The organism is Arthrobacter sp. B0490 (assembly GCF_002929355.1).
Taxonomy (GTDB): domain Bacteria; phylum Actinomycetota; class Actinomycetes; order Actinomycetales; family Micrococcaceae; genus Arthrobacter_D.
The window spans coordinates 1-81,203 of record NZ_PJIR01000012.1 but is presented as its reverse complement, the minus strand read 5'-3'; the positions used below and the strand labels follow the sequence as shown (position 1 = coordinate 81,203).

Sequence of the window (81,203 nt, the reverse complement as noted above, 5' to 3'; positions counted from 1 at the left end):
TGGATGCTCGTCACCACGTTGTTGGTGCGGTAGAGGCGCCCGATGAGCGGGATCATGGCCTCGGCGAGTGCCTCGCGCCCGCGCCACGCGGCGTGGTCCTCGGCGTGGTCCTCGGTGTGGTTCTCTGTCCGGTCGTACTGCAAGAGGGCATCCCTTCGGGCACCGGTGCGGCCGGTGCGAGCTCTTCCAGCCGGATCGCGACGCAGGGGTAGCGCCAGGCGACGTCGGCTGGTCGTGTCCTCCCATTAGACCGCTCCCTGCAGCTCCCCACCAACTTCGCACCGACTCCGCGCCCACCCCGGACGGTTCCGGCCCGGTTCCTCGCGCATCCGGCGTGGAATAGGGTCCGACCGGGACGGGTTGCACCGGGAAAGGCCTCCGGCCTGTCCCCGACCCGAAGGAGCACTGCATGAGCGAGTCCACCACCGTCGAGAAGGCCGATTTCTGGTTCGATCCCCTCTGCCCGTTCGCCTGGATCACGTCCCGCTGGATGGGGGAGGTGGAGCAGGTCCGCAGCATCTCCGTGGACTGGCATGTCATGAGCCTGTCCGTCCTCAATGAGGGCCGCGACCTGCCGGAGGAGTACCGGGCCCTGATGGAGCAGGGTTGGGGCCCCGTGCGCGTGATCATCGCAGCGGCCGAGCTGCACGGTGACGAGTACGTCAAGAAGCTGTACGACGCGATGGGTACCCGTATCCACATCGGACAGAACAAGGACTTCGACGTCGTCATCCGCGAATCGCTCGACGAGGTGGGCCTCCCGGCCGAGCTGGCCGGGTACGCGCATTCGGAGGAGTACGACGCCCAGCTGCGCGCCTCCCACAAGGACGGCATCGACCGCGTAGGTGACGAGGTCGGCACGCCCGTCGTCGCCTTCAACGGCACGGCCTTCTTCGGCCCCGTCCTCACGAGGATCCCGCGGGGCGAGGACGCCGGGCGGATCTTCGACGGCGCCGTGCTGATGTCCGGGTTCCCGGAGTTCTTCGAGCTCAAGCGGTCCCGGACCGCACGCCCCACCTTCGACTAGGGCGGCAGGAGACGCGGAAGGGGACCCACCCGCGGGTGGGTCCCCTTCCGCGTCCTGACTACTCCGCGGGCTGCGGAACGAGTTCGACGTCGGAGACGGCCAGCGCGTCACCCTCCGCGAACCGGAGGTCCCTCGCGTTGCCGGCGGCGAGCAGGTCCGCCAGGCCGGCGCGCACCCGCTCCACCTGGGCGGCGGGGGCGGTCACGACGGCGGTCTCCACCTCGGTGCGCTGCTTGACCTTGGCCTCGGACTTCGCCTTGCGGATGCCCCCGAGCGCCAGGGCGACGGACGTCAGCACCTCGGCGTCCGCGCTCCCGGGCAACGCGGCGAGGGCTTCCGCACTCGGCCAGGCCGCCTGGTGCACCGAGCCCTGGCGCCACCAGCTCCAAACCTCCTCCGTCGCGAACGGCAGGAACGGCGCGAAGAGCCGCAGCAGCGCGTCCAGCGTGGTCGCCAGCGCCGTCTGCACCGACTGCGTCCCCGCGTCCGCCGGATCGCCGTAGGCGCGGTCCTTGACCAGCTCCACGTAGTCGTCGGTGAAGGTCCAGAAGAAGGACTCCGTGAGCTGCAGGGCCCGGGCGTAGTCGTACTTCTCGAACGCGGTCGTGGCCTGCTCGGTCACGGTGCGCAGCTGCACCAGCAGCGACTGGTCCAGCGCCTCCGTCACCCGGCCGAGCGATCCCTCGCCGACGGACGCATCCGTGACGCCGAGGTTCAGGACGAACTTCGACGCGTTGAGGAGCTTGATGGCGAGGCGTCGCCCGATCTTCATCTGGTTGACCTCGTACGCGGTGTCCGCACCGAGCTTCGCGGAGGCCGCCCAGTAGCGGACGGCGTCCGCGCCGAACTGCTCGAGGACGTCGGTCGGCACGACGACGTTGCCCTTGGACTTCGACATCTTCTTGCGGTCGGGGTCGAGGATCCAGCCGGAGAGCGCCGCGTGCTTCCACGGCACGGAGTCCTGCAGGGCGTCCGCGCGGACCGCAGTGGAGAACAGCCAAGTCCTGATGATGTCGTGTCCCTGGGGGCGCAGGTCGAACGGGAAGACCTTCCCGAACAGGTCCTCGTCACGGGTCCAGCCGCCGACGATCTGAGGGGTCAGGGACGACGTCGCCCAGGTGTCCAGCACGTCGCTGTCGCCGATGAAGCCGCCGGGCTGGTTCCGGGCGGACTCGTCGAAGCCGGGCGCCGGATCGGCGGCGGGATCGACGGGCAGGGTCTCGAGGGCGGGGAGGACGGGGTCCTCGTACTCCGGTTCGCCGTCGGCGTCGAGCCGGTACCAGACCGGCACGGGCACGCCGAAGAAGCGCTGGCGGGAGACGAGCCAGTCGCCGTTCAGGCCTTCGATCCAGTTCTCGTAGCGGGAGCGCATGAAGGCCGGATGGAAGTCGATCTGGCGGCCGCGTTCGATCAGCGCCTCGCGCTTGCCGGCGTCGCGCCCTCCGTTCCTGATGTACCACTGGCGGCTCGTGACGACCTCGAGGGGCTTGTCGCCCTTCTCGTAGAAGTTGACCGGGTGCATGATCTTCGTGGGCTCGCCGTCGAGGTCCCCGCTCTCGCGGAGCATGCCGACGACGGCCTCCTTGGCGCTGAAGATCGTCTTGCCGGCGAGCTGCGCGTAGTTCCCGCGTGCACGTTCCGTGGCGATCCACTCGGGCGTCTCGGAGCGGAGGCGGCCGTCCCGGCCGACGACGGCACGCGTGGGCAGCTGCAGCTCACGCCACCACGTGACGTCAGTCAGGTCACCGAACGTGCAGATCATCGCGATGCCGCTGCCCTTGTCCGGCTTGGCGAGGGGATGGGCCTTGATCTCGACCTCGACGTCGAACAGGGGAGACGTCACCGTGGTGCCGAACAGCGGCTTGTAGCGCTCGTCGTCGGGGTGGGCCACGAGCGCGACGCATGCCGGGAGGAGCTCGGGCCGCGTCGTCTCGATGTGGATCGGCCCGCCGTCCGACGTGTGGAAGGCGATGCGGTGGTACGCGCCAGCCTGCTCGCGGTCCTCGAGCTCCGCCTGGGCGACGGCGGTGCGGAAGGTGACGTCCCACAGGGTGGGTGCCTCGGCGAGGTACGCGTCCCCTGCCTTCAGGTTCTCGAGGAAGGCACGCTGCGAGACGGAACGGGACGTGTCGTCGATGGTCCGGTAGGTCAGGTCCCAGTCGACGGAGAGGCCCAGGGTGCTGAAGAGGTTCTCGAAGACCTTCTCGTCCTCGACGGCCAGTTCCTCGCAGAGCTCGATGAAGTTCCGGCGCGAGACGGCGTCGAAGTCACGCTGGTTCTTCGTCGGCTCGGCGGGCGGCCGGTAGTCGGCGTCGTAGGCCACCGAGGGATCGCAGCGCACGCCGTAGTAGTTCTGGACGCGCCGCTCGGTGGGCAGACCGTTGTCGTCCCAGCCCATGGGGTAGAAGACGTTGGCACCGTTCATCCGCTTGAAGCGGGCCATCACATCGGTCTGCGTGTAGGAGAACATGTGCCCGACGTGCAGGGAGCCCGATGCCGTCGGCGGAGGGGTGTCGATCGAGTACACCTGCTCGCGCGTGGTGTCGCGCCGGAAGGTGTAGGTGCCGTCCTCGCGCCACTGGCGGGACAGCCTTTCTTCGAGGCCCTCGAGGGCGGGCTTGTCGGGAACGGAAACGGACTGGGGGGAGGGCGTGTCTGTGCCCTGGGTCGTGTCGGCCATCCCTCCATTGTTCCCTACCCCGGAGGCCGCGCCTTGCGGGCGGTGAGCGGACGCCGGAGGGCCTGACTTCTTCCGGCCGGGATCATCGGGCGGCGGAGGAACGGCTCTCGGTACGGTGGAGACCGGAGAGGAGGTCCCCATGGAGGAATGGAACCGTGCCATCGACCTCATCGAGGCCGACCTGCCGGCACGGGTCGACGTCGGACGCCTGGCACGGGTCGCGCTCACGTCCGAGTACCACTTCCGGCGGATGTTCGCCTCCCTGGCCGGCATCCCGCTCGGCGAGTACATCAGGCGGCGCCGCCTCACGGCGGCGACCGGCGAGATCGTCGCCGGGCACGCGGTGCTCGAGGTCGCCCTCCGGTACGGGTACGGCTCGGCCGAGGCGTTCACCCGCGCGTTCAAGGCCCTGCACGGCATGACGCCGTCCGAGGCGAGGCGGCCGGGGGCCGTCCTCCGCTCGCAACCGCAGGTGAGGTTCCAGCTCCGCGTCGAAGGGAACATCGAGATGAAGCACCGCATCATGAGCAAGGACGCGTTCCGCCTGGTAGGACGCAGGGCACGGGTACGGATCGTGTACGAGGGCCCCAACCCGGACATCGAGCAGTTCGAGCGGACCCTCGACCCGGCGCTGAGAACCCTGCTCGAGGAGGTGTCGGACACCGAGCCCCTCGGGCTGCTAGCGGTCACCGAGACGAGCGAGCAGCCGGAGGAGGACGGGAGCGAGGCGGACTACTGGCGGGCCGCGGCGACGTCCCGATCGGCGCCGGACGGCCTCGACTGCCGAGAAGTGCCCGCCGGCCTGTGGGTGGTCTTCGAGACGGAGGGTGCGTTCCCCGACGTCCTGCAACGCCTCTGGGCCGACGCGGCCGCGGCATGGTTCCCGGCCAACCCGTACCGCTGGGCGCCCGGGCCGCAAATGCTGAGCGTCCAGCCGGATCCCGGCGGCCAGACCGGCTGCGGCCGGCTGTGGATCCCGATCGAAGCGGCCGAGAGGACCTGAGCGCGGGCTCCCGCGCAACGGATCCCGCCGCCTGGGCGTGATCGCTACAGTGGCCCCATGACCCGCACATCACCCACGCCGCTCGGCGCCCCCGCAGACCCCGCCCCTCCCGCCCTCCGTGCGATCGTCACGGGGGCCAGCTCCGGCATCGGCGCAGCGACCGTCCGCGCGCTGCGCCGCGCCGGATGGGACGTCGTCGCGGCGGCCCGGCGCCTCGACCGCCTCACCGCGCTCGCCGAGGAGACAGGGGCGACCCCGATGGTGCTCGACGTCACCGACCAGGCGTCGGTCGACGCCTTCGCCGCCCGGGTCACCACCGCCGGGCCCGTCCATGCCCTCGTCAACAACGCGGGGGGCGCCTTCGGCGCGGACCGGGTGATGGATGCCGTCACCGCCGACTGGGAGCGGATGTACGACGTGAACGTCCTCGGCTCGATGCGCATGACGCGTGCCCTGCTGCCGGCACTGCGCGACGGCGGGCAGGGCAGCGTCCTGTTCCTGACCTCCACCGCGGCGCTCGCCGCCTACGAGGGCGGGGCGGGGTACTGCGGGGTGAAGGCGGCCCAGGAGTCCATGGCGCGCTCGCTCCGGCTGGAGGAGGCCGAGCACAACATCCGCGTGATCGAGGTGTCCCCGGGCATGGTCCACACCGAGGAGTTCTCCCTCAACAGACTCGGCGGCGACCAGGGAGCCGCTAACAAGGTCTACGAGGGCGTCGAATTCCCGCTGACCGCCGACGACGTCGCCGAAGCCGTGGCCTTCACGCTCAACGCGCCGCACCACATGAACATCGACCAGCTCGTCCTGCGCCCGCTCGCGCAGCCCGCCAACCACAGGGTGCTGCGCGGCTGACGGCACGTCGCCCTCCGGTGCCGTCCGGGCCGGTCAGGCCCGCGGCGAGACGCCGAGCCGCACCGAGTAGTTGTCCATCGTCCCGGGCAGCGGGCGGTCGGGGTCGAGGATCTGGCCCTCTTCCACGCGGAAGTCGTGCCCGCCGACGAGCGAGGCCAGGGCGGCGCTGGTCAGGAGCAGCACCAGCTGCTTCCCGGGGCAGACCACGGGTCCGTCACTGAACGGCACGAGCGGCCAGCCGTCGTCCTCGTCGGTCAGCCAGCGCTCGGGTGAGAAGTTGTGGGCGCTGCGCAGCGAGCGCTCGTCGCGGTGGAAGTACGGCGCGTAGACGAGCACTCCGCACTCGGCCGGCATCAGCCCCTCCGGCCATTCCACGGCCCGCGTGGTCTGGCGGAGGATCATCGGGGTGGTCGGCCACAGGCGCAGCGCCTCGAGGACACTGGCCCGGAGGTAGGGGAGCACGCGGCGCCCGGACGTGTCGCCGTCGACCTCCGCCCGTGCGGTGGCCACCGCGTCGGGGTGGGTCGCGAACACGGTCAGGGCGCGGAAGACGGCCATGCCCGCCGGGTCGAAGGCGAACAGCCACTGGGGCACCTGGTCGGCGGGCTCCGCGCCGTCGCCCTTCGGGGCGGCGGCCATCACGGCGGCGAGGCTGCCGGGTTCGGCGTGCGCCAGTTCGTCGGCGATCCGCTGCAGGAACCGGCGGCGCGTGTCCTTCCGCACCGGCTTGAGGAACGCCCAGTTGCCGTCCTTGCGGAGCCGGATGATCATCGCGGTGAGGTCCTTGTCCTCCCGCGCGTGGTCGCCGAAGACCACCCGCCGGACCACGCGGTACCAGGCGTCGAGGAAGTCCGCCCAGGGCAGGGACCCGGTCCGCACGGCCTCGGCGAGCAGCGCCTGCATCTCCTCCTCGACCACGGGGACGAAGGTGTCCGCGAGATGGTGTACGGGGTGCTCGGTGTCGAGGACCTGCTCCTGCAGGGCGCGCCGCACGGTGCGCACGGGTCCGCGCGAGATCAGCGAGTTGGCGGGCTGGAAGTGCGAGAGTGCCGCTTTCTTCTCGCTGCTCGCGGCGGAGAAGGGCTCCGGCGACTGCGCCAGGACGGTGTTCACGTCGCCAGGGTCCAGGACGATCGCCTGCTTCCGGACCGGCAGTTTGAGCATCAGCGGACCCTCGGGGTACCTGGCATGGACCTTCCGGACGATCCCCACGGCCCGGGTGTCCAGATCGAGGCGCGCCGTGAGCCCGACCGCCCACGGCCGACGGATGATGGGGCCCCTTGCGACGGTGGGCAGGAAGACCCCCAGCAGCAGTCGCGCGGTGTCCAGTGCGGTCGCGGTCGGAAGCGCAACAACGGAGGGGGTGCTGGTCACGGAGGGGGTGGTGGTCGGCATGCGGTATCCATCCTGTTGCGGCGGGGGTGCCCTCCCAGCGTCCCAAGGCAGCTCCGCGACCACAACGTCTTTCCGGCGACCCACGGCCCCACCTGTTGTGCGGGCCCCCTTTCGACAAGGAATTCGCCCCGGCGCTAGACTTGCAGGACAAGCATCGACCCGGCGATCACCGGCGAGCTTCCGGAGGAAAGGCCACCCGAGCGGCGGCCCGTAGAACCGGACGGGACGGCCCGTCACAGCCTGGAAACGAGCGGCGGCCCCGCCCGGTGTGTCCGCGACGAGCGGCACGGCGGACGACGGCGGCAAGTGAGGTGGTACCGCGGGTCCGGTTTCCCTGCGGCCGGTCAGGCAACCGGCGGCAGGCGGCACAGGCTCCCGTCCTCACGGCAGGACTCCCCACCCCATGCCGCCGTACACAGGATGAGAACCATGCCGCAGATCTACCCCAAAGCAGTGTCGCCCGACGACGCCGGGACGACCACGTCCGGGACCAGCGCCTCCCCGCGCTTCCCGGAACTCGAGCAACGCGTGCTCCGGTACTGGGAGAAGGACGGCACGTTCCAGGCGTCCATCGACAACCGCGACGCCGGGCCGGACGGCTCCAACGAGTTCGTGTTCTACGACGGCCCGCCGTTCGCCAACGGCCTGCCGCACTACGGCCATCTCCTCACCGGGTACGCCAAGGACCTCGTGGGCCGCTACCAGACGCAGCGCGGACACCGCGTCGAGCGGCGCTTCGGCTGGGACACCCACGGCCTGCCGGCGGAACTCGAGGCGATGAAGCAGCTGGGCATGACCGACAAGCAGCAGATCGTCGCCATGGGCATCGACAAGTTCAACGAGGCCTCCCGCGCCTCCGTCATGAAGTACGCGGGGGAGTGGCGCGACTACGTGACCCGTCAGGCGCGATGGGTCGACTTCGACAACGACTACAAGACCCTCAACCCCGAGTACATGGAGTCCGTCCTCTGGGCGTTCAAGACCCTGCACGAGAAGGGCCTCACCTACAGCGGGTACCGCGTGCTCCCGTACTGCTGGAACGACGAGACGCCGCTGTCCAACCACGAGCTCCGCATGGACGAGGACGTCTACCAGGACCGCCAGGACCAGACCGTCACGGTGACCTTCCCGATCCTCGCCGGGGCGACCGAGCTGTCGAGGGACCTCGCCGGCGTCCAGGCCCTCGCCTGGACCACGACTCCCTGGACGCTGCCCACCAACGCCGCGCTCGCCGTCGGGCCGGACATCACCTACGTCGTCGTCGACGGCGAGCGCGACGGCCGGGCGGGCCGCTACCTCCTCGCCGAGGACCTGCTCGGCAACTACGCCAAGGACCTCGGATTCGCCGACGCCGCCGCCGCGCGCGACGCCGCCACCTCCCGCCATCTCGGCACCGAGCTGGAAGGGCTCACCTACGAGCCCCTCTGGGACTACCTCGCGGACCCCGAGGAGGGCGGGTACCGCAACGCCTTCCGCATCCTCGCCGCGGACTACGTCACGACGACGGACGGCACCGGGCTCGTCCACCAGGCACCCGCGTACGGCGAGGAGGACCAGAAGGTCTGCGAGGAGGCAGGCATCCAGGTGATCCTCTCCGTCGACGAGGGAGCGAAGTTCCTCCCCCTGTTCGGCAGGGGGCCGCTCGCGGAGATCGTGGGGCTGCAGGTCTTCGAGGCGAACCGTCACATCACGCGCGTCCTGAAGTCCGGAGGTCGCCTCGTCCGCCAGTCCAGCTACGTCCACAGCTACCCGCACTGCTGGCGCTGCCGCAACCCGCTCATCTACCGCGCCGTGTCCTCCTGGTACGTGGAGGTCACCAAGATCCGCGACCGCATGGTGGAGCTGAACCAGGACATCACCTGGATCCCCGGCAACGTCAAGGACGGCCAGTTCGGCAAGTGGCTCTCCAACGCACGCGACTGGTCCATCAGCCGCAACCGCTTCTGGGGCAGCCCCATCCCGGTGTGGCAGTCGGACGACCCCGAGTACCCGCGCACCGACGTGTACGGTTCGCTCGCCGAACTGCAGGCCGACTTCGGCAGGCTCCCGCTCAACAAGCAGGGCGAGGTGGACCTCCACCGCCCCTTCATCGACGAGCTCACACGCCCCAACCCGGACGACCCGACCGGCCGGTCGACGATGCGGCGCGTCGAGGACGTCCTCGACGTCTGGTTCGACTCCGGCTCCATGCCCTACGGCCAGGTGCACTACCCGTTCGAGAACGAGCAGTGGTTCGACACGCACAACCCTGCCGACTTCATCGTCGAGTACATCGGGCAGACCCGCGGCTGGTTCTACATGCTGCACATCCTGTCCACGGCGCTGTTCGACCGGCACGCGTTCCGGAACGTCATCAGCCACGGGATCGTGCTCGGCTCCGACGGGCAGAAGATGTCCAAGAGCCTGCGGAACTACCCGGACGTCTCCGAGGTGTTCGACCGCGACGGCTCGGACGCGATGCGCTGGTTCCTCATGGCCTCCCCGATCCTCCGGGGCGGGAACCTCGTGGTCACCGAGCAGGGTATCCGCGAGGGTGTCCGTCAGGTGATCCTGCCCCTGTGGAACGTCTGGCACTTCTTCAGCCTGTACACCAATGCTGCGAACGGCGGCGCGGGCTACGAGGCCAGGACCGTCACCCCCGAGGCCGCCGCGCAGCTGGCCGAGCCGATCGACCGCTACATCCTCGCCAACACGGGGAACCTCGTGCGGGAGCTCACCGAGGCGCTCGACGCGTTCACCATCAGCGACGCATGCGAGTCCCTGCGCCGCTACCTCGACACGCTCACCAACTGGTACGTCCGTCGGAGCCGCCAGCGGTTCTTCGAGGAGGACACCGACGCCTTCGACGTGCTCTACACGTGTCTCGAAGCCGTGTGCCGTGTGGCCGCCCCGCTGCTGCCCCTCGTCACCGAGGAGATCTGGCGTGGCCTCACCGGCGGCCGTTCCGTGCACCTCACAGACTGGCCCGAGGCGGCGTCGTTCCCCGCCGCCCCCGATCTCGTGGAGCAGATGGACCGCACCCGTCAGGTCTGCTCCGTGGGTTCGAGCCTGCGCAAGGCCGCCAACCTCCGGGTGCGGCTGCCACTGCGGGAGCTGACCGTCGTCGCGCCCGGCGCCGACGGCCTCTCCGGGCAGTACTCGTCGATCATCGCCGACGAGCTGAACCTCAAGGGCGTCCGCCTGGTCGACTCCGCAGATGCCGAACCGGCCGAGTTCGGCATCACCCAGCGCCTCGTCGTCAACGCCCGGGCCGCTGGCCCCCGTCTCGGCAAGAACGTGCAGGCCGCGATCAAGGCGTCGAAGTCGGGGGACTGGCACGTGGACGACGACGGCGGCGTCACCGCCGGCGGCCTCGCCCTCGAGCCGCACGAGTACACGCTCGACACCGTGGTGGAGGGCAACGACGCCGCCTCGAAGGCCGTCACGGTCCTGCCCGGCGGCGGGTTCCTCGTCCTCGACACCGAGGTCACCCCCGAGCTCGCCGCAGAGGGGACGGCACGGGATGCCATCCGTGCCATCCAGCAGGCACGCCGCGACGCCGACCTCGACATCAGCGACCGCATCAGCACCACCATCGGCGTCACCGCGGAGCAGGTCGCGGCACTCGAGGCGAACGCCGCCCTGATCAGGGCCGAGACCCTCACGGTCGACCTCCGCGTCGAGGCGGCCGAGGATGCGGGGAACGACTTCACCATCACCGTCGCGAAGCAGGAGCAGCAGCATGGATGAGACCAACAGAACCGGCACGGAGCTCGACCGCTTCTCCGTCGAGAGCGTGTACGCCGAACTGCTCAGCCGGGCGCCCGAGAACAGGATGGAGCCGCGCATGGCCCCGCTGTACCGGGCGATGGAGATCCTCGGGGAACCCAACAGGGCGTTCCCGATCATCCACATCACCGGCACCAACGGCAAGACCTCGACGGCGCGCATGATCGAGAGCATCCTGCTGGCCCACGATCTGCGGACCGGCCGCTTCACGAGCCCGCACCTCTCGCGCGTGACCGAGCGCATCAGCATCGACGGCGAGCCGGTCGCTGACGAGACCTTCGTCCGGGTCTGGGACGAGGTCAAGCCCTACCTCGACATCGTCGACGGCGAACTCCTTGTCGCAGGGGAGCCCCGGCTCACGTACTTCGAGTGCGTCACCATCCTGGCGTACGCCATCTTCGCGGACGAGCCGATCGACGTCGGCGTGATCGAGGTGGGGCTCGGCGGGATCACCGACGCCACGAACGTCGGCGACGGACAGGTGGCGGTCGTCACGCCCATCTCCCTCGACCACACCGAGCTCCTCGGCGACACGGAGGAGGACATCGCGCTGGAGAAGGCCGGCATCATCAAGCCGGGCTCGTTCCTCGTCAGCGCCATCCAGCCCCGCGGTGCCGCGCAGGTGCTCCTCGACCGCGCCCGCGAGGTGGGCGCCGAGTTCCGTTTCGAGGGCGTCGAGTTCGGCGTCGAGTCCCGGACCGTCGCGGTCGGCGGGCAGGTGATCTCCCTGACCGGCCTCGCCGGCCGGTACGGCGAACTGCTGGTCCCGCTGCACGGCGAGCACCAGGCGGAGAACGCCGCCGTCGCCGTCGCCGCCGTCGAGGCGTTCCTCGGCGCGGGAGAGCGGGAGCTCCGGACGGAGCTGGTGCGGAACGGCCTGCGCGCCGTGACCTCCCCCGGCCGTCTCGAAGTGGTGCGCACCGCCCCGAGCATCATCGTGGACGCGGCGCACAACCCCGCCGGCGCCCGCGCAGCCGCCAAGGGCGTCAACGAGGCCTTTGACTTCTCCCGGCTCGTGCTGGTCATCGGGGTCCTCGAGGACAAGGACGCAGCCGGCATCCTCGCCGAACTCCACGAGGAGCTCGGCGGCATCCTGGAGGACGTCTGCCTGACGCAGTCCACGTCGCCCCGCTCGATCCCCGCCGCGGACCTCCTGCAGGCCGCCCTCTCGGCGGGCTTCGCCGAGGAGAACATCAACATCGCGCCCGGTCTCGACGACGCCCTCGAGTGGGCCGTGATGAAGGCCGAGGAGGACAACGACCTCGCGGGCGGCGTGCTCGTGACCGGTTCGATCACGGTGGTCGGGGAAGCCCGCACACTCCTAGGGAAGTAGGCAGAGCATGGCACGCATGGATCGACGCATGACCAGGGCGCAGCGCGAGTGGCGGCCGGGCATGCCGAAGAAGCGCCGGTCCACGAAGATCATGTTCGCCTCGACCGTCCTCCTGCTCGAGGCGTTCGTGGTGTTCTTCGCAACGCTCGCGGTCTTCGGGCTGCGCCGCGACGAGCTCTCGCCCGCACTCATCCTGACCTCGGGGCTGATCCTCAGCGTCGTGCTGGTCCTCACCTGTGCGGTGCTGACGAGACCGTGGGGGATCGCGCTGGGCTGGATCCTGCAGCTCGTGATCATCGCCGGCGGGTTCCTCGAGCCGACCATGTTCGTCGTCGGGATCGCGTTCGCGCTGACCTGGCTCTACGGCCTCCGCCAGGGCAGGCGCGTGGACCGGGAGAACGTGGAGCGGGACCGCCTGCAGGCGGAGTGGGAGAAGGCGAACCCCGAGTAGCGGCGCCTTTAGTAGAGTCGGACCTGATACCAGTTCACCGCGCCGTCCGGAACGGCGCCCATCCCAGGAGTACATCATGAGCGTCGAGCGCACCCTTGTCCTCGTCAAGCCCGACGGCGTGTCCCGCGGCCTGACCGGCACCATCCTGTCCCGCATCGAGGCGAAGGGCTACACCATCGCCGACCTGAAGCAGGTCCACGCCAGCCGTGAGCTGCTCGAGGAGCACTACGCGGAGCACGTCGGCAAGCCGTTCTTCGAGCCGCTCGTCGAGTTCATGCTGAGCGGACCGATCGTCGCGGCCATCTTCGAGGGCCAGCGCGTCGTCGAGGGATTCCGCTCGCTCGCCGGTGCCACCGAGCCGACGACGGCGGCGCCCGGTACCATCCGCGGGGATCTCGGCCGTGATTGGGGCGTCAAGGTCCAGCAGAACCTCGTGCACGGATCCGACTCGGTGGAATCGGCCGAGCGCGAGATCGGTATCTGGTTCGCCGGATAGCGCCGGCGGACGATCGGTTGCCCCGGGTCGTGTGCCCGGGGCAACCGTCTTGGTAGGTTAGGACAATGATGACCTACCGCAGACTGGGTTCCTCCGGACTCAGCGTTTCCACCGTCGGCCTCGGCTGCAACAACCTGGGCCGGGCCGGCACCACTTCCGAGTCCCAGGAGGGGACCGACGCCGTCGTGCACGCGGCGATCGACGCCGGCATCACGCTCTTCGACGTCGCCGACATGTACGGCAGGGCTCCCGGGGTCAGCGAGGTGCAGCTCGGGAAGGCGCTCGGCAGCAGGCGCGACGACGTCGTCCTCGCCACCAAGTTCGGCCTCGACATGGGCGGGGTGAACGGTCCGGACTGGGGCGCCCGGGGCTCCCGGCGCTATATCGTCCGGGCGGCCGAGGCGTCGTTGCGGCGGCTCGGGACCGACTGGATCGACCTGTACCAGTACCACGCCCCGGATGCCCTCACGCCCGTCGAGGAGACCCTCGCGGCCCTCGACGACCTCGTGACCAGCGGGAAGGTGCGCTACCTCGGACACTCCAATCTCGCAGGCTGGCAGATCGCGGAGGCCGAATTCACCGCACGCGGCAGCGGGTACACGCCGTTCATCTCGGCGCAGAACCCGTACAGCCTCCTGGACCGCCGCCTGGAACGAGAGGTCGTGCCGGCCGCGGAGGCCTACGGTCTCGGCGTCCTCCCGTACTTCCCGCTCGCCAACGGCCTGCTGACGGGCAAGTACCGTCGCAACGAGGTGCCGGCCGGCAGCAGGCTCACGCACTCGCGCAAGAACCTGCTGGAGACCGCGGACTGGGACCAGCTCGAGGCCTTCTCCGCGTTCGCGGCGGCGCGGGAGCTCACCGAGGTGCAGGTGGCGTTCTCCTGGCTGGCGGCCCAGCCGTCGGTCGGGTCCGTGATCGCCGGCGCCACGTCGCCCGAGCAGGTGCGTCAGAATGCGGCAGCCGTCGCGTGGACGCCGTCGGACGACGATCTCGCGGAACTGGACCGGATCTTCCCCCGCCCCGCCGCCTGACACCGAAGCAGAGAGCCCCGTCCGGGGCGATGATGTGCCACGAACAGCGCTTCCCGGGTCGAGGCGCTGCTCGTCCCGGGTGAGGGGTGGCACTGCCGGGCAGTGCCGTTTCCTCCAGGCCCGGGACGATGGATGCCGTGCCCCGGACCGTGATGCGCCGATCCGCCATCACGACCACGTCGTCCCCTCGCACGACGACGGCGCCACCAGCCTGTCCGACGGCGCCGGACCCTACGAGGCGTGCGACCACACCAAGGGCCTCGACGGCGGGAAGGCCACGGGCAGGGTCCATTCCGCCGGCAACCGCGACACAGGTGCACCCTGCGGTGAGGAGACCCGGAGGCAGCGGAAGGGCCCCGACCGGCTGGTCGGGGCCCTTCCGTCGCTGCGCCGGGTGCTGCCTCAGGCCTGGTGGAACGTCCGACCGAGAACACGCTCGGACGCCCCGACCCGGTCCAGGTACGGGGTGATCCCGCCGAGATGCATCGGCCAGCCCGCGCCCATGATCATGCAGAGGTCGATGTCCTCCGGAGCGGCGACGACGCCCTCGTCGAGCATGCGCCCGATCTCGTCCGCGAGGGCGTCCTGCGTGCGGTGCAGGACCTCCTCGGCGGTCGACGGTGCACTTCCGCGCTCCATCAGCGCCAGGGTCTGCGCGGGGACGGTCTCGGTGCCGTCCTCCTGCTTCTCCCATAGTCCCTTCACGCCGGCGCCGATCAGCTTCTGCTGGTTCGCGGAGACGTGGAAGCGGTCGCCGAAGGCCACGTGTAGGGACTCCTGCACGTGCTGGCCGACGGGCAAGCCGACCAGGGCGAGGAGCCTGAACGGCGTCATGGGCAGTCCGAGAGGCCGCAGTGCGTTGTCGGCGGTCTCCGCATCGGTGCCTTCATCGAAGACGGCCGTGATCTCGCCGAACATGCGGCCGAGGATGCGGTTGACCACGAAGGCGGGGGCGTCCTGCACCAGGACGGCGTTCTTCTTCAGGCCCTTCGCGAGGACGAAGGCCGTGGCGAGCACGGTGTCGTCCGTCCTGGGTGCACGGACCACCTCGAGCAGGGGCATGGCGGCCACGGGATTGAAGAAGTGGAAGCCCACCACGCGCTCCGGGTGCACGAGGTCCGCGGCCATCTCCGCCACGGACAGCGAGGACGTGTTGGTCGCCAGGATGCACTCGGCGGAGACCACGGCCTCCACCTCGGCGAAGACCTGCTTCTTGACCGACAGCTCCTCGAACACGGCCTCGATCACGAAGTCCGCGTCGGCGAACACGTCCTTAGAGACCGAGCCGGTGACGAGCGCCCTCGTCCGGTTCGCCGCGTCCTGCGACAGGCGCTTCCTGTCGAGCATCCTGTCGATCTCGGCGTGCACGTAGCCCACGCCCTTGTCCACGCGCGCCTGGTCGATGTCCGTGAGGACCACGGGGACCTTGAGCTGCCGGGCGAAGAGGAGGGCGAGCTGGCTCGCCATGAGCCCGGCGCCCACGACGCCGACCTTCGTCACCGGGCGGGCCAGCTTCCGGTCGGGAGCCCCTGCGGGACGCTTGCCGCGCTTCTGCACGAGGTCGAGGAAGGCGTAGACCGTGGCGTGGAATGCGGGGGTCTGCATGAGCTCGGCCAGCGCCGTGCACTCGGCCGCCGCCGATTCCTTCTGCGACAGGGTCAGCCCGGCCTCGAGCAGGTCCAGGACCCGGGCGGGCGCCGGTGCGGCGTTGCTCGTCTTCGCCTCGACGAACGCCCGGCCGGCGGCGACAGCCCCGGCCCAGGCGTCGTCGTCGGACCGGGCGAGCTCGGCACGCCGCTGCCCGACGGCGTCGCCCTCGCCGCCCGTGAGCACGCGGGCGGCCCAGAGCAGGGACTGCTCGATGAAGTCCGCGGGCTCGAAGAGGGCGTCGGCGATGCCCAGGCCGTAGGCGGCCGTCCCGTCGAGGCTGCGGTTGTTGCTGAGCGGGTTCTCGATCATCACCTTGACGGCGTTCGCGGGCCCGATGAGGCGCGGCAGGCGGTACACGCCGCCCCAGCCCGGGACGAGTCCGATGAATGCCTCGGGCAGGCCGATGCCGCTGGCGCCGGAGGACACCGTGCGGTAGTTCGCGGCGAGGGCGATCTCGAGCCCGCCGCCGAGCGCGACGCCGTTGATGAAGGCGAAGCTCGGCACGCCGAGGTCGGCGAGGAGGTCGTACGCCTCGTGGCCGAGCTCGGCCATGAGCCGGCCGAGGTGTTCGGACCTCACGCTCTTGACGGTGCTGAGGTCGGCACCCGCCACGAGGAAGTAGGGCTTGCCGGTCAGGGCGACGGCGGAGATCTCACCGCGCGCGGCACGCTCCTTCAGTCCCTCGAGCGTGCGGCCGAACTCGATGAGCGTCCTCGGGCCGAGCGTCGTCGGCTTCGTGTGGTCGAGGTCGTTGTCGAGCGTGATGAGCGCCAGGACGCCCGCGCCGTCAGGGAGCGGGATGTCCTGGACGTAGGAGTGCGTGACGATCTCGGGGGGAACCAGGGCGGCCAGTTCGTCGTAGCGTTCGAAGCTCATGCTGCATCCTGTCCGTAGTGCTCGTGGTGGGGGTTCTCCCAGATGACGGTGGCACCCATGCCGAGGCCGATGCACATGGTGGTCATGCCGTAGCGCACCTCGGGGTCCTCCTCGAACTGGCGGGCGAGCTGGTTCATGAGACGCACGCCCGAGGACGCCAGGGGATGCCCGACGGCGATGGCGCCGCCGTAGCGGTTCACGCGCGGGTCCTCGTCGTCGATCCCGAAGTGGTCGAGGAAGCTCAGCACCTGGACGGCGAAGGCCTCGTTGATCTCGAAGAGCCCGATGTCGCCGATCTCCAGGCCGGCCTGGCGCAGGGCCTTCTCGGTGGCCGGGACCGGGCCGATGCCCATGACCTCGGGCTCGACGCCGGCGAAGGCGTAGGCGACCAGGCGCATGCGGACGGGCAGGCCCAGCTCCTCGGCGGCGTCGGCCGAGGCCAGCAGGGCAGCGGTGGCGCCGTCGTTCAGCCCGGCGGCGTTGCCGGCGGTGACGCGGCCGTGGGCGCGGAACGGGGTGCGCAGGCTCGCGAGGTCCTCCACGGTGGTGCCGGGGCGAGGGGGTTCGTCGACGGTGTTGAGCGTCCAGCCGGAGCCTGCCTTCCGGCCGGCGACGGGTACGAGGTCCGGCTGGATGCTGCCGGCCTCGTAGGCCGCCGCGAGCTTCTGCTGGCTGCGGACCGCGTACGTGTCCGCCCGCTCCTTGGTGATGGCCGGGAAGCGGTCGTGCAGGTTCTCCGCCGTGTTGCCCATGTTCAGGGCGGCGGGGTCCACGATCCGCTCCGACTGGAAGCGAGGGTTCGGGTCCGCGCCGGCTCCCATGGGGTGGTTGCCCATGTGCTCCACGCCGCCGGCGATGACGACGTCGTACGCGCCGAAGGCGATGCCCGACGCCGTGGTGGTCACGGCGGTCATCGCGCCGGCGCACATGCGGTCGATCGCGAAGCCGGGGACGGTCCGGGGTAGTCCCGCGAGGAGGGCTGCGGTGCGGCCGATGGTCAGGCCCTGGTCGCCGGTCTGCGTGGTGGCGGCGATCGCGACGTCGTCCACCCGCTCGGGCGGCAGCGACGGATTCCGGCGGAGCAGGTCGCGGATGCATTTCACGACGAGGTCGTCGGCGCGCATGCCCGCGTAGATGCCCTTGTCACCCGCCTTGCCGAAGGGGGTCCGCACTCCGTCGACGAAGACGACGTCGCGGACGGCACGCGCTGCACGTGACGTCCTGCCTGTGGACGGGGTCCCGGTTTGTAGGCTCACCTGTTGCTCCTCTTCGAGTTGTTGATCCGCGCCTATGTTACTGGCCGGTAACATAGCGTGCAAGCGGCTCGCCGGGTCCCTCCGGGTCAGTCGTCGGACGGCTCCTGGCCCGGCTGGCGGCCCTTCGCGGGAAGGGGGTCCGGGTCGAGGAAGGCCACGGTGATGATCGCGGCGACCTGCTCGACCTGCCAGGGGCGCGCGCCGAGCTCCGCCAGTGCTGCGGAGACCGACTCGAGCGAGAGCTCCGTCGGGGGACGCCACGCGATACGGCGCAGGTAGTCAGGGGTAAGCAGGTTCTCGACGGGCATGCCGAGCTTCTCCGCGTGCTTGGCCACCCGCGGCCGTGCGGTCTGCAGGCGTGCGGCCGCCTCGGGGTCCTTCTCCGCCCAGACCCGCGGCGGCGGCGGGGCGTTCGTGGAGACGTGGAGGGGCGGGAGTTCCGTCAGCTTCCGTGCCTCGCTGATGCACTTCAGCCAGCGTGGCGCTTCCTTCTGGGCCGCCCGGCCGTGGAAGCCCTTCGTGGCCAGCAACTGGGGGACGGTGGAGGGCATGGCCTTCGCCGCTGCCACGATCGCCGAGTCGGGGATGAGGCGGCCCGGTGCGACGTCGCGACGCTGAGCGAGATCCTCGCGTTCGAGCCACATCTGCCGGACGGCGGCGAGCTGCCGCCGGTCGCGCAGCTGGTGCAGCCCGGAGGTGCGGCGCCACGGGTCGACGCGCGGCTCCGCCGGGGGAGTGCTCCGGATGTGCTCGAACTCCTCCTCGGCGATGGCGAGCTTCCCGTCCTGCTGCAGCAGTCCGGCCAGCTTCTCCCGCAGCTCCGGCAGGACCTCGACGTCGAGTGCCGCGTAGCGGAGCCACGGCTCCGGCAGCGGGCGCTTCGACCAGTCCGCGGCGGAGTGCTCCTTCGCGAGGCTGAACCCGAGCTGCGATTCGATGACGGCGGCGAGACCGACCCGGGGGAGGCCCGCGAGGCGCGCGGCGAGCTCGGTGTCGAAGAGCCGGTCCGGCCACATGCCGAGCTCGGACAGGCAGGGCAGGTCCTGGCTCGCGGCATGCAGGATCCATTCGACGCCGTCGAGGGCGTCGTCGATGATCCGGAGGTCGTCGAACGGCTCGGGATCGATCAGCCAGGTGCCGGCGCCCTCGCGACGGATCTGCACGAGGAACGCGCGCTGTCCGTAGCGGAACCCCGAGGCCCGCTCGGCGTCCACGCCCGCAGGCCCCGTTCCCGCGGCGAGTGCCGCGGCGGCCCGCTCGAGGCCGCTCTGGGTGTCGATGACGAGGGGGACGCCGTCGCGCGGCTCGGTCAGGAGGGGTAGTTCCTGGGGTCCGGGATCGACGGCGGGGTCGGGCGCTTCGGTGCTGTCCATCTGTTCGGACGTAGAGGAGGTCATGATGATTTCAGTCTATCCCCGCGGGTAGCCCCGCCCCGAAGCGGAGGAACCCGTCGTCGTTGATGGTTCTCGGCCCGCCGACGGGTCCTGGCGGAACACGCCGACTGCAGCGACCGCCCGGGATACGCGGGGACGACGGGAACCAGGATGTGCTCGCGAATCTGCTCAGGACCTGCGGTGGGGCAGGTGGGCGACGCCCGCAGGCAGGGGTGGCAGGCCGGCGAACGTGCACACCATCTCGGACCAGGCCTCGAGGTGGCGGCGGACGTCGGAGGTCTCGGGTGTCCACGAGGCCCGGAGTTCGATGTCGATGGTGTCGGGCCGGTCCTCGAGGGTCCCGTAGCTCTCGGAGAGGATCCTCGTGGCGGTGCCCCCCGTGCTGTGGTGCCGTGCGCCGTGCGTCTCGAGGGCCTCCACGAGCCAGGTCCACGCGACGGACCCGAGCAGGGCGTCGTTGCCCATGTCGGCCTCGAGCTGCGCGCGGATGTAGGTGACGACGCGGAACCGGCCGTTCCAGACCTCGGAGCCTTCGGGGTCGTAGAGGAGGATGAAGCGGCCCGTGGCGAGTTCCTCCGGCTCGGGCGACGCGAGCAGGCCGCGCGCGGGCCCGTGCACCGGCAGCGACGTGGCCTCGAAGACCTCCGCGCCGAGGGCCACCGCGAACGGGGCGAGCCGCGAGGGCGCCGGGACCTCCTCGAGCCGGATCTCGCTGCGGCGGACGGCCGTCCGGAGGCCGGCCAGGGCGTCGAGGAACTCGGCAGGAAGTTGCGACACGCCTCCGATAGCACTCACCCCCGCAGGCTATGCCCTGCGGGGGTGCGCTCCACGGCGACGCGCCGGTGTCCGGTACCGATCGGACACCCCCGGTGGGGTGCCTCCGGGGGTGTCCGGACAGCGAGGATCAGGCGGATACTTCCCGGCGGATCGCGTCGAGGAACGCGTCGACGTCCTCTTCCGTGGTGTCGAACGAGCACATCCACCGGACCTCTCCGGTCGCCTGGTCCCAGTCGTAGAACCGGAAGCTCTCGCGCACGCGGTCCGCCGCCCCCGGGGGGAGGATGGCGAAGACGGCGTTGGCGGTGGTCTCCTGCGTGAGCGTCACACCCTGGATACCGCGCGCTCCCTCCGTGAGGCGTGCGGCCATGGCATTGGCGTGCGACGCCGAGCGGAGCCAGAGGTCGCCCTCGAGCAGCGCGATGAGCTGCGCCGAGACGAAGCGCATCTTGGACGCGAGCTGCATGTTCATCTTCCGCAGGTAGTCCAGGCCTGTGGATGCCTCCTGGTCCAGCACGACGATGCACTCGCCGAACATGAGGCCGTTTTTGGTGCCGCCGAAGGACAGGATGTCCACCCCGGCATCCCGTGTGAAGGCACGCAGCGGCTGGCCCAGGGCGGCCGCCGCGTTCGCGAGGCGCGCACCGTCCATGTGGACGCGCATGCCGCGCGCGTGGCAGTGGTCGGCGATCGCCCTGATCTCCGCCACGGAGTACAGCGTGCCGAGCTCGGTGGTCTGGGTGATCGAGACGGCCAGCGGCTGCGCCCGGTGCTGGTCGCCCCAGCCCCACGCCTCCCGGTCGATGAGCTCGGGGGTCAGCTTGCCGTCGGGTGTGGGGACGGACAGGAGCTTGATGCCGCCGACACGCTCGGGCGCGGCGTTCTCGTCCACGTTGATGTGCGCCGTCTGGGGGCAGATCACCGCTCCCCAGCGCGGCAGGATGGACTGCAGCGAGAGCACGTTGGCGCCCGTGCCGTTGAACACCGGGTAGATCGAGATGCCCTCGCCGAAGTGGTGCTCCATGACCTCCTGCAGCCGGGCGGTGTACTGGTCCTCGCCGTAGGCCACCTGGTGCCCCTCGTTGGCGGCCGCCAGGGCCGCGAGGACCTCGGGGTGCACACCCGAGTAGTTGTCGGACGCGAAGCTGCGCGAGGTGCGGTCGTGCAGGGGCGCGGGAACGGTGGCTGGGATCATCGTGTCGGTCACCGTCCCATTATCCCCGAGCGGGGCTCATGCCCGGACGGCGTCGATACGGGCACCGTTGACCTCGCCGGCCGGCGCGCCGGGCAGGGAGGCGAGGATGCGGGCGAGGTCGTCGACGTGCGTGAAGCCCGGGAACGACCGCTCGGGTTGCTGCTGCCGCATCGCGTCGTCCACGAGGGCCTTGACGACGACCGCCGTCGCGGCAGCCTCGGAGCCGTCCTTCGCGAAGCCCTGCGCGACGGCCTGCAGCCAGGCGTCGACCGACGCCTTCACCGCGGCGTAGGAGGCGTTCGCCGCGGTCGGTGCCGCCACCGCTGTCGCGGTCACGGCCGCGAGCCGCCCGGCGCCGTCGGCCAGCTGGTCGTAGAACGCCCGGCTGGTGTTGAACAGCGTGAGGAACACCGACCGGTGCAGCACGTCGTAGTCGGCCGTGGTCTGGGTGGTGATGCCCCGGCCACCCCGCCAGCCCCCCACGAGGTGGAACAGCGCGTCGGCGCCGCCGTGGTCGGCGAGCACGCGGTCGGCGAGGCCGCCCACGGCGACCTCGTCCGTGAGGTCGCACTCCTGGCGGACGACGCCGTCGAGCCCGGTGAACGCCGCCGCGAGGCGTGCGGAGTCGGAGCCGACGGCGACCACGGTCAGGCCGTCCCCGATCAGGCGACGGGTGAGCGCGATGCCGGCCGCGCTCGTGGCGCCGGCGACGACGGCCGTGCGGCCCGGGGCGGGACTCACGCCGTGTGCGCGGTGATGCCCGCGGTCGACTCGATGACGGGCTTCATCTTGCGGTCCAGCGCCTCGAAGAACATCGAGAGCGGGAATTCGTCGTCGAGTACGGCGTCCGTGAGACCGCGCGGCGGCCCCATGAGGTCGAGGGCGTCCGGACCCTTGGCCCATACCGAGGCGGGGTGCGGGGTGACCGTCGCGGAGACCAGTTCGTAGGCTGCGAGCCAGTGCGCGGTCTTGGGCCGGTCGATGGACCGCCAGTACAGCTGCTCGATCTGCTCGCCGAGGGCGACGACGACGTCGGCCACCTCGTCCCAGTCGATGGTCAGCTTCGTGTCGGTCCAGTGCAGCACGCGGTGCTGGTGCATCCACGCGAAGAGCAACTGGCCGCCGAGGCCGTCGTAGTTCCGCACGCGGCTGCCCGTGATGCTGAAGCGGAAGATGCGGTCGAAGATGACGGCGTACTGGACGAGCTTCGCGTGCCTGCGTGCCTCGGGGGACGCGTCGTCGTCGTGCTCGATCCGGACGGATTCGCGGAAGGCCGTGAGGTCGCAGCGCAGCTCCTCGAGCGAGTACAGGAAGAACGGCATGCGCTGCTTGATCATGAACGGATCGAAGGGCAGGTCGCCGCGCATGTGGGTGCGGTCGTGGATGAGGTCCCACATCACGAACGTCTCCTCGGTGAGCTCCTGGTCCTCGAGGAGCTCCAGCGCGTCGTCGGGCAGGTCGAGGCGCGTGATGTCCGCGGCGGCGCGGACGACGCGGCGGAACCGTGCCGCCTCGCGGTCGGCGAAGATGGCACCCCAGGTGAAGGTCGGCGTGGAGCTGACGGCGACCGTCTCGGGGAAGAGGACGGCCGAATTGGTGTTGTACCCGTCGGTGAAGTCGAGGAACCGGATGGGCACGAACAGGGCATTGGAGTAGTCGCCGGCCTCGAGCTCGGCGATGAACTCGGGCCAGAGGACCTCGATGAGCACGGCCTCGACGAGGCGGCTGGTACTGCCGTTCTGCGTGTACATCGGGAAGACGACGAGGTGCTGGAGGCCGTCGGTCCGGTCGAGCTGGGGCTGGAACGCCAGGAGGGGCTCGAGGAAGTCGGGGACGGCGAAGCCGCTCGAGCGCCACGCCTCGAAGGCCGTGACCGTGCGGCCCAGGTACTCGGCGTCGTGCGGGAACAGCGGAGCGAGCTCCTGCACGGCGGCGGTGATGGCGTCCGTGGCGGCGGCGGCCTCGGCGTGGTGCTCGGGGTCGGGGACGGAGCCGTCCTTGACCTGCAGGAGGCGCAGCTGGTGCGCTGCGGCCTTCAGGGCGTGCCATGCCGCATGCTCCTGCGGCTCGTTGTCGACGGGGGCGAGCGGGGTGACGGTCATGGCTCCTGCTTCCTGTAGGGGACGGATCGCTGTCGTGCCGTGACAGTAGCAAGGCAACCAGCGATACTTACACTTTACCGACGGTCAGTTAAGGAATGCTAATGCTCGCTTCCCGTCCCGGCGGGGCGAGGATCAGCCAGAACTCACCTCGCCCATGGGAAAGGCCAGTCCGAGGACTGGCCTTTCCCATGCCGTTCCGTACTGCTCCGCGGGGCGCTACTCCCCGGCGGGCACCAGCTTCATCGAGACGGAGTTGATGCAGAAGCGCTGGTCGGTGGGCGTGTCGAAACCCTCACCCTTGAACAGGTGTCCCAGGTGCGAATCGCAGCGGGCGCAGCGTACCTCGATGCGTTCCATGCCGAGCGACCTGTCGTGCAGGTAGCGGACCTTGTCCTCGGCGAGCGGCGCCCAGAAGGAGGGCCACCCGCAGTGGGAGTCGAACTTCTCGTTGCTCGTGAAGAGGTCGGCGCCGCAGGCTCGGCACGCATAGGTGCCGGCGGTCTTCGCGTCGTAGTACTCCCCGGTGTACGGGCGCTCGGTGCCGGCCTTCCGCAGCACCTGGAACTCCTGCGGTGTCAGTTCCTGCCGCCACTCGTCGTCGGTCTTCCGGATCTCGGGGCGGTAGGCGTCATGTTCGGTAGTCATAGTGCGTGCAACGCCTAGGAGTCGCCAATAAATCCCGAGCCCGAGTACAGGTGCAGCACGGCGATCCCGAGCTTGTCCTGCGCTTGATTGGCCCAGTCACGGTGGAAGGTGTCCGCCACCGCGTGGGGGCGGGTGATGACCACGGCCTGCCCGGCGCCGGTGTCGGCAGCCTCGTGCACGAGGGCGTCCACGGGGTTTCCCGTCGTCGTCCGGCCGCGCGCCGTGAACCCCTCGTGCGCGAGCAGTCGCAGCGATTCCTCGAGCGCGGAGCGGGCCGCGGCCTCGTCGTGCTGGCGGTCGTCCGCGGAGAACGAGCGGAAGGCCTCGCCCACCTCGAGCAGGCTCAGGTGCCGGAAGAACTCGCCGAGGACGGACTCGTTGCGGTCCTCGGGGATGAGCACGACGACGTCCGCGGGCTCGTCCCCCTGCAGGGACCGCAGATTGGAGAGATCGGGCAGGGTCAGGGCTTCCTCGGTCAGCACGAGGATCGTTTCCGTCATGGCGTCACTGTACTGCGGGAGCCCGGCCGCGGGCCGCGAGCACCGGCGCGAATCGATTCCGCTTGGCGGGTCGGGGTGCAAGCAGGGTAGAAATGGAGCTATGGCAACTGGAACGTCGACGCCCGCGGTGCAGCGGGCCCCTGCGCCCTGGCTCAAGTGGACGGCGCTGGGCGTGGGGGCGGGGGCGGCCCTCGCCTCCTCTGCGGCCGGCGCGGTCTCCGGACTCGCGGTGTACTTCGCGCGGCAGATCGTGACGCCCGCGCGCGGCCGCGAGGAGAACCTGGACATCCTCGCCGTCGTGGGCCCTGCGGGGAACCAGACGGTGATCCTTCCCGCGAACGACGACACGACCGTCGAGGGAACCTACAGCCTCCACTTCGACCGCGGCGAAGGCCATGCCCGGCTCGGGGCGATCCGCTCCTACGTGCCCCGCGAGGGGACGGTGGAGCGTGAGGTGGAGAGGGTGTACTCCGGCGACCTCGCGTCCGCGACCCGGGGCTGGTGGGGCGGCGCCACCTACCCGTCGCCGTCGGCCCTGGGGTTCGCCGACGAGGAGGTCCTCATCCCCGTCGAGGGGGGGTCGGCGCCGGCATGGCTCGTCCGCGCCGAGGCGCCGGCCCGGACATGGGCCATCATGGTGCACGGCCGCGGTGCCTCGCGCAACGAGGCGCTGCGCGCCCTCCCGCCGGCGCGGAGGCTCGGTCTGACGAGCCTCGTCCTGTCGTACCGGAACGACGGCGAGGCCCCCTCGGCACCGGACGGCCGATACGGCCTCGGGATGACCGAGTGGCACGACGTCGATGCGGCCATCGACTACGCCGTCGCCCACGGCGCCCGGGACGTCGTGCTGTTCGGCTGGTCGATGGGCGGTGCCATCGCGCTGCGGACGGCGGATCTCTCACGGCATCGCAGCCGGATCACGGCCCTCGTGCTCGACGGGCCCGTCATCAACTGGATCGAGGTGCTCGCGCACCACGCGGAACTGAACCGTATCCCCGCCCCCGTCGGGCGGCTGGGTCAATACCTGCTCGCGAGCCAGCGTGCCCGGCGGATCACAGGGCTGGCCGCGCCGCTGGACCTCAAGAGCATGGACTGGATCGCCCGCGCCGAGCAGCTGACCCTGCCGACCCTCGTCCTGCACAGCGAGGACGACGAGTTCGTGCCGATCGGCCCCTCTGCCGAGCTCGCCGCCAAGAATCCGGCGTTCGTGACGCTGGAGCGGTTCCACCGCGCCCGCCATACGAAGGAATGGAACGTCGACCCGCAGCGGTGGGAGTCCGTCGTCGAACGCTGGCTCGACGGTCTCCTGTTCGGACGAACGCTCCCCGGCGGGAAGGTGCCCGACGCCGGGACGCCCGACGCTACTGCGCGTCCCTGATCTGTGCTTCCCTGATCTTGCGCTTGATGCGGCCGAGCATCGCCGTCATGCCGCGCATGCGCAGGGGCGTGATCGCCCGGGTCAGACCGAGGCGGTCCGGCACGTCGTCCGGCACCGCGAGGACCTCCGCGGCGGGCAGGCCGTCGAGGCCCTCGAGGAGCACCCCCGCGAACCCGCGGGTCGTCGGAGCCTCGGGCGGTGCGGAGAAGAAGAGATGCACGGGCCTCTCGGGCGCGGCGCCGATCTCCATGGTGAGGAACAGCGGGCTCTGGCACTCGACGACCTGCTCCAGCAGTTCGGGATGCTCGCCGTAGCGCTCCGGCAGGGGCGGGAGTTCGCGGGAGAAGTCGAGGAGGAGCTGCAGCCGGTCCGGCTCGGTCAGGTCCTGGAAGTCCTCGATGATCTCGGCGAGCTTCGCGGGAACGGCCCCCGTGGTCATCGGGCGGCCTGTGCCATGGGTGCCGCTTGGGCGGGCGCCTCGCCGGGCTCCGTGCCCCGGACGATCGGGACGCGCACGGCGTTGCCCCACTCCGTCCAGGAGCCGTCGTAGTTCCGGACCTTCTCGAAGCCCAGCAGGTGCGTGAGGACGAACCAGGTGTGGCTGGACCGCTCGCCGATCCGGCAGTACGCGACGACGTCGTCGCCGTCCTGCAGGCCCGCTTCGCCCCGGTAGATGGCATCCAGCTCGGCACGCGTGCGGAACGTGCCGTCCTCCGCGGCGGCCCGGGCCCAGGGGACCGAACGGGCGGTGGGGATGTGGCCTCCGCGCAGGGCCCCCTCCTCCGGGTAGGCGGGCATCGTGGTGCGGGCCCCCGTGTACTCGTCGCCCGACCGGACGTCGATGAGGGGTTCGCCCAGGTGTCCGAGGACGTCGGCGAGGAAGGCGCGCACCGGAGCGTCGTCCCGGGCGACGACGGGATAGTCGGCGGCCGCGACGTCGGGCTTGTCCGTGGTGATGTCCCGGCCCTCGGCGACCCACTTGTCGCGGCCGCCGTCGAGCAGGCGGACGTCCTCGTGGCCGAACAGGGTGAACACCCAGAGAGCGTAGGCGGCCCACCAGTTGCTCTTGTCCCCGTAGATCACCACGGTCGAGTCGCGCGAGATGCCCTTGGCGGCCATCAGGCGGGCGAAGCCCTCGCCGTCGATGTAGTCCCGGGTCACCTCGTCGTTCAGCTCCGTGTGCCAGTCGATCTTGACGGCACCGGGCACGTGGCCGGTCTCGTAGAGCAGCACGTCCTCGTCGGACTCGACGACCACGAGACCCTCGGACCCGAGCTTGTCGGCAAGCCACGCGGTGGAGACGAGCCGCTCGGGGTGGGCGTACTCGGCGAACTTGTCGTGTGGATCTGCAGTCAGGGTCATTGCGGCCTCTCGAATGGCTGTGGGCACACGCGGCGTGCTCCTTCAGTGTCTTTCCACCTAGCCTAACCACGCGGGAGGGCGATTGCTTCCGGCGGATCGGGCAGCCGGGGCGGCCCGGCACGACCCGCCGCGGGGCTCCGGTCAACCCCCGGGCCGTGCGTGTTCCGGCACGGGCACGCGCGGGCGCTTGCCGTAGTCTTGCCTAGCGGGACGGCGGCATGCAGGGCCGTTCCCGCCAGCCCTCGCCGGAAAGAGAAAGCGGTCCAGATCCGTGCCAGTCATCGAACACCTGACAGAGCGTTCCCCGAAGGTCTCCGTGGATGAGTTGCTGGACGGGTTCTATCCCTCGCCCCGCTTCGGCGAGGTGTCCTTCGACACCTACCGCCCCGACCCGCAGCAGCCCTCGCAGTCGGCCGCCGTCACCAGGCTCCGCGAGTTCGCCGTCGCCGTCAACGAGCCCGAGCCGTCGGGGCTCCGGAAGCTGTTCGGCGGGAAGAAGGCCCCGACGCGTGCCGGTATCTACCTCGACGGAGGGTTCGGCGTCGGCAAGACCCACCTCCTGGCCTCCCTGTGGCATGCGTCCTCGGGCAGGAAGGCGTTCGGCACGTTCGTCGAGTACACGAACCTCGTCGGAGCGCTGAGCTTCCGCAAGACCGTCGACGCGCTCAGCGGCTACAGCCTCGTCTGCATCGACGAGTTCGAGCTCGACGACCCGGGGGACACGGTCCTGATGTCCCGCCTCATGCGGGAACTCGCGGACGCCGGCGTGAAGCTCGCCGCGACGTCCAACACCCTCCCCGGCTCGCTCGGTGACGGCCGGTTCGCGGCCCAGGACTTCCAGCGGGAGATCCAGGTCCTCGCGGACCAGTTCGAGGTGGCCAGGATCGACGGCGAGGACTACCGGCACCGCGGTCTCCCGCAGGCTCCCGAGGCGATCGACGACGCCGCCCTGCAGGAGCGGATCGCCGCGTACTCGGCCGGGGTCCTCGCCGAGGACGACTTCTCGGCGCTCGTCCGGCACCTGGCCGACGTGCACCCGAGCCGCTACCGGCAACTCCTCGACGGCGTCGACGCGGTCGCCTGGCACGACGTGCAGACGATCACGGAGCAGTCCGTGGCCCTGCGGTTCGTGGTCCTCGCCGACCGTCTCTACGACAGGGACGTACCGATCATGGCGAGCGGGACCACCTTCGACAACCTCTTCACCGAGGAGATGATGGGCGGCGGCTACATGAAGAAGTACTACCGTGCCGTGTCCCGCCTGACCGCGCTCGCACGGCAGGGGAGCGACGTCGCGAGCTAGCGGCTCCGGACGGGCGCCACGTGCCGGTCGGGCGGCCGGCTGACGCCGCGTGACGGCCGGTCCTCGCCTTCCCTCGGATCATGCAAGAAGCGCCGGTGCCGCCTCTCGGCGGGACCGGCGCTCCTTATTGCCAGGCTGGGATCACACGGCCGGCGGAGGGGTAGGGCCGACGTCGCCCTTGCCGTCCTTCTTGTCGATCGAGTCGACCATCTTGGATGCTTTCGTCTGCACTCCGTCGATGTGGCGGGAGTACTTGCCATGGGTCCTGCCGTCGACGAAATCGCCGGCCTTCCCGATGCCGTTCTTCACCTTGTCGGAATTATCGCCAATGAGTTCGGTCGCCTTACCCGCGAGGGTGCCGGCCTTGCCCTTGAGCCCGTCCAATAAACCCACGGACACCTCCTTTCGGTCGTGGAAACGCAGTACCGTTTCCGCTCCGTCGAGTATAGGCGAGGAAGATGGGTGTGTGCTGGGAGCGGGGCGCTCGGCCGGGTCGTCGACATCGGAGCACACAGAAAAGACCGGTCCTCGTCGGGACCGGTCTGCGAGCGGACGACGGGATTCGAACCCGCGACATCCACCTTGGCAAGGTGGTGCTCTAGCCAGCTGAGCTACGTCCGCAAAAAGGCGCCCCCGAGGGGGCGCCGTCGTGGGCGATACTGGGATCGAACCAGTGACCTCTTCCGTGTCAGGGAAGCGCGCTACCGCTGCGCCAATCGCCCATTTCCATGGTGCTCGTTCTGTACCGAGGTGGGGACGGGATTCGAACCCGCGTATACGGCTTTGCAGGCCGCTGCCTCGCCTCTCGGCCACCCCACCGTGATCGGATTGCTCCGGTCACCGGACTGATCCGGCCATACAGTGACTTGCGAGCGGACGACGGGATTCGAACCCGCGACATCCACCTTGGCAAGGTGGTGCTCTAGCCAGCTGAGCTACGTCCGCAGAAGAAAAACAGTACCGAGAACGCCGTTCCATGCAGTGCATTTCGCGGTGTTTCTTCGTTTTCCAACGAGAGAAAACTCTATAGGACGTTTGGAGGTTCGTCCAATCGGCTCGCTGCCGCCGTGGACCCGGGCGGACCCCGGCTGTCGGAGGTACCTGCGAGACTGGAACCATGACCGCCCCGCTCCTCGCACATGCCACACCCCACGGCAGGATGTACGCCCGATCTACCTCGGAGCAGCCCTCCGTCCCGTCGATCACCACCGTCATCTCGCAGCTCCCCACGTCGCTCGGCGGCTGGTTCGGCCATATGGCGGCCAGCGCGCTCTCGCGGGATCCACGGCTGCCCGGAGCCCTCGGCAACCCGGCCGAGCTGCGGTCCGCGGTCAAGGACGCCGCCTCCGCGGCCGAGCGGTACCGCGACGAGGCGGCCCTCCGCGGCACCCGTGTGCACCACTACTGCGAGCAGGTGGCGTTGCGGGCGCTCGGGCGCCCCGACGAGCTCGACGACGCCCGCCTCGCCCTGGAGCAGAACGGCGAGGCCGGCTTCGGTCAGCGGTTCGACGAGTGGTGGAGCCTCTACGACGTCCGGCCCGTGGAGCCCGAACTGACCGTATGGAACACCGCGCTCGGGTACGCGGGGACGCTCGACCTCGTCGCGACCATCGGCGGGCGCACCTGCCTCATCGACTACAAGACCAAGAACACCGACCGCGACGGCTTCGTCAAGGCCCTCGACGACAAGGTGGTCATGCAGCTCGTCGCGGGCATGAAGGCCGAGGAATGCCTGGTGGACCCGCAGAAGGGCGAGTGGCGTGCCTGGCCGCACGGCGACCAGCCCCTGCTCCTCGGAGTGGCCGTCGGGCAGACCGAGGTGCGGGCCATGCGAGCCAACCCCGCAGTCCTGAGGAACCACTGGCTGCGGTTCTGCGCCCTGCGGCGCGCCTGGGAGGCCGGACTCGACGCCGAGGAGGCCGGCCGGGCGCTGCTGCCCCTCGGTCCGCCGCCCGCCGCCGCCCTACCGACCGAGCCTGCACTGCCGGCCTGAGGCTGCACTGCCGGCCTGAGGCTGCCGAGGCGCGGAGCAGGGAAGGGGTGCGGCCGTCGAGCCCCGACCTCCGCCGCGCATCCAGCAGCGTCCGGTGCCGCTGGCCCGGACGCGGCACTAGGATTGACGGGTACCTCGCGGCCCAGGGCCGCGGGCGATGCCCCTGTCCGTCCTGCGCGTGCCCGCGCAGTCCTTGACCGAAGCGAGGAACCGAGCACCGATGGCCGTCCTGAGTATCCGCATGATCGGCGATCCGATCCTTCGCACACCGGCCGCCGCGGTGACCGACTTCGGACCCGAACTCGCCCGGCTGGTCGAGGACATGACGGAGACCATGATCGACGTGGAGGGCGCCGGGCTCGCCGCGCCGCAGGTCGGCATCGGGCTCCAGGTCTTCACCTATCGCGTCGACGGCGTCGAAGGCCACGTGGTGAACCCCGTGCTCGAGACGGACGGCGCTTCCCAGGGCGAGTCCGACGTCGAGGGGTGCCTGTCCGTCCCCGGCCTCGGCAGCTATGTCGACCGGACCCGGTGGGCGCGCGTCACGGGCAAGGACGCCGCCGGCCAGGACGTCGTGGTCGAGGGCACCGGCATGCTGGCGCGTGCCCTGCAGCACGAGACGGACCACCTGCGCGGCACCCTCTACATCGACCGGCTCGCCGGTGAGGATCGCAAGAACGCCCTCCGGGCCATCCGGAGCGCCGACTACAACCGCGTCACCTCGCGGACCGCGGCGCAGCGGTCGCTGACCCTCGGGTCGAGCTTCACCCCCGGTGCGGCGACGGCACGGGGAGCCGGCCCGACCGGGGCGTTCGGCCGGGCCACCCGATGAGGATCCTCTTCGCGGGGACGCCCGAGGTCGCCGTCCCGTCGCTGAGGGCACTCGTGGATGCAGGCTTCGACGTCGCCGCCGTCCTCACCCGCGTCGACGCGCCCGTGGGACGCCGGAAGGTGCTGACGCCGAGCCCGGTCGCGACGGCCGCCGGTGAACTCGGGCTGCCGGTCCTCAAGGCCAACCGCTTCACGCCTGACCTGATCGACCACCTCGGCACCCTCGGGCTCGACGCGGCGGCCATCGTCGCCTACGGCGGCATCGTCCCGCCGGCCGGGCTGGCCGTCCCCGCGCACGGCTGGGTCAACCTCCACTTCTCGGTGCTCCCCGCCTGGCGCGGCGCCGCCCCCGTGCAGCACGCGGTACTCGCCGGCGACGACGTCACCGGCGCGACCACGTTCCTCCTCGAGGAGGGGCTCGACACCGGCCCCGTCTTCGGGGTCATGACCGAGACCCTCGAGCCGTCCGCGACGAGCGGCGAGGTCCTCGGACGCCTCTCGCACAGCGGCGCTGTCCTCCTCGTGCAGACGCTGTCGGGCATCCAGGCGGGCCGGATCACGGCCACGCCGCAGACCGGGGACCCGAGCTCCGCCCCGAAACTCACCATCGACGACGCCCGGATCGACTGGACGCAGCCCGCCGTCGCCGTGCGTCGCCGTGTCAACGCCGTGACCCCTGAACCCGGCGCCTGGACCACCCTCGACGGGCAGCGCGTGAAGCTCGGCCCTGTCACTCCCGCGCCCGTCCCTCCTGCGCCCGGCGCGGACGCGCAGGAGGCGGACGCGCCGGGCGGCCGATCCGCGCAGGCGCCGCCCGCGCCCGGGGTGGTGCGGGTGGCGGGCCGTCAGGTCGTCGTCGGGACGGGCACCGAGGCCGTGGTTCTCGGCGCCCTGCAGCCCGCAGGCAAGAAGATGATGAACGCCCTGGACTGGGCACGAGGCGCCGCAGCGCGCGGGGAGCTGGTGTTCGAGTGAGTGCTGACGGCGGATCGGACAGGTCGTCCAACAGGGGATCCGGGGGCGCCGGGAGCGGCCGGGGACCCGGCTCATCGCGCAGTACCGGCGGAACGGGCAAGAGCGGCGGCGGCGGAGGCAACCGCCGCCGCGACGACCAGGGCCGTGAGCGGAACCGCGGTGGGGAGCGCCAGTACTCACAGGCTGCGCCGGCCCAGCGCACGCGCCGCGCAGACCCCGCCCGCCTCGTGGCCTTCGAGGTCCTGCGTGCGGTGGCCGCCGAGGACGCGTACGCGAACCTGGTCCTGCCGGCCGCCATCCGCAGGCACCGGCTGGACCGGCGCGATGCCGGCTTCGCCACCGAACTGACCTACGGTGCGCTGCGCGGCCAGGGGACCTACGACGCCGTCCTCGCCCGATGCGTCGACCGGCCCCTGGACCAGCTGGATCCGGCGGTGCTGGACGCGCTGCGGATCGGCGTCCACCAGCTACTCGCCATGCGCGTCCCTGCCCACGCGGCCCTCGACCAGACGGTGGGGCTCGTGCGTGCGGTGATCGGCGCCGGCCCGTCGTCGCTCGTGAACGCCGTGCTCCGCAAGGTGACGGCGCACGACCTCGACGGCTGGGTCGCCGGACTCGTCGACGGCATGACGGACGCGACCGCGATCGCGGCCCTGACCCACAGTCACCCGGAGTGGATCGTGCGCGCCCTGCGGCAGGCCCTCGTGGCGCACGGCCGCGACGCCGCCGAGATCGGCGCGCTGCTCGCCGCGGACAACGCCGCGCCCGTGGTGCACCTCGTGGCCCTGCCGGGACTCGCCACGCTCGACGACGCCCTCCGCGAAGGAGCCGAACCGGGGCGCCTCGCCCCCGGCTCGGCCTACTACTCCGGCGGCGACGTCAGCCGCCTCCCCGGTATCTCGACCGGCACCATCCGCGTCCAGGACTCGGGCTCCCAGCTCGTGGCCCGCGCTCTCGCCGCCGTCCCGCTCGAGGACCGGCAGAGCGGCGGACCCGAGCAGTGGCTCGACCTGTGCGCCGGCCCCGGCGGCAAGACCGCCCTGCTGGCGGCACTCGGCCAGGACACCGGCGTCCACCTGACGGCCAACGAGCCGGTGCCGCACCGGGCCCAGCTGGTCCGGCAGGCGCTGCGCCCCCTGCCGGAGGAGTCCTGGACCGTGCGGGTCGGGGACGGCCGCGACCTCGGACGGGAACAGCCCGAGCACTACGACCGCGTGCTCGTCGACGCCCCCTGCACCGGACTCGGTGCGCTGCGTCGCCGGCCGGAATCCCGGTGGCGCCGCAAGCCCGCCGACCTGGTGAGCCTCGCCCCGCTCCAGCGGGAGCTCCTGGCCTCCGCCCTCGACACCGTCGCACCCGGTGGTGTGGTCGCGTACGTGACGTGCTCGCCGCACCACGCCGAGACCGAAGCCGTCGTCGAGGACTGCCTGCGGAAGCGCGCCGGGTTCGAGCGCCTCGACGCAGGCGCGGCACTCGACGCCGTGAGCATCGGCGGACCACTCGGCGCCGGGCACGGCCCGAGCGCGCAGCTGTGGCCGCACGTGCACGGCACGGACGCCATGTACCTCGCGCTCATCCGCAGGACGCCCGCGGCATGAGCGGGCGCCCGACGTCGACCCGAAGGCGCCGACCGTGCGCGCAACGAAAGGAACAGCCGTGACCCACCTCCACATCCACCCGAGCATCCTCTCGGCGGACTTCGTCAACCTGCAGTCGGAGCTGCAGCGGATCGGCTCCGCGGACGCGGTGCACGTGGACGTGATGGACAACCACTTCGTGCCGAACCTGACCCTCGGCCTGCCCGTGGTCCGGCGCATCCAGGAGGTCAGCCCGCTGCCGCTCGACGTGCACCTCATGATCGAGGACGCCGACCGCTGGGCACCGCAGTACGCCGAGGCGGGGGCGGCGTCCGTCACCTTCCATGCCGAAGCGGCGGCGGCGCCCGTCAAGCTGGCGCGCGAACTCCGGGATGCGGGAGCGAGGGCCGGCATGGCGCTCCGGCCGGCCACGCCGGTCGAGCCGTACCTCGACCTGCTCGGAGAGCTGGACATGCTGCTCGTCATGACCGTCGAGCCGGGCTTCGGCGGACAGTCCTTCCTGGACGTCACGCTGCCGAAGATCCGCCGCGCCGCTGAAGCCATCCGTGGGGCGGGTCTTCCGCTCGTGATCCAGGTGGACGGTGGGATCACCGAGGACACCATCCTCCGCGCCGCCGATGCGGGGGCGACGGTCTTCGTGGCGGGCTCCTCCGTCTACGGCGCCGACGACGCCGACGCGGCCATCTCGGCCCTGCGGGCCGCCGCGTCCAGGCCTGCCTGAGCCGGCCCTGCCCGGCCACGCGGCGGACGCCCGAGGGAGAGCCGCGCGGCCCCGACCTCGGAGGACTCGCCGGTTCAGGGGGCGTCGGGCGGATCGGTCACCGTGATCCGAAGGGAGAGCGCCGATCCGGCAGCCTCCTTCAGGACGGCGAACCGCGGATCCGGCACGGTCAGGAAGGGTACCTGCGGGAGTCGTGCGACGGCCGCGAGGACCGGTTCGCCCAGCGCAGCGGCCGCCAGGGTACTGTCGCCCCCGAGCTGCAGGCACGACGGACGGTGCTCGGAGAAGATCGCGGCGGCCCGTGCAGCCGTCTCCTCCACGAGGGCGTCCGCCTGGTTCGCGCGTCGGCGGGCGAAGCGTTGCTGGGACCAGCCACCGGCGGCGGTCCGGCCCTGGACGTAGCGTGTGCCGGTCTTCGAGGACAGGACCACGCCGTCACGCGCCACACCCACGGAATACCCACCCCGCCGGATGAGCAGCAGACCCACCGGAGCGGTCGGGTCGATCCCGGACAGCAGGGAGGCGACCGGGTCGCTGCCGTCGGCGGCCGAGGCGGGCCGAACCTGGGGGAGGGGTGGCGTCAGGACCGCCCGGCAGCCGTTCTCGGCGACGACCTCGAGGGAGCCGTCCGGGCGTCCCGCCGGCTGCACGGCATACCCGCCGTTGCGTTCGCCGAAGCGCCTCAGCCAGCCGTCGAGGCGGCGGGCCTCGACGAGCACGGACCTGGTCGTGGACACGGCGCTCCTTCGGTTCGGTCAAGGGTTCGGCCGCGGTTCGGTCGGGAGGCGGGTCGGGCCTCTCGCGGAGCTGCGGTGCCTCCGGGGACGGCGGGCCCGCGCTGCGCCTGCCGCGTCAGTGGCCCACAGTAACGTTGACGCTGTGAATGATCTATTCAGCGCGGCCGCGGACGACGACGAGGCGGACGCCTCCGCCGGCGGCACGCGTGCCGCAGGCGTCGGTCGGCCGCGCAGCCCCCTCGCGGTCCGCATGCGGCCGCGCTCCCTGGACGAGGTGGTCGGCCAGCAGCACCTGCTGGGCCGGGGGTCGCCGCTCCGGACCCTTGCGGGCGAGCACGACCCCGGGGCGCATGCCGCGCCGTCGTCGGTGATCCTGTGGGGCCCGCCGGGAACCGGCAAGACCACGCTCGCCCACGTCATCGCGCGGGGGCAGGGGCGGACGTTCGTCGAACTGTCCGCCATCACCGCGGGCGTCAAGGACGTGCGGCGCGTCATGGACGAGGCCCTCACCTCGCGCGACCTGTACCGGCAGACCACGGTGCTGTTCCTCGACGAGATCCACCGCTTCAACAAGGCCCAGCAGGACGCCCTGCTGCCGGGCGTGGAGAACGGGTGGGTCGTGCTGATCGCGGCCACCACCGAGAACCCGTCGTTCTCCGTGGTGTCACCGCTGCTGTCACGCTCCCTGCTGCAGACCCTCCGGCCGCTCGACGAGGCGGACATCCGGGGCCTGCTCGAGCGCGCCGTCGACGACGAGCGGGGCCTCGCCGGGACGGTGGAGATGTCGCCGGAGGCGCTCGAGCACCTCGTGCGGCTCGCCGCCGGGGACGCGCGGCGCGGCCTGACCGCGCTGGAGGCGGCCGCCGGCGTCGCCCGATCCGAGCGCGACACGCACGACGGGCACGCAGCCGGCCCGGGGCAGGACCGGGCGGGCGGGCAGGGCAGCGGCGCGGGACGTGACGGGGACGACGGCGGGGACGACGGGGACGACGGGGACCAGGAGGAGGACGGCGAGGCCCGGGAGGCGCTGCCCGTGCTGGTGACCCTCGACCACGCCGAGAAGGCGGTGGACGTCGCCGCGCTGCGCTACGACCGCGCGGGGGACCAGCACTACGACGTGGCGAGCGCGTTCATCAAGTCGCTGCGCGGATCGGACGTGGACGCGGCGCTGCACTACGTCGCCCGGATGCTCGAGGCGGGCGAGGATCCGCGGTTCATCGCACGGCGGCTGATGATCTCCGCCGCGGAGGACGTGGGCATGGCCGATCCGACGGCGCTGCAGACCGCCGTCGCGGCCGCCCAGGCGGTGCAGCTCGTCGGCATGCCGGAAGCGCGCATCATCCTCGCCGAGGCGGTGGTGCACATCGCCACCGCGCCGAAGTCCAACGCCGCCTACCTCGGCATCAACGCAGCCATCGCGGACGTGCGCGCCGGCCGCGGCCAGGGGATCCCCCCGCACCTGCGGGACGCTCACTATCCCGGCGCATCGCAGCTCGGCCACGGGAAGGGGTACGTCTACTCGCACGACGAACCGCACGGGATCGCCCTGCAGCAGTACGCCCCCGACGACCTCGTGGGGCGCGACTACTACCAGCCCTCGGACCGGGGCACGGAACGGGACATCTCGGCCCGCCTCGCGCGGCTGCGCAGGATCATCCGTGGGAAGTAGCGGACCCCTGCGAGGCGGGCCGCGGGCCGAGCGTCCCGGCCGATTCGGCCGCGCGGCCGGGCGACTGCTAATATTGGTCGCTGACTGGCAAGTCGTCGTGTACCAGCCGTCGTCCCGTGTTCCGCAGCAGGTCTCCTGCGGCGTCGCGCGGACCGATGGCCAGGGTCGCGGCGGACTGTAGTACCGGGACGCGGCCAATCCCGGCTCTCCGCAAGAGGAGGCCAGCGACACAAGGAAGTGCGGACGCCCCCGTGGCGCGAGTCCGCTTCTTCGCCGCAGAAAACATCGAAAGGTAAACGTGGCTAACAACACACGTGCCCGCCGGAAGGTCCGCATCTCGCGAGCCCTCGGCATCGCCCTGACCCCGAAGGCCGAGAAGTACCTCGAGCGTCGGCCGTACGCGCCGGGCCAGCACGGCCGTGCGCGTCGCAAGCAGGACAGCGACTACGCCGTACGCCTGCGCGAAAAGCAGCGTCTGCGCGCCCAGTACAACATCCGCGAGGCACAGATGGCCCGTGTCTTCGAGGAAGCCCGCCGCACCGCAGGCCTGACCGGTGAGAACCTCATCGAACTGCTCGAGATGCGCCTCGACGCCCTCGTGCTCCGTGCCGGTTTCGCCCGCACGAGCGCCCAGGCCCGCCAGCTCATCGTGCACCGTCACATCATGGTCGACGGCGCCCGCGTGGATCGTCCGTCGTTCCGGGTGGCCGAGGGCCAGCTCATCCACGTCCACAGCCGCAGCGAGACCATGGTCCCCCTGCAGGTTGCTGCCGCAGGTGCGCACCGCGACGTTCTCCCCGCCGTCCCCGGTTACCTGGACGTGCAGCTCGACAAGCTCCAGGCGCGCCTCGTGCGCCGCCCGAAGCGTTCCGAGGTCCCGGTGACCTGCGAAGAGCAGCTCGTCGTCGAGTACTACGCACGCTAGTCCCCCCGGCCGGCGGAGCAGTCCGCCGGCGCAGTGAGACGCATGCGCGAAGAGCCCGTGGCACCCGCCACGGGCTCTTCGTTCTGTAAGGTACGAAGAGCAACAATTCTGATGCCGCCCCCCGGGGCGGCCCCTGCGTAAAGGAGACCGCCCATGTCAGGTGGAGATATTGCCGGCCTGATAGCTGCTGGCGTGTTCGCCGTCCTGGTCCTGCTGCTGGCCGTGCCGATCTGGAAGCTCGGCCGCGTGTTCGACGAGCTGCGCAAGGCCATCCGCACCGTCACCGACGAGACCACGCCGCTGATCGGGGAGGTCACGAGCACCGTGAGCACCACGCACCAGCAGCTGAAGACCGTCGACGGCATCACCTCGAACGTGTCGGACGCCTCGGCCAACATCTCCGCCCTGTCATCGCTGGTCGCCGCGACGATCGGCGCCCCGCTCATCAAGGTGTCCGCGTTCTCGTATGGCGTCCGCACGGCCCTCGCCGGCCGTACGTCCCCCGCGCGTCGCCGCCGCAGCCGCTAGCCCCAACGAACCGGAGAGAACGATGATCAGAAGAGTGTTCTGGCTTGCAGCCGGCGTCACGATCGGCGTCGTCGCCGTGCGCAAGGTGTCCAAGGCGAAGTCCAACCTCGGCCCGGAGGGCCTCAACCGTGCCGTCGGCCAGATCAGCGACAGCATCGCCGATTTCGCCGACGCGCTGCGGTCCGCCATGTCGGAGCGCGAGAACGACCTCCGCGCGGCGCTCGGTGTCGAGCCCCCCGCCGCTCCCGCCGCCGCGGAGGCGAGCGACGCCGTCCCCGCGCCCCGCCGCTCGCTCCGCTAGGCCTCCCCGACCGTTCCGGCGCTTCGAGGCGCCGGAACGGACGCCGTGCAGTCGCCGTCGTCCCGCGCGGCCTGCCCCGAGGACCGCCCCGGTCCTCCGCGCGCCCGGCCGTTCCCGCCGGCGCCGTCCGCGCCCGGCCCGCGCCGCCCGCGCCCCGCCCCCCACCGAAGGATCGCCCCATGAAGTCCCACGAGATCGCCAGCCGCTGGCTGAGCTACTTCGAGAAGAACGGGCACACGGTCGTGCCCTCGGCGTCGCTCATCTCCTCCGACCCGTCGCTGCTGTTCACCGTCGCCGGGATGGTGCCTTTCATCCCGTACCTGACCGCACGCGAGGTCGCCCCCTACGCCCGGGCGACGAGCGTCCAGAAGTGCATCCGCACGGGTGACATCGAGGAGGTCGGCAAGACCGCCCGGCACGGCACGTTCTTCCAGATGTGCGGCAACTTCTCCTTCGGCGACTACTTCAAGGCCGAGGCGATCCGCCTCGCCTGGACCCTGCTGACCAGCGAGGTGGCGGACGGCGGGTTCGGCCTGCCCGCGGAGCGGCTCTGGATCACCGTCTACCACGAGGACGAGGAGGCGCTGGAGATCTGGCGGGACACCATCGGTGTCCCTGCGGAGCGCATCCAGAAGATGGGCAAGAAGGACAACTACTGGTCCACCGGCCAGCCCGGTCCCGCCGGTCCCTGCTCCGAGATCTTCTACGACCGCGGTCCCGCGTACGGTGTCGACGGCGGCCCCGAGGCGGACGACACCCGGTACGTGGAGATCTGGAACCTCGTCTTCATGCAGTACCAGCGTGGGGAAGGTACCGGCAAGGACGCCTTCGACATCCTCGGCGAGCTCCCGAAGAAGAACATCGACACCGGCCTCGGCCTCGAGCGCCTCGCGATGATCCTGCAGGGCGTCGAGAACATGTACGAGACGGACCAGGTGCGTCCCGTGCTGGATCGGGCCGCGGAGCTCAGCGGGAGGACGTACACCAGCGCCGAGTCCCCGGACGACCCGCACCACACCGACGACGTCCGCATGCGGGTCGTCGCCGACCACATCCGCTCCTCGCTGATGCTCATCGCCGACGGCGTGACGCCGTCCAACGAGGGCCGCGGCTACGTGCTGCGACGGCTCATCCGCCGGGCCGTCCGCGCGATGCGGCTCCTCGGCGTGGAGAAGGCGTGCCTCCCGGACCTCCTCCCGGCGTCGCGCGACGCCATGAAGGGTGTCTACCCCGAGGTCGAGCAGGACTTCGAGCGGATCAGCCGCATCGCCTACGCCGAGGAGAAGGCGTTCCTGCGCACCATCGCCTCGGGCACCGCGCGGCTCGAGGAAGCGGTCCGCGAGTCCCTGGCCGAGGAGCGTCCCCTCTCCGGACAGGATGCCTTCGCCCTGCACGACACCTACGGTTTCCCGATCGACCTCACCCTCGAGATGGCGGAGGAGGCGGGCCTCGCCGTCGACGCCGAGGGGTTCCGCTCCCTCATGCTGGAGCAGCGTCAGCGCGCCCAGGCCGACGCCCGCGGCAAGAAGGCAGGCCACGCCGACCTCTCCGCGTTCACCGAATTGCTCGGTCGCGGGCAGACGGTCTTCACCGGCTACGACGAGCTCACCTCCGAGGCCATGATCATCGGCCTGCTGACCAAGGGGCAGTCGATCCCGAGCGCCCTCCAGGGCGACGAGATCGAACTCGTCCTCGACCGGACCCCGTTCTACGCCGAGGCGGGCGGCCAGGCGGCCGACGTCGGGCTGATCACGGGCGACGGCTTCGTCGTCGAGGTCCTCGACGTCCAGCGGCCGGTCAAGGGCCTCAGCGTCCACCGCGCCGTCGTCCGCGAGGGCGAGGTGGCGCAGGGCGCGCGCGTGACCGCCGCCGTCGACCGCCAGCGCCGGCACGCGGGGGAGCAGGCCCACTCCGGCACGCACATCGTGCACGCCGCCCTCCACGAGATCCTCGGCCCCGAAGCCCTGCAGCGCGGGTCGTTCAACAAGGCCGGCTACCTCCGCTTCGACTTCGCCTGGGGCGAGGGCATCAGCGCCGCGGCCCGCTCGGAGATCGAGGAGGTCTCCAACATCGCGATCCGCAACAACTACGAGGTCGAGACGAAGATCATGCCCCTGGCCGACGCGAAGGCGCTCGGGGCCACCGCCCTCTTCGGCGAGGCCTACGGGGACACGGTGCGCGTGGTCGAGATGAACGCCGAGTTCTCCCGCGAACTCTGCGGCGGTACGCACGTCGCCTCGACGTCGCTCATCGGGAGCCTCACGCTGCTCGGCGAGCAGTCCGTCGGGTCGGGCAACAGGCGCGTCGAGGCCCTCGTCGGCCTGGATGCCTTCCGGCACCTCGCAGCCGAGCGCGCCCTGGTCTCCGAACTCTCCGACATGCTGAAGGTGCCCTCCGCGCAGCTCCCCGAACGCCTCTCGGCGACGCTTGCCAAGCTGAAGACCGCAGAGCGTGAGCTCGAGCGGCTGCGCAAGGAACAGCTCGCCGCCGCCGCCGGGTCGCTCGTCGACACCGCGGTGGACGTCGACGGCGTGCGCCTCATCGCGCACGACGCCGGCGAGATCGGCGGCGCCGACGACCTGCGGACGCTCGTGCTCGATCTGCGCGGGCGGCTCGGATCGGAGGCGGCAGTCGTCGCCGCGACGGCCGTCTCGCAGGACCGTCCGCTCGTGCTCGTCGCGACCAACGAGGCCGCCCGCGGCGCCGGCGTCAAGGCCGGTGCGCTGGTGCGGACCGCTGCGAAGATCCTCGGAGGCGGCGGGGGAGGCAAGGACGACGTCGCGCAGGGCGGCGGATCCGATGCCACCCGCATCCCCGAGGCACTGTCCGCCATCCGTACCGCGGTGGCGGAACGCTGACGGCCGCGACAGCCGGCGACGGAGGGGGAGCGGGGTCCGTTCCGGGCGCCGCCCCCTACCCCCGCGGGCCCAAGCTGGGCGTCGACGTCGGGCAGGTCCGGGTGGGACTGGCAGGCTGCGACCGGGACGGGCTGCTCGCCACCCCGATCCGCACCCTGAAGCGCGATCCCCGGAGGAACAGCGACGTGAGGATCCTGGTGCGCGAGGCTTCCGAACGCGGCGCGGTGCAGATCATCGTGGGACTCCCCAAGAACCTCAGCGGGCAGGAGGGCGCGTCGGCGGAGATGGCGAGGGACTACGCCGGGCTGGTCGTCGAGGAGCTCCGGAGACAGTCCCTGACCGTGCCGGTACGCTTGGTGGACGAGCGGCTGAGCACGGTGTCGGCCCACCGCTCGCTGCATGCGGCTGGTCTGAGCAGCCGTGAGCATCGTAAGGTTATTGATCAGGTGGCAGCTGTCGAAATACTCCAGCACGCCATCGACACGCAACGTTCACGCGAACGGGACGTGGGGGATCCGGTTCCTGTGCGTCACGCAGAGGGTGCCCAGAGCCCACTGCTGACCCCGATAGAGGAGCCGGTTATCAAGGACAGTTCGCCCAGCAGGAGGGATCCGGAGTCGTGAACAACCACACCCGTAATTCCCCGGCGTCCCAGGGATCCGACGAGCAGCACACCGACGGCTACGAGCATCCGGAGCCCGTCGAGCAGTTCTTCGCGGACCAGGACACTGCCCGCCGCACCAAGCGCCGCCCACCGTCGAAGGCGAAGAGGCGCAGGCGCCTCCGGCGTACCGTCGTCATGCTCGTGGTCCTCATGCTCTTCGCGGGGACCGTCTTCGGCGTCGCCATGATGCTGCGCGACCTGCTCGGTCTGAACGACGTCACCGACTACGCCGGCCCGGGAGGCGAGGAGACCGTCTTCTCCGTGACCGAGGGCGCCGGCGCCCTCGCCATCGGGACCGGGCTCGAGAGCGCGGACATCGTGGCGGATTCCGCGACCTTCGTCGAGGCCCTCGGGGCGATCGCCGACGGCCGCGAGGTCCAGCCGGGCGAGTACGAGATGCGCCTGCAGATGCCCGCCGCGGACGCGGCGGAGGCACTGCTGGGCGACGATCCCTCGCTCGTCTCGTATGCCGCGGTGGCCCGCGACCTCCGCCAGGGCGAGGTCTTCGACATCCTCAGCACCTCCACCGGCATCCCGCGGGCCGAGTTCGACGCCCTCGCCGCCGACCCCACCCAGTTCGGCCTCCCGGCGCAGGCCCTGTCCCTCGAGGGTTACCTGCATCCCGGGGAGTACCGCTTCGACGTCGAGGCGACCGCCACGGACATCATCACCGAGATGGTCAGGTCGACGACCGACCGCCTCGCCGAGGACGGCGTCACGGATCCGGCCGAGCAGTACCGGATCCTGACGATCGCGAGCATCGTGCAGGCCGAGGCCCAGCAGGGCGACTACGCGACGGTCGCGGGGGCCATCAACAACCGCCTCACGCCCGGCAACACGGAGACGAGCGGTTTCATCCAGTCCGACGCCTCCGTCACCTACGGACTCGGCAAGCGCAGCTACCAGCTGACCGACGAGGAGAAGCAGGACACCTCCAACCCGTACAACACCTACGCGAACCCCGGCCTGCCGAAGGGGCCGATCGGCTCCCCCGGCGACGAGGCCATCGACGCGACGGTCAACCCGGCGGACGTCCCCTTCTACTTCTGGGTGACGGTGAACCTCGACACCGGCGAGACGAAGTTCTCCGAGACGTACGCGGAGCACCTGCGCTACGTCGACGAGTACCTCGGCTGGTGCACCGACAACCCCGGACGGTGCGAATAGGTGGTGCCCGCTTCCACGGCACCGCTCCGGGCCGCCGTGATCGGCTCGCCCATCGGGCACTCGAAGTCCCCGCTGCTGCACGCGGCCGCCTACCGGGAGCTCGGCATCGAATGCTCCTACACCGCGGTCGACGTCGTTGAGGCGGACCTGGGCGCCTTCGTCGACGGTGTGCGTGCCGCGCCCGGCTGGCGCGGCCTGTCCGTCACCATGCCCCTGAAGGCAGCGGTGGCGCGGCTCGTCGACGCCACGACGGAACCCGCCACGGTCCTCGGGGTCGTCAACACCGTCGTCGTCGACGGCGGGCCCGGCGACCGCGTGCTCACCGGTCACAACACCGACGTCGCCGGGGTGGCGAACGCTCTGGCCTCGGCCGGCGTGCACGAGCCCGGACACGCGGTGATCCTCGGTGGTGGAGGGACCGCGGCTGCGGCCGTGGCGGCCCTCGCCCGCCTCGGGGCCGCCACCGTCCGCGTGGTCGTCCGGCGGCCCGAGGCCTCGGCCGACCTCCTGCGGGTCGGGCAGGCCCTCGGCATCGACGTCGTCCTCGTCCCCTGGTCCACGGCCGCCGACGCCGTGGCGGCCGCGGACGTCGTCGTCTCCACGCTTCCGCCCCGCGCGGCGGACCCCGTGGCCGCGAGCCTCGCCGCCACCGCCGGCTTCTCCACGCAGGGCACGCTGCTCGACGTCGCCTACGACCCGTGGCCCAGCACGCTCGCCGCGGCGTGGCAGCACGCCGGTGGCACGATCGTGCCGGGCCTCGACATGCTGCTGCACCAGGCCGTGGAGCAGGTGCGCCTGTTCTTCCCCGCCACCGCACAGGACCCGCAGGGGGTCCTCGACGTGATGTGTGACGCAGTGGGCGCCGCACGGCGCTGATCCCTCCGCCCCCGCATGGCAGTATGGAAGCCATGTTGCGTTGGTTGACGGCAGGAGAATCCCACGGCCCCTCCGTGGTCGGCATCATCGAGGGGATGCCCGCGGGGGTGGCCGTCACGAGCACCGATGTGCAGGAGGCCCTGGCACGGCGCCGCCTCGGCTACGGCCGCGGTGCCCGCATGAAGTTCGAGCAGGACCAGGTCCGCATCCTCGGCGGCGTACGCCACGGGGTGACGCAGGGCGGCCCGGTGGCCATCGAGGTCGCCAACACCGAGTGGCCCAAGTGGGAGAAGATCATGTCGGCCGACCCCCTCGAGGGGGAGGACGCGGCCGAACTCGCCGCGTCGGCCCGGAACGCGCCCCTCACACGGCCACGCCCCGGCCACGCCGATTTCACCGGCATGCAGAAGTACGGCTTCGACGAGGCCCGGCCCGTCCTCGAGCGGGCCAGCGCCCGGGAGACGGCGACCCGCGTCGCCCTCGGCACCGTCGCGGCCCGGTTCCTCGCCGGTCTCGGCATCCACCTCGTCAGCCACACCGTGTCGATCGGTTCCGTCTCGGTCCCCGAGGACGCCCCCCTGCCCGTGCCGAGCGACGTGATCGCGCTCGACACGGATCCGCTGCGCTGCTTCGACCGGGACACCTCGGATGCCATGGTGGCCGAGGTCGACGCCGCCCACAAGGAGGGCGAGACCCTCGGTGGCGTCGTCGAGGTCGTCGCGTACGGGCTCCCGCCGGGACTCGGCAGCTACGTCCACTGGGACCGGAGGCTCGATTCCCGGCTCGCCGCCGCCCTCATGGGTATCCAGGCCATCAAGGGCGTGGAGGTCGGCGACGGCTTCCAGACCGCTGCCCGGCGCGGTACCGCGGCGCACGACGAGATCGTCCGCAACGACGACGGCAAGATCGTGCGCCTCTCCAACCGGGCCGGCGGCATCGAGGGCGGCATGAGCATCGGCGACGCCCTGCGTGTGCGCGCCGCGATGAAGCCCATCGCCACCGTGCCGCGCGCGCTGCGCACCGTCGACGTCAGCACGGGTGCCGCGGCCCGCGCCCACCACCAGCGGTCGGACGTGTGCGCGGTACCCGCCGCCGGTGTCGTCGCGGAGGCCATGACCGCCCTCGTCCTGGCCGAGGCCGTCACCGAGAAGTTCGGCGGCGACTCCCTGGCGGAGACGGCACGCAACATGCGCAGCTACCTCGAGAACATCCCGGAGTTCCTGGACTCCGCCGGAGTCTGATGGGCGGGGACCGCCGCGTGGTCCTCGTCGGCCCCATGGCTGTCGGCAAGTCCGCCGTCGGGCGGATGCTCGCACGGCGGACGGGCACACGCTTCGTGGACACGGACCGCGTCATCGTCGAGCGGCACGGGAGCATCCCCGCCATCTTCGCCCGCGGCGGCGAAGGGGTGTTCCGCGACCTCGAGGCGGACGTGGTGGGCGAGGCCCTGACGGGGGACGGCGTCGTGGTCTCCCTCGGCGGGGGAGCGGTGCTGCATCCCGGCACCCGGGCCCTCCTGGCTGACGCCGTCGTCGTCTTCCTCGACACCGACCTCGCGACCGTCCTCCCGCGCATCGGCGCCGACTCCGGCCGCCCCCTCCTCGCGGGACGCCCCGCCGAACGGTGGCAGGAGCTGTACGACGCGCGGCGGCCCGTCTACGCCGCGGTGGCGACCTTCGTCGTCGACACACGGGGGCTCACCGTGCGCGAGGCCACCGAGGCCGTGCTGCGCGCACTGGACGGGAACGCCCCGCCCGACCCCCCGACCGACGCGCACGACACCCTGACCCATACCCCGGACGACGAGAGCGGAACCAACCCCCATGGCGACTGACGAAGCAACCATCATCCCCGTGACCGGCGGCGCCGCCGACGGCGACTACGACGTCGTCGTCGGCCGTGGCCTGCTCGGTCGGCTCCCCGCGGTCCTCGGCGAGCGGGTGCGCCGCGTCCTGGTCATCCACCCGCGGGCCCTCCGCGCCACCGGCGACACCGTACGTGCCGAGCTCGCCGACGCCGGCTTCACGGCCGTGACGGCGGAGATCCCCGACGCCGAGGAGGGCAAACACATCCAGGTGGCCGCGTTCTGCTGGCAGGTCCTCGGCCAGAACGACTTCACCCGGTCCGACGCCGTCGTGACGGTCGGCGGAGGTGCCGTGACGGACCTCGGCGGCTTCGTCGCAGCGACCTGGCTCCGCGGCGTACGCGTGGTGCACCTGCCCACGAGCCTCCTCGCCATGGTCGACGCCGCCGTGGGCGGCAAGACGGGCATCAACACCGCCGAGGGCAAGAACCTCGTGGGCGCGTTCCACCCGCCCGCCGCCGTCCTCGCCGATCTCGACGCGCTGGCGACACTGCCGAAGAACGAGCTCGTCACGGGACTGGCCGAAGTGGTGAAGTGCGGTTTCATCGCCGACCCCGCCATCCTGGCCCTCATCGAACAGGACACCGATGCTGCGGCGGAGGCGACCTCGCCGGTGCTGCGGGAGCTCGTGGAGCGCGCCATCCGGGTCAAGGCCGACATCGTCTCCGAGGACCTGCGTGAAGCGGGCCGCCGTGAGTACCTCAACTACGGTCACACGCTCGGGCACGCGATCGAACTCGCGGAGCGGTACTCGTGGCGTCACGGTGCGGCCGTCTCGGTGGGGCTCGTGTTCGCGGCCGAGCTCTCCCGCATGGTGGGGCGCCTCGGCGACGCCGACGCCGACCGCCACAAGAGCATCCTGGAGTCGCTCGGCCTGCCCGTCACCTACCGCCGGGACCGGTGGGCCTCGCTCCTCGACGGGATGCGCCGCGACAAGAAGTCACGGGGCGACCTGCTCCGGTTCGTGGTGCTCGACGGCATCGGCCGCCCCGGCATGCTGGAGGTCCCCGACACGTCGCTCCTGTTCGCCGCCTACCAGGAGATCGCCTCCTGACCGGACCGCGTCGGGGGCGGGCGGGGCCGCCCAGCGGGTCGCCGCGCCGCGCAGGGTAGACTGGTCTCTGGACTTTTGGCGCTCTTCTCCGCGCCCGCCGTGCCCCGGCCGGCCCATCCATCAGCGACATCGACGAAAGTGAATCTGTGGCGACCACGAACGACATCAAAAACGGCACCGTCCTGAAGCTCGAGGGCAACCTCTGGAACGTCCTCGAGTTCCAGCACGTCAAGCCCGGCAAGGGTGGAGCCTTCGTCCGCACCAAGCTTCGCAACATCCTCTCCGGCAAGGTCGTCGACAAGACCTTCAACGCGGGCCTGAAGATCGAGACGGCCACCGTGGACCGCCGCGACTACCAGTACCTGTACAAGGACGGCGAGGACTTCGTCTTCATGGACACCACGGACTACGACCAGATCACGGTGCCCGGCAAGACCGTGGGGAACGCCGCGAACTTCATGCTCGAGAGCCAGATGGCCACCATCGCCATGCACGAGGGCTCGCCCCTCTACGTCGAGCTGCCCGCCTCCGTCACGCTCGAGATCACCTACACCGAGCCGGGCCTCCAGGGCGACCGCTCCACGGGCGGCACCAAGCCCGCGACCGTCGAGACGGGCCACGAGATCCAGGTCCCGCTGTTCCTCGGCACCGGCACCAAGGTCAAGGTCGACACCCGCACGGGCGAGTACCTGGGACGCGTCAACGAGTGAGTGCACGCAGCAAGGCCCGGCGCCGGGCCCTGGACATCCTCTTCGAGTCCGAGCAGCGGGACATGCCGGCCCTCGAGGTCATCCGCGTGCGCCGTGAGAAGACGGACATGGTCATCGCCGACTACACGGTGGACATCGTGGAAGGCGTCCTGGAGCACCAGGAGCAGATCGACGAGTTCCTGAGCACGTACTCGCAGGGCTGGACGCTCGACCGCATGCCGGCCGTCGACCTCATGCTCCTGCGGATCGGCTCCTGGGAACTGCTCTACAACGACGACGTCCCCGACGGCGTCGCGGTGAGCGAAGCCGTGGAGCTCGCGAAGATGCTCTCCACCGACGAGTCACCGAAGTTCATCAACGGGCTCCTCGGGCGCCTGCAGCAGCTGAAGCCCACACTGCTCGCCTGAGGTCCCCGTGGAGAAGCTCCCGTCGTCCGCCACCGGACGGCGGGAGCTTCCTGCGTTCCCGGCACCTATCGGCGTCGGGCACGCGGGCCGGGCGGGCGCCGACCCGGGCTGCCAGGGCCCTGTGGCCGGCCCCGTCAGCGGGCAGCGGACGCGAGCTGGAAGATCCGCGCCCGGCGCTGGGTCGCCTCCTCGAGCAGGGTGCGCTCCTCCGCCGCGTAGTCGGCGTCGCGTCGCCCGCCGAGCAGGCGCTGGCGCGTGTAGGCGATGCGCGATCCCGTGCGGATGAACTCGCGCATGTCGCCCTTCGCTCCCACCGACGCGGCCCACGAGAGAGCCTGCGACCGCCCCGGACGGGTGGCGAGCATGCGCACCTCCTCGGGCGTGAACCAGCCGGCGCGCGCGTAGTCACCGAGGCGGGCCTCCGTGAGGCGCCGCTCCGAGCGCCGGAGGAGGACGACGGCGACCACGGCGGCGATGAACAGCGGCACCTGCACCACCAGGTAGAACAGCAGGAAGTTGTCGAACAGGACGAGAGTGCCGCCGTTCCACAGCATGTGGCCTGCGATCGCGGGCACGAGTCCGAGGACGAACGCGCCGAGGATCCGCGCGTTCCCGCCGCCGCGGCTCAGCGCGTACCCGAGGACGAAGCCGAGGAGCGAGGTGAACATGACGTGCGCGAAGGGCGAGAACAGGCCGCGGAGGATGAAGACCCCCGCGAGGGCACCCGCATCGCCCGAGTCGCGGACGGCCGCGCCGAAGTACAGGATGTTCTCGGTGAACGCGAAGCCCGCCGCGACCGTGCCGGCGTAGACGATGCCGTCCACCGGGCCGTCGAAGTGGCTGCGGCGCGTATACACGAGGATCAGCACGCCGAGGCCCTTGGCGAACTCCTCGACCAGCGGCGCCTGCAGCACGGGCCCGATCACCTCCGGGGAGGTCGTGGCGAGGGCGCTGCCGAGCAGGTCCACCACGTAGGTGCCGAGCAGGAGCGTCACGACCACGGAGGCCCCGGCGCCCCAGAGGAACGCGAAGAGCCGGGCGCCTCGCGGCTCGGGATCCCAGCGGTCGATCCAGCGCAGGCCGAGCAGGCAGATACCGAGGGGCACGAGGGCGAGGAACCCGCACAGCAGGAACGCCGACGGCCCGAGCGACAGGGACAGCAGGAGGAGGACGCTGGCCACCACGAGAGCCGCGAGGATGACGAGTATGACGTTGAACACGCCGCGGCGGCGGGGCGGCGGCTGGTTCCAGACCGGCTGGAAGGGGAGCCCTCCCGGACGGGCGGGTGCGGGGTGGTGGTGCCGCAGCGTCGTGGCGCCCCACCAGCCCTGGGACTCGTGGGGGTGGTGGTCCTGTGGTCGCTGCCCGTAGCCCTGCGGGCCGTTCTCCAGCGGGCCGCTCGGGCCCGCGCCGGGGGTGTTCATAGCCATGATGCAACCCTAGGTGCAAGCGGCGCTGTGGTAGTTTTGGCATCGCAACCAACCTTTAAATTCCGTCCGGTGAGGCGGGGAAGGAGGAGGCGTGTTATGACCGTGCCTACCCCGGAATCCGGCCCGCACAAGCGCGTTGTTCTCGCAGAAGCAGACATAGACCGCGCACTCACGCGCATCGCCCACGAGATCCTCGAGGCGAACAAGGGCTCCCGCGACCTCGTCCTCCTCGGCATCCCGCGCAGGGGTTTCCCCCTCGCCCAGCGGCTCGCCCAGAAGATCGCCGCCGTCGACCCCGCCGTCGACCCGGACCTCATCACCGGGCAGCTCGACGTCACCATGTACCGGGACGACCTCCGGCGCCACCCCACCCGCTCCCCGCTGGCCACCCAGCTGCCGCCGTCGGGCATCGACGACAAGGTCGTGGTGCTCGTCGACGACGTGCTGTACTCCGGACGGACCGTCCGCGCCGCCCTCGACGCCCTCGCCGACCTCGGCCGCCCCCGCACCGTCCGCCTCGCCGTCCTCGTGGACCGCGGGCACCGGGAACTGCCGATCCGGGCCGACCACGTCGGCAAGAACCTCCCGACGTCGTCCCGCGAGCGCGTGCGCGTCCACCTCGCCGAGATCGACCTGATCGGCGGCTCGGCGGTCAACGAGGTCGTCATCGAGGACCGCGTGTGAAGCACCTGCTGAGCACGCAGGACCTCTCCGCGAGGAACGCGCTGCGCCTCCTCGACGTCGCCGAGGAGATGGCGGCGGTGGGGGAGCGCGAGATCAAGAAGCTTCCCGCGCTGCGTGGACGCACCGTCGTGAACCTCTTCTTCGAGGACTCCACCCGCACGCGCATCTCGTTCGAGGCGGCGGCGAAGCGGCTGTCCGCGGACGTCATCAACTTCGCGGCGAAGGGCTCCTCGGTCTCCAAGGGCGAATCCCTCAAGGACACCGCGCAGACCCTGGAGGCCATGAGCGCGGACGCCGTGGTCATCCGTCACCCCGCCTCGGGCGCTCCCGCCCGCCTGGCGGCCTCGGGCTGGATCGACGCGGCCGTCGTCAACGCCGGCGACGGCACGCACGAACACCCCACGCAGGCCCTCCTCGACGCCTTCACGCTCCGCCGGCACTGGGCGCAGGTGGGCGGTACCGCGTCCGCCGGCACGGACCTCACCGGCATGAAGGTGCTGATCGTCGGCGACGTCCTCCACTCGCGCGTCGCCCGCTCCAACGTGTGGCTCCTGACGACCCTCGGGGCGGAGGTGCTGCTCGCCGGTCCGCCCACGCTGCTGCCCGTCGGCGTGGGCGCCTGGCCCTGCACGGTCTTCTACAACCTCGACGACGCCCTGGCCGAGCGGCCCGACGCCGTCATGATGCTCCGCCTGCAGGCCGAGCGCATGAACGCGGCGTTCTTCCCCTCCACGCGGGAGTACTCGCGGCGGTGGGGATTCGACGACGGGCGGCTCGCCCTGCTCGACACGCTGGGCCTCGACGACACCGTCATCATGCACCCCGGCCCCATGAACCGCGGACTGGAGATCTCCTCCGCCGCCGCCGACTCCCCGCGCTCCACGGTCCTCGCGCAGGTCCGCAACGGCGTCTCCGTCCGGATGGCCACGCTGTACCTGCTGCTCGCGGGAGACCCGCACGACGACACGCACGACCAGCACGACGACCTGACCGTCCTGATCCCGGAAGGCCGCACCCCGTGACCACCCCCGCCAGCACCCCCGCAGCCCCGACCCAGTACCTCATCCGCGGCGCCTCCCTCCTCGGACGCGACGCCGGGGACCTCCTCCTGCGCGACGGCGTCATCGCGGCCGTGGGCAGCGCCGCAGCGGGCGAGGCCTCGCCGGACGCGGCCATCATCGACGCCGCAGGGCTCGTCGCCCTGCCCGGCATGGTGGACCTCCACACCCACCTCCGGGAGCCGGGACGCGAGGACGCCGAGACGGTCGAGACCGGATCCCGCGCCGCCGCCCTCGGCGGTTTCACCGCGATCCACGCCATGGCCAACAGCTCGCCGGTGGCCGACACCGCGGGCGTCGTGGAACAGGTGTACCGCCTGGGCCTCGCCTCCGGATGGGTGGAGGTGCGGCCCGTCGGCGCCGTCACCGTCGGCCTCGGCGGCGAACGCCTCGCCGAGCTCGGAGCCATGGCCGAGTCGCGGGCCTCCGTGCGCGTCTTCTCCGACGACGGCATCTGCGTCTCCGACCCGGTGCTCATGCGCCGCGCCCTCGAATACGTCAAGGCGTTCGACGGCGTGATCGCGCAGCACGCGCAGGAACCGCGCCTCACCGAGGGTGCCCAGATGAACGAGGGCGACGTCTCCGCGGTCCTCGGACTGACCGGCTGGCCCGCGGTCGCCGAGGAGAGCATCATCGCCCGCGACGTCCTGCTCGCCCAGCACGTCGGCTCGCGCCTCCACGTCTGCCACGTCTCCACGGCCGGCTCCGTCGAGATCATCCGGTGGGCCAAGGCCCGCGGCATCCACGTCACCGCCGAGGTCACGCCGCACCACCTGCTCCTCACCGACGACCTGGTCCGCAGCTACGACCCCGTCTACAAGGTCAACCCGCCGCTGCGCACCCCCGACGACGTCTCCGCCCTCCGTGCGGCCCTCGCCGACGGGACGATCGACGTCGTCGGCACGGACCACGCTCCGCACCCGAGCGAGCACAAGGAATGCGAGTGGGCGCAGGCCGCCATGGGCATGACCGGCCTCGAGACGGCCCTGTCCGTGGTGCAGCACGCCATGGTGGAGACCGGGCTGCTCGACTGGGAGGGCTTCGCCCGCGTCACGTCCGTGACACCGGCCCGGATCGGCCGGCTCGCGCACCAGGGCCGTCCCCTCGCCGCGGGCGAGCCGGCGAACCTGATCCTCGTCGACCCCACGGCGCGCTGGACGGTCGATCCCTCGACGATGGCCACGAAGGGACGCAACAGCCCGTTCCGCGGCCTCGAACTGCCCGGCAGCGTGCGTGCGACCTTCTTCGCCGGGCACGCCACGGTCCTCGACGGCCGGCTCGCCACCCCGCGCCCGGCAGCACTCGGCGCGACCGGGGAGGCTCCGGCATGGAGTATCTAGGCTGGGTGGCCCTGACGCTGGGCATCATCGCGGTCCTCGTCGCGCTCATGGCGCTCGGGTGGCGCAACCGGCTCCGCCGCCAGGCGGACGTCCCCGCGCCGCCGGAGACGCCCGCCGACCCCGGACCGGTCCTCTACGCGGCGGAAGGACAGTACGTCGCGACGACGACGGCGGGGGACTGGCTCGACCGCATCGCGGTCCACGGTCTCGGTCTCCGCGGCAACGCCGTCGCAGCAGTGCACCCCGACGGCGTGGTCCTCGACCGCACCGGTGCCCGCACCGTCTTCATCCCCCGCGCCGACCTCACGTCGGTGCACCTCGCCGCCGGCATGACGGGCAAGTTCGTCGAGAAGGAAGGCCTCGTCGTCATGACCTGGCGCCTCGGCACCGGGCGCGTCGACACCGGCTTCCGCACCCGCCACCCCGCGCAGAAGGCCCAGCTCGTCGCCGCGATCGCGGCGCTCGTCCCGGACGGGACAGCCGACGGACCCGGCACGCCCGGCACTCCACGTACTGCAGACCATCGAACTCCACCGACCCCCGAAGGCAGGGAACAGCTGTGAGCCACGCTCCATCGAAGGCACCGGACCGACCGAAGACACCCGCGGTGCTCGTCCTGGAGGACGGGCGCACGTTCCGTGGCCGCGCGTACGGCGCCGAGGGCACCGCGCTCGGCGAGGCCGTCTTCGCGACCGGCATGACCGGCTACCAGGAGACCATCACCGACCCGTCCTACGCCCGCCAGCTCGTGGTGCAGACCGCACCGCACATCGGCAACACGGGAGTGAACGCTGACGACGCCGAGTCGCGCCGCATCTGGGTGGCCGGCTACATCGTCCGCGACGCCGCCCGCCGCCCGTCCAACTGGCGCTCCGAGCAGAGCCTCGACGAGCAGCTGCGCGAGCAGGGCGTCGTCGGTATCGAGGGAGTGGACACGCGCGCCATCACCCGGCACCTCCGCGAGCGCGGCGCCATGCGGGCCGGGATCTTCTCCGGCGCCGATGCCGCGTCGAACCAGGAGCGGCTCGTCGAGCAGGTCCTCGCCCAGCCTGCCATGGCCGGAGCCCGCCTCGCCGAGGAGGTCAGCATCGACGAGGCCTACGTCGTCGAGCCCGCCGACCACGGCTGGACCGGAGGGACGGTCGCCACCATCGCGGCCCTCGACCTCGGCATCAAGGCCATGACGCCCAAGCACTTCGCCCAGCGCGGCGTGCGGACCGTGGTCCTGCCCGCCGGGGCCAGCTTCGCCGACATCACCCGGGCGGCGCCGGACGGCGTGTTCATGTCCAACGGTCCGGGCGATCCCGCGACCGCCGACGCTCAGGTGGAACTCCTGCGCCGCGTCCTCGACGCCCGGATGCCGTTCTTCGGCATCTGCTTCGGCAACCAGATCCTCGGACGCGCCCTCGGCTTCGGCACGTACAAACTGCGCTACGGCCACCGCGGCATCAACCAGCCCGTCCTCGACCGCCGCACCGGCAAGGTCGAGATCACCTCGCACAACCACGGGTTCGCGGTCGACGCGCCGCTCGACGGCCCGGTCGAGGCGCCCGTGGGCTCGTACGGCCGCGTCGAGGTGAGCCACGTGAACCTCAACGACGACGTCGTCGAGGGCCTCGCCTGCCTCGACCTGCCCGCCTTCTCCGTCCAGTACCACCCGGAGGCGGCCGCCGGCCCCCACGACTCGGCGTACCTCTTCGACCGCTTCATCGCCCTCATGCAGGCCGAGAAGGCGGACCCCGGCTCGGGCGACGCCGTCCTCGCGTCGTCCCTCGACGCCCCCTCCGAAGCGGCGGCGCTCGCCCGTGCGGCCGGCGAGGAACCCGGCACGCACGGATCCAGGGTGACGGGCACGCAGCCCCGCCACGACAGCACACGCCCCGGCACAACGCAGGAAGAGAACTGATGCCCCGCAGAACCGACCTCAAGAGCGTCCTGGTCATCGGCTCCGGCCCGATCGTCATCGGGCAGGCCGCCGAATTCGACTACTCGGGCACGCAGGCGCTGCGCGTCCTGCGCGAGGAGGGCCTGCGGGTCATCCTCGTCAACTCGAACCCGGCGACCATCATGACGGATCCCGAGTTCGCGGACGCGACCTACGTCGAGCCGATCACGCCCGACGTCGTCGCGAAGATCATCGAGAAGGAGCGGCCCGACGCCCTGCTGCCGACCCTCGGCGGGCAGACCGCGCTCAACACGGCGATCGCGCTCGACAAGAACGGCGTGCTCGAGAAGTTCGGCGTCGAGCTCATCGGCGCGAACATCGCCGCGATCGAGCTCGGCGAGGACCGCGAGAAGTTCAAGGGCGTCGTCGAGCGCTGCGGCGCCGAGTCCGCGCGCTCCGCGATCATCCACACGATCGACGAGGCCCTCGTCGCCGCCGACGACCTCGGCTACCCCATGGTGGTCCGCCCCTCCTTCACGATGGGCGGGCTCGGTTCCGGGCTCGCGTACACCGAGCAGGACCTGCGCCGCATCGTCGGCCAGGGCCTGCAGTACAGCCCCACGAGCGAGGTCCTCCTCGAGGAGAGCATCCTCGGGTGGAAGGAGTACGAGCTCGAGATGATGCGCGACAGGAACGACAACGTCGTGGTCGTCTGCTCCATCGAGAACTTCGACCCGGTGGGTGTCCACACCGGCGACTCCATCACCGTGGCTCCCGCGCTCACGCTCACCGACCGTGAGTACCAGCGCCTCCGCGACATCTCGATCGCGGTGATCCGCGAGGTCGGCGTCGACACGGGCGGCTGCAACATCCAGTTCGCCGTCGAGCCCGGCACGGGCCGCGTCGTCGTGATCGAGATGAACCCCCGCGTGTCCCGCTCCTCGGCGCTGGCGTCGAAGGCCACCGGGTTCGCGATCGCGAAGATCGCGACGAAGCTGTCGCTCGGCTACACGCTCGACGAGATCCCGAACGACATCACGCTGAAGACCCCGGCGTCCTTCGAGCCGACCCTCGACTACGTGGTGGTGAAGGTCCCGCGGTTCGCGTTCGAGAAGTTCCCCGCGGCGGACCCCACGCTCACCACCACCATGAAGTCCGTCGGCGAGGCGATGGCCATGGGCCGCAACTTCACCGAGGCCCTGCAGAAGGCCCTGCGCTCGCTCGAGCAGAAGGGCTCGCAGCTCTCCTTCGCGCCCGTCGGCGCGGACGAGGTCGACGCCCTCGTGGAGGCCGCCAGACGCCCCACGACCGAGCGCCTCTCGCAGGTGCAGCGCGCCCTGCTCGGCGGCGCGGGCGTCGAGCGCCTCTACGAGGCCACGGGCATCGACCCCTGGTTCCTCGACCAGCTGGTCCTGCTCAACGAGGTCGCCGACGAGGTGCGCACGGCGGCCAACCTCACCGAGGACGTCCTGCGGCTCGCCAAACGCCACGGCTTCTCGGACGAGCAGATCGGCGCGCTCACCCACACGCCCGACGCCGTCGTCCGCGGTGTCCGGCACGCCCTCGGCATCCGGCCCGTCTTCAAGACCGTGGACACCTGCGCGGCGGAGTTCGCCGCCTACACGCCGTACCACTACTCGTCCTACGACGAGGAGGACGAGGTGGCGGCGCACGAGAAGCCGTCGGTCGTCATCCTGGGCTCCGGGCCGAACCGGATCGGGCAGGGCATCGAGTTCGACTACTCGTGCGTCCACGCCACCATGGCGCTGCGCGAGGCCGGCTACGAGACCGTCATGATCAACTGCAATCCCGAGACGGTGTCCACGGACTACGACATCTCCACGCGCCTGTACTTCGAGCCCCTGACCCTCGAGGACGTCCTCGAGGTCCTCGCGGCCGAGGAGCGGACGGGAGGCGTGCTCGGTGTCTTCGTGCAGCTCGGCGGTCAGACCCCGCTGAAGCTCGCCCAGGAACTCGCCGACGCCGGCATCCCCATCCTGGGCACGTCCCCGGAGGCCATCGATCTCGCCGAGCACCGCGGCGCCTTCAGCCGCGTGCTCGACGCCGGCGGGCTCATCGCCCCGAAGAACGGCACCGCGGTGTCCTTCGAGGACGCCAAGCGGATCGCCGACGACATCGGCTACCCCGTGCTGGTCCGGCCCTCCTACGTGCTCGGCGGTCGCGGCATGGAGATCGTCTACGACGAGGCGAACCTCTCGCGCTACATCGCCAACGCCACGGAGATCACCGAGGCCCACCCGGTGCTCATCGACCGCTTCCTCGAGGACGCCATCGAGATCGACGTCGACGCGCTGTACGACGGGGCGGAGATGTACCTCGGCGGCATCATGGAGCACATCGAGGAGGCCGGCATCCACTCCGGCGACTCCGCGTGCGTCCTGCCGCCGATCACGCTCGGCGCCGACGTGCTGCAGCGCGTCCGGGAGGCCACGCTCGCCATTGCGGAGGGCGTCGGGGTGCGGGGCCTCATCAACATCCAGTTCGCCCTCGCCTCCGACGTGCTGTACGTCCTCGAGGCGAACCCGCGGGCCTCCCGGACGGTGCCCTTCGTCTCGAAGGCCACCGGCGTGCAGCTCGCCAAGGGGGCGGCGCTCATCGGCACCGGTGTCACCGTCGCCGAGCTGCGGGAGCGCGGGCTGCTGCCGGCGCAGGGCGACGGCGGGTCCCTCCCGCTCGACGCCCCCGTCTCCGTCAAGGAGGCCGTGCTGCCCTTCAGCCGCTTCCGCACACCGGAGGGCACCGTCGTCGATTCGCTGCTCGGCCCCGAGATGCGCTCCACCGGCGAGGTCATGGGCATCGACAAGTACTTCGACACGGCCTTCGCGAAGAGCCAGGCGGCCGCGAACGCGGCGCTGCCCGTCGAGGGCAAGGTCTTCGTCTCCGTCGCGAACCGGGACAAGCGCGCCATCATCATGCCGGTAAAGCGCCTCGTGGACCTCGGCTTCGAGATCGTCTCGACCGGCGGGACCGCCGATGTGCTGCGCCGCAACGGTATCCAGGCCACGACGGTGCGCAAGGTCGCCGAGGGCTCCGGCGCCGCGGGGGAGGGCACCGTCGTCGACCTCATCACGGAGGGCGGCATCGACATGATCATCAACACGCCCTCCGGCGGCCAGGCGCGCGGGGACGGCTACGAGATCCGCGCCGCCGCGACGTCCTACGGGCTCCCCGTCATCACGACGATCCCCGAGGTGGGAGCGGCCGTGCAGGCGATCGAGGCCATGCGCTCCTACGAGTGGTCCGTGACGAGCCTGCAGGAGCATGCGGCGAACCTGCGCGCAGCGACCGAGGCCCGCGATGCCTCCTGAGGCCGGCGCCGCGGTCCGCGCCCCGTTCGGGGAGCGGCTCGCGGCGGCACGCACGGCCCGGGGGAGCCTGTGCGTCGGCATCGACCCGCACCCCGGGCTGCTCGCGGCCTGGGGGCTCGAGGACTCGCCGTCCGGGCTCGAGCGGTTCTCGCTGACCGTGCTCGACGCGGTCGGACCCGTGGCCGCGGCCCTGAAGCCGCAGGTCGCGCTGTACGAACGCCACGGTGCTCGTGGGCTCGCCGTCCTCGAGACCCTGCTCGCCCGGGCGGCCGACGCCGGCGTGCTGACCATCGCCGACGCGAAGCGCGGCGACATCGGCTCCACCATGCAGGCCTACGCGGACGCATGGCTGGGGGAGGGCCGGCCCCTCGCGGCCGACGCCGTCACGCTGAACCCGTATCTCGGCTTCGAGTCCCTCCGGCCTGCCCTCGACCTCGCCGCCGCCACCGGGCGCGGCGTGTTCGTCCTCGCGCTGACCTCGAACCCCGAGGGCCGATCCGTCCAGCACGTGGGCGGCGACGCGTCCGTCGCACGCTCGATCGCCCACGCGGCCGCCGCGGAGAACGCCGGCCCCGGACCCGGGTACGTCGGCCTGGTGGTCGGCGCGACCGTCGGGTCCGCCGCACGGGACCTCGGCCTCGACCTGGCCGGCCTCAACGGCCCCATCCTCGCGCCCGGCGTGGGAGCGCAGGGTGCCGGGCCGCACGAGCTGCGGGAAGCCTTCGGGGACGCCCTGCCGTTCGTGCTCCCGACGTCGAGCCGTGCCATCCTCGCCGCCGGACCCGGTGCCGCCGGCCTGCGGGAAGCCGCGGAACACACCCGGGACGAGCTCGCCTGACCGGTGCGCCCGACACCGGGCGCATTGATTTCGGAGGGCTGCGCCCGGTAGGTTCGGTTCCAGCCCGAACCCCGTTTCCGGGGAGACCCTTGACCGAGCGAGACGACGAGCGGTCGCCGCCATCCGTGGTGCCGTCCAGCGCAGGGAGCACGCGTGAGCCTGAAGCCACTGACGGATGACGAACGAACCCTGGCACGCGGGAAGGCGACGGCGGCGCGTGCGGTACGGGCGGACGTCAAGTCCCGGCTCAAGACCGGTAAGCTTTCGGTGGCGGAGGTCATCGACAACCCGGACGGCGACGACGCCGTGGGCCGTCTGAAGGTCCTGGACCTCCTCAAGGCACTGCCCGGCGTGGGCGACGTGCGCGCGGCGGCCATCATGGCAGAGGTCGGCATCGCCGCAACGCGCCGTGTACGCGGCCTCGGCATCCATCAGCGCAAGGCCCTGGTCCTGTACCTCGAACAACATCACGCCGGCCCGGCCGGCAAGTAAGGAAGCATTAGTGTCACAGCCTCGGCTGACAGTCCTTGCCGGTCCCACCGCGGTCGGCAAGGGGACAGTCTCGACCTACATCCGGGACAACTACCCCGAGGTGTGGCTCTCCGTCTCGGCGACCACGCGCCCGCCCCGCCCCGGCGAGGTGGACGGGGTGCACTACTTCTTCGTCTCCTCCGACGAGTTCGACCAGCTCGTCGCCGACGGGCAGTTGCTCGAGTGGGCCGTGGTCCACGGCCGCAACCGGTACGGTACGCTCCGGCGCACCGTCCAGGCCGCGATGGACGAGGGCCGGACCGTCCTGCTGGAGATCGATCTGCAGGGTGCGCGCCAGGTCAAGGAGAGCATGCCGGAGGCGACATTCGTGTTCCTCGCACCGCCCACCTGGGACGAGATGGTGCGCCGCCTCGTGGGCCGCGGCACCGAAACACCGGAGGAACAGCAGCAACGCCTGGAAACCGCTAAACTGGAACTTGCCGCCGAGCCGGAATTCAACCACACCGTCGTCAACGACAGCGTGGAGCATGCGGCAGACGAGCTCGTATCACTGATGGGACTGCGTCCGCTGCAGCGCTGAGAGGCCCCGCACCAGCCGTTCCGCCTAATTTTTGGAGAATTTGTGTCATCTCAGCCCGAAGGCATCATCAACCCGCCGATCGACTCCCTCCTGGAGGTCGCGGACTCGAAGTACGCCCTCGTGATCTACGGCGCCAAGCGTGCCCGCCAGATCAACGCGTACTACTCGCAGCTCCACGAGGGCCTGTTCGAGTACGTCGGCCCGCTCGTGGACACGAAGCTCAACGAGAAGCCGCTCTCCATCGCGCTGCGCGAGATCAACGAGGGCATGCTCGTGTCCGCGCCCATGGAACAGTCCGAGTAGCACGCCGATATCACCCAGTCGGCGGTAGCTAACCGGTGCGCATAGTACTTGGTGTCGGAGGAGGGATCGCAGCCTACAAGGCAGCATCCCTCCTCCGTCTTTTCACGGAGTCCGGCCACGACGTCACGGTCATCCCCACCGAGGCCGCCACGCGCTTCGTGGGGACGGCGACGTGGGAGGCCCTGTCCGGCCATCCCGTCAGCAACAGCGTCTGGGACGACGTCGACAAGGTGAACCACGTGCGCCTCGGGCACGAGGCCGACCTGATCGTCGTCGCGCCCGCCACCGCCGACGTCCTCGCCCGCGCGGCGGCCGGCCTGGCCGACGACCTCCTGACCGGGACCCTCCTCATGGCACGCGGACCCGTGGTTATGGCCCCGGCGATGCACACCGAGATGTGGCGGCATGCCGCCACCCGTGCGAACGTCGAGGTCCTCCGCTCCCGCGGCATCACCGTGATCGAGCCTACGTCCGGCCGCCTCACGGGCGCCGACTCGGGCCCCGGCAGGCTTCCCGAGCCGGCGGACATCTTCGCCGCGGCCCTGGCCGCCACCGACGGAGGCGGAGCCGGCGACGGCGCCCTGCAGGGCAAGCGCGTCACCATCTCCGTCGGCGGTACCCGGGAGGCGCTCGACCCGGTGCGGTTCCTCGGCAACCGGTCCTCCGGCAAGCAGGGCATGGCGCTGGCCGAGGCGGCCCTCGCCCAGGGGGCCCTCGTGACCCTCGTGCTCGCCCACGCGGAGGTCGCCCCGCCCCGCGGGTGCGACATCGTCCGCGTCGAGTCGGCACTCCAGCTGCGCGACGCCGTCCTCGAGGCGCTGCCGGCCACGGACGTGCTCGTCATGGCGGCCGCGGTGGCGGACTTCCGCCCCGCCGAGACGGCCGCCACCAAGATCAAGAAGAACGACGACGGCACCGACCCGGTGCTCACGCTCGTCCGCAACCCCGACGTGCTCCGTGACGCCGTCCTCGCCCGGGAGGCCCTGCTCGGCCGGGACGGGCGGGACGGCCCGCTGGTCATCGCCGGATTCGCCGCCGAGACGGGCGACGCGACGGCCGATCCCCTCACCCATGCCCGCGCGAAGCTCGCACGGAAGGGATGCGACTTCCTCGTGCTCAACGTCGTGGGCTCCGACCGGGTCTTCGGGGCCGACTCCAACGAGGTCACCATCCTCGACGCCGGCGGCAGCGAATCGGCCCCGCTGCGCGGCACCAAGCGCGTCGTCGCGGACGCCGTCATCAGCCACGCGGCGAGCCTGCTGGCCCGCTGAGCACCCCCGTCGCGGCGCGCCGTCGGCATCCCGTGCGGCGGCGTCGCGGCGCGTAGCACCCGGGCGGGACTGTCCCTCCGACCAAGTAGAGTGGGCACGTGAAATCACCCAGCCCTGATTCCCCCCTGCGCCTCTTCACGTCGGAGTCGGTCACCGAGGGTCATCCGGACAAGATCTGCGACCAGATCAGCGACGCGATCCTCGACGGCCTGCTCGAGCAGGATCCCGCCTCCCGCGTGGCGGTGGAGACCCTCGTCACGACCGGCCTCGTCCATGTGGCGGGCGAGGTCACCACCGAGGCCTACGTGGAGATCCCCGACATCGTCCGCAAGACCATCCTCGGCATCGGCTACGACTCCTCGGCCAACGGCTTCGACGGTGCCCGCTGCGGTGTCTCGGTGTCCATCGGCCAGCAGAGCGCGGAGATCGCCTCCGGTGTCTTCACCTCCCTCGAGACCCGCGAAGGCACGGGCCTCGATCCGTACGACGCGCAGGGCGCGGGGGACCAGGGCATCATGTTCGGCTATGCGAGCGACGAGACGTCGGTGCTCATGCCCACGCCCATCTGGCTGTCCCACCGCCTGTCCGAACGCCTCACCACCGTCCGCAAGGACGGCACCCTCCCGTACCTGCGCCCGGACGGCAAGACGCAGGTCACCATCGGGTACGACGGCGACCGGCCGGTGACCATCGACTCCGTCGTCATCTCGTCGCAGCACGCCGCGGACGTCTCCCTCGACGAGCTGCGCGCCGACCTCGTCGAGCACGTGATCACCCCGGTCCTGGCGGAGTCCGAGCTCGATGCCTCGAACGTCCGGCACATCCTCAACCCGGGAGGCGCCTTCATCATCGGCGGCCCCGTGGGCGACGCCGGCCTCACCGGACGCAAGATCATCGTCGACACCTACGGCGGCATGGCACGCCACGGCGGCGGAGCATTCAGCGGCAAGGACCCGTCGAAGGTCGACCGGTCTGCCGCCTATGCGATGCGCTGGGTCGCCAAGAACGTCGTCGCGGCCGGCCTCGCCCGCCGCGCGGAGATCCAGATCGCCTACGCCATCGGCATGGCGCAGCCCGTCGGCATCTATGTCGAGACGTTCGGCACCGAGACCGTCGACCCGCAGGCGATCGGCACCGCGATCAGCGAGCTCTTCGACCTGCGCCCGCTCGGCATCATCAACGCACTCGACCTCAAGCGCCCGATCTACCAGCGGACGGCGGCGCACGGCCACTTCGGCCGCGAGGAGGACGACTTCACCTGGGAGCGCAAGGACCGTGTGGACAAGCTGCGGAGCTACTTCAACGCCTGAGGCGGGAGGGGACGGCGGGCGGCACGCGTCGCCCGCCGCAGCATCATGACGGAGACGACGCGTCCCGCCACGCGACCGACCCCGGGTACCGATGGCCAGCTGTCGCTCCTGCACGGATTCGGCCCCGCCAAACTGCCCCTCGCCGACCCCGAGCGGGCGTCGTCACTGCCCGTCGCGCGGGTCGTCCTCGATGCCCAGCTGCCGCACCTCGACCGCTTCTTCGACTACGCGGTGCCGGCCGCGATGGACACCGAGGCGCAGCCAGGGGTCCGCGTGAAGGTGCGGTTCGCCGGACGGGAGCAGGCCGCGTTCCTGGCCGAACGGGTCGACGAGGCCAGCACGACCGCCACGCTCCTGCCACTTGGCAAGGTCGTCTCCTCGCAGCAGGTGCTCACGCCCGAGATCCTGGCCCTCGCGACCGCCGTCGCAGCGCGGTCCGTGGGCACCGTGAGCGATGTCCTGCGGTCCGCCGTTCCGCCGCGCATGGCCCGCGTCGAGACGGAGTTCCCGGCCGGCAGGCAGATACCGGAGGCGGTCCCGGACGACACACAGGAACCCGCGCTCCCCGTCTACGTGGAACCCCGGTCCTCCGGCAGCTTCGGCCGCTACGTCAACGGACGGACCTACCTGCAGCACCTCAGGGCGGGGGAGTCTCCGCGGGCCGTCCTCACGAGCCTCGGCGGGTACGGTCCCACCGCGTGGACCGAGGAGATCGCCGACGCCGTGGCGGCCACCGCCGCCTCGGGGCGCGGGTCCGTCGTCGTCGTGCCCGACCAGCGTGACCTCGCACGGGTGGAGGAGGCCCTCGTCGCCCGGCTCGGCGCGCCCGCCGTCGCCCGGCTGACGGGGGAGGACGGCGCGACGCCGAGGTACCGGAACTTCCTGCGCGTCCTCCACGGCACGGCGACCGTCGCCGTCGGTACCCGGTCGGCCGCCTACGCGCCCGTGAAGGACCTCGGCCTGGTCTGCCTCTGGGACGACGGCGACGACCAGCACATCGAGCAGCGGGCCCCATACCAGCACGTCCGGGACGTGCTGCTGCTGCGGGCCGAGCACGAGGGGACGGCGATGCTGCTCACCTCCATCGGCAGGACCACGGAGGCCCAACGCCTCGTCGACACGGGCTGGGCGCACGCCATCCAGGCCGACCGCGCCGAGGTCCGCCGTGGGACGCCCCGCGTCGTCCATGCGGCCGACGCGTACCAGATGGAACGCGACCCCCTCGCCGCCCAGGCCCGGATCCCGCACGCCGCGTGGTCGGCCGCGCAGGCGGGGCTGAAGCGCGGCCCCGTGCTGCTGCAGGTCGCCCGCACCGGTTTCTCCCCGGCGCTCGCCTGCGACCGGTGCCGCCACCCGGCCCGGTGCTCCGCGTGCGCCGGACCGCTCGCACAGCCCGGTCGCTCCGCCCCCCTCGCGTGCCGGTGGTGCGGCCGCCCCGAGTCCTCCTGGTCCTGCGGGGAGTGCGGGGGAGTCCGTATCCGCGCGACCGTGGCGGGAGCAACGCGCACGGCGGAGGAACTGGGAAGGGCGTTCCCCGGGGTGCCGGTCGTCTCCTCGGCGGGCGAGCACATCGTCGACGCCGTGCGGGACGTCCCCGCCGTCGTCGTCGCCACGCCGGGTGCCGAACCCGTGGCGCCGGGAGGGTACGCCGCCGTCATCCTGCTCGACGGCAACGCCCTGCTCAGCAGGGAGTCGCTGCGCGCCGGCGAGGATGCCCTGCGCCGCTGGTTCTCCGCCGCGGTCCTCGCACGTCCCTCGACGGCGGGCGGCACGGTCGTGATCACCGGCGACGACGACGTCGCGGTGGGGCACCTCGTCCGGTGGGATCCGGCCGGTGCTGCCTCACGGGAACTCGCGGAGCGGCAGGAGCTCGGCCTGCCTCCGGTCGTCCGGTACGCGGTGCTCACCGGCACCCGCGAGGCCCTCGCGCATTTCCTCGAGGGTGTGCAGACGGAGGGCGTCGCGCGCGTCGTCGGTCCGGCTCCCGTACCCCCGGACATCCGGCGGGAGGCGATGCTCGCGGCTCGTTCCGCTGCCGGCGCTGCAAAGGGCGCCGCCCCCGCATCGTCCGGGGATGCGCTGGCCGGGCAGGGCAGCCACCGGGTCCTGCTGTTCTTCCCCTACCGGTCGGCTGCGGGCATCACCGCCCAGCTGCGGGCACGCCGCGCGGCGCTGTCCGCCCGGCGTACGGGCGAGCCAGTGCACATCCGGCTCGACGCCCTCGACGTCCTCTGACGCCCTGGGAGACGGTCGGCGGTTCGTCCGCCCGTTCTCCCGAGGGCGTGTGCGCCGTGCGCCGGGAGGACCGCGCCCGGGCCTTCCGGCGGAGCCCGGGCGCGGTCGGACCTCAGCGGTGACCTCCGGTCACTTCCGGGCGACGAAGTAGGCGTTGAACGGGTCGGAGTCGATGCCCTTGGCCTCGACGTCCCCGAAGCCGGCATCGCCGAGCATTGACAGCGCGAGCTGCTCGCCCCAGACCGTTCCCAGGCCGTCGCCGCCGAGCCCGAGCGACACGCTCATGCAATGGACGGTCGAGATGGCGTAGAGGTAGCTGCCCCAGGGGAGGTCGATGTTGTCCTCGACATTGCTGGACGCCTTGATGTCCACCATCAGGAACGTCCCCCCGGGCCGCAGGGCCCGCTCGATGTTTCGGAGCACCCTCGCCGGGTGGGCCTGATCGTGGATCGCGTCGAAAGCGGTGACCGCGTCGAAGCCGGCCTCGATGTCCAACTGGGTGACGTCGAGCACGTCGAACGTCGCATTGGACAACCCCATCCTGTCGGCCTCGGCGCGGGCGGCGCCGATGGCCGACTCGGAGAAGTCGTAGCCGGTGAACCGGCTCGCAGGGAAGGCCTGTGCCATCAGGTTGATCGCGTGTCCGCTGCCGCAGCCGATGTCGGCGACATCGATCCCGGTCCTGAGCCGCCCCGGGAGCTCCGGGCCCAGGGGGAGGATACCGTCCACCAGCGCGAGGTCGTGCACCGCGGCACTGGTCTCGGCCATGTTCCGGTGGAAGTGGGGGTACTCCTCGTAGGATAGCCCGCCGCCGCGCCGGAAACGCTCGATGACCTGCTGCTCCATCTCGCCCATCATCGACGTGTGCTGCATGAGGATGGCGAGGTTGTTGGGACCCGCGGCACTCGTGAGTACCGCGGCATGCTCGCGGGGGAGCAGGTAGGTCCCGTCGTCGGGGTCGTAGCGGACCACGCGCGCCGCGGTCATGCCGCCGAGCCATTCGCGGACATAGCGCTCGTCGAGACCCGCGGCGTCCGCGATCTGCTCACTCGTCGCCGCAGGCAGCGTCGCCAGTGTCTCGAAGAGTCCGGTCTGGTGGCCGATGCTCGTCAGCACGGCGATCGCCGCGTCGTTGAGGATGCCTATGAAGCGTCCGGCAAGAGCCGCCGCCGCCTCGGCGTCGAACTCCTCGGCAGTAGTTTCAGCTGCATCGAATCCCGAGGTATCGAGAGTTCCGACGGCGACATCCTCGAGCGAAGTGTCCTGGTTGACGGTCATGATCTTCTCTTCCTGTTCGCGACGGGCTCCTGTCTGCCCGGTTGATACGACTCTAGGAAGCCGGGCGCTGCCCGGCATCGGGCGAACGATGCGTCCTCCGCGGCGTGCCTGTGGGGCGAACGATGCACCTGCCTCCCACGGACGCTCGAGTCCGGGGACGCGGTGCCCGCCTGCAGCGCTCAGCGGCGGGGGAGTACGCCGTGGTCGTGGGCCCAGGCCGCAGCGGCGGTCCGTGACGAGGTCCCGATCTTCGCGAAGATGTTGGCGAGGTGCCGGCCGACCGTCTTCTGGCTGATGAACAGGGCTTCGGCCGCCGACCTGTTGCTGGCCCCCGCGGCGACGAGCGCGAGCACCTCCACCTCCCGCTGGGTGAGCCCGCCGGGCAGTGGTCCGCCGTCGAGCCGGTGGATGTCCGGCAGCGCACCGAGTTGCCGGTAGATGGCCAGGGCGGTCGCGGAGTCCGCCGCCGCGGCACCGGCCTGGCCCATCCCGCGGTGCGCCTGGGCGAGGAGTTCATGGATCCTGGCCGTCTCGTAGCGGGCGTGCATCCCGCGGTACTCGCGACCTGCGGCCTGCAGGACGGGCATGGCCTCGGCGTACCGCGCCCGAGCGATCAGCACGGCGGCGCTCTCCTCCAGTTGGCTGCAGAGCCGCTCGGCGTCCTCCTGGAGCCCCGTCGCGAGGGCGATGTCGACGGCGGCCTGCAGCAGACGGGCGCTGGCCAGACGGTCCCGCCCGGCCAGCGCCGCGCTCACACCGGACCATGCGGCGTCCTTCTCACCCGACGCGTACTGGAGCAGCGACTCCCCGGGCTGGGGTTCGGTGCCGAGGCTGCGCGCCCGCTCGTAGGCCGTCCGGGCGCCGGCGGTGTCCCCCCGGAGCCGGCGGAGTTCGCCGAGCTGGTGGAACGCCTCGCCCGCGACCCAGTTGTTGCGGCCCACGAGCTCGGCCCCGCTTCTCTCGATGGCGTTCTCCGCGGCGTCCCAGTGGCCCTCGATACTCGAGAGTTGCAGCCGGTGGATGCGGCAGATGCCCGAGTAGACCACGTCACCGGAGAACTGTTCGCACCACTGCTCCGTTGCGTGGGTCCAGGCCCTCATCCGGTGCAGGTCGTTGACGTCGTAGCAGGCGTGGATCACGATGCAGTAGATCTCACCGGCCCATTCGGGCGGCAGCCGGCCGGCGAGGACCGGGAGCATCGCCTCGTCCAACTGGGCGAACCCGGCCGCGGTCCGGCCGCTGCGCACGTCCGCCAGGCCGGCGAGCACGAGCGAGAACGCTGTAAGGGCCGGAGCCCGCAGGCGCCGCCCCAGGTCCTGCAGCCCGGCAGCAGCCTCGCGCGTCGGGCCGAGATCGCGGACATCGAGCGTGAGCGCGGCCTCCAGGTAGAGCAGGTAGCCGTGCTCCAGTCCTTCGGGCAGGTCCTGCAGGATCCGTCGGGCCCGGTTGACCCAGCCGGACGCGATCACCAGGTCGCCGCGGATGAACCAGACCAGTCCGACGTCGAGAGCCTTCCTGGCGGCACCGAGCGCATCGCCGCCGTGGTGCAACCGATGGTAGATCGTCTCGGAGATCTCCAACGCTTGCCTGATCCGGCCGACCCACCACGCGGCGCTGCCGAGCAGGTTCAGGTCGTCGGAGGAGAGCTCCGCTCGTGTCCGTGCCTCCTCCAGCTGCTGATGGGCAACCTGCCAGTCGCCGCGCTCGTAGGCCGTCCGTCCACCGGTAAGCAACTGGTCGAGCTCATCCATCCGGGCCTCCGCGTCTACGGTAGCTCCGCCGGTGCTCACCGGGCTAGCTCGTGAGGCCGGCACCTCGGCGGCTTCCGAGGGCCAGTGGGATCGACCCGTGGAGACGCGCATCGGCCACACCGCAGCTAGTCGGTCGGTCGGGATCTTCGGACTGCCGTATGGGATCCTGGCGGAGCCACAGGCGCGGGTGGTCTCGTCACGACGATCAGGATGGTGGCGAACGGTCCGAGGAACAGGGAGATGAGGAACCACGCCCAGCGGGAGCGGTCCTTCTGTTCAGCCAGGCCTAGCTCGTCGGGTCGGGACTGCGGGCAGCGTCTGCATAGTAGGACCGCATCCCGTGTTTCACGCCCAGTCTGATGACCGCGTACAGAGCAAGCCCGACCACCGCGATCAGGACCAGCCAGATCAGTAGGAGAACGAGCACTTCAGGTCCACCGATACTCATTGCTACCCCCATGCAGCCGTCCGACAGGTAATGGTCCGAGCCTAACCCCGATGAGCAGCCGGCGACGCGGCGTCTACCTCTGCGTCGCCGGAACCCTGCATGTCAGGAATCATCCGCGGTCCGTCGCACGTTGCGGGCGCTGCCGGGAAGGAGAATGATGCGGCACGGTCTCGGGCCGTCGTTCAACGGGTTCACGTGCTCGCCCCACGAGAGCGGATGTGCGTCGCATTCCCGCTGATCGCAGGCTTGTACCGCTCGATGTCGGGATCGCTGAGGTGGGCGACGATCAGATCGAGCAGCGACGCGATGGTGTCATGCGATCGGCCTGCGGCGTGCAGGGTGATGGCTTCGAACACCCCCAGTGCCGCCGAGTCGGGAAACGCGGTACGAGCCGAACTGAAGACCGTGAGCGACTTCTCGTACTCGCCCAGATTCCTCAGCGTCGATCCGTACTGGACGTAGCATCGCCGCAGTAGATCACCCTCCAGCCCGGCAGTGAGAGCCTTCTGGTAGAACTCTTCCGCCACCTCCTCCTGTCCGGCGGTGTCGTAGGCTCCGCCGACCTCGTACAGCACCCGGGCGTTCTCGCAGTGGGCGGCGTAGAGGGGGAGTAGAGCTTCAAGGGTCGGCCCCATGTCGTTGCGGTCCCGACGCTCGAGGATCAGGTCGAGTTCTTCATCCAGAGTCATGGCGCCACTTTCGCACATGGCACCAGTCAGACCCGGGCGACGGTGAGCCAGGTGCGGGCGGGTGCACCTGGAACTCGGCGGTGCCTCGGGACCGGCGGGGGCGGCCGTCCGGATCCACGTCCGGGCGGCAGAGCGGATCGGCCCAGAGTTGGAGTCGGAACTCGCGGGCCGGCGGACGACAGGCATCTGATCCCGCGTCTGTGCGGGATGCGTCCGATGTGGCATGAGTGATGTCGAGTAGCGCGCCGAAACGGATGATCCCGTACCCGACATGACCCATCAGCGGCCCGTCACGGATGATAGGGCGATGACGACCTATTTCGGCACGAAAGAGTTCGAAGGTGCAACCTTCATCAGGACGAGTTTCAAGGACGCCACCCTGCGATTCTCAGATGTCAGTGGTATGTCGATGCGAGGCGTCGACGTGGGCGGACTCGACATCGACAGCCACGACCTCTTCTTCGGCAGTCTCCTCGTCAACGGCGTCGACGTGGTCCCGCTCGTGGACGCCGAGCTCAACCGGCAGTTCCCGGGCCGCGAGCTGCAGAAGGCGCAGACACCCGAAGGCCTTCGCGAGGGCTGGAACGCTGTGCAGTCCGCGTGGCGGGAAACGGTGACGAGTACACCACCCGAGCTGATGGACGCGCACGTCGAGGACGAATGGTCCATGGCCCAGACCCTGCGACACCTCATCCTGGCAACCGATGCATGGCTGAGCGGCGGAATCCTGCGGAAGGAGCAGCCGTTCCATGAGATCGGGCAGATCTTCACCGGCGCCGACGAGATGGGCTTCGACATGTCGATCTTCCGGGTCGACCCGCCGGCACACGCCGAGATCATCGCGGTTCGGGCAGGGCGACAACAACAGGTGACCGAGTTCCTGGCAACGGTCACAGCGGGCCTGCTCGCTGAGCAGCGCGAGGACCCGTGGGGCGGCGGTGACTGGCATCCCAGCGTCGGTGACTGCATCCGCGTGATCCTCGAGGAGGAGTGGGCGCACCTGCGCTACATTCGTCGGGATCTCGCTCGTATGCGGCAGGTCACAACGTGATTCAGGGGATTGATGCGTGCTCTGACAAACTGGCGGCATGGCCACGATCTTCACGCACAAACCCATCATCGAGGGTCAGCGGGTCAGGCTCCGACCGATCGACGTGCAGGACGCACCGATCGTCCATCGGCTGCTTCAGGACGCCGAAGCCGCGATCCTGACCGGAACGGTGCATTGCAGCAGTGAGACAACGCTGCCCTGGACAGTCGATGAGTTGCGCGTGACGTACGAGCACTGGAGCTCTGCCGACGATCGCCTCGTCCTCGCTGTCATCGATCGGGCGACGAACGCGATGGTCGGAGAAGTCGTGCTCAATGACTGGAACGAGTCGAACAGGTCCTGCAGTTTCCGCACCTTCCTCGGTGCAGAAGGACGCGGTCGGGGTCTGGGAACCGAGGCTACGGACCTGATGGTCCGGTACGGGATTCGCGAGCTGGGACTTCACCGGATAGCGCTCGAGGTCTACGCCTTCAACCCTCGCGCCCGACACGTCTACGAGAAGATAGGCTTCCGCCTCGAGGGAACGGGCCGAGACGCCCTGTGGTTCGACGGGCGATGGGTGGACGTCCACTACATGTCGATCCTCGAAGGGGACATCGGGCCCACCTTGGACGCACAGTCGCCGACCGGTGCGGCGGAGGAAGGCCCCGCGACTGTCCTTCCTGGGCGTTCGACGGTGTCGACGTGTGGGTGCCACGATCGGCCGTTCGCGGACGACGGGCAGAATTGAACCATGGCTGCAGATTCCCCAGTGCAGTGCGCGACAGCTCCGGACGGGACACGGCTCGCGTGGCGATCCGTCGGCTCGGGCCATCCACTGCTTCTCATCAGCGGTCAGGCGGTCGACTCCACGTCGTGGGATGCGCTGTTGCCGGCCCTGGAAGAGCGCTTCCGTGTCATCACCTTCGACCACCGAGGCACAGGACAGAGCACTGCCGGCCCGGACGAGGGCTATACGACCGAATCCTTCGCCCGAGACGCAATAGCGGTACTCGATGCCTCCGGCATCGACCGCGCCCACGTCTACGGGCATTCCATGGGTGGGCGCGTCGCGCAATGGATCGCGATCAACCACGCGTCCCGAGTCAGCGCCCTCGTCCTCGGCGCTACCACCGCAGGGGATGAGCGTGGGACACGCCGGTCCGCACAGGCCAGCAAGGACCTGGCCAGTGGCGACCCGGACAGGATCGCGGCCCTGTTCTTCCGCACCGGCGAACGCCGTGCTGATGCGCATGCGTTCTTCAACCAGACAGCGTCCCGTCACGCGCGACGTCTTCATCTTGCCGCCAGCCGCACCCACGACGCCTGGGACCGGCTTGCCGACATCACCTCGCCGACCCTGGTCATCCACGGAACCGACGACGAAATGACCCCACCGACCAACGCGGAGCGTATCGCTGCAGCGATCCCCGGCGCGGAACTCGAGCTCCTCGACGGAGCACGGCACGGCTACTACCTCGAAGACCCCCGGGCGACCGACCGCGTCATCGGATTCCTCGAAGATCACTCATGACCCCGCCGAGCAGAGGTGCCGGTCCCGATGGGCGTGAGTCCTGATCTTCCTCCGTCCGGGACCGTTCGCCACCGCGAAGACCCTCATCCGGCGAGCACGGGCACCTGTGGCGCCACCAAGGCCGTCCCTTTCCAGCGACGATGGTGTGCGCGATTGGGAGAGCGAAGGCACGGACCAGCGAGAGGTCATGAGGAGAGCCAGTGCGCGCAGCGGCATGAGTCCTGCCGCACCCGTGTCAGCACCGACTGTTCGTGGTGTCGGACGCGACTTCCATACCGCACCTTCGGACGAGTGGTCTACATCAGGGAGCTGAAGAGTTCTGCTTTGCTCGTGGGCCCGGCGACGATGATCTCGTCGTCGTCGTACAGGGTGGTCTGCGCCGTGGTGTAGTCCCACTCGCCACCTTTGCGTTTGACGGCGACGACCGTGACTCCGTGCCTGGCGCGCAGGCCGGTAGTGCCGAGTTCGCGGTCCCAGTACTCGCGTGGTGGACGGGTTTTCACCATGGCGAAGTTGTCCTCGAACTCCACGTAGTCGAGCATGGTGCCACGGACGAGGTGCGCTACCCGTTTGCCCATGTCGTGCTCGGGCCGGATCACGCGCTCCACCCCGAGCTGGGACAGGATCTGGGCGTGTGGCTCGCTGATGGCCTTCGCCCAGATGGTGGGCCGGTCGAAGCGCAGGAGGATCGATGTGGTCAGGATGCTCGCTTCGAGGTCGGTTCCGATGCCGACGACGACACGGTCGAACTCGGGCAGGGACAGTTGGCGTAGCGCTTCCTCTTTCGTGGTGTCGGCGCGCACTACATGGGTGAGGCGACCGTTGTAGGACTGGACGGTCTCCTCGTCCCTGTCGATCCCGAGGACCTCGGTTCCTGCTTCCTCCAGTTCCAGGGCCAGGGCGCCCCCGAACCGGCCGAGGCCGATGACCGCGACGGAGTCGGCGGCCGCGATCGCTTCTATGGGTGTGGCGGAGAATATGCGTTGCCTAGCCAATGAGGGGCCTTTCCTTCGGGTATTCGTAGTAGAGCGGTTTGGAACGCAGCGCGAGCGCCGTGGCCAGGGTGACCGGACCGAGTCGCCCGGCGAACATCACCAGGATCAGGGCCACTTGACCCGCCGGGGGGATGCCGGCGGTGATGCCGGTCGACAGGCCCACCGTGGCGAAGGCCGAGATGACCTCGAAAAGAATCCGGTCGAGGCCGAAGTCGGTGATGAGCATGAGGAACATCGTCGCGCCGATGACGAGTCCGACGGCGAGCAGCACGATGGAGATGGCCTGCCGATGCACCGAGCGAGGCAGACGCTTGCCGCAGACATTGACCGCGGTGCCGCCGCTGATCTCCGTGTGGAGGATGAAGAGCAGCACACCGAACGTCGTGATCTTCAGGCCGCCGGCGGTCCCGGCGGGGCCGGCGCCGATGAACATGAGGACGTCCATCCCGAGCAGGGTGACGGGGTCGAGCTGCGCGAAGTCCACACTGTTGAACCCGGCGGTGCGCGTCATGGTCGACTGGAAGAACCCCGCGAGGATTCGCTCTTCCGGCCTCAGGGAGCCGAGGGTCGCGGGGTTCGACCACTCGACGGCAGTGATGAAAACAGTGCCCAGGACGAGGAGGATGACCGTCCCGCTGAGCACGAGCTTGGTGTTCATGTGCCATTTGCGGGGATAGCGGAAGTGGCGTCGGAGTTCGAACAGGACGGGGAACCCCAGCCCTCCGGTGATCACTGCGGCGCAGATCGGCAGGCAGATCCATGGGTCCCCGGCGAAACCGATCAGGTTGTCACTGAACAGTGCGAACCCGGCGTTGTTGAAGGACGAGACCGAGTGGAAGATGCCCAGCCATACAGCTTCATTAAGGCCGTAGTCATACCCGAGGAGGAACCGGGCTGCGAGTAGTACCGCGGTGACTGCTTCGACGATGAGGGTGATCCGCAGGACGCCGAGGAGGACGCCGCGGACGTCACCGAAACCCACGCTCTTCGTTTCCACTGCCGTCGAGATGCGCGATCTCAGGCCCATGCGGCGGGCCAGCAGGACGCTCAGAAGCGAGGCAAAGGACATGATGCCGAAGCCGCCGACCTGAATCAGAGCCAGGATGATGACGTGACCGCTGCCCGTCCAGTAGACCGGGGTGTCGACGACGATCAGCCCCGTCACGCAGACTGCCGAAGTAGCCGTGAACAGGGCCTCCAGGAACGTGGCACTGCCCGCTCCGACCTTGGACGTGGGAATCATCAGCAGTGCGGTCCCGATCAGGATCGCTACCGCAAAACCGAGAACGATCACCTGGGCGGGGTGGCGGGGGCTCAGATGCGCAGCCCATGTCACGATCGCCCGCACAAGGTAGTGCAGTCCAGCGGTGATGGAGGTCCGTGACTGTCGGAGGATGATTCTGCTCGACCTCACGGGAATGCTCCGACCTCCCAGGCAGGGGACAACAGGAAGCGGACGATCCGCGCCGATTGCCCATTCAACCCCACACTCGATGGCCGGAGGGGCGTCTTAACGGGTTCTTGATACCCACCGATAAAGCCCCCCGCACCCCGAGATGTCCGGTGAACGCCCTGTCTGCGGACACGAAGCCGGACCATGGTCCGCTTGAGTGCGACTCAGCGGACAATCCCCTGAGCGCATCGTTGAAGGGCCGTTCTCGACGCCCGGTAGGAGCGGCCGGATCGGAGGCCATTCATCGCCCCCGAACGGACTGCCTGGACGTCAGGCCGAGCAGCGCTCCTGCAGCTGCCGTGCTTTGCGCACCACACTGATCAGTGATTCGTCGCCCTGCCGGAAGCTCTCGACGGCATCCCGCAGCTCGGTGAGCTGGCCGGCCAGCTCCGATGGGGCCGTCCTGGCGATCTCGTCGATCTCGACCAGTAGTCCCAGAGGGTCCGTGGCCAGCTGTTCGGGCGCTGTACGCACCATGTCGAGGATGCGGGCACATGCGTCGTCGACGGTTTCGACGGCCGCGTCGGTGGCCGGCTCGCCGGAGGGCGCCGACGCCGCCTGTGATTCCGCGGGGGGTCGCTCGGCATCGGGTTGTGGATCGGCGAGTGAGCAACTGGTAAGGACCAGCAGCGCGGCAGTTGTGGACAGGGCACGGGTCATGCTGGATCGGGTAGCACGCAGTGTCGGCACGACGGATCTCCTGTTCGAATCGGGAAACGCGGTCAACGCATCACGAGCATTTCATCCTACTGTCAGCTACCGCCGAGGCCGTCTCGCAACAGAAGGCTTGAAATGCTTGAGGTTTTCGGGACGTTCTACAACGGGTACCGGCCCGCTCTGGTGTTCCGTCACGGGGCTTCCCTCGGACAGTGCGCCGAGCAGGCCATACGGAGATGGTCCCACCTGGGCCGACGAGCAGGCAGCGTCCTGCCGAAGGATCATTCTGTGAGAATGGGCGCATGAGTTCAGCAGAGATCCGCCACCACCAGGAGTCCGTCACGATCAACGCGTCGACGGACAGCATCTACGACCTGGTCTCCGACATCACCCGCACCGGCGAGTGGAGCCCGGTGTGTACACGGTGCTGGTGGGAGGACGATGTCACTGCAGGCCAGGTAGGCGCCTGGTTCACCGGACGCAATGAGCTTCCGCACCGCACCTGGGAGACCCGGTCGCAGGTCGTGGCTGCCGAGCGCGGCCGTGAGTTCGCCTGGGTGGTCGGCGGCGACCGGGTGCGCTGGGGCTACACACTGGCGCCGGCCGGCACCGGGACCACTCTGACCGAATCCTGGGATTTCCTGCCGGGCGGCATCGCCCTGTTCGAGCAGAAGTTCGGCGACGATGCGCCCGCCCAGATTGCCGACCGTACCCGGCAGGCGCTCGACGGGATCCCGAGGACGCTCGCCGCCATCAAGCGGATCGCCGAGTCCGGCACGTCGGATGACCGGTCCTGATGCGCTGACCCAGCAGTAGCCGACTCCGAACCAGCCACGTCAGCCGGCCACACCCGTCGAGTTGCATCTCCTGGACGACGTTCTACCCGCCCGTTGTCGGGCGAGCTCTGGGTGGTCGGAAAGGCAACCCCCTCACGGCATCGTCCAGCGTGAGTGCTCAGATGACCCTGCTCAGATGACCCTGTTGATGCTGTCCGCGTCCCAGGTGAGGTCCGTTGCTTCTCCGACGCGTACTGCTTCGACGGACGGGTGCTCGATGAGCTCGTTGATGAAGTCGTAGGACCCCCCGACGAGTGTCGAGTCGACGTCGATCTCCGAGGCGACGGTCCATGAGTGATCGGCCGGCCAGATCAGTTGTGGCATAGGTCCTGGCGGCCCGTTCGCCCACCCCATGCCGGCCTCCAGCGGCCACGCCGGGTCTGTCAGCTCGAGAACGCTGGTCGCCAGGAGGACGTAGCGGCGATCTGGAAGTTCCAGGAATGGCCCTTCCTCCAGCAATTGCGACAGGGCGTGGTCGACCTTCGGGCGCTGAGAGTGGACGTCGTGAATGCCCTCGTCCTCCGCTTCTCCCTCCGGTGCGAACGCCGCGAACCAGACACCCCGCGACGATGCCCCATCCCTCCCAAAGAGCGGCAGTGACGTCATCGGGTGTGCTGCTGTGTCCGCCCGCGATCGTCATCAGGTGGGCCAGGATCCGCGGGTGAAGATGACCCAGCGGAGGCCGGGCGGCACTCCTGCTTCCCGGCAGCGGTATCGAGTCGTACTGGTGTCCGGTCACCCGGATCCACTGGACCTGAGAATGAATCACCGCTCCTGTATGGGCTGCTATCCGAGCCCAGGTCCATGACTCCTCCGGATACTCCTCGTATGGGTCACCGTGGCCCTTCGGGTCGACCTGCGTGACCGTGGAGGGATGCAGGACCCGCGCGTACGCATCGAAGCCCGACGGGACGATACTTCCCACCGCCCCCAACGGTCCGTCCAGCCGGGACCTGATCCAGCCACCACGCTCTACTTCCCCGTCCACCGCATATGCGCATACTGCCATACCGCGCCGCGCTGCTCCCCGGCCCTTGTGCGCTTGCCGATCGGCATCCGAGCGGCCGGCGGGGGGATGGACTCCGGGCCATCACCTTCTCATTCAAAGTCGGTGAAGATCGCTCTTATGGTTCCCACGAGACAGGGTCCTGACGTTGCGTGGGTTGGTCTGCCTCGGTGGGACGTCGGCGTCTTGAAGGCCTGGCCAGTGGAAGACCGATCGTGCAGGCCAGCGACGTGATCAGTAAGGCCGCCCATCCCAGGATCGCGATGCCGATGCCGCCGATGTCCGCGGCAGCGTTGACAGATGTGCGGATGGAGAACAGGTAGATGCCATGAGCGATGAGCATGGGCACGCCGGCTATCGCGAGCAGGATGGCTCCGAGCTCGAGGAGGTCGGCTCGGCAACCCAGCACCCGCCCGACCACCACGAAGGACGCCGGCGCCCCCAGACACAACAGGGCGGAGCCTAGGTGTGCAGCGGTGAAGGACAGGAGGCGGTCCTCTTGCGTCCATAGGTATCCGCAGAGAACAGACAGGACCAGTGCAGTCATCCCGGGAAGGAAGCGCAGCCGAGCAGTCATGTCTCACGGAGTAGTGAACCGCACTCCCGCATCACGCTGTGGTTGCACGATCTCAGGTCGGGATTGCCCGCCCACTCGGATCCCGAGCCAGCCGCCTTCCCTGCGCCGGTCATGAGGTGATCGTCCGTCGCTGGTACCGGGACGACAGCTTCCGTGCTGTCAGGCATCGGATGGTCCGAGCCATACTTCGATCTGCACCTGCGCAGCGCGGAGCCGGAGGTCCCGCTCATCGGCGTCGCTGAAAGGTCGGGGGCGGTCATCGATCAGGCAGAGGGTGCCGATGCGCCACCCCGTGGTGCTACAGATCGGGTGACCGGCGTAGAAGCGGATGTGCGGCGCTCCGGTGACCAGCGGGTGGTTCCTGAACTCGGGGGATGCTGCAGCGTCGGGGATGACCAGGGTCCGGTCGGCTTGGATGGTTCGGGAGCAGAGCGCGGTGTCCCGTGGCAGGTCCTGCCCGATCGGGCCGACGACCGATTTGATGATCTGGCGGTCCTCGGTGATCAACGCGATCGACGCCGAGCTGACCCCGAAATGCTCACGTGCCTCGGAGGTGAGGCGATCGAAGCGTGTTTCGGCCCCGGTCTCCAGCAGACCGGTTTCGAACAGTGCACGGCACCGGCGGTCCTCGTCCTCATCCACGCGGTCCTGGCGCGCTGGTGTGCCGCCGTCGGAGGCGATCCCTGCCGGTTCGGTGCGCGCGGGACGATCGAACCGATAACCCTCGGGGGAGAGGGTGAGCCGACGGAGCATATCGGCGAATCCGGATCCGTACGCCACGAGATCGGTGCTGTAGTGGGCTCCATCGACCGGTACGTCGCGATCCGCGATGATCTGGTTGATAGCGTGCGCCAGCAGATCCCGGTCAAGGGTGGATAGCACCGTGACGCCGGCAAGGTATCCGGCTATCTCGATCTCGTCCTGGTCGCCCCCGACACTCAGATAGCTCAGCCAGACATCGGCGATGGAGAAGCGGGCCGCGCGCACTGTCTGGATCGTCGTCCACTGCTGCAGGTACTTGTTGATCACTGCTGCACTTCCCGCTCGGCCGCCAGGAGCAGGCCGGTCAGGTCTGTCCTCACAGTCAACCTTAGATCCTCACGGTCCGAGAATTCCGCTGGACGGAGCCGGATTTTGCGGGAACCAGCAATACGACGATGCACGTCGGCGATGAAGCGAGACTCCCACAGGGGGGAGCCGGAGGGAGGACAACAGCTCAGGATGGTTTCTGCGGACTCAGACGATGGTGCTGATACCTGAGGGCGTGGGGCACGCAGGCGCTTGCTGATCGACCCGACGTGCCCGGCACTGGGAACATCGAACGTACACGATGAAGCCCTCGGACGTCGGGTGACGTGACTCGGTCATCCAGGAGTGCTCATGGTTCGCGCCGGGCGAGCAGGTGGAGTGTTCGGCCGTGCTTCGGGTCGTCATCATGTACACCACGATGGTGTAATGCCCTTATGCATCTCAACCCTTACGGCGAGTATGCCGTTCTGCTTGCCGCCTCCCTGGCAAATGATTGGCCCGAAGGGCGGGCTGCGATCGTGGAGCGCACACGGGAGTTCGGTATGACGATGACCTTCCCTGCTCATCCAGCAGATCATTCACGGACCCGCACGGTTATCGACGGATGGCTGGAGGTGGTCGACGCGCCGGGACCCGCTGGCCGGGCTTCCCTGCTCAACACGCGCATGGCCGCGGCCACGGCATACCCCCGACTGACGGACCACGACGGTGAGGGGTGGCATCTGCACTACCGCGACAACAACCAGGCGCTGCCATCGGTGCTGGAAGCTGTGATCAGCGTCGGAACCGCCCTGCACCTCGTCACCCGGGGAATGCACCGGCTGGGGCGGTGTGCCGCCGACCCGTGCAACCTTGTCATCGTCGACGTCAGCCGCAACGGCCGTCAGCGGTATTGCTCGGTCCGCTGCGCCAACCGGGCCGCCGTCCGACGACACCGTTCACGAACGCAGAACTGAAGAACGACAGTGGTCGAACGTCAGTGGGCACCCGATGGTTCACCTGGCGCAGTCGAGGGTTGTGACACGCGAGCGGTCGCCATCGTGCGGAGCCCGGAGTGCCATATCAAAGTGCTGTCGCCGACCTTCGGCGCGGCTGAAGAGTGTGGTTCCGGCGGTGCGAAGTGTTGCGCGGACGGGCACCCACAGTGCTTGAGTGACACTTGACCTCATCAAGCAACGCCACCACGACGACACCACCTGGGCGATGAAGCAACTCGTCCGCCACTTCGATTCTTCAGCCACAGGCGGCGGTGCTCTGATCGGGAGCATCTCACGGTGAAGGATCGGGCAGGGGACGACGGGGGGCCATTGGCGCCGGCAGGACAGCGCCACATACCGCTGTGATCCACATTCCAGCTTCTCCGTCACCACTACTGAGGCCCGGAAATAGTGACTAGAAAAGCTCGTACTTCCTGAGACGCTGTTCGAGAGTGTTGCGGGGTTCACCGCCTGAGGACCGAAAGACGTTCTACGTGGCCATCGCATCCGGCCTCCGGCGGTGTTTGTGGTGTGTCTCATAACTTTCGAATACCGCTGAGGTGGTTTGCCCCGAGTGGCCGAATTTTCCACGGAGGACATCTGCCAGGTCATCAAGGGCCGCGTGCATCATTCGTCCGGCAAAGCGCAGGTCGGGGTCGGTGTTCCCCTGCGCTTCGCAGGCTAGCTGTTGTGCATAGGTGATTGTGGCCGGCAGCGATCCTCTCTGTTGTGCTTCATGGAAGTAGTACGTTTCGTTGAAGGCCAGGAGGTCCATGCTGACCGTGGCGATGCTTCTGGCGAACGATTCGAGCAATGCAGCGGCATGTGGGGGTTCCAGGGCGGATAGGCCCTGCGGGTCGGCGGCCTGTCGGAACAGGTTCAATTCGTGGGCCAGGGCGCGGCGACGGCTCAGGGCTGGATACGTCTGCAGGATCCAAGAGACCGTGGCGGTGAGCAGTCCGAAGCCGGTGACGGCCTGCGCGGCAGCGACGAGGCGAAGCAAAGGCGTCGCCGGAACGATTTCTCCATAGCCGACCGTGGACAGGCTGACCATCGAGATATAGAGGGCTTCGGTGAGGTTCCCTCGGTTCGGGACGCCATCTGCGTAGACAAACCCGTCCGGCAGGTGTGGAAGGTACACCAGAGCCCACCCCATGATGGATAACGACGCCCACGCCCCGATCACGGCCGCCATCGCGACGGGGGCGGCGACTGTGACGGCACGGCCCGCGAACCGTCGGGCCAGCAACCACAATGCGCGCATGATCATCCTGCATACAGGTCCCGCACCATGCGGAAAGAGAAGTGTATGAAAGACGTCGGCGGCCATCAATAGAATCAGTCCCGCACCGACAACAGTCAGCACAATGTCTGGGAAGTCCATGGTCCACCTTACGGTCAGGGCAGTGTCCGCACCGATGGGCCGCCGCGGGTGGCGCATAGTCCCGCAGGGGATCCCTCAGCAGGCGATACTCGGTGTCGATGGCACCAGTATTCTCTGCGCGAGTCCAACCGCGCTTCCGCGCGTGCTGCTGGTGATCGCCCGCTGATTCTGAGCGCCGCCGGCCCCTGCGCGGTCGCTCACCCGACTTCGGCTTTCATGGCGTCAGCACTCGGGGATGCTTCCCGGATCGCGGCGAAAGCGCGCCCGAGCGGTTCGGCGCCACTGCCATCGCCGAACCGCAGACCGGACGGCATGGAGAACCAAGCACGCCTCAGGTTCTTCAGGAATGCGTCATCGTGACCTGGCTCAGGCGGCTGCGACCGAGTTGTTTCCTTCGGTCTCGATGACCGGGTCGCCGGACTGGTAGGTGACCGTGTTGTCGTCGCCTTCTA

The 81,203-nt window shown here is 70.2% G+C and carries 74 protein-coding genes, 4 tRNA genes and 1 pseudogene; 48 read left to right on the top strand and 31 right to left on the bottom strand.

The window, feature by feature from the left end; translation table 11 throughout:
- Positions 1-409: 409 nt before the first annotated feature.
- Complete coding sequence (locus CXQ97_RS15590) at positions 410-1,027, top strand: DsbA family protein (protein WP_104181790.1); 618 nt, start codon at positions 410-412, stop codon at positions 1,025-1,027.
- A gap of 58 nt (positions 1,028-1,085) precedes the next feature.
- Here the strand turns inward: CXQ97_RS15590 and valS are convergent, their stop codons facing one another.
- Entirely contained in the window at positions 1,086-3,707 is a 2,622-nt protein-coding gene (gene valS, locus CXQ97_RS15585) for a valine--tRNA ligase (protein WP_104181789.1), read from the bottom strand.
- Positions 3,708-3,846: 139 nt separating this feature from the next.
- Between valS and CXQ97_RS15580 the strand changes: the two genes are divergently transcribed.
- Both CXQ97_RS15580 and CXQ97_RS15575 read left to right on the top strand, forming a co-directional pair.
- Positions 3,847-4,710 (top strand): helix-turn-helix domain-containing protein, encoded by an 864-nt coding sequence (locus tag CXQ97_RS15580; protein WP_104181799.1) that lies wholly within the window; start codon positions 3,847-3,849, stop codon positions 4,708-4,710.
- Between the two features lie 57 nt (positions 4,711-4,767).
- The gene (locus tag CXQ97_RS15575; protein ID WP_104181787.1) at positions 4,768-5,562 is read left to right on the top strand and encodes an SDR family oxidoreductase; all 795 of its coding nucleotides are present in this window, start codon (positions 4,768-4,770) and stop codon (positions 5,560-5,562) included.
- Between the two features lie 33 nt (positions 5,563-5,595).
- Here the strand turns inward: CXQ97_RS15575 and CXQ97_RS15570 are convergent, their stop codons facing one another.
- Positions 5,596-6,957 carry a cytochrome P450 gene (locus CXQ97_RS15570; protein ID WP_104181786.1) on the bottom strand — a complete coding sequence of 454 codons (1,362 nt, stop codon included), beginning with the start codon at positions 6,955-6,957 and terminating at the stop codon, positions 5,596-5,598.
- A gap of 429 nt (positions 6,958-7,386) precedes the next feature.
- Here CXQ97_RS15570 and ileS point away from each other — a divergent pair, with 429 nt between their 5' ends.
- From ileS to CXQ97_RS20390, 6 genes and pseudogenes are all read left to right on the top strand, one after another.
- On the top strand, positions 7,387-10,686 hold the full coding sequence (gene ileS, locus CXQ97_RS15565; protein WP_258062649.1) for an isoleucine--tRNA ligase: 3,300 nt from the start codon (positions 7,387-7,389) through the stop codon (positions 10,684-10,686).
- Complete coding sequence (locus CXQ97_RS15560; protein ID WP_104181784.1) at positions 10,679-12,058, top strand: folylpolyglutamate synthase/dihydrofolate synthase family protein; 1,380 nt, start codon at positions 10,679-10,681, stop codon at positions 12,056-12,058. The genes ileS and CXQ97_RS15560 overlap by 8 nt, the downstream gene beginning before the upstream one ends.
- Positions 12,059-12,086: 28 nt before the next feature.
- Positions 12,087-12,509, top strand: a complete 423-nt coding sequence (locus CXQ97_RS15555; protein ID WP_104181783.1) for a DUF4233 domain-containing protein — start codon at positions 12,087-12,089, stop codon at positions 12,507-12,509.
- Positions 12,510-12,585: 76 nt separating this feature from the next.
- Entirely contained in the window at positions 12,586-13,005 is a 420-nt protein-coding gene (ndk, locus tag CXQ97_RS15550) for a nucleoside-diphosphate kinase (protein WP_104181782.1), read from the top strand.
- Positions 13,006-13,070: 65 nt separating this feature from the next.
- Entirely contained in the window at positions 13,071-14,036 is a 966-nt protein-coding gene (locus tag CXQ97_RS15545) for an aldo/keto reductase (protein WP_104181781.1), read from the top strand.
- Between the two features lie 106 nt (positions 14,037-14,142).
- Positions 14,143-14,292 (top strand): annotated as a pseudogene (locus CXQ97_RS20390) (HNH endonuclease); the annotation flags it as partial.
- A gap of 146 nt (positions 14,293-14,438) precedes the next feature.
- Here CXQ97_RS20390 and CXQ97_RS15540 read toward each other — a convergent pair.
- The 9 genes from CXQ97_RS15540 to CXQ97_RS15500 all read right to left on the bottom strand — a co-directional run bounded on the left by CXQ97_RS15540 (position 14,439) and on the right by CXQ97_RS15500 (position 24,431).
- A complete protein-coding gene (locus CXQ97_RS15540; protein WP_104181780.1) occupies positions 14,439-16,562 on the bottom strand; it encodes a 3-hydroxyacyl-CoA dehydrogenase NAD-binding domain-containing protein in 2,124 nt (707 codons plus the stop codon).
- Positions 16,559-17,818, bottom strand: coding sequence for an acetyl-CoA C-acyltransferase (locus CXQ97_RS15535; RefSeq protein WP_104181778.1), 1,260 nt, complete (start codon positions 17,816-17,818; stop codon positions 16,559-16,561). Before CXQ97_RS15535 ends, CXQ97_RS15540 begins: the two co-directional genes overlap by 4 nt.
- A gap of 86 nt (positions 17,819-17,904) precedes the next feature.
- Positions 17,905-19,215: an HRDC domain-containing protein gene (locus CXQ97_RS15530; RefSeq protein ID WP_104181777.1), complete on the bottom strand. Its 1,311-nt coding sequence runs from the start codon at positions 19,213-19,215 to the stop codon at positions 17,905-17,907.
- 165 nt (positions 19,216-19,380) lie between these two features.
- Positions 19,381-19,998, bottom strand: a complete 618-nt coding sequence (locus tag CXQ97_RS15525; protein WP_104181798.1) for a DUF3000 domain-containing protein — start codon at positions 19,996-19,998, stop codon at positions 19,381-19,383.
- 118 nt (positions 19,999-20,116) lie between these two features.
- Positions 20,117-21,184 carry a low specificity L-threonine aldolase gene (locus tag CXQ97_RS15520; protein WP_104181797.1) on the bottom strand — a complete coding sequence of 356 codons (1,068 nt, stop codon included), beginning with the start codon at positions 21,182-21,184 and terminating at the stop codon, positions 20,117-20,119.
- Between the two features lie 36 nt (positions 21,185-21,220).
- Positions 21,221-21,925: an SDR family NAD(P)-dependent oxidoreductase gene (locus tag CXQ97_RS15515; RefSeq protein ID WP_104181776.1), complete on the bottom strand. Its 705-nt coding sequence runs from the start codon at positions 21,923-21,925 to the stop codon at positions 21,221-21,223.
- Positions 21,922-23,286 (bottom strand): DUF6421 family protein, encoded by a 1,365-nt coding sequence (locus CXQ97_RS15510; RefSeq protein WP_104181774.1) that lies wholly within the window; start codon positions 23,284-23,286, stop codon positions 21,922-21,924. Before CXQ97_RS15510 ends, CXQ97_RS15515 begins: the two co-directional genes overlap by 4 nt.
- A 216-nt stretch (positions 23,287-23,502) precedes the next feature.
- On the bottom strand, positions 23,503-23,931 hold the full coding sequence (gene msrB, locus CXQ97_RS15505) for a peptide-methionine (R)-S-oxide reductase MsrB (protein WP_104181773.1): 429 nt from the start codon (positions 23,929-23,931) through the stop codon (positions 23,503-23,505).
- Between the two features lie 14 nt (positions 23,932-23,945).
- Positions 23,946-24,431: a universal stress protein gene (locus CXQ97_RS15500; RefSeq protein ID WP_104181771.1), complete on the bottom strand. Its 486-nt coding sequence runs from the start codon at positions 24,429-24,431 to the stop codon at positions 23,946-23,948.
- Positions 24,432-24,531: 100 nt separating this feature from the next.
- On the opposite strand from CXQ97_RS15500, the gene CXQ97_RS15495 reads away from it, so the two are divergent.
- Positions 24,532-25,809 (top strand): S9 family peptidase, encoded by a 1,278-nt coding sequence (locus tag CXQ97_RS15495; protein WP_104181770.1) that lies wholly within the window; start codon positions 24,532-24,534, stop codon positions 25,807-25,809.
- On the opposite strand, the gene CXQ97_RS15490 is transcribed toward CXQ97_RS15495, so the two are convergent.
- Both CXQ97_RS15490 and CXQ97_RS15485 read right to left on the bottom strand, forming a co-directional pair.
- On the bottom strand, positions 25,793-26,248 hold the full coding sequence (locus CXQ97_RS15490) for a SufE family protein (RefSeq protein WP_104181769.1): 456 nt from the start codon (positions 26,246-26,248) through the stop codon (positions 25,793-25,795). The two genes, CXQ97_RS15495 and CXQ97_RS15490, sit on opposite strands and share 17 nt — an antisense overlap.
- Positions 26,245-27,171 (bottom strand): sulfurtransferase, encoded by a 927-nt coding sequence (locus CXQ97_RS15485; RefSeq protein WP_104181768.1) that lies wholly within the window; start codon positions 27,169-27,171, stop codon positions 26,245-26,247. The genes CXQ97_RS15490 and CXQ97_RS15485 overlap by 4 nt, the downstream gene beginning before the upstream one ends.
- Before the next feature lie 271 nt (positions 27,172-27,442).
- On the opposite strand from CXQ97_RS15485, the gene zapE reads away from it, so the two are divergent.
- A complete protein-coding gene (gene zapE, locus CXQ97_RS15480) occupies positions 27,443-28,474 on the top strand; it encodes a cell division protein ZapE (RefSeq protein ID WP_104181767.1) in 1,032 nt (343 codons plus the stop codon).
- Positions 28,475-28,615: 141 nt separating this feature from the next.
- On the opposite strand, the gene CXQ97_RS15475 is transcribed toward zapE, so the two are convergent.
- The 5 genes from CXQ97_RS15475 to CXQ97_RS15455 all read right to left on the bottom strand — a co-directional run bounded on the left by CXQ97_RS15475 (position 28,616) and on the right by CXQ97_RS15455 (position 29,419).
- Positions 28,616-28,867: an antitoxin gene (locus CXQ97_RS15475; protein ID WP_181035103.1), complete on the bottom strand. Its 252-nt coding sequence runs from the start codon at positions 28,865-28,867 to the stop codon at positions 28,616-28,618.
- Between the two features lie 154 nt (positions 28,868-29,021).
- Positions 29,022-29,095 (bottom strand) — tRNA-Gly (locus CXQ97_RS15470).
- A gap of 29 nt (positions 29,096-29,124) precedes the next feature.
- Positions 29,125-29,196, bottom strand: a tRNA-Val gene (locus tag CXQ97_RS15465).
- Positions 29,197-29,222: 26 nt separating this feature from the next.
- A tRNA-Cys gene (locus tag CXQ97_RS15460) sits at positions 29,223-29,293 on the bottom strand.
- Between the two features lie 52 nt (positions 29,294-29,345).
- A tRNA-Gly gene (locus CXQ97_RS15455) sits at positions 29,346-29,419 on the bottom strand.
- A 172-nt stretch (positions 29,420-29,591) separates the two neighbouring features.
- Here CXQ97_RS15455 and CXQ97_RS15450 point away from each other — a divergent pair.
- From CXQ97_RS15450 to rpe, 5 genes are all read left to right on the top strand, one after another.
- Positions 29,592-30,467: a cytochrome gene (locus CXQ97_RS15450; protein WP_104181765.1), complete on the top strand. Its 876-nt coding sequence runs from the start codon at positions 29,592-29,594 to the stop codon at positions 30,465-30,467.
- A 220-nt stretch (positions 30,468-30,687) separates the two neighbouring features.
- Positions 30,688-31,299: a peptide deformylase gene (gene def, locus CXQ97_RS15445; protein WP_219815440.1), complete on the top strand. Its 612-nt coding sequence runs from the start codon at positions 30,688-30,690 to the stop codon at positions 31,297-31,299.
- Positions 31,296-32,273: a methionyl-tRNA formyltransferase gene (locus CXQ97_RS15440; protein ID WP_104181763.1), complete on the top strand. Its 978-nt coding sequence runs from the start codon at positions 31,296-31,298 to the stop codon at positions 32,271-32,273. The genes def and CXQ97_RS15440 overlap by 4 nt, the downstream gene beginning before the upstream one ends.
- Entirely contained in the window at positions 32,270-33,871 is a 1,602-nt protein-coding gene (locus CXQ97_RS15435; RefSeq protein ID WP_104181762.1) for an RsmB/NOP family class I SAM-dependent RNA methyltransferase, read from the top strand. The genes CXQ97_RS15440 and CXQ97_RS15435 overlap by 4 nt, the downstream gene beginning before the upstream one ends.
- 58 nt (positions 33,872-33,929) lie before the next feature.
- Positions 33,930-34,592 (top strand): ribulose-phosphate 3-epimerase, encoded by a 663-nt coding sequence (gene rpe, locus CXQ97_RS15430; protein ID WP_104181761.1) that lies wholly within the window; start codon positions 33,930-33,932, stop codon positions 34,590-34,592.
- 74 nt (positions 34,593-34,666) lie between these two features.
- On the opposite strand, the gene CXQ97_RS15425 is transcribed toward rpe, so the two are convergent.
- Positions 34,667-35,329: an acVLRF1 family peptidyl-tRNA hydrolase gene (locus CXQ97_RS15425; RefSeq protein ID WP_104181760.1), complete on the bottom strand. Its 663-nt coding sequence runs from the start codon at positions 35,327-35,329 to the stop codon at positions 34,667-34,669.
- 142 nt (positions 35,330-35,471) lie between these two features.
- Here CXQ97_RS15425 and CXQ97_RS15420 point away from each other — a divergent pair, with 142 nt between their 5' ends.
- From CXQ97_RS15420 to nusB, 13 genes are all read left to right on the top strand, one after another.
- A complete protein-coding gene (locus tag CXQ97_RS15420) occupies positions 35,472-36,998 on the top strand; it encodes a replication-associated recombination protein A (protein WP_104181759.1) in 1,527 nt (508 codons plus the stop codon).
- 298 nt (positions 36,999-37,296) lie between these two features.
- Entirely contained in the window at positions 37,297-37,923 is a 627-nt protein-coding gene (gene rpsD / locus CXQ97_RS15415) for a 30S ribosomal protein S4 (RefSeq protein WP_104181758.1), read from the top strand.
- Positions 37,924-38,076: 153 nt separating this feature from the next.
- Positions 38,077-38,451, top strand: a complete 375-nt coding sequence (locus CXQ97_RS15410; RefSeq protein WP_104181757.1) for a DUF948 domain-containing protein — start codon at positions 38,077-38,079, stop codon at positions 38,449-38,451.
- 22 nt (positions 38,452-38,473) lie between these two features.
- Entirely contained in the window at positions 38,474-38,752 is a 279-nt protein-coding gene (locus CXQ97_RS15405) for a DUF6167 family protein (protein ID WP_104181756.1), read from the top strand.
- Between the two features lie 179 nt (positions 38,753-38,931).
- Positions 38,932-41,610: an alanine--tRNA ligase gene (alaS, locus tag CXQ97_RS15400; RefSeq protein WP_104181755.1), complete on the top strand. Its 2,679-nt coding sequence runs from the start codon at positions 38,932-38,934 to the stop codon at positions 41,608-41,610.
- Positions 41,611-41,684: 74 nt separating this feature from the next.
- On the top strand, positions 41,685-42,233 hold the full coding sequence (ruvX, locus tag CXQ97_RS15395) for a Holliday junction resolvase RuvX (protein ID WP_258062652.1): 549 nt from the start codon (positions 41,685-41,687) through the stop codon (positions 42,231-42,233).
- A complete protein-coding gene (gene mltG / locus CXQ97_RS15390) occupies positions 42,230-43,441 on the top strand; it encodes an endolytic transglycosylase MltG (RefSeq protein WP_104181753.1) in 1,212 nt (403 codons plus the stop codon). The genes ruvX and mltG overlap by 4 nt, the downstream gene beginning before the upstream one ends.
- A 3-nt stretch (positions 43,442-43,444) precedes the next feature.
- Positions 43,445-44,317, top strand: a complete 873-nt coding sequence (locus tag CXQ97_RS15385) for a shikimate dehydrogenase (protein WP_104181796.1) — start codon at positions 43,445-43,447, stop codon at positions 44,315-44,317.
- Between the two features lie 32 nt (positions 44,318-44,349).
- Positions 44,350-45,558: a chorismate synthase gene (gene aroC / locus CXQ97_RS15380; RefSeq protein WP_104181752.1), complete on the top strand. Its 1,209-nt coding sequence runs from the start codon at positions 44,350-44,352 to the stop codon at positions 45,556-45,558.
- Complete coding sequence (locus CXQ97_RS15375) at positions 45,558-46,151, top strand: shikimate kinase (protein ID WP_104181751.1); 594 nt, start codon at positions 45,558-45,560, stop codon at positions 46,149-46,151. Before aroC ends, CXQ97_RS15375 begins: the two co-directional genes overlap by 1 nt.
- Positions 46,141-47,235, top strand: coding sequence for a 3-dehydroquinate synthase (gene aroB, locus CXQ97_RS15370; protein WP_104181750.1), 1,095 nt, complete (start codon positions 46,141-46,143; stop codon positions 47,233-47,235). Before CXQ97_RS15375 ends, aroB begins: the two co-directional genes overlap by 11 nt.
- 146 nt (positions 47,236-47,381) lie before the next feature.
- Positions 47,382-47,945 (top strand): elongation factor P, encoded by a 564-nt coding sequence (gene efp, locus CXQ97_RS15365; protein WP_104050627.1) that lies wholly within the window; start codon positions 47,382-47,384, stop codon positions 47,943-47,945.
- Positions 47,942-48,352 (top strand): transcription antitermination factor NusB, encoded by a 411-nt coding sequence (gene nusB / locus CXQ97_RS15360; RefSeq protein ID WP_104181749.1) that lies wholly within the window; start codon positions 47,942-47,944, stop codon positions 48,350-48,352. Before efp ends, nusB begins: the two co-directional genes overlap by 4 nt.
- A 134-nt stretch (positions 48,353-48,486) precedes the next feature.
- Here nusB and CXQ97_RS15355 read toward each other — a convergent pair whose 3' ends face one another.
- Positions 48,487-49,782, bottom strand: coding sequence for a PrsW family intramembrane metalloprotease (locus tag CXQ97_RS15355; RefSeq protein ID WP_104181748.1), 1,296 nt, complete (start codon positions 49,780-49,782; stop codon positions 48,487-48,489).
- Positions 49,783-49,878: 96 nt separating this feature from the next.
- On the opposite strand from CXQ97_RS15355, the gene pyrR reads away from it, so the two are divergent.
- The 13 genes from pyrR to CXQ97_RS15290 all read left to right on the top strand — a co-directional run bounded on the left by pyrR (position 49,879) and on the right by CXQ97_RS15290 (position 65,107).
- A complete protein-coding gene (gene pyrR, locus CXQ97_RS15350) occupies positions 49,879-50,466 on the top strand; it encodes a bifunctional pyr operon transcriptional regulator/uracil phosphoribosyltransferase PyrR (protein ID WP_104181747.1) in 588 nt (195 codons plus the stop codon).
- Positions 50,463-51,488 (top strand): aspartate carbamoyltransferase catalytic subunit, encoded by a 1,026-nt coding sequence (locus tag CXQ97_RS15345; RefSeq protein WP_104181746.1) that lies wholly within the window; start codon positions 50,463-50,465, stop codon positions 51,486-51,488. Before pyrR ends, CXQ97_RS15345 begins: the two co-directional genes overlap by 4 nt.
- Positions 51,485-52,864 (top strand): dihydroorotase, encoded by a 1,380-nt coding sequence (locus tag CXQ97_RS15340; RefSeq protein ID WP_104181745.1) that lies wholly within the window; start codon positions 51,485-51,487, stop codon positions 52,862-52,864. Before CXQ97_RS15345 ends, CXQ97_RS15340 begins: the two co-directional genes overlap by 4 nt.
- A complete protein-coding gene (locus tag CXQ97_RS15335) occupies positions 52,852-53,427 on the top strand; it encodes a hypothetical protein (RefSeq protein ID WP_258062645.1) in 576 nt (191 codons plus the stop codon). Before CXQ97_RS15340 ends, CXQ97_RS15335 begins: the two co-directional genes overlap by 13 nt.
- A complete protein-coding gene (gene carA / locus CXQ97_RS15330) occupies positions 53,424-54,770 on the top strand; it encodes a glutamine-hydrolyzing carbamoyl-phosphate synthase small subunit (RefSeq protein WP_104181744.1) in 1,347 nt (448 codons plus the stop codon). Before CXQ97_RS15335 ends, carA begins: the two co-directional genes overlap by 4 nt.
- A complete protein-coding gene (gene carB, locus CXQ97_RS15325; RefSeq protein WP_104181743.1) occupies positions 54,770-58,078 on the top strand; it encodes a carbamoyl-phosphate synthase large subunit in 3,309 nt (1,102 codons plus the stop codon). Before carA ends, carB begins: the two co-directional genes overlap by 1 nt.
- Positions 58,068-58,916, top strand: coding sequence for an orotidine-5'-phosphate decarboxylase (pyrF, locus tag CXQ97_RS15320; RefSeq protein WP_104181741.1), 849 nt, complete (start codon positions 58,068-58,070; stop codon positions 58,914-58,916). The genes carB and pyrF overlap by 11 nt, the downstream gene beginning before the upstream one ends.
- 153 nt (positions 58,917-59,069) lie before the next feature.
- On the top strand, positions 59,070-59,408 hold the full coding sequence (gene mihF / locus CXQ97_RS15315; protein ID WP_104181739.1) for an integration host factor, actinobacterial type: 339 nt from the start codon (positions 59,070-59,072) through the stop codon (positions 59,406-59,408).
- 10 nt (positions 59,409-59,418) lie between these two features.
- Positions 59,419-59,988 carry a guanylate kinase gene (gmk, locus tag CXQ97_RS15310; protein WP_181035102.1) on the top strand — a complete coding sequence of 190 codons (570 nt, stop codon included), beginning with the start codon at positions 59,419-59,421 and terminating at the stop codon, positions 59,986-59,988.
- 42 nt (positions 59,989-60,030) lie between these two features.
- Positions 60,031-60,291: a DNA-directed RNA polymerase subunit omega gene (gene rpoZ / locus CXQ97_RS15305; protein WP_104181737.1), complete on the top strand. Its 261-nt coding sequence runs from the start codon at positions 60,031-60,033 to the stop codon at positions 60,289-60,291.
- 35 nt (positions 60,292-60,326) lie between these two features.
- Positions 60,327-61,562, top strand: a complete 1,236-nt coding sequence (gene coaBC / locus CXQ97_RS15300) for a bifunctional phosphopantothenoylcysteine decarboxylase/phosphopantothenate--cysteine ligase CoaBC (protein ID WP_104181736.1) — start codon at positions 60,327-60,329, stop codon at positions 61,560-61,562.
- 98 nt (positions 61,563-61,660) lie between these two features.
- A complete protein-coding gene (gene metK / locus CXQ97_RS15295) occupies positions 61,661-62,872 on the top strand; it encodes a methionine adenosyltransferase (protein ID WP_104181734.1) in 1,212 nt (403 codons plus the stop codon).
- A 45-nt stretch (positions 62,873-62,917) separates the two neighbouring features.
- A complete protein-coding gene (locus CXQ97_RS15290) occupies positions 62,918-65,107 on the top strand; it encodes a primosomal protein N' (RefSeq protein WP_104181733.1) in 2,190 nt (729 codons plus the stop codon).
- A gap of 129 nt (positions 65,108-65,236) precedes the next feature.
- Here the strand turns inward: CXQ97_RS15290 and CXQ97_RS15285 are convergent, their stop codons facing one another.
- The 3 genes from CXQ97_RS15285 to CXQ97_RS15275 all read right to left on the bottom strand — a co-directional run bounded on the left by CXQ97_RS15285 (position 65,237) and on the right by CXQ97_RS15275 (position 69,273).
- On the bottom strand, positions 65,237-66,385 hold the full coding sequence (locus CXQ97_RS15285; protein ID WP_104181732.1) for a class I SAM-dependent methyltransferase: 1,149 nt from the start codon (positions 66,383-66,385) through the stop codon (positions 65,237-65,239).
- A 179-nt stretch (positions 66,386-66,564) separates the two neighbouring features.
- Positions 66,565-68,136, bottom strand: a complete 1,572-nt coding sequence (locus CXQ97_RS15280) for a LuxR family transcriptional regulator (protein WP_104181731.1) — start codon at positions 68,134-68,136, stop codon at positions 66,565-66,567.
- 639 nt (positions 68,137-68,775) lie between these two features.
- Positions 68,776-69,273, bottom strand: a complete 498-nt coding sequence (locus tag CXQ97_RS15275) for a tetratricopeptide repeat protein (RefSeq protein WP_104181730.1) — start codon at positions 69,271-69,273, stop codon at positions 68,776-68,778.
- Positions 69,274-69,580: 307 nt separating this feature from the next.
- Between CXQ97_RS15275 and CXQ97_RS15270 the strand changes: the two genes are divergently transcribed.
- The 3 genes from CXQ97_RS15270 to CXQ97_RS15260 are packed head-to-tail and all read left to right on the top strand — an operon-like array spanning position 69,581 to position 71,837.
- Positions 69,581-70,324 carry a DinB family protein gene (locus CXQ97_RS15270; RefSeq protein WP_104181729.1) on the top strand — a complete coding sequence of 248 codons (744 nt, stop codon included), beginning with the start codon at positions 69,581-69,583 and terminating at the stop codon, positions 70,322-70,324.
- Between the two features lie 37 nt (positions 70,325-70,361).
- Positions 70,362-71,054 (top strand): GNAT family N-acetyltransferase, encoded by a 693-nt coding sequence (locus tag CXQ97_RS15265; protein WP_104181727.1) that lies wholly within the window; start codon positions 70,362-70,364, stop codon positions 71,052-71,054.
- A 3-nt stretch (positions 71,055-71,057) separates the two neighbouring features.
- Complete coding sequence (locus tag CXQ97_RS15260; RefSeq protein ID WP_219815439.1) at positions 71,058-71,837, top strand: alpha/beta fold hydrolase; 780 nt, start codon at positions 71,058-71,060, stop codon at positions 71,835-71,837.
- A gap of 296 nt (positions 71,838-72,133) precedes the next feature.
- On the opposite strand, the gene CXQ97_RS15255 is transcribed toward CXQ97_RS15260, so the two are convergent.
- From CXQ97_RS15255 to CXQ97_RS15245, 3 genes are all read right to left on the bottom strand, one after another.
- Positions 72,134-72,832 carry a TrkA family potassium uptake protein gene (locus CXQ97_RS15255; protein ID WP_258062642.1) on the bottom strand — a complete coding sequence of 233 codons (699 nt, stop codon included), beginning with the start codon at positions 72,830-72,832 and terminating at the stop codon, positions 72,134-72,136.
- Positions 72,825-74,168: a TrkH family potassium uptake protein gene (locus CXQ97_RS15250; RefSeq protein ID WP_368784505.1), complete on the bottom strand. Its 1,344-nt coding sequence runs from the start codon at positions 74,166-74,168 to the stop codon at positions 72,825-72,827. Before CXQ97_RS15250 ends, CXQ97_RS15255 begins: the two co-directional genes overlap by 8 nt.
- 387 nt (positions 74,169-74,555) lie before the next feature.
- The gene (locus CXQ97_RS15245; protein ID WP_146069676.1) at positions 74,556-74,945 is read right to left on the bottom strand and encodes a hypothetical protein; all 390 of its coding nucleotides are present in this window, start codon (positions 74,943-74,945) and stop codon (positions 74,556-74,558) included.
- A gap of 299 nt (positions 74,946-75,244) precedes the next feature.
- On the opposite strand from CXQ97_RS15245, the gene CXQ97_RS15240 reads away from it, so the two are divergent.
- Positions 75,245-75,739, top strand: a complete 495-nt coding sequence (locus CXQ97_RS15240) for an SRPBCC family protein (RefSeq protein ID WP_104181724.1) — start codon at positions 75,245-75,247, stop codon at positions 75,737-75,739.
- Positions 75,740-75,910: 171 nt separating this feature from the next.
- On the opposite strand, the gene CXQ97_RS15235 is transcribed toward CXQ97_RS15240, so the two are convergent.
- The 3 genes from CXQ97_RS15235 to CXQ97_RS15225 form a co-directional block, all read right to left on the bottom strand.
- Positions 75,911-76,102, bottom strand: coding sequence for a hypothetical protein (locus tag CXQ97_RS15235; protein ID WP_104181722.1), 192 nt, complete (start codon positions 76,100-76,102; stop codon positions 75,911-75,913).
- Positions 76,103-76,902: 800 nt separating this feature from the next.
- Positions 76,903-77,331, bottom strand: a complete 429-nt coding sequence (locus tag CXQ97_RS15230) for a hypothetical protein (RefSeq protein ID WP_146069675.1) — start codon at positions 77,329-77,331, stop codon at positions 76,903-76,905.
- Positions 77,332-77,520: 189 nt separating this feature from the next.
- On the bottom strand, positions 77,521-78,390 hold the full coding sequence (locus CXQ97_RS15225; protein WP_104181720.1) for a GAF domain-containing protein: 870 nt from the start codon (positions 78,388-78,390) through the stop codon (positions 77,521-77,523).
- A gap of 434 nt (positions 78,391-78,824) precedes the next feature.
- Between CXQ97_RS15225 and CXQ97_RS15215 the strand changes: the two genes are divergently transcribed.
- Positions 78,825-79,346, top strand: a complete 522-nt coding sequence (locus tag CXQ97_RS15215) for a CGNR zinc finger domain-containing protein (RefSeq protein ID WP_104181719.1) — start codon at positions 78,825-78,827, stop codon at positions 79,344-79,346.
- Between the two features lie 196 nt (positions 79,347-79,542).
- The gene (locus CXQ97_RS20385; RefSeq protein ID WP_258062640.1) at positions 79,543-79,668 is read left to right on the top strand and encodes a hypothetical protein; all 126 of its coding nucleotides are present in this window, start codon (positions 79,543-79,545) and stop codon (positions 79,666-79,668) included.
- 189 nt (positions 79,669-79,857) lie between these two features.
- Here the strand turns inward: CXQ97_RS20385 and CXQ97_RS15210 are convergent, their stop codons facing one another.
- Both CXQ97_RS15210 and CXQ97_RS20650 read right to left on the bottom strand, forming a co-directional pair.
- Complete coding sequence (locus tag CXQ97_RS15210; RefSeq protein WP_104181791.1) at positions 79,858-80,751, bottom strand: potassium channel family protein; 894 nt, start codon at positions 80,749-80,751, stop codon at positions 79,858-79,860.
- A gap of 366 nt (positions 80,752-81,117) precedes the next feature.
- Positions 81,118-81,203: DUF3060 domain-containing protein (locus tag CXQ97_RS20650; protein WP_146069677.1), on the bottom strand; the 86-nt coding region annotated here is incomplete at its 5' end.

Coding starts and splice junctions, on each gene's coding strand:
- CXQ97_RS15275 (WP_104181730.1), bottom strand. CDS start 69,273: ATGACTCTGGATGAAGAACTCGACCTGATCCTCGAGCGTCGGGACCGC.
- ileS (WP_258062649.1), top strand. CDS start 7,387: ATGCCGCAGATCTACCCCAAAGCAGTGTCGCCCGACGACGCCGGGACG.
- CXQ97_RS15490 (WP_104181769.1), bottom strand. CDS start 26,248: ATGACCACGGGGGCCGTTCCCGCGAAGCTCGCCGAGATCATCGAGGAC.
- CXQ97_RS15580 (WP_104181799.1), top strand. CDS start 3,847: ATGGAGGAATGGAACCGTGCCATCGACCTCATCGAGGCCGACCTGCCG.
- CXQ97_RS15555 (WP_104181783.1), top strand. CDS start 12,087: ATGACCAGGGCGCAGCGCGAGTGGCGGCCGGGCATGCCGAAGAAGCGC.
- CXQ97_RS15355 (WP_104181748.1), bottom strand. CDS start 49,782: ATGGCTATGAACACCCCCGGCGCGGGCCCGAGCGGCCCGCTGGAGAAC.
- CXQ97_RS15575 (WP_104181787.1), top strand. CDS start 4,768: ATGACCCGCACATCACCCACGCCGCTCGGCGCCCCCGCAGACCCCGCC.
- CXQ97_RS15280 (WP_104181731.1), bottom strand. CDS start 68,136: ATGGATGAGCTCGACCAGTTGCTTACCGGTGGACGGACGGCCTACGAG.
- CXQ97_RS15235 (WP_104181722.1), bottom strand. CDS start 76,102: ATGCCACAACTGATCTGGCCGGCCGATCACTCATGGACCGTCGCCTCG.
- aroC (WP_104181752.1), top strand. CDS start 44,350: ATGTTGCGTTGGTTGACGGCAGGAGAATCCCACGGCCCCTCCGTGGTC.
- pyrF (WP_104181741.1), top strand. CDS start 58,068: ATGCCTCCTGAGGCCGGCGCCGCGGTCCGCGCCCCGTTCGGGGAGCGG.
- msrB (WP_104181773.1), bottom strand. CDS start 23,931: ATGACTACCGAACATGACGCCTACCGCCCCGAGATCCGGAAGACCGAC.
- ndk (WP_104181782.1), top strand. CDS start 12,586: ATGAGCGTCGAGCGCACCCTTGTCCTCGTCAAGCCCGACGGCGTGTCC.
- aroB (WP_104181750.1), top strand. CDS start 46,141: ATGGCGACTGACGAAGCAACCATCATCCCCGTGACCGGCGGCGCCGCC.
- CXQ97_RS15405 (WP_104181756.1), top strand. CDS start 38,474: ATGATCAGAAGAGTGTTCTGGCTTGCAGCCGGCGTCACGATCGGCGTC.
- CXQ97_RS15510 (WP_104181774.1), bottom strand. CDS start 23,286: ATGACCGTCACCCCGCTCGCCCCCGTCGACAACGAGCCGCAGGAGCAT.
- CXQ97_RS15440 (WP_104181763.1), top strand. CDS start 31,296: ATGAGGATCCTCTTCGCGGGGACGCCCGAGGTCGCCGTCCCGTCGCTG.
- CXQ97_RS15500 (WP_104181771.1), bottom strand. CDS start 24,431: ATGACGGAAACGATCCTCGTGCTGACCGAGGAAGCCCTGACCCTGCCC.
- CXQ97_RS15260 (WP_219815439.1), top strand. CDS start 71,058: ATGGCTGCAGATTCCCCAGTGCAGTGCGCGACAGCTCCGGACGGGACA.
- pyrR (WP_104181747.1), top strand. CDS start 49,879: ATGACCGTGCCTACCCCGGAATCCGGCCCGCACAAGCGCGTTGTTCTC.
- CXQ97_RS15290 (WP_104181733.1), top strand. CDS start 62,918: ATGACGGAGACGACGCGTCCCGCCACGCGACCGACCCCGGGTACCGAT.
- CXQ97_RS15375 (WP_104181751.1), top strand. CDS start 45,558: ATGGGCGGGGACCGCCGCGTGGTCCTCGTCGGCCCCATGGCTGTCGGC.
- CXQ97_RS15545 (WP_104181781.1), top strand. CDS start 13,071: ATGATGACCTACCGCAGACTGGGTTCCTCCGGACTCAGCGTTTCCACC.
- carB (WP_104181743.1), top strand. CDS start 54,770: ATGCCCCGCAGAACCGACCTCAAGAGCGTCCTGGTCATCGGCTCCGGC.
- CXQ97_RS15240 (WP_104181724.1), top strand. CDS start 75,245: ATGAGTTCAGCAGAGATCCGCCACCACCAGGAGTCCGTCACGATCAAC.
- valS (WP_104181789.1), bottom strand. CDS start 3,707: ATGGCCGACACGACCCAGGGCACAGACACGCCCTCCCCCCAGTCCGTT.
- CXQ97_RS15450 (WP_104181765.1), top strand. CDS start 29,592: ATGACCGCCCCGCTCCTCGCACATGCCACACCCCACGGCAGGATGTAC.
- CXQ97_RS15560 (WP_104181784.1), top strand. CDS start 10,679: ATGGATGAGACCAACAGAACCGGCACGGAGCTCGACCGCTTCTCCGTC.
- CXQ97_RS15270 (WP_104181729.1), top strand. CDS start 69,581: ATGACGACCTATTTCGGCACGAAAGAGTTCGAAGGTGCAACCTTCATC.
- CXQ97_RS15485 (WP_104181768.1), bottom strand. CDS start 27,171: ATGACCCTGACTGCAGATCCACACGACAAGTTCGCCGAGTACGCCCAC.
- CXQ97_RS15265 (WP_104181727.1), top strand. CDS start 70,362: ATGGCCACGATCTTCACGCACAAACCCATCATCGAGGGTCAGCGGGTC.
- CXQ97_RS15210 (WP_104181791.1), bottom strand. CDS start 80,751: ATGGACTTCCCAGACATTGTGCTGACTGTTGTCGGTGCGGGACTGATT.
- CXQ97_RS15540 (WP_104181780.1), bottom strand. CDS start 16,562: ATGAGCTTCGAACGCTACGACGAACTGGCCGCCCTGGTTCCCCCCGAG.
- CXQ97_RS15570 (WP_104181786.1), bottom strand. CDS start 6,957: ATGCCGACCACCACCCCCTCCGTGACCAGCACCCCCTCCGTTGTTGCG.
- CXQ97_RS15520 (WP_104181797.1), bottom strand. CDS start 21,184: ATGATCCCAGCCACCGTTCCCGCGCCCCTGCACGACCGCACCTCGCGC.
- CXQ97_RS15495 (WP_104181770.1), top strand. CDS start 24,532: ATGGCAACTGGAACGTCGACGCCCGCGGTGCAGCGGGCCCCTGCGCCC.
- alaS (WP_104181755.1), top strand. CDS start 38,932: ATGAAGTCCCACGAGATCGCCAGCCGCTGGCTGAGCTACTTCGAGAAG.
- CXQ97_RS15530 (WP_104181777.1), bottom strand. CDS start 19,215: ATGACCTCCTCTACGTCCGAACAGATGGACAGCACCGAAGCGCCCGAC.
- CXQ97_RS15410 (WP_104181757.1), top strand. CDS start 38,077: ATGTCAGGTGGAGATATTGCCGGCCTGATAGCTGCTGGCGTGTTCGCC.
- CXQ97_RS15335 (WP_258062645.1), top strand. CDS start 52,852: ATGGAGTATCTAGGCTGGGTGGCCCTGACGCTGGGCATCATCGCGGTC.
- CXQ97_RS15590 (WP_104181790.1), top strand. CDS start 410: ATGAGCGAGTCCACCACCGTCGAGAAGGCCGATTTCTGGTTCGATCCC.
- def (WP_219815440.1), top strand. CDS start 30,688: ATGGCCGTCCTGAGTATCCGCATGATCGGCGATCCGATCCTTCGCACA.
- CXQ97_RS15230 (WP_146069675.1), bottom strand. CDS start 77,331: ATGACTGCACTGGTCCTGTCTGTTCTCTGCGGATACCTATGGACGCAA.
- CXQ97_RS15215 (WP_104181719.1), top strand. CDS start 78,825: ATGCATCTCAACCCTTACGGCGAGTATGCCGTTCTGCTTGCCGCCTCC.
- CXQ97_RS15285 (WP_104181732.1), bottom strand. CDS start 66,385: ATGACCGTCAACCAGGACACTTCGCTCGAGGATGTCGCCGTCGGAACT.
- CXQ97_RS15245 (WP_146069676.1), bottom strand. CDS start 74,945: ATGACCCGTGCCCTGTCCACAACTGCCGCGCTGCTGGTCCTTACCAGT.